Origin of the sequence: Kitasatospora viridis (assembly GCF_007829815.1) — a bacterium.
In the GTDB taxonomy this organism is placed as follows: domain Bacteria; phylum Actinomycetota; class Actinomycetes; order Streptomycetales; family Streptomycetaceae; genus Kitasatospora; species Kitasatospora viridis.
Genome location: NZ_VIWT01000006.1, coordinates 57,672 through 173,014, shown reverse-complemented (window position 1 = coordinate 173,014; position 115,343 = coordinate 57,672). Strand labels below are relative to the sequence as shown.

The window sequence follows — 115,343 nt, the reverse complement described above, 5'->3', positions numbered from 1 at the left end:
CGCCGCCGGCGGGTGTGGAGCAGCTGTGCGCCGACCGGAACGACGAGGCGGCGCTGCGGGCCGCGCTCGGCGAGCGGCGCTTCGACGTGGTGGTGGACCAGGTCTGCTACACGCCGGTGCAGGCGGCGATCGCGGCGCGGGTCTTCGCGGAGCGGACCCGCCGGTACGTGCTCACCTCCACGGTGGAGGTGTACGCGGAGACCGGCGAGGCGCCCGTTCGGGAGGAGGCCGTCGATCCGTCGGTGTGGCCGGTGGACCTGGCGCTGCCTTGGGGGCACCCGGACTTGGTGGAGGCGCACTACGCCGAGGGCAAGCGGCAGGCGGAGGCGGTGCTGACCCGGGCCGGCGGGTTCGAGACGGCGATCGTGCGGACGGCACACGTCGTCGGCGGGGCCGACTTCACGGGGCGGCTGGCGCACTACGTGCGGCAGATCGAGCGGGGGGAGCCGGTGCGGGTGCACGCCGACCCGCAGCCGGCCTCGTTCGTCCAGGAGGAGGAGATCGCGCGGTTCCTGGCCTGGACGGCGGCGGCCGACTTCACCGGGCCGGTGAACGCGGCCTCGGACGGCGCGCTGGACGTGCGGGAGCTGTGCGCGGCGATCGGGCGGGTGGTGGGGGTCGAGCCCGTGCTGGAGACGGGGGCGCAGGAGGGGGCGGCGGAGAGTTCGCCGTACTCGTTCGAGCGGTGCTACGCGATGGACAACGGGCGGGCGCGGCGGTTGGGGTTCGAGTTCTCGTCGGTGGCTGGCTGGCTGCCGCAGGTGATCAAGGAGGCGCGAGCATGACGGAAACTCACCTGACGGAAAATCACCTGACGGGCGTTCAGCGGCTGCCGGTGGGCAGCGTCGGCCTCGGTGCGATGCCGCTCTCGGTGGAGGGCCGGCCGGACGAGCGGCAGGCCGTCGCCACCGTCCACGCCGCGCTGGACGCGGGCGTGCGGCTGATCGACACTGCCGACTGCTACCAGTGGCACGCCGACGAGCTCGGCCACAACGAGCGCCTGGTCGCCCGCGCGCTGGCCGCCTACGGCGGGGACGCGGCGGACGTGCTGGTGGCGACCAAGGGCGGCCGGGGCCGGCCCGGTGACGGCTCGTGGACCGTCGACGGACGTCCGGAGCACCTGCGGCGGGCGGCCGAGGAGTCGGCGGCCCGGCTCGGCGTGGCGGCGATCGGGCTCTACCAGTTGCACAAGCCCGACCCGCGGGTGCCGTTCGCGGAGTCGGTCGGGGCGCTGCGCGAGCTGGCCGACGCGGGGACGATCCGGCTGGTCGGGCTGTCGAACGTGGACCGCGCGCAGATCCTGACGGCCCGCCAGATCCTCGGGGAGCGGCTGGTGTCGGTGCAGAACCGGTTCTCCCCCGCCCACCAGGAGACCCGCGACACCCTCGACCTGTGCACCTCCCTCGGGCTCGCGTTCCTGCCGTGGAGCCCGCTCGGCGGGATCTCGGTGAGCGCCGTGGACGACCCCGGCAGCGCGCCCGGTCCGGACGGCGCCTTCCACGCCGTCGCCCGGGAGCGCGGGGTCAGCCCGCAGCAGGTCTGCCTGGCCTGGCACCTGGCGCAGTCGCCCGTCGTGCTGCCGATCCCGGGCGCGCGTCGCCCGGCCTCGATCCGCGACTCGGCGGCCGCCACCGGGCTGCGCCTGACGGCGCGGGAGCTGGCGCTGCTGGGCCCGGCCGACCTGGCCGCCGACGGGGCGTGACATCCTGGCACCATGCTTCTGACCAGCGAGGACATCAGCAGCGACACCGGCGAGAACCTCTGTGTGGAGCTGCGGCCGGTGGGCTACCAGTTCCGCGCGCCGCTCGGCGACCCCTACGACGACAACTGGCTCGTCATCGCCGGGCGGGTGGTGGCCCCGCAGGGGCGCTGGCGCTTCGAGGAGCCGGTGCTGCTGACCGACGAGGCGCGCAAGCTCGCCCGCTGGCTGCGCTACGCGGCCGGCGGACGGATCGCGGTGAGCCCGGGCGGGCCCGATCTGTCGTTCCTGGAGGGCAACCTGGCGTTCAGCCTGGCCGCCGAGTCCGGCGACCGGGTGGTGCTGCGGGTGCACCTGTCGCTGGAGTCGGCGCCGGCCCGGCTCGGCGACCAGGTGGCCGTCGAAGTCCCGCTCGCCAAGGCGGGGTTGCTGGCCGCCGCCGAGACCTGGGAGCAGGAGCTGGTGCCGTTCCCGGCCAGGTGAGCGGGCGCCCGAAGTGATCGACGAGCGGCCGGCCGCGCGGCTACAGTCGGCGACATGCCCGAACTGACGCCGTTGCACGCCGACCACGCCCCGGCCGTGCTCGCCTTCGAGTTGGCCAGCCGCGCCTACTTCGCCGCGAGCATCTCGGACCGCGGCGACGGCTTCTTCGAGCGGTTCGACGAGCAGTTCCGGGACCGGCTGGACGAACAGGCCACCGGTGACGGCGCGTTCTACCTGCTGGTCGACGAGCCGGACGGCTCGGTGCTCGGGCGGTTCAACCTGGTGGACCTCGCGGACGGCGGCGCGGTGCTCGGCTACCGGGTCGCGCAGCGGGTGGCCGGGCGCGGGGTGGCGAGCGCGACGGTGCGCAGGCTCTGCCGGCTGGCCGCCGTCCGGCACGGGCTGCGGGAGCTGCGGGCGGCGGTCTCGCACCAGAACGTCGCTTCCCAACGGGTGCTGGCCAACGCCGGGTTCACGCCGGTCGGCCCCGCCGGGCCGGCCGACCTGGGCGGCAAGGAGGGCACCTGGTACCGGCGTGAGCTGGCCGAGGCGGGCCGCGGGCTCGCCCCGCTGGTCGCCTCGCTCACCGCCCTGGCGGCCGAGGCACCGGCGCCGTCGGCGCGGATCGCCGCGGACTTCGACCGCGCCCGCCGGCTCGCCGGACCCGCCCCGGACGCGGAGGTGCTCGCCGAGCTGACCGCGACCGGCGAGGCCCTGCGCGGCCCGGACGGGAGCCGGGCCGCGCGGGTGCCGGCCCGGCGGGCGCTGACGGCGTTGCTGGGCAGCTGGCGGCTGCCCTTGCCGGAGCTGCGCGGGCCCGCTTGACCCGGGCCCGCGCCGCCGGCCGTCAGGCCGTCAGGACAGCGGGTTGAGGTACACCCCGCTCGCGTCCTGACCGGGTGTGCTGCGGCAGGCGAAGTTCTGGCCGGCCGGTTCGGCGGCGACCAGGCTCAGGCACCGGCCCAGGCCCAACTCGCCGTAGTAGTTGGGGTGGAAGGACTCCTGGACGGTGCCCTGGGTGGCGCCGGTGGTGAGGAACCGGGCCCACTCGCCGCTCGCCGCGTCGGTCGGCTGATCGTCGGTGGCGAGGCTGTCGGAGGTGGAGCAGACCTCGTGGCCCTGGAGGAAGTCCTGCAGGTCGAGGAACTGCGCGCCGTGGCCGGCGGCGACCTGGCCGAGCCGCTGGGCGAGCTGCGGGATCAGCTGGTCGCGCGCCCAGTCCAGGTCGGCGTTCCAGAACGGGCAGCCGCCGGTCATGGTGCGGCTCCAGCCGCTCTCCGGGTAGCGGTCCTCCGAGCTGCGCGGGATCGGGGACGGGTAGGACTGGAGCACGATCCGGTAGTCCGAGTCGGCGTAGCCGTCGGCCGTCATCACGGCCCGGACCTCGTCGATCGCCTTGCCCACGTTGGTCATCGCGCTGTCGATCTTCGAGTCGACGGCGGACTGCTCGGTGGCGTTGCAGTAGCTGTACCAGACCTCGTAGTCCTTGATGCAGGCCGAGATGGCGTCGGCGAAGCCGAGGTCGTTGCCGCCGATGGACAGGGCGACCAGCCCGACCCGCTGCTGCGCGGCGATGGCGGCCAGCTGGTCGGCCTGCGGTGCCTCGCCCTTGTAGGTCTGGCCGCCGCTGCTCGCCCGGAACACGTCCGCGGTGGTGGCGCCCGAGCAGGCGATGTTCACCGCGCCCGCGCTGCCGAAGGCGCTGATCGCCTCGGCGGAGTCGGAGCGGTCGCACCCGCCCGCGGTGGCGCCGTACACCGAGCTCGCGTTGTAGGACGAGCCGTTCCAGGCGCGGTCGGTGCCGTCCCGGCTGCCGGTGATGGTGTCGCTGTTGCCGGCCCAGCGGCCGGCCTCGCCGGAGATGTAGCTGTCGCCCATCGAGACGGCGATGCCGCCGCCCGAATCGGCGTGCGCCTGGGCGGCGCCCGCGGCGAGCAGGCCGGAGACGGCGAGGGGGAGGGTGAGCGCGGCGGCGGCGAACCGCCGGGCTCTGCCGCCGGATGCGGCCGTGGCGCTGTTCTCTGACATGGAGGAACTCCTGCGCTCCGCCTCCACTGCCTGACACAGCGGAGAGCGACGGGGAAAGCCCCCGGCCGAGGGATGTGGGGTGTGCCGGAGACGCGAGAAATCTGGCACACCGCGCTTTGTTACCGCTAGGTATCCGCACCACCTTTCTCGCTCGGCAGCCACTCCGGTCACGCTCCGTCACGGCGACTCGGTGCCCACCGTCTCCAACAGGTTCGCCACCAAGGGGTTGCGGTCGTCCGCGCGCCAGGCGACGGCGACCCGGGTGCGCGCGCCGTCGGGCCGGATCCGCCGGAAGGCGACGCCCTTGAGGCGGATCCGCCGGATGCTCGCCGGGGCCAGCGAGACGCCCAGTCCGGTCTCCACCAGGGCGCAGACGGTCTGCCACTCCACCGCGTGCTGGGCGATGCGCGGCGTGAAGCCGGCGTCGGTGCACAGGTCGACGATCCGGTCGTACAGCGCCGGGCCGACCGGCCGGGGCAGCAGCACGAACGGCTCCCGTGCCAGGTCCGCGAGCCGCACCGACCGTCCGGCGGCCAGTGGGTGGGCGGCGGGCAGCACGGCCACGAAGGGCTCGCTGAGCACCGTGCGGAAGCCGAGCTCCGCCTCGTCGGCGGGCGGTTCGCGCAGCAGCCCGATGTCGATGGTCCCCTCGCGCAGGGCCGTGAGTTGGGGCGCGCTGGTCATCTCCAGGATGTCCAGGTGCACGTCGGGGTAGCGCTCGCGGTGGTCGCGCAGCAGGCCGGGCAGCACGGTCAGCGCGAGCGAGGCGGCGAAGCCGATCCGCAGCCGGCCGGCCCGGCCACTGCCCACGGCGCGGCTCGCGGCCAGGCCCTCGGCGAGGCCGGTCAGCGCCCGCCGGGCGGCCGGCAGCAGTTCGCGGCCGGCCGGGGTGAGCGCGATCCGCCCGGGTTCGCGGGTGAACAGGGCGTGCCCGACCTTGTCCTCCAGGCGGCGGATCTGCTGGCTCAGCGGCGGCTGGGCGGTGCCGAGCCGGGCGGCCGCGCGGCCGAAGTGGAGTTCCTCGGCGAGCACCGTGAAGGCGTACAGCTGCGGCAGCGGGAGTTCGGGACGGTCCGTCCGCACAGGGTCCATACGCATAGGGATATCAGTCGGTGCCGGAATCGGTATTAGACGTATCCCCGCTGGTCACCTAGCGTTCGGCGCATGACAGAGCGACGCGCGATCCTCAGCGGTTCGACCTTCGAGGAACAGATCGGCTACGCCCGGGCCGTGGTGGACGGCGACCGGGTGCACGTGTCCGGGACGACCGGGTACGACTACGCGACCATGACCATCTCGGACGACGTGGTGGAGCAGGCCGAGCAGGTGCTGCGCAACATCGGGGCCGCGCTGGCCGAGGCGGGCTGCGGCTTCGCCGACGTGGTGCGGGTGCGCTACCTGCTGCCCGACCGGGCCGACTTCGAGCCGTGCTGGCCGGTGCTGCGCGCCTGCTTCGGCGAGGTCAGGCCGGCCGCGACCATGATGGTCTGCGGGCTCGCCGACCCCCGGATGAAGATCGAGATCGAGGTGGACGCACGGCGGGCCAGCATCTGACGGTGGGTCAGTCCGCTGCGCGCCAGTGCGGCGACGGGAGTTGGACGACGATCAGCGCGATCCCGGCCAGGGTGATGTTGCGGATCGCCGCGTCCAGCCCGTTCCACGCCTTCGACTGCCACATCGCGAACCACTCGCCGCCGATCGCGATGAAGCCGATGCCGAACAGCAGCAGGGTCAGCACCAGCCCCAGGGTGCTCGCCCGGCGGGCCCGGGTGAAGTCGCCGTGGCGCAGGGCGGCGAGCCAGCAGACGGTCGCCGCGGTGAGCACCAGGGCGGACAGCGCCTCCCAGGCGATGATCGCGACGTACGCCGTGTTCTGCAGGGCGGTCGAGGTGATGGCCCGCCACATCAGGTGCTTGTCGCGGAAGGTGGTGTCCATCGCCAGCACGTGCTGGACGAACTTCTGGTTGGTGCCGAAGTCGGTGATGTTGCCGAAGACCACCAGCAGCAGGTAGACCGCCACGGTCGCGGTCAGGGCGGTGGCCGCGACCGGCAGCGTGCCCAGCGCGAGCAGTCGGCCGTCCACGCCCTCGCGGCGCCCTCCCGCCGTGCTTCCCAACGGCATCGCGGTCCTCCCGGGTGCGGGCCACTGCTCCTGCGCCGCAGCCTACCCGCCGCCGGGCCGACGGTCCGTCAGGCCGGGCCGGTGGCGCGGGTGGTGACGGGGGCGGTTGCCGGGCCGGTGGCGCGGGCGGCGGTGATCAGGGTGCGGGCGGCGGCGCGGGCCTGCCCGGCCGGTTCGGTGCTGCCGGCGATCGCGGCCGTGGTGATCGCGCCCTCGGCGAGCAGGGCGAGCTGGTCGGCGAGTTGCCCGGGCAGGTCGGCGGCGGCGACCAGGTCGGCGAGGTACTGCCGGAAGGCCGCCTTGTGCGCGCGGGCCGCCTCGGCCACCGCCGGTGCGGTGGCGCCGAGTTCGCCGAAGGAGTTGACGAAGGCGCAGCCCCGGTAGCCCGGCTCGGCGAACCACTCCCGCAGCCAGTCGTAGACCGCCAGCAACCGCTCTTCGGGGGACCCGGTCACGGAGTCGACGTGGTCGGCGAGGGCGCCGCGCCAGGCGGTGTCGCGGCGGCGCAGCACGGCCTCGACCAGGTCGGCCTTGGAGGGGTGGAGCTGGTAGAGCCGCTTGAGCGACACTCCGGCGGCCGTGCGGACCGCGTCCATGCCGACCGCCTGCACGCCGTTGGCGTAGTACAGCTGCTCGGCCGCGTCGAGCACGCGCAGCTGCGCCGTTCCGGGTTCCACCGTGATCCGCTCCTTGCCGATCGTTCCCACCGTGCCGTCCTTGCCAGAGAACCAGCGTTCTCCTAGAGTACGGCACAGCTGGAGAACGCTCGTTCTCCGGCTTCGCGAAGGAGCCGCCATGACCGCCGCCGCCCGTCCGCCGCTGCCGCCGTTCACCGAGGAGACTGCCCGTCAGAAGGTCCAACTCGCCGAGGACGCCTGGAACACCCGCGATCCCGAGCGGGTCGCGCTCGCGTACACCGAGGACTCCGAGTGGCGCAACCGCGACCAGTTCGTCAACGGCCGGGCGCAGATCGTCCGCTTCCTCACCGCCAAGTGGCAGCGCGAGCTCGACTACCGCCTGCGCAAGGAGCTGTGGGCGTACACCGGCGACCGGATCGCCGTCCGGTTCGAGTACGAGTACCGCACCGCCGACGGGCAGTGGTTCCGCGCCTACGGCAACGAGAACTGGGAGTTCGACGAGCACGGGCTGATGCGCAAGCGGTACGCGAGCATCAACGACCTGGCGATCCGGCCCGAGGAGCGGCGGCTCGGGTGAACGGCTGCCCGATTGAACGGCGGCTCTGTTGAACGGCGGCTCCGTAAAACGGCTGCTCCGTTAAACGGCTGGGGATTTCGGCCGGTTTCCAGCAGAGTTGGCACCGTCGGGCACCCCGCCCCCGGAAGAGGAGTCGCATGGCTGACATGGCGTCGTTCGGTGCGGCGGTCACGGCGTGGGCGGCCGGCGGGCCCGGCGAGGCCCTGGCGGGTGATCAGGCGCGCGAGCTGGCCGGGCGGTTGCCGGTGCGGGCCGTGGTGCTGCTGGAGGGGCCGAGCGACGTCGCCGCGGTCGAGGCGCTGACCGCCCGGCGCGGCCGGGACCTGGCCGCCGAGGGGGTCTGCGTGCTGCCGATGGGCGGCGCGATGAGCGTCGGCCGGTTCGCCCCCTTCCTCGGCCCCGCCGGCCTGGGCCTGCGCCTGCTGGGCCTGTGCGACGTGCAGGAGCACGAGTTCTACGCCCGCGGCTGGGCCCGGGCCGGCGCGGATCCGCGGGAGGTCTTCGTCTGCCGGGCCGACCTGGAGGACGAGCTCATCCGCGCGCTGGGCCCGGACCGGCTCAGGGAGTTGGTCCGGGCCCAGGGCGAGCTGCGCTCGTTGGAGACCTTCCTGCGCCAGCCGGCCCAGCGCGACCGCACCCCGCAGCAGCAGCTGCGGCGCTTCCTCGGCACCAGGTCCGGCCGCAAGGTGCACTACGGGCGTGCCCTGGTCGAGGCGCTCGGCCCCGACCAGGTGCCCGCACCGCTGGGCGAGTTGCTGGCGGCGCTCTGAACCGGGTGCGAGCGGCTCAGAACCAGTCGGGGTGGCACTCCCCCGCCGTCCGGTCCAGGCTGTCGAGCAGGTCGAACTGCGGCTCGGTGCGCGGCAGTTCGACTCGGAAGAAGTACCGCGCGGCCTGCCGCTTGCCCTGCCGAAACGAATCGTCGCCCTTGCCCAGGGCGAGGAACTGCTCCAGCCAGATCCAGGCCAGCACCACGTGGCCCACCGCCTCCAGGTAGGCGGAGGCGTTGGCCAGCGCGGCCGCCGGGTCCCCGGTGGACCAGAGCCGGGCGGTGGTCCGCTCGATCCGGTCGACCGAGCGCAGCAGCCGGGCGGCCAGCTCGGCCGCCTCGCCGCCGGTCGCGCTGGCCCGGTAGGCGGTCGCCCGCAGCGTCTCGACGAGCAGGGCCAGCCCCGCGCCGCCGTCCATGGTGACCTTGCGGCCGAGCAGGTCGAGCGCCTGGATGCCGTGGGTGCCCTCGTGGATCGCGTTGAGCCGGTTGTCCCGGTAGAACTGCTCGACGTCGTACTCGCGGGTGTAGCCGTAGCCGCCGTGCACCTGGATGGCCAGGTCGTTGGCGGCCAGGCACCACTGGGCGGGCCAGCTCTTGGCGATCGGCGTCAGGACGTCGAGCAGCAGGCGGGCACGGTCCCGGTCGGCGGTCGAGGCGCCGGTGCGCTCCTCGTCGAGCAGCCGGCTGCAGTAGAGGCCGAGCGCCAGGGCGCCCTCCACGTAGCTCTTCTGCGCCAGCAGCATCCGGCGCACGTCCGGGTGCTCGATGATCGGGACCTGCGGGCTGCCCGGGTCCCGGGCCGTCAGCGGGCGGCCCTGCGGGCGGGTGCGGGCGTAGTCGAGGGCGTGCAGGTAGCCGGTGTAGCCGAGGGCGGTGGCGCTCTGGCCGACGCCGATCCGGGCCTCGTTCATCATGTGGAACATGTAGGCCAGCCCGTGGTGCGCCTCCCCCACCAGGTGGCCGACCGCGCCCGGCTCGCCGCCCGGGCGGTGCACGCCCTCGCCGAAGTTGAGCAGGGCGTTGGTGGTGCCGCGGTAGCCCATCTTGTGGTTGAGGCCGGCCGTCACCACGTCGTTGCGCTCGCCCACCGTGCCGTCCGGGCCGACCAGGAACTTGGGCACGATGAACAGCGAGATGCCCTTCACACCGGCCGGGCCGCCGGGGATCTTGGCGAGCACCAGGTGGACGATGTTCTCGCTGAGCTCGTGGTCGCCGCCGGAGATCCAGGTCTTGGTGCCGGTGATCCGGTAGGTGCCGTCGGCCGCGGGCACCGCCCGGGTGGTGATGTCGGCCAGCGAGGAGCCGGCCTGCGGCTCGGACAGGCACATGGTGCCGAAGAAGCGGCCCTCGACCATCGGGCGCACGTAGGTGTCGATCTGCTCCTTGCTGCCGTGCGCCAGCAGCAGGTTGGCGTTGCCGACGGTCAGGAACGGGTAGGCGGCGGTGCCCACGTTGGCGGCCTGGAACCAGAGCTGGCAGGCGTTGGCGACCACGGCGGGCAGCTGCTGGCCGCCGACCTCGTGGTCCATCGCCGCGCCGATCAGGCCGGCCTCGGTGAAGACCCGCAGGGCCGCCGCCACCTCCGGGATGACGTGCACCCGCTCGCCGTCGAAGCGGGGCTCCTCGGCATCGTTCTTCTTGTTGTGCGGGGCGAAGTGCCGGGTCGCGATGGACTCGCTGAGGTCGAGCACCGCGTCGAACGTGTCCCGGTCGTGGTCGGCGTAGCGGGGGCGCCGGGTCAGGGAGGTGACGTCCAGCCAGTCGTAGAGGAGGAAGTCGAGGTCGCGGCGGGAGATCAGCAGGTCGTCCAAGGCGGGGAGTCCGTTCCGGGGTGGGCGGGTGCGCTGCGGGAGCGAGGGTGTCCTTCCCCGCTCCGGCGCAACGATTCACCCGGGCGAGTGGTTTGCCGCCGCCCCCGGGATCCCGGCGTTCTCGTCGTGGTCACATCACCTCGGCCCGGATCCGCCGGGCCCGGTTCGAAGGGGGTGGCCGAGAGGTGTCGGCAGATCGGTTAGGACTGTCCGGATCGGCCGGGGCGCGTCCGGTCGCGCGGTTGCTGGACGAGGCCCGGGAGGTGGTCACGCCGGTGCTGCGCGGCGTCGTCGACGGCCTGCCGGGCCCGCTGCGCCGGGTGGCGGGCTACCACATCGGCTGGTGGGACGCGGCGGGGCGCCCGCCCGCCGCCGGCTCCGGCAAGGCGATCCGGCCCGCGCTGGTGCTGGCCTGCGCCCGGGCCGCGGGCGGCGGCGTGACCCCGGCGGTGCTCGACGCGGCCGCGGCCGTCGAGCTGGTGCACGACTTCTCACTGCTGCACGACGACGTGATGGACCGGGACCTGACCCGCCGCCACCGTCCGTCCGCCTGGTCGGTGTTCGGCGTGGACCGGGCCGTCCTCACCGGCGACATGCTGCTGGCCGCGGCGGTCCGGCGGCTCTGCGGCACCGAGCTGGCCCCGGTGCTGGCCGACGCGGTGCTGGAGCTGGGCGCGGGCCAGTGCGCCGACCTGGCGTTCGAGGACGCCGCCGAGGTGAGCCTGGCCGAGTGCCTGGCCATGGCCGAGGGCAAGACCGGCGCGGTGCTGGGTGCGGCCTGCGAGCTCGGCGCCCGGGCGGCGGGGGCCGGGGCGCGGGCGGCCGGCGGCTACCGGGCCTTCGGCCGCCACTTGGGCGTGGCCTTCCAGGTCGTGGACGACGCGCTGAGCCTGTGGGGCGATCCGCTGCGCACGGGCAAGCCGGCCGGCAACGACCTCGCGGCGCGCAAGAAGTCGCTGCCGGTCGCCGTCGCCCTGCTCTCGGGCACTGCGGCCGGGCGGGAGCTGGCGCGGCTGTTCGCCGGCGCCGAGGAGTTCGACGCGGCCGCCACCGCCCGCGCGGCGCTGCTGGTGGAGCGGGCCGGGGGCCGGGCCTGGGCCGCCGCCGAGCTGGGGCGCCGGGTCGGCGCGGCCCTGGCGGCGCTGGAGGTGGCCGGCCCGACCGTCGCCGGTAGTGCCGAACTGCGCGCCATCGCCGCCCTGGTGACGGATCGGGACAACTGAGCTGACGGTTCATCAGGAGTGTGTTCGGCCGCTTTTCACTCGATCGGATGATCAACTGACGTGCACCTGCCCGGCAGCTCCTCCGGCCCCTAGCTTGGTCGGCGGATCTCGCGGACCGCCGCGAGCGAAGCGGTGGGGGGCATGGTGAGGGCGAAAGTCGACTACGACCTGGTGGTCGTCGGCTCGGGTCCGGCGGGCGCGACGGCGGCCCGGACCGCGGTCCGGGGCGGCCTGAGCGTTCTCCTGGTGGACAAGAAGCAGGAGTTGGGCGCGCCCATCCAGTGCTCCGGTGCGGTCAGCGCCAACGCGCTGGCCGGTGTGGACGTCGCGCCCGCGGCCGAGTTCGTGCTGGAGCCCGTCTACGGCTTCGTCGCCTACGACGCCGAGGGGACCGCCGAGACGCTGGACTACCGCCGGTACCGCGACCAGCCGCTCGGCTACGTGGTGGACCGGCGCAGGTTCGACCGCCACCTGGCCGGGCTGGCCGAACAGGCCGGCGCCGAGCTGTGGTTGAAGACCGAGGCGGTGGGCCACGAACCGCGCCCGGACGGCACCACCGAGGTGCGGCTGACCCGGCTCGGCCGCCCGGTCTCGGTCACCGCCCACGTGGTGGTCGGCGCGGACGGGGTGCAGTCCCAGGTCGGCCGGTGGGCCGGCATCCAGACCCGGATCAAGCTGAAGGAGCTCGCCTCCTGCTTCCAGTTCGTCGTCGAGGGCGTCGAGACCCGCGGCCTGCTGGAGATCGTCACCGGCGAGCGCTGGGCGCCCGGCGGCTACGCGTGGATCTTCCCCAAGGGCCACGGCAACGCGGAGGTCGGCCTCGGCGTCGCCCGCACCATGACGGAGCGGGACGCGCGGTGGCACCTGGACCGGTTCATGACCGAGTCCTTCCTCGCCGACCGGCTGAAGGGCGCCCGGATCATCGAGGTGCAGGGCGGCGGGGTGCCACTGGCGGCGCCGCTCAAGCGGCAGAGCGCCGACCACATCGTGCTGGTCGGCGACGCGGCCCGGCACGTCAACCCGATCACCGGCGGCGGGATCCACACGGCGCTGCGCGGCGGGGCGATCGCCGGCGGCTTCCTGGCGGAGTTCCTGGCCGGCGACCTCCCGCCGACCGCCGCCCACCTGGACGGCTACCACCAGCGCTGGCTGGCCGAGCTCGGCAACACCATGTGGAAGCTGTACGGCGTCAAGACCGGCATCTTCCGCGAGCGCGACGCCGCCCGCCGCGACGCGCTGCTCAACGAGACGATGACCAACTACTTCCGGCCCGACTCCGAGTTCCGCAAGGTCTGACCCCCGATGTCCGCACCCACGTAGAGGACCGATCCGATGCCCTTACTGCCCGTGGTCTTCCAGGTCAACTGGAACGCCTGCATCCAGTGCGGGGCGTGCGTCGCGGTGTGTCCGAAGGAGGCCGGGTTCACCACCCCCTTCGACACCATCGCCACCGACACGCCCTGCGACATCGCCTGCATGGCCTGCGAGAAGGTCTGCCCCGTCACCGCCATCGACTCGCGCACCGCGACCGAGCAAGAGCAGGCCGAGCTCGCCGCGCAGCCGGTCGCGCTCGCCTGACGGTTGACGGTGCCTCAGGACGCCTCCGTGGCCGGGCTCACCCCGTGGCTGGTCTGGTCGAACCTGCTGATGGCCGGCAGCGCGGCCGGCTGGGTGGTCTGCACGGCGCTGCTCCTCGGCCTGCCCGTCGACCCGGTGGTCGTCGGGCAGGCCTTCCTGCTGACCGCCGTCTTCTACCTGCGCGACCGGATGGCGCCCGCCGAACAGCACGCCGACCGGTTCACCATGCCCGCGCGGACCGCCTGGCTGGCCGCCCGCGCGGTGGTGCTGCGGCGGCTCGGACGGGTGCTCGCCGCACTGGCCGTGGCCACCGTCGTGCTGCGGCCGGCCTGCCTGCCGTGGCTGCTGGGCGGGCTGGGCCTGTCGGTCAGCTACACGGTGAAGTGGATCCCCCGGCGCGGCGGCCGGGTCGCCTGGAAGCAGCTGCCGGCGGCCAAGGAGGTGCTGGTCGCCCTGCTGTGGACGGTGGTCACCGTGCTCGTCCCGGTGACCGTCACCCACGGACCGTGGAGCCGGCCGACCGCCCTGACCGCGGCGGCCGTCTGGTGCCTGGTGGCCACTCAGATCCTGGTCAACGACCTGCGGGACGTCGACGAGGACCGCCGCCACGGCACCCGCTCGCTCCCCGTCCTGATCGGCCCGCCCGCCGCCCGCCTGGTGGGCTGCCTGCTCTGCACCGCGGCCATCCTCGCCACCCCCGGACTCACCCCGCTCGCGCTCGCCACCGCCGCCACCGCCCTCGGCTACCGCCGGGAGCACGACGCGCGCTGGCGGCCCTGGATCGAGGCCCAGGGCCTGCTGGCGGCCGCGCTGCTCGTGCTGCGCTGAGCCCCGGGCGGCCGGGCGGGCGGCCGCGTCAGCCCCTGGCCTGGCAGATGCAGAACGGGTGCCCCGCCGGGTCGGTGAGCACTACGGCCTTGGCGGGGTCGTGGGGCTGGAACTCCGGCTTGCCCGCGCCCAGTTCGAGCAGGCCGGCCTCGGCCTCGGGCAGGTCGGGGACGTCGAAGCAGAGGTGGAGTTGCTGAGGGTCCGTCTGGCCGGGCCACCGGGGCGGGCGGTAGGCGTCGACGCGCTGGAAGCCGAGGAAGAGGCCGTCCTCGCGGTTCAGGCCGGCGAACTCGGCGTCCGACTTCGGGTGCAGGTCGAAGCCGGTGGCCTGCTGGTAGAAGGCGGCCAGGGCGAGCGGGTCGGCGCAGTCGAGGGTGATTGCGACCAGCTTCAGGTTCAGGGACATCGCGCCTCCAGGTCGGCCGGTGGGCTCCGGCGGTCTTCAGCCTGTCGTGGGGCCGTGGCGCCGATCAAACGCTTTTGCCGTCGACGATCGGATACATGTACGCTTCGGCGCATTCTTATTCATCCAGCGCCCGAGCGAGGAACCCCCATGGCCGTGCCCCAGCCCTCCCCTGCCGGTTTCCGGAGCATCGCGACCCGACTGGGCGTGAAGGACGGCGCGGACGACTTCGTGGTGGTCGTCTCCGACGAACCCACCACCAGCGCTGCGGTGTTCACCCGGTCGCGGTTCGCCGGGCCGAGCGTGCGGCTCAGTCGGGCGGCGGCCGACCGGGTGCGCGGGGTCGTCGTGGTGTCCGGCAACGCCAACGTGGCGACGCCGCGCGGGCTGGAGCACGCCACCCTGCTGCGCGGCCAGGCGGCCGAGCAACTGGGCGTCCCGGCGGAGGAGTTGCTGATCGCCTCCACCGGGGTGATCGGGCGCCCCTACCCGATCGAGCGGATGCTGCCGGGCCTGCGGAGCAGCCTGACCGACCCGTTGCCGGAGGCCGACTTCGCGGCGGTCGCCCGGGGGATCATGACCACCGACACCCGGCCCAAGCTGCACACCGCCCGCTGCGGCGGCGCCACGGTGCTGGGGATCGCCAAGGGCGTCGGGATGATCGAGCCCGACATGGCCACCCTGCTCACCTTCTTCTTCACCGACGCGGCCGTGCCGCAGCCCGAGTTGGACGCGATCTTCCGCCGGGTGGTGGAGACGACCTTCAACGCGCTGAGCATCGACACGGACACCTCCACCAGCGACACCGCCGCCGTCATCGCCAACGGCGCGGCCGGCCCCGTGGACCTCGCCGAGTTCGAACGGGCCCTGCACTCCTGCGCGCTGGCCCTGGTGAAGGAGATCGCGGCGGACGGCGAGGGCGCCGGGAAGACCATCACCGTGGAGGTGACCGGGGCGCGCGACGCCGCCCAGGCCAAGCGGGTCGGCAAGGCGGTCGTCAACTCGCCGCTGGTGAAGACCGCCGTGCACGGCGCCGACCCGAACTGGGGCCGGGTCGCCATGGCCGTCGGCAAGCTGCACGAGGAGCACGACATCGATCCCGAGCGGGTCCGGATCGCCTTCGGCGGGGAACTGCTGTTCCCCGCCGAACAGACCGAGGCGCTGCTCGACCGGGCGGCCCGGCACCTGGGCGGCGACCAGGTCACCATCCGGGTCGAGCTCGGCATCGCGGATGGCGAGTTCACCGTCTACGGCTGCGACCTCACCGAGGGGTACGTGGAGCTCAACTCGGCGTACACCACCTGAGCGTGGGTCAGCGCTCGTAGACGCCGGTCAGCCGGGCCCGGCCCAGCACGGGGGCGGTGACGGCCGCCAGCAGGGCGCGGGGGCGGGCCCGGTCGAGCGGGGTGCCGGCGGGGGCGTCCGGGAGGGCGGCGCCGAGGGCGAAGACCTGGAAGACGTAACGGTGCGGACCGTGGCCCTTGATCGGGCCGGGGCCGTGGTAGCCGCGTCCGATGGTGGCCCGCAACGGGCGGACGCCGGGGGCGGGTTGGCGGGCCGCCAGGGCGCCGGGCTCCAGGGGCCCGGCCGTCGGGTCGATCAGGGCGACGCAGTGCACGGCGGGCTTGCTCATCGGGACGTCGATGTCCTCGACGACCAGGAGCAGTTGGGCCGTCCCGGTCGGCAGGCCGGTCCAGTCCAGGTGCGGGGAGAGGTCCTTGCCGCCGATGTGCTTGGCGCACTGCTCCAGCGGCATCGTCTCGCCGTCCCCGAACTGGCGGCTGGTCAGGGTCAGGGTGGGCGACTCGGGCCCCTGGAGGTTGGGCAGGTGCCAGGCCGCCAGGGCGGGGTCCGCCTTGCGGTTCTTCAGGAGCCGGCCGAGCAGGGTCATCGCGTTGCCTCGATCATGTCGATCATGTCAATGATGTCGTTGGTGGTGGCGGTCTCGCCCAGCTTGGGGAAGACGCGCTGGACGCTGTGGCGGTGCGCCTCGGCGTCGGGGTCGGTGACGGCGTCGGTGGCGACCACGACGTGGTAGCCGTGGTCGGAGGCCGAGCGCGCGGTCGACTCGACGCCCGAGCTGGTCGAGATCCCGGTGAGCACGACCTGGGTGACCCCGAGGTCGCGCAGCAGGGTGTCGAGGCCGGTGTCGTGGAAGGCGCTGCGCCGGCGCTTGGTGATCAGGTGGTCGGTCGGCCGGACGTCGAGTTCGTCGATGAGCTCGGCCCAGCCGGGCGGCAGCACCACGGGTGCCCCGGACCGTCCGCCGTCGGTGCGCCCCGGCGGCCGGCCGGTCACGGTGACCAGGACCACGGGCCGGTCCTGTCGGCGGAACGCGGCGGCCAGCCTGGTCGACCGCTCGACGGCGGCCTCGGTGGCGGCGTCGGAGTGGGCCGCGATGATGCCCTTCTGCAGGTCGATCACGACCAGCGCGGTGACGGGGTCGATGGTGGTCAGTGCCAAGGTCGTTCTCCAGTGAGAGGGGTGGGCGGGCCGTCGCGGCGGGTCACACCGCCGGCGTCCCGGTGCGGCCGTCGGTGGCGGCCGCGTTGGCGAGGGCGTCGCCGGTGACACCCGTCCGCGGTCGCCGGCGCTCGGCGGCGGAGTCGGTGCCGCACAGCAGCGAGGCGATGGCGGCGAGCAGGGCGAGGGCGGCGCCGAAGGCGAACACGATGACCAGGCCGGAGTGGAAGGGCCCCGAGATCAGGCTGGGGAAGAACTCACGGCCCGTCAGCGCCTGCTGCTGGGCCGCCGTCAGCTGGGAGAGCGCGCCGGTGGGCTGGAGCAGGTGCTGGACCGGGTTGACGCCCAGTTGGGCGGCGAACAGCGAGGAGACCGGCGGCAGGTTGCCGACCTGGGTGGCGACCTGCGCCGAGACGCCCTGCTGCTGGAGCCCGGCGGTGAGGGTGTGCGGGAGGCTGCCGGCCAGTCCGGCGATCATCAGGGAGAAGAACACGCCGATGGAGACGGCGGTGCCGGAGTTCTGGAAGGTGGAGCGCATGCCGGAGGCGACGCCGCGCAGCTGGGCGGGCACGCTGCCCATGATCGAGGAGGAGTTGGGGGCGGCGAACATGCCGCTGGCGATCCCGTTGAGCGCGATCAGCAGCGCGAAGGCCCAGTAGCCGAAGTCGATCGGCAGCAGCATCAGGCCCAGGAAGCTGGCGCCGAACAGCAGCGCGCCGCCGGTGGACAGGCCGCGCGAGCCGAGCCGGTCGGACAGGTAGCCGGAGACCGGGCCGGCGGCGAGGAAGCCCGCGGTCAGCGGCAGCATGAAGATGCCCGCCCACAGCGGGGTGTCGGTGAAGTCGTAGCCGTGCAGCGGGAGCCAGATGCCCTGCAGCCAGATGATCAGCACGAACTGCATGCCGCCCCGGCCCATCGACATGGCCAGGCTGGCCAGGTTGCCGAAGGTGAAGGCCCGCCGCCGGAACAGGCTCAGCTGGATCATCGGCGCGCGGTGCCGGTTCTCGATGGCGACGAACGCCGCCAACAGGGCCAGCCCGCCGGCGATCAGCGCGTCGGCGACGGGGTTGGTCCAGCCCATGGTGTGTCCGCCATAGGGCTGCAGGCCCATGGTGACGGCGATCAGGACCGCGCTGAGGCCGACGGCGAAGGTGATGTTGCCCCACCAGTCGATCCGGCCGCCGCCGCGCTTTCCGGTCTCGCGCAGGGTGCGGTAGGCCCAGAGCGTGAAGAAGACGCCGACCGGCACGTTGACCCAGAACACCGCCCGCCAGTCCCAGGCCGACAGCAGCCCGCCGGCGACCAGGCCGATGAACATCCCGCCCAGGCCCGCGACCTGATTGATCCCCAGGGCGAAGCCGCGCTGCTCGGTCGGGAAGGCGTCGGTCAGGATCGCGGCCGAGTTCGCCGTCAGCATCGACCCGCCGACGGCCTGCACCACCCGCCAGGCGATCAGCCACATCGCCCCGTGGCCGCCGTCGAAGGGGTCGAAGGAGAGCAGCACCGAGGCGACGGTGAAGACCGCGAACCCGGAGTTGTAGATCCGGACCCGGCCGTACATGTCCCCCAGCCGGCCCACCGTGACCACCAGGACGGCCTGGACCAGCCGGTAGCCCATGATCATCCAGAGCAGGTAGGCGATGTTTCCCGGCGCCAGCGGGTCCAGGTGCACGCCGCGGAAGATCGCCGGCAGGGCGATCAGCACGATCGAGCCGTCCAGCGCGGACATGAAGACAGCGGCGGTGGTGTTCGCCAGCGCCGTCCACTTGTACCGGTCGCCGGGCGGGCGCCCCGGCGCGGGCGTCTTGACACGAGCTCTCATCGGTTCGTCCCCCAGAGTCGTATGGGCATCAGATGTGCTGGGCCAGCCGCTCCAGCAGCGGCCCGGCCACGGCGAGCTGCTCCAGCTCCGCCGGGGTGAAGGCGCCGCCGGTCAGGGCCTCGGCGATCAGCTCGACCCGCGCGCTGCGCTTGTTCCGCAGCGCCTCGCGGCCGGCGTCGGTCAGCGAGAGCACGATGCGCCGGCCGTCGTCCGGGTCCGGGCGGCGTTCGACCAGGCCGCGCTCGCGCAGCCCGGCGAGCGTCGCACCCATCGCCTGCGCGGTGATCTGCGCCTCCCGGGCCAGCGCCGCGGAGGTGGTGGGACCGGTGCGGTCCAGCAGCGACAGCGCCGACCGCTCGGGCATGGTGAGCCCGCCGTCGACGCCCACTTGGCGCACCCGGCGCACCAGCACGCTGATGCCCGCGAGCAGGGCCGCGCCGATCGCGGCGGGGTCCAGGTCGTCATCGTTCATATGCTAAGGCTAGTTTATCAGTCTGCTTTAGTACATTCCTGGGCCGCGGAGGAGGGAACGCCAGGGGCGGGCGGGTCCGCTCGGATCCGCCCGCCCCTGGCGTGCTGGTGCGCTGGTGTGCTGGTGTGCTCGTCGGCGTCAGGCGTCGACCGGTGCGGCCTTGACCGAGTCGAGCAGCAGCTGGGCGACGTCGACCACCTTCAGGTGCTCCTTGGCAGTTCCTTCACTCCGCTTGCCGTTGACGGAGTCGGAGAGCATCACCAGGCAGAACGGGCAGGCGGTGGAGACGATGTCGGGGTTGAGCGACAGCGCCTCGTCCACCCGCTCGGTGTTGATCCGCTTGCCGATCCGCTCCTCCATCCACATCCGCGCGCCACCGGCGCCGCAGCAGAAGCCGCGCTCCTTGTGACGGTGCATCTCCTGCTGGCGCAGGCCCGGGACCTTGTCCATGATCTCGCGCGGCGGGCTGTAGACCTTGTTGTGACGGCCCAGGTAGCACGGGTCGTGATAGGTGATCAGACCCTCGACCGGGTTGACCGGCACGAGCTTGCCCTCGTCGATCAGGTGCTGCAGCAGCTGGGTGTGGTGGATCACCTCGAAGTGCCCGCCGAGCTGCGGGTACTCGTTGGCGATGGTGTTGAAGCAGTGCGGGCAGGTGGCCACGATCCGCTTCTTCGGAGCGTCCTCCAGGGCGGCGTTGAGCGTCTCGACGTTCTGCGCGCCCAGCATCTGGAAGAGGAACTCGTTGCCCAGGCGGCGGGCGGAGTCACCGGTGCAGGACTCCTCCTTGCCCAGGATCGCGAACTTCACCCCCGCGGTGTGCAGCAGCTCGGCGAAGGCCTTGGTGGTCTTCTTCGCCCGGTCCTCCAGCGCACCCGCGCAGCCGACCCAGTACAGGTACTCGACCTCGGCCGGCTCGCACGTCGTTCCATCGGACATGGTCTCGCCGATGACGGGGACCTCGATGCCGGTCTCCTTCTTCAGCTCCTTGACCCAGTCCAGGCGGGCCTTGGTGGCCATGCCCCACGGGTTGCCCTTGTTCTCCAGGTTCTTGAGCATGCTGCCGGCCTCGGTGGGGAACGAGGACTCGATCATCACCTGGTAGCGGCGCATGTCGACGATGTGGTCGATGTGCTCGATGTCCACCGGGCACTGCTCGACGCAGGCGCCGCAGGTGGTGCAGGACCACAGCACGTCCGGGTCGATCACGCCGCCCTCCTCGACGGTGCCGATCAGCGGACGCTCGGCCTCGGCCAGCGCGGCGGCGGGGACCCCGCTCGCACCCTCGCCATCACGCCCGCCCGCCAGCAGGTACGGCGCCTTCGCGTGCGCGTGCTCGCGCAGCGACATGATCAGCAGCTTGGGCGAGAGCGGCTTGCCGGTGTTCCAGGCGGGGCACTGCGACTGGCAGCGGCCGCACTCGGTGCAGGTGGAGAAGTCGAGGATGCCCTTCCAGGAGAAGTGCTCGACCTGCGAGACCCCGAAGACGGCGTCCTCCGCCCCAGGGTCGTCAAACACAGTCTCGAAGTCGATCGGCTGACCGCCGGAGCTCATCGGCTGCAACGCGCCCAGCGCCACCGCACCGTCCGCGTTCCGCTTGAACCAGATGTTCGGGAAGGCGAGGAACCGGTGCCAGGCCACGCCCATGTTCGTGTTCAGGCCGATGGTGATCGCCCAGATCATGGTCACCGCGAGCTTGACGGTCGCGAAGCCGTAGACCAGGTTGTCCAGGGTGCCGGTACCCAGGCCCTTGAACGCGAGGATCAGCGGGTAGGAAACCAGGTACCCGGCCTCGTAGTGGTGCACGCCGTGCAGGGCGCCTTCGAGGGCGCGCAGCACCAGGATGCAGACGCCGATGACCAGGATCACGTACTCGACGAAGAAGGCCTGCCAGGCGACCGAGCCGGCGAACCGGGACTTGCGCCCGGGCCGGGAGGGCAGCGAGAGCAGCCGCACCGCGATCAGCACCAGGATGCCCACCGTGGTGCCCAGGGTGATGAGCTCGATGTAAAGCTCGTAGGGCAGCCAGTCGCCGATCAGCGGGAGCACGAAGTCCGGCTGGAAGAGCTGGCAGTAGGCGGTGAGGATGGTCAGACCCAGCGTCAGGAACCCGACCGCGACGAACCAGTGGGCCACGCCGACGATGCCCCAGCGGTTCATCCGGGTGTGGCCCAGGAACTCCCGGGCCACCGTCGCCGTGCGCCGCCCGGGGGCGTCGGTCCGGGCACCGGCGGGCACCGGCTGGCCGAGCCGGACGAAGCGGTAGAGCTGCACGAAGGCGCGGCCGATCAGGGCGATGCCAGCCACCGTCAGGGCCAAGGTGACGATGATCGCGGCGAGTTGCATGGGCGCTCCTCCGAGCTCGGTGGCACGACAGCTATGTTACTCAACAGTAGCTTACCGACGGGTCGTCACACCCGCCCGACTGCGACGGCCATGACGCTCCATCAGCGTGACTGTCGCGCCACCGGGTTGCCCCCCGCGCCGAGCACGGAGCCGCCGACTACTCGGGGCGGGCCTGCGCGGCGGCCCGGGCGGCGTGCGGCAGCGCCTCGACGATCTGCTCCAGGGCGCGGTCGTCGTGGGCGGCCGTGACGAACCAGGCCTCGAAGACGCTCGGCGGCAGCGCGACCCCACGGTCGAGCATCGCGTGGAAGAACGGCGCGAACCGGAAGGTCTCCTGGGCCTGCACGGCCGCGTAGTCCCGGGCCGGCTCCGGCGCGAACAGCACCGAGAACAGGTTCCCGGCCGACTGGACGGTGTGCACGACGCCGGCCTCGGTGAGGGCCGCCGAGACGGCGCCCTGGAGCACGCCGCTCACCCGGTCGAGGTGCGCGTAGGTCTCCTTGTCCGCGAGCCGCAAGGTGGCCAGGCCGGCCGCGACGGCCAGCGGGTTCCCGGAGAGCGTGCCGGCCTGGTAGACCGGGCCGTTCGGGGCGAGGTGCGCCATCACCTCGCTGCGGCCGCCGACCGCCGCCACCGGCATCCCGCCGCCGATCACCTTGCCGAAGGTCACCAGGTCGGCGTCGTACGCCTGCCCGGTGCGCGCCTGCTCCAGGCCCCAGTAGCCGTCCGCCGCGACCCGGAAGCCGGTGAGCACCTCGTCCAGGATCAGCAGGGCGCCGTGCTCGTGGGCGATCGCGGCGAGCGCGGCGTTGTAGCCGGACTCGGGCGCGACGACCCCCATGTTCGCGGCGGCCGCCTCGACGATCACGGCCGCGATCCGGTCGGGGTGGGCGGCGAAGGCGGCGCGGACGGCGTCGAGGTCGTTGTACGGCAGCACCACGGTCTGCGAGGCGATCGGCTCGGGCACGCCCGCCGAGGCGGGCAGGCCGAAGGTGGCCACCCCGGAGCCGGCGGCGGCGAGCAGGCCGTCCGAGTGGCCGTGGTAGTGGCCGGCGAACTTGATCAGCAGCGGGCGGCCGGTGAAGCCGCGGGCCAGTCGGATCGCGGTCATGGTCGCCTCGGTGCCGGTGGACACCAGGCGCAGCTCGTCGATCAGGCCGCCCGCCGCGCGGGTGCCGCCGAGCCGCTCGATCACCGTCTCGGCCAGCTCGGTCTCGGCCGGGGTGGAGGCGCCGAAGGAGAGGCCGCGGGCGGCGGCCTGCTGCACCGCGGCGACCACCTCCGGGTGGGCGTGGCCGAGGATCGCCGGCCCCCAGGAGGCGACGAGGTCGACGTACTCGCGCCCCTCGACGTCGGTGATGCGGGCTCCGGCGGCGGAGGTGACGAAGCGCGGCGCGCCACCGACCGAACCGAATGCGCGCACCGGCGAATTCACCCCGCCGGGGATGACCTTCCGGGCGCGAACGAACTGGGACTCATTGCTCGTCGTCATGCTCATCTCGTTCTGTCGACCTCGTGGCGAGTGCGGGTGGAGCGGCATTGTCGCCAGTCTAGGTCAGCCGACTCACCGTCAGTTCGGCCACACTGTCCGGTATTCGGCCAGATCCGTGTACAACCCCTGGTTCCCCCAATACAGTTGGTGCAATGCAGATAGCGAGGCTTCATGGGATAACGGACCTGCGGGTGGCCGATGAGCCGCAGCCGCAGGCCGGTGCCGGCGAGACCCTGGTGCGGGTCGCCGCGGTCGGGATCTGCGGGTCGGACCTGCACTGGTACGAGGACGGCGCGATCGGCGACGCGAAGCTGGACCGGCCGCTGGTGCCGGGCCACGAGGGCGCCGGGGTGATCCTGGCCGGGCCGCGGCGCGGGGAGCGGGTCGCGATCGACCCGGCGATCCCCTGCGAGGAGTGCCGCAGCTGCCGGGAGGGGCGGCAGAACCTGTGCTACCGGATCCGGTTCTCCGGCCACGGGGTGACGGACGGGATGCTGCGCGAGGTCATGCCGTGGCCCACGCACCGGCTGCACCCGCTGCCCGACACGGTGTCGGACGCGGCCGGCGCGATGCTGGAGCCGCTGGGCGTGGCGCTCTGGTCGCTGGACCTGGGGCGGGTGCCGTTCGGCGGCGCGGTGGCGGTGGTGGGCTGCGGGCCGGTCGGCCTGCTGCTGATCCAGCTGCTGCGGGCGGCCGGGGTGTCTCGGCTGATCGCGGTCGAGCCGCTCGCGCACCGCCGCGAGGCCGCCGCCAAGTGGGGCGCCGACGAGGTGCTCGACCCCTCCACCAACCCCGACGACTTCGCCGACTTCGCGGAGTACGGCGTCGACGTCGCGTTCGAGATGGCCGGGAACGACGACGGGGTGCGGATCGCCATGGAGACCGTCCGGCCGGGCGGTCGGGTGGTGCTCGGCGGCATCCCCGGCTCGGACCGGACGACGTTCCGCGCCTCGCTCGCGCGCGGCAAGGAGCTGGAGATCGCGATGGTGCGCCGGATGGGCGAGGTCTACCCGCGCACCATCGACCTGGCTTCCCGCGGCGTGGTCGCGCTCGACCCACTGGTGACCTCGCGGGTGCCGCTGGCCGAGGCGGCCGACGCCTTCGCCGCCGCCCAGCGCCGCACCGGCCTGAAGGTGGTCATCACCCCCTGAGTCTGCCCCCGGGGCGCGTCACGACGGTCGTGACGCGCCCCGGGGTCCTAGGTCCAACGGCGATTGACGGTGCGTCAGCGGAACGCGCGGAACGCGGCACGGGCCTCCGCCACCAGCAGCTCCGGCTGCTCCAGGGCGGGGAAGTGCCCGCCCGCGTCGAGCTCGTTCCAGTACCGCAGGGCCGGGTAGCCGGGCTCGGCCAGCCGGCGGGTGGGCCGGTAGTAGTCGGCCGGGAAGACCGAGCAGCCGGTCGGCACCCGGATCGGCGCCGGCCGGCCGCCGAGCGCGCCGAAGCTCTCCCAGTAGAGCCGGGCGGCCGAGGCGCCGGTGCCGGGCACCCAGTACATCAGCAGGTTGTCGAGCAGTTCCTCGGTGCCGAAGACCGAGGCGGGGTCGCCGTCGCAGTCGCTCCACTCCGCGAACTTCTCCAGCAGCCAACCCGCCAGCGCGGCGGGCGAGTCGGTCAGGCCGTAGCCGATGCTCTGCGGGCGGGTCGCCTGGATCGCGGCGTACGCCGACCCCTGGGCCCGGTGCCGGTCGAGCCGCTCCAGCGCCGCGTGCTCGCGGTCGGTGAGGTCGGCGAGCAGCCCGGGGTCCCGCGGCGGTTCGAAGGGCACCATCGTCAGGTGGATGCCGATCAGGCGGTCCGGGTGCCGCCGGCCGAGCTCCATGGTGATCCGGGCGCCCCAGTCACCGCCCTGGGCCCCGTAGCGCCGGTAGCCGAGCCGGTTCATCAACTGGTCCCAGGCGTCGGCGATCCGCTCGGTGCCCCAGCCGGGGCGGTCCGGCTTGCCGCTGAACCCGAAGCCCGGCAGCGAGGGGCAGACCACGTGGAAGGCGTCGGCCGGGTCGCCGCCGTGCGCGACCGGGTCGACCAGCGGGCCGATCACCTTGTGGAACTCGACGACCGAGCCGGGCCAGCCGTGGGTGATCAGCAGCGGCACGGCCTGCGGGTGCGGCGAGCGGACGTGGGTGAAGTGGATGTCCAGCCCGTCGATCCCGGTGGTGAACTGCGGGAACCGGTTCAGCCGTGCCTCGGCCGCCGCCCAGTCGTACTCCTCCTGCCAGTACCGGCACAGCTCGCGGACGAAGTCGAGCCGGGTGCCCTGCGACCAGTCGCCGACCGTCTCCAGCTCCGGCCAGCGGGTCCGGGCAAGCCGCTCCCGCACGTCGGCCGCGAGGGCCTGCGGGAGGTCGATCCGGAACGGGACGACGGACTCGGTCGGCACGGTCGTCCGGGGCGAGGTCTGGGCCGTCGTGGGTGTGGTCATGGGCCGGTTGCTCCTTCTGGTTGCTCGGTGGTGGCGCCGCGGAACCGGGTGCTGGTCACGGCCGAGGCGAGCGCGGCGGCGCACATGGCCAGCCAGGCGACCCGGAACCCGTGCAGGGCCTGGTGCCCGAGGATCGCGGTGAGCACCGCGATGCCGAGGGCCGAGGCGATCTGCCGGGACATCATCAGCACCGCGGTGGCCAGCGAGGTCTGACTGGACGGCAGCGCGGCGGCCGAGCCGAACAGCGGCGGCTGCAGCAGCGCGGTGCTCACCCCGGCGAGGACCGCGCCGGGCAGGAAGACGAACAGGTACTGCGGCCGGTCGGTGGCGGTCAGCGCCCACCAGCCGCAGCCGGCCGCCAGGGTCAGCCCGCCGAGCACCGCCGAGGTGCGCGCGCCGACCCTGGCGACGATCCGGCCGGACAGCGGCGCCGTCGCCAGGGTGCTGGCGGGCATCGGGGCGATGCCCAGCGCCGCGGCCACCACGGAGTAGTGCCAGCGGCCGGTGAAGAAGAGCGTGGCGGCCAGGATCATCGCGGCGAAGGCCAGGTAGTAGAGGAACACCCCGCTAACCGCGACGCCGAACAGCCGGTGCCGGAACAGCGCGAAGCTGATCACCGGGTCGGGGGTCCGGCGCAGGTGACGTACCGTCAGCACGCCGGCCAGAACGGTCGCCAGCGCGAGCCCGAGGACGGCGGCCGAGCCGTAGCCCCAGACCGGGGCCTGGGTGAAGACGGTGGTCAGGCCGGCCGCGGTGGCCAGCACCAGTGCCGCCCCGGGCAGGTCCAGGCGCTTGCGCTGCCCGCGCGCGGTGGCGGGGAGCAGGCGGCGACCGACCAGCACCGCGACCAGCACGACGGGGATGTTTATCAGGAAGATCCAGCGCCACCCGGCGTTCAGCAGCAGCCCGCCGGCCACCGGGCCGCTGCCGGCGCCGACCGCGGCGACCGCGGTCCAGATGCCCATCACGGTGGCGTGCTCGTGCTTGGGGAAGGCGGGCAGCGCCAGGCCGAGCGAGGTGGGGATCAGGATCGCGCCCGCCACCGCCTGCACGACCCGCGCGCCGACCAGCACGGAGAGCGCCGGGGAGAGCGCGCAGCCCACCGAAGCCACCCCGAACAGCACCATGCCGATCAGGAAGGCGGGTTTGCGGCCGATGTCGTCGGCCAGTCGCCCCGCCGGGACCAGCATGGCCGCGAGCACGATCGTGTAGGCGTTGAGCACCCAGGACACCTCGGCCAGGCTGGTGCCGTGGAAGGAGCGTTCGAGTGCCGGGAACGCCGCGTTGACCGCGAACAGGTCCAGGATGGCGAGGAATTGGGCGGCCGAGGCGACCGCCAGGATCCGCCAGCGGCGGGCGTCGGCCCGGGCGGCGGTCGAGGGTTGGGTGAGGTGCGCTGTCACGTTTAGTCACCGTACCGAGCGGGTTCGGCCATCACGAGTGTCTTGTTTGCCAACTGACGATAGTTTTGTGCCATGACCAGACTTCCGGGCACGCTGGCCGTGCTGATGCTGGATCAGCAGGCCGCGATCGAGGTCGCGCTCGCCTGCCAGGCCTTCGGCTCCCCGCCGCGCAACCACCCCGGCGACTGGTACGAGCTGCGGATGTGCGGCGAGCGCGGCGCCGGCGAACCGGTGCCGCTGCGCTCCGGGTTCGACCACTTCGGGCCGGCCGGACCGTTCGAACTGCGGGCCACCCACGGGCTCGACGACTTGGTGAGCGCCGACACCGTGGTGGTGCCCGGCTCGGGCGACGTGCACGGCGACCCGCCGGCCCTGGTGCTGGCCGCGCTGCGCGCCGCGCACGCCCGCGGCGCCCGGCTGGTCTCGCTCTGCTCGGGCTCCTTCGTGCTCGCCGCCGCCGGGCTGCTGGACGGCCGCACCGCCACCTGCCACTGGGAGCACGCGCCCGTGCTGGCCGGCCGGTTCCCGGCGGTGCGGGTGGACGCGAACATCCTCTACACCCACGACCCCGACGTGCTCACCAGCGCCGGCCTGATGGCCGGGATCGACCTGTGCCTGCACCTGATCCGGGAGGACCTCGGGACGGCGGCCGCCAACGCCGTGGCCCGGCGGATGATCGTGCCGCCGCACCGCTCCGGCGGCCAGGCCCAGTACATGGAGTCGCCGATGTCGGTGCCGCACACCGGCTCCGCCCTGGGCGAGGTGCTGGACTGGGCGATGGCCCGGCTGGACCAGCCGATCGGGGTCGGCGGCATCGCCGCCCGCGCCGGGGTGTCGGTGCGCACCCTGATCCGCCGGTTCCAGGCCGAGCTGGGCACCACGCCGAGCCGCTGGCTGCTCACCCAGCGGCTCGGCCGGGCCCGGGAGTTGCTGGAGAGCACCGGGCTGCCGGTGGGCCTGGTGGCCGAGCGCAGCGGCCTGGGCACCGCGCCCAACCTGCGGGCCCACTTCGCCCGCGAGTTCGGCGTCTCCCCCACCGGGTACCGCCGCGACTACAACCCGGCCCCCGCGCTGCGCTGACGGCGCGCCGGCCCGCGCCGGCGCCGTCCCGCCCGATCGGGGCAGGACGGCCGCCGGCGCCGGCCGGGTCCGCGCGGGGCCGGGCATCCGCGCCGCTACCCGCGCCCGCCGACGCCGAGCAGCTCGATCAGCCGCTCCCGCACGGGGGTCGGCCGAGCGAAGAGGTAGTCGTGGCCACCCGGCCAGGACTCCACCTCGCAGCTGCCGGAGGTGAGCTTCGACCAGGCCAGCAGCTCGTCCTCGGCCATCAGGTCGCGGTCGCCGAGCCAACCGGTCACCGGGCAGTCCAGGACCACCCCGTCGGGCACCGGCAGTTCGGCGGAGAGCGCCAGGTCGGCGTACCAGCGCCGGGTCAGGGGCTCGCGGAACTCGGCGGGCAGCTCCTGCCACTGCGCGGGCGTCATCCCGCTGAGCGCGGCGAGCTGCGCCAGGTCGATCCCCTCGATCCGCCCGCCCGGGAAGACCCGGGAGAACCGGCTCTCGCTCCGGGACGGGCGGTAGGAGCTGACGATCAGTCGGCGCAGCTCCCGGGCCGGGGCCAGCCAGGTCGCCAGGTGGGTGCCGACCAGGCTGCCCATGCTGTGGCCCAGCACGGTGTAGGGCACCCGGGGCAGCCGGTCCAGCACCCGGTCGAACTCCGTGCGCAGTTCGTCGAGCGTCCAGCGCGGCTCGTCCCCGAAGCGGTCCTCCCGCCCCGGCGGCTGCACCAGCAGCAGGTCCACCTGGGCGGGCAGCCACTGGGCCCAGGCCCAGAACGCGCCCGCGCCGCCGCCGGCCGGCGGGACGCAGACCAGGCAGGCCTCGCCCGGCCCGCCGGCGGCGGACACGTACTGGAACCAGGGTGACAACTTGTCGAGCGACCTCTGAGCCATGTCCGCTACCTCAGATCCGGCGGTTGGAGGGGAGGACGAACCGTCGGAAGACGAGTTCGCGCAGCACGTCGTCGCCGGCCTCGACGATGGTGACGGCCCGGATGTCCCGCAGGTACTTCGAGATCGGCATGTCGTTCGTGTACCCGAGGCCGCCGAACATCTCCGAACCGACCGTGGCGATCTGCCAACCGGTCTGTCCACAGAACATCTTGGCGGTCAACGAGGAACGCAGTGCGCCGCGCTGGAGGAATTCGCGCGCCGGGTCGGGCAGCGCCATCACCTCGTCGTACTCGCGGGCCGCCGCGAGGCACTGATTGCGCATCACCTCGATCTGCATTTCCATCTGGCCGATCTTGCTCGCGAAAACGGCGTTCTCGATGAGCTTGTGGCCGCCCAGCGGCTTGCCGATCGCGTACTCCAGGCAGAGGTCGCGGATCCGCCGGGAGACGCCGAGCGCGATCGCCGCGATCAGGATCCGGCTGGAGTTGAGGCCGACCTCGATGATCTTCAGGCCCGGGCCGTCCAGCACGTTGCCGGCCGGTACCGCGCAGTCGGTGAACCGCACCTGGTAGGTGCCGGCCGAGCGCAGGCCGATCATGTCCCAGCGCTTCACCACCTGGGCGCCCGGGGTGCCGCGCGGCACCAGCACCGCGCGGTAGGAGGCCACCCCCTTCGCCCCGGCCTCCTTGGCGAACACCACCATGAAGTCGGCGAACCCGGAGTTGGTGGAGAACATCTTCTCGCCGTCGAGCACCACCTGGTCACCGCGCCGGGTCAGCGTGGTGGTCAGGTTGATCAGCTCGCTGCCCGCCTCGCGCTCGCTGCCGAGCGCGGAGGCGTAGCCGGGCTCGCGGGTCATCGCCGTGAGGTAGCGCTCCTTCAGCTCCGGCGATCCGTACAGCCGGACCATCGAGCTGCCGAGGATGGAGATCAGCAGTGTGAAGGCCGATCCCGCGTCCGCGTAGGCGAGTTCCGAGACGATGTCGACGCTGTCGGCCAGGCCGAGGCCGGCGCCGCCGTACTCGGCGGGGAGCCACCAGTTGAGCAGGCCCTGCTTGTGCAGCGGCCGGTAGAGCTCCAGCGGGGGCTCCGCGCCCGAGTCGAACTCGGCGTCGTGCCCGCGCAGGGTGTCGCGGGCGAACTCGCGGAAGGCCCGCAGCGCCTCGGCCGGCGTGGGCGGAACGACGTCAGGCGAAACAACATCAGGGGCAACGACGTCAGTCGAAAGCTCGTCAGGGGAAAGGTCGTCAGAAGGCATCGGTCGTCGTTCCTCTCTCAGGACACCGGCGGCGGGAACATGCGGCGGAAGGTGAAGGCCTCCGGGGTCGGCCCCTTGGCGTTGAGCGTCCCGAGCCGGGCCATGCTCTCGTCCACGTCGGGCAGGCTGCCGGCGGGCAGCCACCACAGGACCGACGGCGCCCCGCGCGGGGGCTTGAACCAGGTCCGGCGGATCTTCAGCGAGTCGGCGTGCTCGCCCCGGTAGGTGAAGTCCCGCAGCGACTCCATGGACTCCCACACCGAGACGTTCAGCATGTAGGGGTCCTCGGGGACGTCGAACAGCGACTCCAGCCGGAAGACGAAGCCCGGCGCCTTGCGGGCGAGGGCGTCGATGTCCAGGGCCAGCTCGTGGAAGCTGGCCAGGGCCTCCGACTTCAGCGAGTCGACGGCGTACAGGATGTTCGCCTGGGCCAGGTGGTACTGCTCGCTCATCGGTTCGAAACCTCCTCGGGGTGGGGCAGGAAGCCGGTCTCGACGAAGTAGTCGAGGGTGGCGGCGAGCGCCGCGGCGGTCACCGGCGGGCAGGAGACCTCGACGGCCGCGAGCGCCTCCTGGGTGGCGGCCGAGTCGACGACCAGGCCGCCGCGGCCCTCGGGGTCCAGCACGGCCTCGGTGAAGGCCTGGAGCACCGGGTGCGCCGCGTTGTCCGGGTCGCCGCCGACCATGTCGGCCCACAGCCCCGACGGCAGCTCGGAGACCGGGTAGCCGTGGGCGGTGAGGGCGGCGACGATCGCGGCGAACGGCACCCGCTCCGGGTTGGAGAGGTGGAAGGTGCCGCCGAGCGCCTGCCCGTCGCAGGCCAGGCCCGCGACGGCCGCCGCCGCGTACTCGACCGGGACGAGGTCGCAGGTCAGCTCGGTGACGGGCGCCGCACCCAGCTGCACGCAGCCCTTGACGACCTGCCAGAGCAGGTCCTGCGGGTCGCTGGCTCCGGTGTGCTGGTGGCCGGACGGGCGGGCCGGCCGGTAGGTCGAGACCGGCAGGCCGCGCCCGCGCGCGGTGGCGACCAGCTCCTCCGCGTCGCGCATGCCCCGGTCGTGAGCGTCCGTCAGCGCCGCGTCCGGGCCGGTGGGCGAGCCCTCGGCCGGTGCCTGCCCGTCCGGGCCCGGCTCGGCGAAGACGGCGAGCGTCGAGAGGTGGTGCAGCGGCACCGTGCGGTGGCGGGCGGCCAGCCGCAGCAGCTCCTCGGTGCCGGTGGGGTCGGCGGAGCCGGACTCCTCGGCGGGCTCCAGTGCTTCGGCGAGCTCCAGCGCCTCGGCGGCCCCGCAGTGCAGGACGCCGTCCACCGTGCGGGCCAGCTCGTCGAACTGGTCCTCGGTCAGGCCGAGCCGGGGCCGGGCCAGGTCGCCGGGCACCGGGACCAGGCGCTCGGCCAGGTCGTCGTCGCGCAGCCGGTAGCCGCGCAGCGCCGCCCGCAGCTGCTCCGCGCCCTGCTCGGCGTCATCGGCCGCGACCAGGCAGTGCACCGTGGCCGTGGTGCGGTCGAGCAGTTCGCGCAGCACGAAGGCGCCGAGGAAGCCCGTGGCACCGGTGAGAAGCAGGTGCTCGGCTCCCGCCAGCGCGGCGGGGGCGACGGTGTCTGCCGGGACGATGTCCTCGGCCAGCCGGGCGGCTTCCGCACCGGGCTGCTCGGCCGGTGCCTCGGGCGTGCCGTCCTCGTCGGCCAGGATCGCGGCGATCCGGGCGGCCAGGCCCTCGGGGGTCGGGGTCTGGTAGACGGCGTTGGCCGGCAGGTGACCGGTCAGGCCGAGCAGGTGCACCAGCCGGTTGCGCAGTTCGAGCGAGGCCAGCGAGTCGAAGCCGAGCGCCATCAGCGGCAGGTCGGCGGCGACGTCGGCCGCCGAGGCCAGGTTCGCCACCTCGGCGGCGTGCTGGGTGACGATCTTGACCAGCTCGGCGTGCCGCTGCTCGGCGGGCAGGCCGGCGAGGAACCCGCGCAGCCCCTCGCGGTCGGCCGAGCCGCCGTCCGTGCTCGCGGCGGCGCGGGCCTTGCGCAGCCGCGGGGTGTCGCGGACCATGTCGCGCAGCATCGCCGGGATCAGCCGGGCGTCGGTGGCCCGGGTCAGCTGGATGCGGCAGAGCACCGCGAGCGGACTGTCGGCGGCCCGGGCCGCGTCGAACAGCGCGGCGCCGTCCTGGGAGTCCAGCGGCAGCAGGCCCCAGCGGGCGAGCCGGGCGTGGTCCACCTCGGTCAGGCCGCCGGTCATGCCGGTCTCCAGCTCCCACGGGCCCCAGGCCAGCGAGCTGCCCGGCAGGCCCTGCGCCCGGCGGTGGTGCACCAGGGCGTCGAGGAAGGTGTTGCCCGCCGCGTAGTTGGCCTGCCCCGGGGTGCCGAGGACGCCGGCCACCGAGGAGTAGGTGACGAAGGCGGACAGCTCGCTGTCGCGGGTGAGCAGGTGCAGGTTGACCGCGCCGTCGACCTTGGCGCGCATGACGCGGGCGATCTGGTCGTCGGTCAGCGTGTCGATGGTGCCGTCGGCCAGCAGGCCGGCGGCGTGCACCACCGCGCCGAGCGGGCGGTCGGCGGGGACGGCGGCGAGCAGCTCGGCGAGCGCGTCGTAGTCGGCGACGTCGCAGGCCGCGACCTCGGCGGAGGCACCCAACTCGGCCAGTTCGGCGACGAGTTCGCGGACCCCGGGGGCCCTCTCGCCGCGCCGGCCGACCAGCAGCAGGTGCCGCACGCCGTGCCCGGTCACCAGGTGCCGGGCGAGCAGGCCGCCGAGGCCGCCGGTGCCGCCGGTGATCAGCACGGTGCGGTCGGGGGCGGCCAGCGGGGCGACGGCCGCCTCGGTGCGCAGCGGGCCGATCCGCGGGGTGCTCAAGTGGCCGCCGCGCACCGCGATCTGATCCTCCGCCGTGCGCAGTGCCAGCGGCAGTGCGGCGACCGAGGCCGGGTCGTCGTCCAGGTCCACCAGGACGAAGCGGCCCGGGTACTCGCCCTGGGCGGTGCGGACCAGGCCCCAGACCGAGGCGCCGGCCAGGTCGGCGACGTCCTCCTCGGGGGTCGTGCCGATCGCGCGGTGGGTGATCACCGCGAGGCGGGCCGGGGAGTCCCCGGTGGCGGCCAGCCACTCGCGCAGGCCCGCCAGTGTCCGCCGGACGGCCGCGGTGGCCGAGCCGGCCAGGGCGGCCGCGGACGCGCGGTCGTGGGCGTCCGCCGGGCCGGTGCCCGGGGGGACGTCGAGCAGCATCAGCGCGGGCCGGTCGGTGGCCGAGGCGGCGTCCGCGTCGGTGGCGAACTCCACTGCGGCGTCGGCGAGCAGGCGGCCCAGCCCCTCGCCGCCGGCGGCGAGCAGGCGCAACGCGCCGTCCGGCAGGGCGGCGGCTCCGGTCGGGGCGGCGAGCGAGGTCCAGCGGACCGCGGAGAGCGAGCGGGCCGCCCCCTGCAGCTGGGCGCCGGCGGGCCGGAAGGCCAGCGACCCGATCCGGCCGACGGCGCTGCCGGTGTCGTCGGCGAGCTCGATGCCGAACTCGGCGTCGCCGGTCGGCCGGATCACCGCCCGGACGGCGGCGGGGCCCACCGCGTACAGGCCCACGCCGGCCCAGGTGAACGGCAGCACGGCCTCGTTCTTCAGCGCGCCACGGTCGGCCAGCGCGGCCAGGCAGCCGTGCAGCACGGCGTCGGTCAGGGCCGGGTGCAGGCCGAACTGCTCGGCGTCCCCGGTGACCTCCTCGGGCAGCCGGACCTCGGCGAAGTACTCCTCGCCGCTGCGCCACAGCCGCTCCAGGCCGCGGAAGACCGGGCCGTAGGAGAGCCCGGCGCGCTCCGCCCGGTCGTAGACGGCCGCCACGTCCAGCGGCTCGGCGCCGGCCGGCGGCCACTCGGCGGGAGTGCCGCCCGGCGGCTCCCAGGTGGCGGAGAGCACACCGGTGGCGTGCCGGGTCCACTCGCCGATGCCGCCGCGCCGGGAGTGCACGCTGACGCGGCGTCGGCCCTCCTCGTCCACCGCGCCGACGGTGACCTGGAGTTGGACGCTGTCGTCCTCGGGCAGCAGCAGCGGGGCTTCGAGCACCAGCTCGTCCACCCACTCGGCGCCGACCTGCTCCCCCGCCCGCAGGGCGAGTTCCAGCAGCGCGGTGCCCGGGAGCACCACCTCGGTGCCGACGGCGTGGTCCAGCAGCCACGGGTGGCTCTCCAGCGAGAGCCGGGCAGTGAACAAGTGCCCGTCGGTCTCGGCGAGTTGCACGCCGGCGCCGATGAACGGGTGGGTCGGGCGCTCCAGGCCGGCCGCGGCCAGGTCGGTCGGCGCGGTGCGCGGCGGCTCGGTGAGCCAGTGGTGCTGGCGCTGGAAGGCGTAGGTGGGCAAGGTGATGCGGCGCGGGGCAGCCGGGGCGAAGTAGGCGTTCCAGTCCACCGGGACGCCGTGCACGTGGGCCTGGGCCAGCGAGGTGGCCAGCCGCAGCGGGCCCCCGTCGTCGCGGCGCAGGGTGCCGATCACGGCTGCGGCGGCGCCGGCGGCCTCGATCGTGCCCTCCAGGCCGTAGGCCGTCACCGGGTGCGGGCTGATCTCGACGAAGACGTGGTGGCCGGCGGCCAGCAGGTGGCGCGAGGCCGCCTCGAACTCGACCGGCTGGCGCAGGTTCTGCCACCAGTAGTCCGCGTCCAGCTCCTCGTGCTCGACGGGCTTGCCGGTCACGGTGGAGATCATCGGGACCGTCCCGGCCTGCGGGCGCACGGTGCGCAGCGCCTCCAGGAGTTCCTCGCGGACCGGGTCGACCCGGCTGCTGTGCGAGGCGTAGTCCACGTTGACCACGCGGGCGCGGATGCCGGCGGCCTCGCACTCGGCGCGCAGTTCCTCGACGGCCTCGGGCTCGCCCGAAACGGTCACCGACTCGGGGCCGTTGATCGCGGCCACGTCGACCCGGCCGGCCCAGCGGGCGACCCGCTCGCGGGCCTCGGCTGCGCTCAACGACAGCGACATCATCGCGCCGCCGCCGGCCAGCGGCACCAGCATCTGGCTGCGCCGGGCCACCACCCGCGCGCCGTCGTCCAGCGAGAGGGCGCCGGCCACCACGGCGGCGGCGATCTCGCCCTGGGAGTGGCCGATCACGGCGGTGGGCTCGACGCCGTACGACCGCCAGACCTGCGCCAGCGAGACCATTACGGCCCACAGCACCGGCTGCACCACGTCCACCCGGTCCAGCCCGGGTGCGCCCGGGGCGCCGTCCAGCACCTCGCGCAGCGACCACGGCACGTAACGGCCCAGCGCCTCACCGCACTCCGCCAGCGAACGGGCGAACACCGGCGAGGAGGCGGAGAGTTCACTCGCCATCCCGACCCACTGGCCACCCTGGCCGGGGAAGACGAAGACCGGGCGGGCCTGCGCCCACGCACGGCCGCGCACCACCGACGGCGCCGACTCGCCGCGTGCCAACGCGGCCAGGCCGGCGAGGAGTTCCTCGCGCCCCGAGCCCAGCACGACGGCCCGGTCCTCGAACTCCGAGCGGGTCGCCGCGAGCGAGTAGCCGACGTCCTGCGGCCGCTCGCCGCGGCCGGTCACCGTCAGCGCCTCCGCCTGCCCGCGCAGGGCCGCCTCACCGCGGGCCGAGAGCACCCACGGCACCACCGACGGGCCGTCAATCGAAGTGTGATCAGCGGTTTCTGTCGTCTCGTCAGGGCTTTCCTCGACGATCAGGTGCGCGTTGGTGCCGCTGATCCCGAAGGAGGACACCCCGCAGCGCCGCACCCGCTCGCCCCGCGGCCACGCCACCGCCTCGGCCAGCGGCGCCACGCCGCTGCCGTCCCAGTCCACGTGGCGCGACGGCGCGGAGAAGTGCACCAGCTCCGGCAGCACGCCGTGCCGCAGCGCCATCACCGTCTTGATCACGCCCGCCACGCCGGCCGCCGCCTGCGCGTGCCCGATGTTCGACTTCACGCTGCCGAGCCAGAGCGGCCGGTCGGCCGGGCGGTCCGGCCCGTAGGCGGCGATCAGGGCGCCCGCCTCGATCGGGTCGCCGAGCGAGGTGCCGGTGCCGTGCGCCTCCACCGCGTCCACGTCGGCGGGCGACAGGCCCGAGGCCCGCAGCGCGTCGCGGATCACCCGCTGCTGCGAGGGGCCGTTCGGGGCGGTCAGGCCGTTGCTCGCACCGTCCGAGTTGACCGCGGAGCCGCGGATCACCGCGAGCACCGGGTGGCCGTTGGCCCGGGCGTCCGAGAGCCGCTCCAGCAGCAGGATCCCGACGCCCTCGCCCCAGCCGGCCCCGTCCGCGTCGTCGGAGAAGGAGCGGGAGCGGCCGTCCGGCGAGAGCACGCCCTGCCGGGACATCTCGGTGATCACCCGCGGGTGGCCCATCACGGTCGCACCGCCCGCCAGCGCCAGCGAGCACTCGCCGCGGCGCAGCGACTCGGCCGCCGTGTGCATCGCGACCAGCGAGGAGGAGCAGGCCGTGTCGATCGTGATGGCCGGCCCCTGCAGGCCCATGGTGTAGGCGATCCGGCCGGAGGCGACGCTGCCGAGCTCGCCGGTCAGCAGGTAGCCCTCCGCGTCGGACGGCGGGGACTGCAGCGGGTTGCTGTAGTCCTGGTAGATCACCCCGGCGAAGACGCCGGTCCGGCTCCCGGTCAGGGTCGCCGGGTCGATGGCCGCCCGCTCGAAGGCCTCCCAGGCGCACTCCAGCAGCAGGCGCTGCTGCGGGTTGATGGCGGCCGCCTCGCGCGGCGTGATCCCGAAGAAGCCGGCGTCGAAGTAGGCGGCGTCGTGCAGGAATCCGCCCTCGCGGGCGTGGGTGGTGCCGGGGTGGTCCGGGTCCGGGTGGTAGAGGCTGTCGGTGTCCCAGCCACGGTCCGTGGGGAACGGGCCGATCGCGTCGCCGCCGGCCGCCACGAGCTCCCAGAGGTCCTCCGGCGAGGTCACCCCGCCGGGGAACCTGCACGACATTCCGATGATCGCGATCGGCTCGGTGGTCCTCGCCTTGAGCCGCTCGTTCTCCTTCAACGACTCGCGTAGTGCCTCGACCAGATCGTCAACCGACGTGTCCAACGTTCTCCCCTAAAAATGAGCGAAACAGTGAGCGATCGATCCCCGCGGCGGCGGAACGGCGGCCGGTCGACCGCCGTCCCGCGCCGCTAGTGCCGCGTCAGGCAACTTTTGCCCTCCCCCAGCCTTCGGCCGGGAGGCGCCCCCAGGGAGCGGCGTCCGGTGCGTGCTCTCGGCGTGCCGGCCGGAAGTCCTCGTACTGGACGTACTTGGGCTTTCGGCCGGTGCGGCGAGAGTGCGTGCCGGGCGTCGCGACGGGGCGAAGGTTGCCTGACGCGGCACTAGTTCCTGCCGAGTGCCAGCCGGACGAGCTCGTCGCGGTCCATCTCGTCGAGCGCGCGCTCGACGCGGGCCGCGGGTACCTGGGCCTCGCCCAGGTCCGCCTCGGTGGTCTCGTCGGCCTCGGGCGAGCCGAGCACCGAGACCAGGTAGTCGGCGAGCTCGCGCGGTGACGGGTAGTCATAGATGAGCGTGGTCGGCAGCCGCAGCCCGGTCGCGGCGATCAGCCGGTTGCGCAGTTCCACGCCGGTCATCGACTCGAAGCCCAGCGCCTTGAACGACAGGTCGGCGGCCACCTGGCCGGAGCCGGCCAGGCCGAGCACGGCGGCGACCTCGCCGGCCAGCAGCTCCCGAGGGTCGCGCGAGGCGCTGGCCGGCTCTTGCGGCTGCGGTGCGACGGCCACCGCCAGGGCGCCGTCGGCCGCCCCCAGGCCGGGGGTGTCGAGCCAGTAGCGCCGACGCTGGAAGGCGTAGGTGGGCAGCGTGACGCGGCGCGGCGCGGCCGGGGCGAAGTAGCCGCTCCAGTCCACCGGGACGCCGTGCACGTGGGCCTGCGCCAGCGAGGTGGCCAGCCGCAGCGGGCCCCCGTCGTCGCGGCGCAGGGTGCCGATCACCGCGGCGCCGACCCCCGCCTCCTCGATCGTGCCCTCCAGGCCGAACGCCATCACCGGGTGCGGGCTGACCTCGACGAAGACGTGGTGGCCGGCCGCCAGCAGGTGGCGCGAGGCCGCCTCGAACTCGACCGGCTGGCGCAGGTTCTGCCACCAGTAGTCCGCGTCCAGCTCCTCGTGGTCCACCGGCTTTCCGGTCACGGTGGAGATCATCGGGACCGTCCCGAGCTGCGGGCGCACGGTGCGCAGCGCCTCCAGCAGCTCGTCGCGGACCGGATCGACCCCGCGGCTGTGCGAGGCGTAGTCCACGTTGACCACCCGCGCCCGGATCCCGGCCGCCTCGCACTCGGCGCGCAGCTCCTCGACCGCCGCCGGCTCACCCGAAACGGTCACCGACTCCGGGCCGTTGATCGCCGCCACCTCGACCCGGCCGGCCCAACGGGCCACCCGCGCACGGGCCTTGGCCGCGCCGAGCCCGAGCGACATCATCGCGCCGCCACCGGCCAGCGGCACCAGCATCTGGCTGCGCCGGGCCACCACCCGCGCACCGTCGTCCAGTGAGAGGGCGCCGGCCACCACGGCGGCGGCGATCTCGCCCTGCGAGTGACCGACGACCGCGGCCGGCTCGACGCCGTACGACCGCCACACCTGCGCCAGCGAGACCATCACCGCCCACAGCACCGGCTGCACCACGTCCACCCGGTCCAGGCCCGGCGCACCCGGGGCGCCGTCCAGCACCTCGCGCAGCGACCACGGCACGTAACGCCCCAGCGCCTCACCGCACTCCGCCAGCGAACGGGCGAACACCGGGGAGGAGGCGGCGAGTTCAGTCGCCATCCCGACCCACTGGCCACCCTGGCCGGGGAAGACGAACACCGGCCGCGCCTGCGCCCACGCCCGACCCCGCACCACCGACGGCGCCGACTCACCGCGCGCCAACGCGGCCAGGCCGGCGAGGAGTTCCTCGCGCCCCGAACCCAGCACCACCGCCCGCTCGTCGAAGCCCGAGCGGGTCTGCGCCAGGGACAGCCCGATGTCCTCGGGCCGCTCCTCTGCAGCCACCGCCAGCAGCGCCCGGGCCTGCCCGCGCAGCGCCTCCTCGGCGCGCGCCGACACCACCCAGGGCAGCACGCCCTCGACAGCTGACCCGCCGTCAGACGCGGGGGCGGCCGGCTCCGGCGCCTCCTCGACGATCAGGTGCGCGTTCGTCCCGGCGATCCCGAAGGATGACACCCCGCAGCGCCGCACCCGCTCGCCGCGCGGCCACGCCACCGCCTCGGCCAGCGGCAGCACTCCGCTGCCCGCCCAGTCCACGTGCGGCGACGGGGTGTCGAGGTGCACCAGGCCCGGCAGCACGCCGTGCCGCAGCGCCATCACCGTCTTGATCACGCCCGCCACACCGGCCGCCGCCTGCGCGTGCCCGATGTTCGACTTCACGCTGCCGACCAACAGCGGCCGCTCGGCCGGGCGGCCGGCGCCGTAGGTGGCCGTGAGGGCCAGCGCCTCCGCGCGGTCGCCGGCCCGGGTGCCCGAGCCGTGCGCCTCCACCGCGTCCACCTCGGCGGGCGACAGGCCCGCGTTGGCGAGCGCCCGGACGATCAGCCGCTCCTGCGCCGGGGCGCTCGGCACGGCCAGGCCCTCGGTCGCGCCGTCGGAGTTGACCGCGGAGCCGCGGATCACGGCGAGCACCGGGTGGCCGGCGGCGCGGGCCTCCGAGAGCCGGGCGAGCAGCAGCATGCCCGCGCCCTCGGACCACACCGTGCCGTCGGCGTCGGCGGAGAACGGCTTCGGCCGGCCGTCGGGGGCCAGCCCCTGCTGCTTGGTGAACTCGGTGAAGTGGCCCGGCGCGGGCATGGTCGAGATGCCGCCGGCCAGCGCCAGGTCGCACTCCCAGGCCCGCAGCGACTGCACCGCCAGGTGGATCGCGACCAGCGAGCCGGAGGAGGCGGTGTCGATGGTGATCGCCGGGCCGACCACGCCGAGCGTGTAGCCGATCCGGCCGCTGAGCGCGCTCGGCGTGTTGCCGGTGAGCATCAGCCCCGAGGCGCCCTCCGGCGCCAGGTGCAGCGGCGGGCCGTACTCGGTGGACAGCCGGGCGGCGAAGACGCCCGTGTTGCTGCCGGCCAGCGACTGCGGGTCCAGCATGGCGCGTTCGCAGGCCTCCCAGGACACTTCGAGCAGGATCCGCTGCTCGGGGTGCATGGCCAGCGCCTCGCGCGGCGACACGCTGAAGAAGGCGGCGTCGAACTCGGCGGCGTCCAGGAAGCCGCCGCGGTGCAGCAGGCTGGAGCCGGCCCGGGCGGGATCCGCGCGGAGCCGCTCCAGGTCCCACCCGCGGTCGGTGGGGAAGTCGGTGAAGGCTTCGGAGCCGGCGGTGAGGAAGTCCCACAGCCCTTCGGGGGAGGCGACTCCCCCGGGATAGCGGCAGGCCATCCCGATGATCGCGATCGGTTCCGCCGCCGTACCGTTCGCCGCTTTCTCGGACACGGTCATCTCCCCTCGGTGACCAGCCCAGCCGGGCTGCCGATGACGTTGGATGAGCTTTCTCGGAATCAGGAGTGGGTCGCGGCCGCTGGGGCCCGGGTGGGTGCGTCGCGCCGGTGCCCGGTCGGCGGCACTGCCGTCCGGGCGCGGCGCATGGCTGTGCGGGCCGGGCCACCCGCCGTGGTCCGGCCATGGTTCGGCCGTGGTCCGGCCTCGGTCGGCCGGGTGTTCAGCTCGACGGGTCGCTCACGCCCCGCCGGCCCGTCGGTCATGGCACGGAACCGTCCGGGACCAGCTCGAAGGTGACGGTCCGCAACAGCGCGGCCGCGTTGGCCCGGGCCCGTCGGGGGTCCGGTCCGGCCGCCACCACCAGGCCGAGCCGGGAGAACGCGTCCACCGGTCCGCCGGCGACCACCGTCCCGGGCTCCGCCAGGACGTCGACCGCCAGGGTGTCGGGCAGCTCGCGCGCCTCGGCGGCGCCGTGCACGGCGGCCACCGTGCCGGTCAGCGGGGTGGTCAGGGCGGCGACCGCCGCGGCCCGGCGCGGATCGGCCTCGGGGATGACGACCGGCAGCCCGGCCACGTCCCGCAGCACCGCCTCGAACACGTCGAGCCCGGGGCGCCGGTGCCCGACCAGGGCGTGGATCCAGTCCCCGCCGCCCCGGGCGTGCACCTCTCCGAGCACGATCCCGCGGTCGGTGGCCCAGAACCCGACGTGGAACAGCGAGTGGGTCAGACCCAGTTGACGGACCGCCGAGCAGACCGACCCGGCGACCCGGGCCTCGTCGACGCCCGGGTGGACGGGCGGCTGCACGTGGCCGAGCTCGACGAAGTACGGCGGCGGGGTGGTGCTCTTCTCGGTGATGCCCAGCACCTGCGGCACACCGTCGACGAAGACCCCCTCGGCGCTGAACTCCTGACCGTTGACGAACTCCTCGACGACGACCCGCCCGGACGACGCGAACGCCGAGGCGATCGCGCGGGCCGCCCTGGGCCCGTTCTCGGCGTCGACCACGGTGACCCCTTCGCCGTTGAAGGCGTCCCGCGGTTTGACCACCCAGCGGCCGCGCTGCCCGCTGACGAAGGCGGCGGCCTCGGCCGGTCCGGCGAACACGTGGCAGTCGGGCTGGGCGAAGCCCAGGCCGCGCAGCCGGGCCCGGCAGGCGTAGCCGTCCCGCAGCAGGCCGACGGCCTCCGGCGCGTTCCACGGCGAGCCGACCGCCCGGGCGGCGGTGGCCGCGGCGGTCAGCGCGGACGCGCGGAAGCCGACGACCGCCAGCGACCCGTCGCCCGGGTCGAGCGACTCGGCGAGCGCGCGGCAGCCCTCGACGTCGCGGGGGTCCACGGTGTGCACCCCGGCGACGGTCGGGTCCGCCGTGTCCACGCCGACCAGGTGCTCGGCCGTGTCGGCGAGGTGCACGCGCAGGCCGCCCCGGCCGGCCGCCGCGACGATGCGGCGGGACCGGTCGGCCGCGTGCCCGTTGGGGCCGCCACCGCCGAGCACCAGGAAGGTGGAGATCCGGTTCGTCACGTGACCACCGGATCGCCCTGGCCGTCGGCCCGCCGGTATTCGCGCCGACGGTATTCGGGTCGGGCGGATTTCCCGACGCAATTGCCGGTGCGCCCGAGCGGGCGGGTGCGGTCCCGCTCGACTCGGCCCCGGATGCCGTTCCCGGTGCCGCCGGAGAACTCCCTGGGAATCCGCCCGCCGGCGCGGTTCCGGAAAACCTTGCCGAACTCCTGACGGGCGACGTCGATCGGCATCGAGAAGCCAGCTCGGAGCGATTCCCGGTCCCGTGCGGCGAAAGCGCCCGGGTCGGCGGCCGGGCCGATCGGTTCGGGCACCCTCGGCAGCGGCACCCGGTTCGTCGCGCGGTCGGGATCGGCGGCCGTCCGGGCCGCCGGGAAAAGCGGCGCGGGGTCGGGAGCATTCCCGCTCGGCACGCTTCGCGGCCGGTCCCGGTCGCGCTCGGTGGCCGCCGGGTCGATCCGCCGGCCGGGCAGGCCCGGCACCTCGGCGGGGCGTGCGGAGAGCTCTCCGCCGCGGTCACTCCACGTGACGAACGCTCGCACGTCCGACCGTTCGGCCGAGGCCCGCCCGGCCGTTGCCATCCCGTGGCAGCCGGCGGTCCCGGCGGTCGGGCCGCCGGGCGCGTGGAGAGACCCGTCGGCCGGGCGGGCGGCGGACGGGCAGGAGTGCACCCTGGGGCGCGTCAAAGCGGTGTTGATGAACAGGACGACGGGCGCCAAGTCGAGCACCTTCCCCCATGCGCTGGTCCGGTTCCACAAGCAACGAAAAACAAGAGGAGTCGACCGGCCGGTTACGGCCAGACGATGTCACCCGGAACGGGGTACGGGTTTTCGGAATTCATGTCGCGCCTCCCTCCCAGGACTCTTCGGTCATTGCGCTGGTCATTGCGCCGCTCATTGCACTGGTCTTTGCTCTGGTCATTGCTCCGGCCATTGCGACCGGGAGGTCCTTCGGACACGCCCGGGCACTTGTCAATTCATACATCACGACTGCGTCACGCGGTTTGATCTCCGTCGTCCCTAAGTGGCCATGGCCAGTTGTGGACAAGACCATCTACGATGAAGCGTTTGTCCGCCCGACCAGGGGCCGGAAAACACCCAGGAGTGACGCTGGCCACATCCGGACACGACCGGACCGGTCACGTGTTCGGTTGCTTACAAATCAACCCGAAGGGCTGCACGAAATGTTCAGACTCGACCGCGAAGTACCGATCAGTGGCCATGCGCGCCTCATGTACGAATACGCCCTGAATCACCCGGAGTGGACCGAGGACGAGGTCCGCAGCGTCTTCGCCTGGGGCCCCCGCGAGTTCGCCGAGGCGATCGAGCGGCTGGCCGGGCTCGGCCTGCTGATACCGAGCCCGGGCACCCCGAACGGCTGGTACTCCCAGCTCCCGCAGGCCGCGATGGCCGCGATGGCGAGGAACAGCCGCCAGCGGCTGGAGTCGGCCCTGGCCGCCGCGAACGACGCGCACGCCACCCTGGCCGGGACCATCGAGGCGATCGCCTCGATGCGGGTCGAGCAGACCGGCGATGTCTCGCTCGCCGAGCGGGGGCCCGAACTCGCCGCCCTGCTGGAGGAGGTGACCAACTCCGCGAAGTCGGAGATCCTCAGCATGCAGCCCACGCCGGCCCCCACCGCCACCCAGGCCAAGGAGGCCAGGGAACGCAACACGGTGGTGCTGCGGCGCGGGGTCTCGCTGCGGACCGTCTACCAGTTATCGTCCGCGTCCCTGCCGCACATGGCCCACCACCTGCGGCTGCTCACGGCCGCCGGCATGCGGGTCCGCACCCTGCCCACGCTGCCGGTGCGCATGATCATCGTGGACGAGGCACTGGCCGTCGTCTCGGCCGGCGCCCCCCAGGACGGGCGGGCCGCGGTGGTCCTGCGCTCGACCGCCGCGGTGGGCATCCTGTTGCAGATCTTCCAGCACACCTGGGACCACGCGCTGGACCTGCTCCCCCAGCAACTGGAACCGGCGCCCGCGGAGGACGGCCCGCCCGTCCGCGAGGGCCCGGAACAGGAGTTCACGGTGCGTCAGCTGGAAGTGCTCAAGCTGATGGCGGGCGGCGTCACCGACCTCGGGATCAGCCGCAAGCTCGGGCTGTCGGTGCGGACCGTGCGCCGGACCATCTCGGAGCTGATGGAGCGGTGCGGCGCGCAGAGCCGCTTCCAGGTCGGCTTCAGTGCCGCGCGGCTGGGCTGGATCGACGACCACCTCGCGCACTGAGCGCACCGGTTGCTTGCACCCCCCGGAGGGCGCAGCGGTCCCGGGGACCGCTGCGCCCTCCGCCCGTCACCAACCGTCACCAAACCTTCACAGTGCAACACCGGTACCACCCGTGTCAGCTGGCGAGCCGTCAGCTCCCGCAGGCACCCGCGGCGCAGGCGGCCTCCCAGTCGTGCGCGGGCGGCGCGGGCGGTTCCGCCCGCGGGGCCGCGGTGGCGGTCTCCGAGGCCAGCCGGGCCACCACGGCGTCGACCACCGGGGTGGGGCTCTCCCCGACGAAGTCGTTCACCAGCACGCTGAACACCAGGGTCCGACCGTCCGCCCGGTCCAGGTAGCCGGCCAGCGAGGTGACGCCGGTCAGCGAACCGGTCTTGGCGTGCACCCGGCCCTCGGCGGCCGTGCCGCGCAACCGGTCGGAGAGGGTACCGCCGACCATCCGGCGCGGGTCGCCGGCCACCGGCAGCGCCTGGTACCAGTCGGCGAACCACGGCCGGGTCCGGGCGTACCGGAGCAGCGCCACCAGCCGCCGACCGGTCGTCAGGTCCTGCCGCGACAGCCCCGAGCCGTCCACCTGCCGGGCCGGGGTCGGCTCCAGGCCGTTGCGGTGCAGGTCGTCGCTCAGCAGCCCCAGCCCCACCGGCCAGCTGCCCGAGCCGCCGCGCACCGCCCCGATCTCCTTGACCAGGTGCTCGGCGATGCCGTTGTTGCTGAGCTTGAGGAAGGGCGGCAGCAGCTCGGCGAGCGTCGGCGAGTCGTGCGCCGCCAGCACGGCGGCGCCGGCCGGGGCCGGCTGCTCGCGCAGGCCGCCGCGCACCGCGACGCCGTGCCGGGCCAGCGCGGCCGCGAAGACGGTGCCGGCCAGCCGGGCCGGGTCGTCGATCGCCACCCACTCCTCGGTCGGGCCCGCGCCGGCCGGCAGGCTGCCGGAGAGCACCAGCTCGTTGCCGCCGGGACGCCGGTCCACCTGCACGGTGCCCGCACTGCCCGGCGCGCCGGTGGCGACCTGCCCGCTGATCCGCACCGGTGCCTGCGCCGGGGTGGTCCGCACCGCAGCCGGTCGCCCTGACGCGGCGTCGGGCGTCAGGGTCAGGCGCACGCTCCCCACGTCGTCGTCGCTGTCGGTGGTGAGGGTGAGGGCGCTGATCTGCGGGCTGTAATAAGCGGCCTGGTCGTCCCAGGCCCAGGCCGCGCCGAGCGGCACCCCGTCGTAGCGCGAGGCGTCGGCCAGCACGCCGCCGGTCACCTCGGTCACCCCGGCGGCGGCCACCCGGGCGGCCAGCGCGTCCAGGTCGGACTCCTGCAGACTCGGGTCGCCGCCGCCGCGCAGCACCAGGTCGCCGTCCAGCCGGCCGCCGGTGCGCGGGCCGGCGGCCAGCACCTGGGTGCTGAAGCGGTGGTCCGGGCCGAGCAGGTCGAGCGCGGCGGCGGCCGTGACGGTCTTCAGGGTGGAGGCGGGCAGCAGCAGCGCGTCCGGGTCGTGCTGGTAGACCACCTGCCCGGTGGCCGCGTCACTGACCAGCACGGACACCCCGGCGCCGGCCAGCCGGGGGTCGGCGAGCAGCCGGTCCAGGTCGGCGCCGAGCGCGGGGGTCGCGGCGGGCGCCGAACCGGCCAGCAGCAGGGCGGTGAGGACGGTGGCCAGCGGCGCGGCGAGCCGACGGGCCGGGGTGCTCCACACGGTGCCTCCGGGGGTGGGCGGGCTTGGAGCTCCACCATGGCGAACGCGGGGCCCGGCCGGCGCCCGGACGCGCCGGGGCGGGGCCGGTTCGCAGTCCGGATGTAAAGGGAGATAGCGTCACCAGGTGCTTTTCCGCATCCTCTTCACCCGGCGCTGGGTGATCCTGACCCTCGTGTTCTTCGCGATCATCCCCGCGATGGTCCTGCTCGGCCGGTGGCAGTACCACCGGTACGAGGCGACCAACCGGCAGAACACCGCGACCGCTGCCGCCATGCAGTCCGCCCCGGTGGCGATGGACACCCTCTCGCACCCGGGCGGCAGCGTGCCCGCCTCGGAGACGTACCGTCCGGTGACCGCGACCGGGCACTACGACGCGGCGCACGAGTTCGTGGTCCGCCAGCGCACCGACGCCTCCGGCGACACGGTCGGGTACTACCTGGTCACCCCGCTGGTCACCGACCAGGGCGACGTGGTGCTGGTCAACCGTGGCTGGGTGGCCTCCGGCGCGGGCGCCGCCGACTACCCCGCCACGCCGCCGGTCCCCGCCGGCGAGCTGACGGTGACCGGCCGGCTGCGGCCGGACGAGACCTTCCGGCGCGAGATCGGCGGCCTGCCGGACCGGATGTTCCAGCGGATCAACAGCACCGACCAGGCCTCCCGGCTCAACCATCCGGTGGTCGCGGGCTACCTGGAGCTGGTCTCCACCAACCCCAACCCGCCGGCCGCCGACGAGGCCGAGCTGGTGCCGGGCCCCAACGTGACCGCCACCAGCGACGACGCGGTGGTCGGCAAGGGCGTGCACCTGCCGTACGCGATCCAGTGGTGGCTGTTCGCCCTGATGATCCCGGCCGGCTGGGTCGTCCTGCTGCGCCGCGACCTGCGCGACGCCCGCGAGCAGGAGGCCGCGGCGGCGGCCGCGGCCGGGCCGGGGCCGGAGGGTGTGTCGGAGGTTGAGGCCGAGGCGGTGTCGGAGGAGCCCGCGCCCGAGCCCGACCCCAGTCCGCGGTAGCACCCGTCCGACGGACGCACGGCGGGCCCCGGTTCTCGGTTCGAGAGCCGGGGCCCGCCGTCGTACGAGGTCACGGCCGGACCTGACGCCCCGTCACCTGCCGAAGGCGGCGGTGGCCGCCGGGGACGGCCGCCTGGAAGCATCCGGACCAGCGCCCGATCGAGTAAGCCGCCGCGCTCGTCGCTTCGGTGACCCCGTCCCGGCCCGTCGGGCTCCACCGGCTCCAGGAGCGCGCGGCGCAGTCGCCCTCGGCGTTCTGCAGGGCGCCATCCGGCCGGATGTCCGCCAGGTGCACGGTGCCGATCGGCGCGGACGGGTGCGGCCGGGCCGGGCCGCCGGTGAACCAGCCGGCGCTGAAGGCCTGGTCGAGCGGGGCGAAGAAGTTCCGCGCCAGCAGGGCGTAGCCCGCGTCGTCCGGGTGGACGCCGTCGGGCAGCTGGGTGCCGGGGTCCAGGCTGGGCGCGTCGACGTAGCTGAAGCGGCGCCCCTGCTGCTGCTCGGCGGGCTGCAGCTGCCGGAGCCGGCCGTTGTAGCCGGCGATGGCCTGGATCGGTGGCTGGTCGGGCTTCGGGTTCCACCCGGGCGTGGTCGGGATCAGGCCCTGCATGATGACGGTGACGCCGGGCCGGTCGGCGTAGATCCGGTCGAGCAGCCGGCGCGCCAGGTCCGCGGCCGTCGCGCCGTCGGTGCCGCCCAGCAGGTCGTTGATCCCGATGTGCAGCAGCACCACGTCCGGGTGGGCGGCCGCCAGCCAGCCGTCGACTCCACTGGCGATCTGACTGATCGTGTAGCCCGGGTGGCCCTCATTGTCGGGGTCGGCCATGGTGCCGCCCTGCTGGGAGCCGACGAGGTCGACGGCGTAGCGCGACTGCGCGGCGACCAGGCCTAGCAGGGGCCCGCGGTAGCCGTCGCCGTCGCAGCTGCCGGTGCCGTAGGTGATCGAGTCGCCGAGCGGCATCACCCGGACGACGGGCGGCGGGTCCAGGGCCGAGGCCGGGGTCGCGTCGGCGGGGCCGGTGGGCGCTGCCGACAGGGCGGCAGCGGCTATGAGGGTGACGAGGCGTGTCATGACACCACTCCACCGCGCAGGAGCCGGCCGGGGCTCGGGGACTCGGCCGGGCGAGTGGGCTTGAGGTTTCCCCGGGGCAAGGTTCTAGGTTCGAGGCATGGACGGACCCGAACTGATCACGGTCGGTCAGCTGGCGCGCCGCGTCGGCCTGACCACGAAGGCGCTGCGGCACTACGACCGGGTGGGGCTGCTGACGCCGGCCGAGGTCGACCCGGGCACGGGCTACCGGCTGTACCGGGCCGAGCAGGTCGAGCCCGCGCGGCTGGTGCACCTGCTGCGCTCGGTCGACGTCCCGCTCGACCAGGTGCGGCTGTGCCTGGCCGCGCCCGACGACCGGGAGGCGATCGAGCGGGTCCTGGTCAAGCACCGGCAGCGGCTCCAGGCCCGCCTGGACCGGGTCCGCTCCGACCTCCACCGCACCGACCACCTGATCCAGGACGGAGCCACCGCCGCCATGACCGAGCACGACGCGCAGCACCCCGCCGACACCCCGCAGGACGAACGGCGCCTCGCCGTGGACCTGTTCAACGGGGTGTGGCGGCTGCTGGAGCAGGAGGACCGCGGCCCCGAGGACGACGACCGGATGCTGCACATGGCCCACGCCTCGCGCCACCACTGGGGCCGGGTCGGCACGCCGGTGAACCTCAGCCGCGGCGAGTGGCAGTGCTCGCGCGTCTACGCCGTGCTCGGCCGGGCCGAGCCCGCGCTGCACCACGCCCGCCGCGGCCTGGAGCTCTGCCAGGCCCACGGCACCGGCGACTGGGACCTGGCCTACGCCTTCGAGTCGCTGGCCCGCGCGCACGCCGTGGCGGGCGACCGGGAGCAGGCCCGCGCCTGGACCGAGGAGGCGCTGGCCGCCGCCGAGGAGATCGCCCAGCCGGAGGACCGCGAACTGCTGCTCTCCGACCTGGAGTCGATCCCCGGCCAACCCCGCTTCTGGTGACCCGTCAGTCCTGCCCCCGTAGGAGCCCCACATGACCGCCCCCGCCCTCCCCGACCACGTCGAGCTCGCCCACCTGCGCAACCTGGCCAAGGAACTGCGGCTGGCCGTGCGGGCCGGCCGGCCCGGCGCCGCCGAGCGCGCGGCCGCCGCAGGGCCCGTCGACCCGGCCGACTTCTCGATCCGCGACGCTCAGCGGGTGATCGCCCGGGAGCACGGCTTCGAGCGCTGGTCGGACGTGGTCAGCGCGTTCGGCAGTCGTCGGCCGCACGCCCGCGACCTGCACCGCTGGTTCGCCGTCGAGCTCAACAACGCGCTGGGGGACCTGCTCTTCGACCTGTCCCCGGCCACCGCGCCCGCCGAGCAGGAGCGCGCCCTCTACCAGGCGTACGCCGCCTGTTACCACTGGCTGGAGGCGGGCGCCGAGGTCCAGCACGGCCGCGGCGAGTACACCATCGCGCAGACGGCGCTGGCGATCGGCCGCCCGGCGACCGGCGCCCAGCACGCCGCGCGCTACGCGGAGCTGATCGACCGCCACCCCGGGGCCTTCGCCGACTGGGACCGCGCGCTGGCCGCCGAGGTCGGGGCCCGGGCCGCCGCCGCCACCGGCTCCCCCGACGCGGCCCGGCTCAGGGCGCGCGCCCAGCGGCTCACCGACCGGGTCGCCGACCCCGAGACCCGGGCGGTGGTCCAGGACCGCCTGGACCGCGGGCCCTGGTTCGGCTGACGGGGCGTCACCCCGGCGACCACCGGCCGGGGTGATGGCCAGCTGTCACTGTCCGTGGACCCGTCACCCCGCCGCCGTGCTACGGTTTCGCGGTTGGACACCTGCACAACCGTGCAGATGTTCGGCAGCGCGCCAGGCAGCGAAGCCGGTGACGCCCGCGTGCTGCGGGCCAGTCCGGCGCTGTCCCGCAACTGTGAGGGCCACCGCCACGGCGGCCCGAGCCAGGTCGCCTCCTGCCGCGCTACGACATCGACCCTCGTGGGAAGGGGCGATCCGTCCGTGTCGGCGCGCCTGGCGCCGCCGTCCACGGGTTGGCCGCTTCCCGCCCGTACCGGAGGAAGCACCGCATGGCGCCCCACCCCGACCGTTCCCGCCGCACGCCGCTCGTCCGCGCCCTGACGACGGCGACGGCACTCGTCGCGGCCACCGCCGCGCTGGCCGGCTGCGGAAGCTCGGGGAAGTCCGGGTCCTCGACCGCCTCGACCGCCGCCTCCCCCGCCGCCGCCTCGTTCCCGGTCACGCTGACCCCGTCCAACGGCAGCGTCACCGTCAAGAGCCAGCCGCAGCGCATCGTCTCGCTCTCCCCGACCGCGACCGAGGACCTGTACGCGGTGGGCGCGGACAAGCAGGTGGTGGCCGTGGACTCGAACTCGAACTACCCCGCCGGCGTGCCGACCTCCAGCCTGAGCGGGCTGACCCCGAACATCGAGGCGATCGTCAAGTACCAGCCCGACCTGGTGGTCGCCTCCCAGGACACCAACGGCCTGGTCGCCGGGCTGACCAAGCTCGGCGTGCCGGTGCTGATCGAGCCCGCCGCCGCCAAGCTCGACGACGCCTACCAGCAGATCGAGCAGCTCGGCCAGGCCACCGGCCACACCACGCAGGCCGCCAAGACCGTGGCCGACATGAAGTCCAAGATCGCCGACACGGTCAAGCAGGCCGGCGGCAACCACAGCGACCTCAGCTACTTCTGGGAGGTCAGCGCCAACCCGTACTACTCGGCCACCTCCACCACCTTCGTCGGCCAGGTCGCCTCGCTGTTCGGGCTGAAGAACATCGCCGACGCCGCGGCCAAGGCCTCCGACGGCGGCTACCCGCAGCTGTCCCAGGAGTACATCGTCTCGGCGCAGCCGCAGCTGATCCTGCTCGCGGACAACGGCGCCAACGACGGCGGCCAGTCCCCGCAGGTCGTCGCGGCCCGGCCCGGCTGGAACACCGTCCCCGCGGTGAAGAACAACCAGATCGTCGGCCTGGACGACGACGTCGCCTCCCGCTGGGGCCCGCGCCTGCCCGAGCTGGTCTCGCAGATCGCCCAGGCGGTCCAGCACGCCTCCACCGCATCGGCGAAGTGACGGACGGCGGGGTTTCGCGGCTGTGAGCGGGCGTCGACGCGCGGTGCGGGCCTACGGCCTCGCGGTGGTCCTGCTGGCCGCCGCGGTGCTGGTCGGCGCGATGGTGGGCGCGGCGGACCTCGACCCGCTGGGCACGGCCGCCGCCCTGCTGGACAAGCTGCCGTTCGTGCACCTGTCCTCCGGGCTCGGGCCGTTGGACACCGCGGTGCTCTTCCAGATCCGGCTGCCCCGGGTGGTGCTCGGCGCCCTGGTCGGCGGGGCGCTCGCGCTGGCCGGGGCCGGCTACCAGGGCGTGTTCCGCAACCCACTGGTCGACTCCTCACTGCTCGGCTCCTCGGCCGGGGCCGGCCTCGGCGCGACCCTCGCGATCGTCTACCTCGGCCCCTCCGCACCCGCCGCACTGCCGGTGGCCGCGTTCGTCGGCTCGCTGGCCGGGGTCGCCGTCGCCTACCTGGCCGGCGCGGCCGGCGGGCCCGGCACCTCGACGCTGCTGCTCGCCGGGCTGGCCGTCTCGATGTTCCTGACGGCCGTTCAGACCTACGTGCTGCAGCGCTCCACCGAGTCGATCCAGCAGGTCTACACCTGGCTGCTCGGCTCGCTCTCCACCGCCACCTGGCACCAGACCTGGCAGGTCCTGCCCTACCTGGCGGTGTCCACCGCGCTGGTGCTGCTGCACGGCCGCCACCTCGACGTGCTCTCGGTCGGCGACGAGGAGGCCCGCTCGCTCGGCCTGCACCCGGGCCGGACCAGGCTGCTGGTGCTGGCAGGCTGCGCGCTGGCCGCGGCGAGCGCGGTCGCGGTGAGCGGGCTGATCGGCTTCGTCGGGATCGTCGTGCCGCACGCGGTGCGCCGGCTGGCCGGCTCCTCCTACCGCCTGGTGCTGCCGCTCTCGCTGCTGTTCGGCGCCGCCTTCCTGGTGCTCGCCGACACGGCGGCCCGCACCGTGGTGGCGCCGGCCGAGCTGCCGATCGGCGTGGTCACCGCGCTGATCGGCTCGCCGGCCTTCGTCTGGATCCTGCGCGCCACCCGGTCGGTGCGCACATGAGCGCGGACGGACTGGTCCTGTCCGGGGTCGACGTCGCCCTGGACCGCACACCGATCGTGCACGCCGTCTCCTGCTCGCTCGCCCCCGGCGGCTGGCTGGCCCTGATCGGCCCCAACGGCGCCGGCAAGTCCACCCTGCTGCGCGCCGTCGCCGGCCTGCTCCCGCACCGCGGCACGGTGCACGTCCACGGCACCGACGTCGGCCGCCTGCCCACCCGCGACCGGGCCCGCCTGATCGCCTACGTGCCCCAGACGCCGGTGCTGCCCCCGGACATGACGGTCCGCGACTACGTCCTGCTCGGCCGCACCCCGCACCTCGGCTACCTCGCCACCCCCGGCGAACGCGACCGCGCCACCGCCGCCCGCACCCTGGCCGACCTCGACCTCGCCCACTACGCCGACCGCCGCCTCGCCGCCCTCTCCGGCGGCGAACGCCAACGCGCCGCCCTCGCCCGGGCCCTGGCCCAGGAACCCCGCCTGCTCCTCCTCGACGAACCCACCTCGGCCCTCGACCTCGGCCACCAGCAACACGTCCTCGACCTCGTCGACACCCTGCGCCGCACCCAACCCCTGACCGTGGTCACCACCCTCCACGACCTCACCACCGCCGCCCAGTACGCCGACCACCTGCTCCTCCTCCACCAGGGCCGCACCGAAGCCGCCGGCCCACCGGCCGACGTCATCACCCAAGCCCTGATCGCCCGCGTCTACCAGGCCCGCGTCACGGTGACCCCCGACCCGGACGGCCGCCCGGTGGTGACCCCGCTCCGGGGACGCTGACGGGGCGTCAGCCAACTGATGTCATCACCCTGACCCGGTCGGCCACCGCGTCGAACCCGAGCAGCGGCTGCGTGCCCCCACCCTCGGGGAACAGCGGCACCGACCTGCCCAGCCGTCGGCCGATCGCGGCGAGGAACCCGCAAAGGACGTCCAGCCGCTGCTGCCCCTGGAGTTCCCGGAGGTCGAGGTCGAAGTCGATCTCCTCCTCCCCGAGGAACCGGAAGATCGCACAGACCCCGGGATCCGGCCACACCCGCAGGCTCGGGCACTCGGCGTCGGCCGGCCGGGACAGCACGGCCTCGGCCCGGGGCAGGGGCAGCACCGCGTCGCCCTCGGCGTACTCGAAGGCCCACCCCTGTTCCCCGACCAGGTCGAGCAGCGCCTGCCAGTCCGCCACCGTCGTGCCCTCGACGAACACGTCGGGCAGGCAGCCCCCGTCGGTCGGATCGAGCAGCCACGCGATCCTGTCGTCCCACACCAGATCAGCCATCCCACCATCGTGCCCGCCGGGACCGGCCGTGCCGAACGGGTTTTGTGAACGCCCTGAAGCTCCGCCCTGTGCCCCGTTCACCCGCCCGCTCTCGGGTCCGCCGTCACGTACCCGGCGGTCGCCAGTGCCGCCGGGCCGGTGCAGGGGGCGGAGGTCGGGGCGGGCCAGGCGTTGATGTCCAGGGTGCCCGGGTGGGGTTCGTTGGCGGGTTCGGGGGCGAAGCGGACGAAGATGCAGCCGCCGGTCGGCTGGGGAACGGCCAGTGCGGCCAGGCCCGGTGACGTGGCGAAGGCGGCGGAGGTCAGCGGCTGCGACGCGGGGGCGGTCGTGTGGAGCAGGTGTTCCGCCTGGTCGACGGTCTGCGGCAGGGGCGAGGGCAGGCCTTGCCCTCCGCTGCCGTAGGGCAGGGCCGCCTGCTCCACGCCCCACTGCCGGGTGGCCAGTTGGGCGGCCTGAGCGTCGGTCAGGCCGGGCGGGCAGTCGGTCGTCCGGTAGCCGCGGGCCGGGTTCAGGTAGGTGGCGGTGTACTGGTAGCAGCGCATCGTGGCCGGGCCCAGGTCCGTCTCGCCCTGGACGGTGGCGCGGACGGTGCCGGGGCCGAGCACGACGTCGAGGGCCAGTGTGGAGGAGGCCGTTCCGGGGGTGCCGGTCGCGGTGGCCGAGGTGACGAAACCGCCGCCGTACTTGGCGATCACCGCGACCAGCGTGGTCTGGGTCAGGGCGCCGCCGGTGCGCGCGTTGTCGAGCATCAGCTCGACGTCGCTCGCCCGCGCGTCCGTGGTCTTCGCCCCGGCCGGCGGCGTCCTCGCTCCGGCCGGTTGCGTCTTCGCCCCGGCCGGTGGCGGCGGGCTCGGCTCGGCGCAGCCGGTGAGCCCGACCGCCAGCCCGATGACCGTGAGCGCGCCCGCCCAGCGCACGCCTGCACCCCGTCGCATCCGCTCCCCCTCTTCCTCAGCCGTCACAACGGCTCTGTCACCTCCCCGGGTTCCCGCTGCGCCGCCAGGCGCTGCTCGGGCCGGGTGAACAGGTACCCGGCGGACGCGGCGACGGTGGCCGCCATGAGCACCAGCACCACCCGGAAGTCCACCAGGGCGATCAGTGCGGCGCCGGCGGCCATCGCGAGCACCTGGGGCACCGTCATGATGACGCTGAACCCGGCGTAGACGCGGCCGACCAGGTCGGGCGGGGTGTGGCGGAAGCCGATCGTGGTGAGCCCGATGGCGATCCACGGCATGCTGGCCCCGCAGAGCACCATGGCGACGGCCACCACCGCCACCGACGGCACGGTCTGGGCGAGGGCGCCGAGGCCGAAGGCGGTCATGCCGGCGGCGACCAGCAGGCCGTCGCCGATCCGCCGGGCGAGCCGACTCGCCGTCAGGCCGGCCAGTACCGCGCCGACGCCCTGGCCGACCAGCAGCACGCCGAGGAAGGCGGGCGGCCGGCCCAGCCCGTCACTGACCACGGCGAGCCCGACCGTCTCGGCCAGGCCCATCGCCACCATGGTCAGCGCAGCGCCGACGGTGAGCTGACGGAGCACCACGGTCCCGGCCAGGTGCCGCAGGCCTTCGGTGATCTCGGTGCGCCAGCCGCTGCCGCCGGGCGCGGGGGGCGCCTCGTCCAGTCGGACGGCGAGCAGGGTGGCCGCCGCGACCAGGAAGGTGCCGGTGTCGACCAGTACCACGGCGTGGGCACCCAGCGCCGCGAACAGCCCGGCCCCGGCCAGCGGGGAGACCAGGCGCAGCGACTGCTTGGCGGTCTGCAGCAGCCCGTTGACCTCGCTCACCCGCTCCTCGGGGACCAGCACGCGCAGCAGACCGGCCTGCGCGGGGTCGAGGAAGCTGTTCGACAGGCCGTAGAGCAGCATCGCCAGGTAGACCAGCCAGACCTGGCCGCCGCCGTGCACCAGCAGCAGCACCGGCAGCACGGCGGCGGTGGCCAGGTTGAGCACCAGCAGCAGCGGGCGCCGGCGGCAGCGGTCGGCGACCATGCCGCCGAGCGGGGCGCAGAGCGTGCCGACGATCACCAGGAAGAAGGTGAGCGCGGCCGCCGAGTTGCTGCCGGTCAGCTGCTTGACCCAGATCCCGGCGACCAGCCAGAGCATGGTGTCGCCGAGCACCGAGACGAGCTGGCCGAACAGGAACCAGCGGACGTTGCGGCCGACCGGCGGCCGCCGCCCCGTCACCTGATCGGCCGTCAGGTCAGCTGTCACGGTCACCTCGGACGTCACGGTCGAGTCAGGCGTCACCGTCGAGTCAGGCGTCACGGTCCAGCCTCTCGCTGAGCATCCGGCCGAGCCCGTCCATCCCCTCGGGGCCGAGCAGCTCGGCGTGCCGGCAGTCGATCCGGTACTCGTGGATCGCGCCGGTCAGGTGGGCCTGCCAGGCGGTGTGGGCGGTCGGCGCGTCGGCGGGGCGGCCGGTGGTGGCCGTGACGAAGACCAGGTCGCCGTCGACCGTGCCGGGCACGTGGTCGCGGATCAGCCGGCTGCTGTGCACGGCGGTGTCCAGCAGGTCGGCCACCGCCTGCTCGTCCACCTGGAGCCGGCGCGCGTTCTCCTCCCGCAGCAGGGCCAGGATCCGCTGCCGGTCGGCGCCCTGGGCGACCAGCTCGTGCACGGCCGCCCCCGCGCCGGGCAGCAGGGCGGCCAGCACCTCCTCCTCCGCCTCGGCGTCGAGGTCGGCCGCCGACCTGTCCGGCTCGCTCGGGTAGGAGTCGAGCAGGGCGAGGAAGGCGACCTGCTCGCCGTCGGCCTGGAGCAGTTCGGCCATCGCGTGGGCGACGGTGCCGCCGAGCGACCAGCCGAGCAGGTGGTACGGGCCGCTCGGCTGCACCTCGCGGATCCGCTGGACGTAGCCGCGTGCCATCTCCCGGATGGAGTCCGGGCGCTGGTGCGGGTGGCGGATGCCGTACGCCTGGAGCCCGTAGAGCGGCCGCTGCCGGTCCAGCCGGCGCAGCAGCGCCGCGTAGCCCCAGCTGAGCCCGAGCACCGGGTGCACGCAGAACAGCGGGGCCGCGGTGCCCCCGGCGCGCAGCGGCAGCAGCACGTCCAGCGGATCGCCGGCCGCGCGCTCGCCAAGGCGGGTGGCGAGCCCGGCCGGGGTGGGCGTCTCGAAGAGCGCGCGCAGGTCGAGCGCGGTGCCGAAGGCGTGCTGCACGGCGCTCATCAGGCGGACGGCCAGCAGGGAGTGGCCGCCGAGGGCGAAGAAGTCCTCGTCCGGGCCGACTTCGGGCAGGCCGAGCACCTCGGCGAACAGGGCGCAGAGCACGATCTCCTGCGGGTCGGTCGGTACCCGGGTGCGGGCGGCGCGCTCGATCTCGGGGGCGGGGAGCGCCCGGGTGTCGAGCTTGCCGTTGCGGGTGACCGGCAGGGCGTCGAGCCGCACGAAGGCCGACGGGACCATGTAGCCGGGCAGCAGGCCGGCGACGTGTGCCCGCAGCAGGTCCCGGTCGAAGGCCTCGGCGGTGGGGACGACGTAGGCGACCAGCTTCCGGTCCCCCGCCACGTCCTCGCGCACCACGACGGCCGCGCCGGCGACCTCCGGGTGCCCGGCCAGCACCGACTCGACCTCGCCGAGTTCGATCCGGAAGCCGCGCAGCTTCACCTGGCCGTCGGCCCGTCCGACGAAGACCAGCTCGCCGTCGGCGTTCCAGCGCACCAGGTCGCCGGTGCGGTACATCCGGGCGCCCGGCGCGCCGTACGGGCAGGCGACGAAGCGCTCGGCCGTCAGGTCCGGCCGGCCGAGGTAGCCGCGCGCCAACGCCGTGCCGGAGACGTACAGTTCGCCCACCACGCCCGGCGGCACCAGGCGCAGGCCGGCGTCCAGCACGTACAGGCCGGTGTTGCGGACCGGGCGGCCGATCGGCACCAGCGCGCCGGCACCGGTCCCGGCGGGTTCGCCGGCGGCGACCTGGATCGTCGTCTCGGTGGGCCCGTACAGGTTCACCGGCTCGACGCCCCACACCTCCCGCACCCGGTCGGCGAGTTGGGCACCGAAGGCCTCGCCGCCGACGAACACCCGCCGCAGTCCGGCGGGACGCTCCCCCGGCGCGGCGTCCAGTACCGCGGCCAGCAGGGTCGGCACGAACTGCGCCACCGTCACCGCCAGGTCGGCCAACTCCCGCACCAGCAGGGCGGGGTCCTTGGCCACCCGGTCGTCGACCACCGCCACCGCGGCGCCGGAGAGCAGCGGCAGCCAGACCTCCCAAATGCCCGCGTCGAAGCCGGGCGAGGTGCGGGCCAGCATGCGGTCGCCCGCGCCGAGCGGGTAGCGGTCGGCCAGCCAGCCCAGTTGGTTCACCACGGCGCGCTGGGAGACCACCACGCCCTTGGGCCGGCCGGTCGAGCCGGAGGTGTAGATGACATAGGCCGCCGAGTCGCCGGGCACCGCCGCCGGGGCCGGTACAGGCCGAGGGGCGGTGGGGGTGTCGGTCTCCTGGAGCGTCACGCACCAGGAGTCGGCGGGCACCAGCTCCACCGTCTCAGGAGCCGTCAGGACCACGGCCGGAGCCGCCTGCGCCAGCACCCCGGCGATCCGCTCCCCGGGCTGCCCCGGGTCCAGCGGCAGCCAGGCAGCCCCGGCGAGGGCGACCGCGACCTGGGCCACCACCCAGTCCACCGAGCGCGGCAGCAGCAGGCCCACCAGGGCCCCGGGGCCGACCCCGAGCCCGGTCAGGCGCTCGGCCAACCTCGCGGCCCGGTGCGCCAGTTCACCGAACGAGAGCTCGACTTCGCGGTCCAGCACCGCGACCGCGTCCGGCGCCTGCGCCACCCGTGCGGCGAACAGGGCGCCCAGCGACTCGCCGGCCACCGGCTCGACCGGGGTGCCCGCGCCCAGCCGGAGCAGCTCGGCCCGCTGCGACTGCGTCAGCAGCTCGACCGCGCCGAGCCGCTGGTCCGGGCCGGCCACCGCCGACTCCACGAAGCGCGTGAACGAGAGTGCCAGGGACTCCGCCGAGGAGTGGTCGAACAGGTCGGCCGAGTAGTCGAGTTCGCCGTCGATGCCGAGCGCTCCGCGGTCCTCGCCGAGCCGCTCGGCGAGGCTGAGCGACAGGTCGAACTTGGCGTCCGCGCCGGCCACCGGGAGTGCGGCGGCGGTCAGGCCGTCGAGCTCGATCCGGGCCGACGCCGTGTTCTGCAGCGCGAGCATGACCTGGAAGAGCGGGTGCCGGGCCATCACGCGCGGCGGGTTCAGCTCCTCCACCAGCCGCTCGAACGGGAGGTCCTGGTGCGCGAAGGCGGCCAGGTCGGACTCCCGCACCCGGCCGAGCAGTTCCCGGAAGGTCGGGTCGCCGGACAAGTCGGTGCGCAGCACCAGGGTGTTGACGAAGAACCCGACCAGGTCGTGGACGGCTTCGTCGGTACGGCCGGCCACGGGCGTGCCGATCGGGATGTCCTCGCCGGCACCGAGCGCACCGAGCCAGCCGGCCATCGCGGCCTGCAGCACCATGAAAACGGTGGTGTGCGTCCGGCGAGCCAGGTTGACGATCCCGGCGTGCGCCTCGGCTCCGATCCGCACCGGCACCGTGCCGCCCGCGCCGCTCGGGTAGGCCGGGCGCGGTCGGTCGGTGGGCAGCGGGAGCTCCTCGGGCAGGCCGTCGAGCTCCTTGCGCCAGTGGTCGAGCTGACGGGCCGTCAGGCTGTCGGGCTGGTCCTCGGCGCCGAGCAGGTCGCGCTGCCAGAGCGTGTAGTCCGGGTACTGCACGGGCAGTTCGTCCCACTGCGGGTCGGCGCCCGTGCGGCGGGCCGTGTAGGCGGCGACCAGGTCGCGGACCAGCGGTGCGGTGGACCAGCCGTCGGTGACGATGTGGTGGGCCACCAGGAGCAGCACGTGCTCGTCCTCGGCGGTGCGCAGCAGGCGGGCCCGCAGCGGGACCTGCGCCGTCACGTCGAACGGCCGGGCGGTCTCGGCGGCCACCAGGGCGTCCAGCGTCCGGTCGTCCGCCAGCACGACCACCGGAAGGTCGAGCCGCGCCGCGCCGGCCGGCAGGACGAGCTGCTCGGGCTCGCCGTCGCGCTCGGGGAAGACCGTGCGCAGGCTCTCGTGCCGGGCGACCACGTCGTTCAGCGCCTCGGCCAGGGCGGCCGCGTCGAGGGCGCCGGTCAGTCGCAGGGCGAGCGGCAGGTTGTAGGAACTGCTGGCGGGCTCCAGGCGGTTGAGGAACCAGAGCCGCCGCTGGGCGAAGGAGACCGGCAGGTGCTCGGGGCGCGCCATCGGCCGCAGCACCGGCCGGGCGGCCGCCTGCTCGCCCTCCAGGGCCTTGGCCAGGGTGGCGACGGTGGGTGCCTCGAAGAGTGTGCGCAGGGGCAGTTCGACGCCGAGCACCGAACGCACCCGGCTGGCCAGCCGGGTGGCGAGCAGGGAGTGACCGCCCAGCTCGAAGAAGCCGTCGTCGATGCCGACCGCCTCCACACCCAGGACCTCGGCGAACAGCCCGCACAGGATCTCCTCGCGCGGCGAACGCGGACCACGACCCACCCCGGCCGCCGCGAACTCCGGCTCCGGCAGGGCACGTCGGTTCACCTTGCCGTTCGGCATCAACGGCAACGCGTCCAGCAGCACGAACGCCGACGGGACCATGTAGTCCGGCAAGGTCCGGCTCAAGCTCTCACGCAAGCCGGTGGATGTCTGACTGTCAGTCACCACGTAAGCAACCAGACGTCGTTCGCCTACCTCGTCGATGTGCAGCAGCACCACCGCCTGCGCCACCCCCGGCAGCGCATCGATCGCCGCCTCCACCTCACCCAACTCGATCCGGAAACCACGCACCTTCACCTGGTTGTCCGCCCGACCCAGGAACACCAACTGACCGTCCGCGCCCCACCGCACCAAGTCACCCGTGCGGTACATCCGGGCACCCGTGGCACCGAACGGGCAAGCCACGAACCGCTCAGCCGTCAGCGCGGACCGACCCAGGTAACCGCGCGCCAACCCCTCGCCCGCCACGTACAACTCCCCCACCACACCCGGCGGCACCAACCGCAGACCCGCATCCAGCACATACACCCGCTTGTTCCACACCGGCCGGCCGATCGGCGGAATCGCCGCATCCGCGATCGGATCACTCATGCTCGCGCACACCGTCGCCTCGGTCGGCCCATACGAATTGATCATCCGCCGCCCCCGGAACCACCGCTCCACCAACGCCGGAGTACTCGCCTCACCACCCACGATCAACGTCCCACCCACCGGCAACGAACCCTCCGGCATCACCGCCAACCCCGCCGGCGGCAAATCGATGTGCGTGATCCCCTGCTCCGCCACCAACCCCACCAACGGCTCACCCGGCATCATCCGCTCCAACGGAGCAACCACCAACCGACCCCCACCCAAAAACGCCGACCACACCTCCGACACATGACTGTCGAAACTCAACGACGAGAACTGCAACACCCGACTCCCAGGCGTCGTCGCATACCACTCCACCTTCGCATGCCCCAGACTCGGAATCCCCCGATGCGCAATCACCACACCCTTCGGACGCCCCGTCGAACCCGACGTGTAAATCAGGTACGCCGGGTGATCCGGCAGCAATGGACGCGCTCGCTCGGCGTCCAGCACATCGCTGTCCGCCTGCTCGCGCAGCTCGGCCTCGACGCCGGGGTCATCGAGCACCAGCAACTCCGGGTAGGGCAGCCGCGAAGCCACCTCACCGACCGTCAGCACCAACGCCGGCGCCGCATCCTCCAACATGTACGCGATCCGGTCCGCCGGATACTCCGGATCCACCGGCAGATACGCCGCACCCGACTTCAACACCCCCAACAACGCCACCACCATCAACTCACTACGCGGCAGAGCCAACGCCACGAAACGCTCCGGCCCCGCACCACGCACCACCAACAACCGCGCCAACCGGTTCGCCCGCGCATTCAACTCCGCATACGTCAGCTCCACCCCCTCGAACGCGACCGCCACCGCATCCGGAGCAACCCGGACCTGACGCTCGAAATGCTCATGGATCAACCCCGGCGGCACCACCCGAGCCGTCTCGTTCCACACATCCCGCACCAACCGCAACTCATCCGCCGACACCAACTCGAACCCGCCCACCCGACCATCCGGCTCAGCAACCACAGCAGCCAGGAACGCGGCCAACCGATCCGCGAACGCCACCGCCGTCGCCCGGTCGTAGAGCGCGGTGGAGTAGTCGAGGCAGCCGTCGAGCCCGGCGGGCAGGCCGGCGTCGAAGCGCTCGGTCACGTCGAGCGAGAGGTCGAACTTGGCGCCGGAGCGGACCAACGGCTCGGCCGTGACCGCGAGTCCGGGCAGGCCGAGCTCGGGCAGTGCGGTGTTCTGGAAGGCGAGCATCACCTGGAAGAGCGGGTGACGGCCCATCGAGCGCGCCGGGTTGAGTGCCTCGACGAGACGCTCGAAGGGCACGTCCTGGTGGGCGAAGGCCGTCAGCGCGGTGTTCCGCACCCGGGCGACCAGTTCGCGGAAGGTCGGGTCGCCCGACACATCGGTGCGCAGCACCAGCGTGTTGACGAAGAACCCGACCGCCTCCTCCAACGCCTCATCGGTCCGGCCCGCGATCGGCGAGCCGATCGGCACGTCCTCCCCCGCACCCAACCGCGCCAACAGCGCCGCCAACGCCGCCTGCACCACCATGAACGGACTCGCCCCGCATTCCCGGGCCACCCGCACCAGCGCGGCGTGCACCTCGGCGGGCACCGTGAACGGCACGCTGGCGCCGCCGCCTTCGCCGGTGACGGGCCGCAGCCGGTCCCCGGGCAGCGTCACCTCGTCCGGCAGACCGGTCAACGTTTCGCGCCAGAATGAAACCTGGCGTGCCATCAAGCTCTGCGGATCCTCGCCGTCACCGAGCAGCTCGCGCTGCCACAGCGCATAGTCGGCATACTGCACCGGCAGCGGGCGCCAGTCGGGCAGGCCACCCTCGCGGCGCGCGGTGTAGGCGGCGAACAGGTCGCGGGCCAGCGGGCCCAGCGACCAGCCGTCACCGGCGATGTGATGGAGCACCAGCAGCAGCACGTGCTCCTGCTCGCCGAGTGCGAAGACCGTGGCCCGCAGCGGCAGTTCGGCGTCCAGCTCGAAGCCCCGCGCAGCCTCGGCGGCGAGCGCGGCGGGAAGCTCGGCAGGGGTGGCGTCGAGCACCGTGAGCGGGGCTTCGACGGACCCCGGTGCCAGGATCTCCTGCCGGGGCTGCCCGTCGTCGAACGGGTAGCGGGTGCGCAGGACTTCGTGGCGGCCCAGCAGGTCGCCGAGCGCGCCGCGCAGGGCCTCGCGGTCGACGGGGCCGGTGAGCCGCAGCGCGGCGGGGATGTTGTACGTGCCGCCGGGGCCCTCCAACTCCGCGAGGAACCAGAGCCGCTGCTGGGCGTAGGAGAGCGGGACGGTCTCGGGCCGGGTCGCGGCGGCGGTGAGGGCCGGTCGGGCGGCGTCCTCGTGCTGCGCGAGCCGACCGGCCAGGCCGGCCACCGTGGGCGCCTCGAACAGGGTGCGCAGGCTGGTCTCGACGCCGAACGCGGTCCGGATCCGGCTGATCGCCTGGGCGGCGAGCAGCGAGTGGCCGCCCAGTTCGAAGAAGTTGTCCTCGACCCCGACCGTCTCCAGTCCGAGCACGTCGGCGAAGACGCCGCACAGGATCTCCTCCTGCGCGGTCGCGGGGGCCCGCCCGGCGCCGCTCGCCACCTGCGGGTCGGGCAGGGCCTTGCGGTCGAGCTTGCCGTTGTCGGTCAGCGGAAGGGCGGGCAGCACGACGACGGCCGCGGGCACCATGTACTCCGGCAGGGTTCGCCGCAGGTGGGCGCGCAGCTCGGCCGGGTCGGCGTCGGGGGTGCCGGTGACGTAGCCGACGAGCCGCTCCCCGCGCAGCAGCACGGCGGCCCGGGTGACGCTCGGGTGGCCGGCCAGGGCGGCCTCGATGTCGCCGAGTTCGACCCGGAAGCCGCGAATCTTGATCTGCTGGTCGGTGCGCCCGAGGTAGCCCAGCTCGCCTCCCCTGCTCCAACGAGCCAGGTCGCCGGTGCGGTACATGAGCTCGCCCGGTGCGCCGAACGGGCAGGCGACGAAGCGCTCGGCCGTCAGCCCGGGCCGGGCCAGGTAGCCGCGCGCCAGCCCGTCGCCCGCGAGGTACAGGTCGCCGGCGACGCCGGGCGGGACGGGGCGCAGCGCGCCGTCCAGCACGTAGGCGCGGGTGTTGGCGATGGGACGGCCGATGGACGGGTTGCCGGCGGCCGGCGCCTGGTCGAGCCGCTGGGTGGTGGACCAGATGGTGGTCTCGGTGGGCCCGTACAGGTTGGTGGCCTCGCCGACGGTGCGCAGTTCGGCGGCCAGCGGCGCGGGCAGCGCCTCGCCGCCGACCAGGACCCGCAACGACGGCAAGCCGATCGCCCCGCTGCCCTGGTGGGCCAGCAGCGCCTGCCAGAGCGCGGGGGTGGCCTGCATGACGGTGGCGCCGCAGTCGTGCAACAACGCGGTGAGCGCGGCGGGGTCGAGCACGGTCGGGCGGTCGGCCAGCACCACCCGCGCGCCGCTGACCAGCGGGAGGTAGAGCTCCAGGGCGGCGATGTCGAAGGCGACGGTGGTGACCGCCACCCACCGGTCCCGCCCGGTCAGCGGGAACCGATCGCCCATGTCGGCAAGGAAGTTGACCAGGGCGCGGTGCGGGACCACGACCCCCTTGGGCCGTCCGGTCGAGCCGGAGGTGTAGATGACGTAGGCCGGGTTCGCGGGCCGCACCGGGCGCAGCCGCTCGGCGTCCGTGAGGTCGCGGCCGTCGGCCTGGTCGAGCACGGCGGCGGTGCGCGGGTCGTCGAGGGCCAGCAGCGGGCCCGGCGCGCCGGGCAGGGCGCCGTGCCGGGTGACCGTCAGGACGGGCCGGGCGTCACCGAGGGTCTGGGCGATCCGGTCGGCCGGGTACTCGGGGTCGATCGGCAGGTAGGCGCCGCCGGTCTTGAGCACGGCCAGCAGCGTGACGACCAGTTCGGTGGAGCGGTCGAGCGCGACCGCGACCAGCGTTTCCGCGCCGACGCCGTGCGCAATCAGCAGGCGGGCCAGCTGATTTGCCCGGGCGCTGAGTTGACGGTACGTCAGCTCGCCATCGACCGAGCTCACCGCGACCGCGTGCGGAGTGCGGGCCGCCTGGGCCTCGACCAGCTCGGCCACCGTGGCCCCGGGCACCTGGCGGGCGGTGTCGTTCCAACTCTCCAGCAGCGTCCGGCGCTCGTCGGGGGTGAGCAGCTCGGCGCGGTCGACCGGCTGGTCGGGGTCGGCGGTGAGGGTGTCCAGCAGGTCGGTGAAGCGGCGGGCGATCAGCTCGGCGGTCCCGGCGTCGTAGAGGTCGGTGGCGAAGCTGAGGGTGCCGGTCAGGCCGGCCGGGCCGGTCTCGGGGTCGACGCGCTCCGCGAGGTCGAAGGCGAGGTCGAACTTGGCGCTCGCGGTGCCGATCTCCTCCGGCCTCGTGGTCAGTCCGGCGAGTTCGGGGCTCGGGGCCGCGGTGTTCTGCAGGGTGAGGAAGGTCTGGAAGAGCGGGTGGCGGGCGAGCGAGCGGGTGGGGTTGAGGGCTTCGACGAGGTGGTCGAAGGGGAGGTCCTGGTGGGCGTAGGCGGTCAGCAGCCGGTCCCGGGTCCGGATGACCAGGTCGGCGAAGCTCGGGGCGAGGCCGGTGGAACGGGGGGCGAGGTCGGTGCGGATGACCAGGGTGTTGACGAAGAATCCGATCAGCTCGCCGGCGGCCTCGTCGGTGCGCCCGGCGATGGCCGTGCCGATCGGGATGTCGGTGCCCGCGCCGAGCCGGGAGAGCAGGGTGGCGAGGGCGGCGTTCAGGCCCATGAAGAGGGTGGCACCGTGGGCCCGGGTGAGCCGGGCGAGCCGCTGGTGGGTCGCCGCGGGCACGGTGAACGGGACGATGGCGCCCCGGTGGCTGGCGACGGCCGGGCGGGGGCGGTCGGCGGGCAGGCCGAGCTCGTCCGGCAGGTCGGCCAAGGTCTCGCGCCAGTAGGCCAGTTGCTCGTTCAGGCGGCTGCCGGGGTCGGCGCCGTCGCCGAGCAGCCGGCGCTGCCAGAGCGCGTAGTCGGCGTACTGGACCGCCAGCGGCTGCCAGCCGGGGGCGCGGCCTTCGCGGCGGGCGGCGTAGGCGGTGGACAGGTCGGCGGCCAGCGGGCCCAGCGACCAGCCGTCACCGGCGATGTGATGGAGCACCAGCAGCAGCACGTGCTCCTGCTCGCCGAGCCTGAAGAGAGCTGCGCGCAGCGGGAGTTCGGTGCCGAGCTCGAAGCCGCGGGCGGCCTCGGCGGCGAGTGCGGCGGGCAGCTCGGCGGGGGTGGTGTCGATGGCGGCCAGCGGCAGTTCGACGCCGCCCGGGGCCAGGATCTCCTGCCGGGGCTGCCCGTCGACGGACGGGAAGACGGTGCGCAGCACCTCGTGGCGCCCGACCACGTCGTCGAGGGCCAGGCGCAGGGCCGCGCCGTCCAGCGGGCCGGTCAGGCGCAGGGCGGCGGGGATGTTGTACGTGCCGCCGGGTCCCTCCAGCTCGGCGAGCAGCCAGAGGCGCTGCTGGGCGTGCGAGAGCGGCACGGTCGCGGGCCGGTCGACCGCCGTCAGGGCGGGGCGGGCCGTGCCGTCCTGGTCGAGCCGGGTGGCGAGGGCGGCGACGGTCGGGGCTTCGAAGAGGGTGCGCAGGGCGATCTCGGTGCCGAGGGCGGCGCGGATCCGGCTGATCAGCCGGGTAGCGAGCAGGGAGTGGCCGCCGAGGGCGAAGAAGTCGTCGTCGACGCCGACGGTGTCGAGTCCGAGCAGGTCGGCGAAGATGCCGCAGAGGATCTCCTCCCGCGCGGTGGCCGGGGCCCGTCCGGCTCCGCCGACCTGCTGGGGCGCGGGCAGGGCGGCGCGGTCCAGCTTGCCGCTGGGCGACAGCGGCACCTCCTCGATCCGCACCAAGGCCGTGGGCACCATGTACTCCGGCAGGGCGGCGCCCAGGTGCGCCCGCAGGGCGGGCTCGGTGCTGCGGCCGTCGGAGACCAGGTAGGCGACCAGGAGCTGCTCGCCCGCCGCGCTCTCCCGCACCAGGGCGGTGGCCCAGGAGACGCCGGGGGCGCCGGCCAGCACGGTGGCGATCTCGTCGAGCTCGATCCGCAGGCCGCGCAGCTTCACCTGGTGGTCGGCGCGGCCGAGGAAGACCAGCGCGCCGTCCCTGGTCCAGCGGACGATGTCGCCGGTGCGGTACATGCGGTCACCCGGGTCGCCGAAGCCGGACGGGCAGGCGACGAAGCGTTCGGCGGTCAGGCCGGGGCGGCCGGCGTAGCCGCGGGCGAGCTGATCGCCCGCCAGGTAGAGCTCGCCGGCCACGCCGGGCGGCAGCGGCCGCAGTTCGCGGTCCAGCACGTACACCCGGGTGTTCCACACCGGGCGGCCGATCGGCACGGTGCTGCCGCTCTCCTGCTCGGCGGCCCGATGGTACGTCACGTCGACGGCCGCCTCGGTCGGGCCGTACAGGTTGTGCAGCTCGGCGCCGAGGACGCGGCGGTAGCGGGCGAGCAGGTCGGTGGGGAGCGCCTCGCCGCTGCACACCACGTGCCGCAGGCCGGCGCAGTCGGCGGCGGCCGGCTCGGCGACGAAGGCGTGCAGCATCGACGGCACGAAGTGCGCGATGGTCACGCCGTGGCGCCGGATCTCGGCGGCGAGCCGGGCCGGCTCGCGGTGGGCGCCGGGCGGGGCGACCACCAGGGCGGCGCCGGAGAGCAGCGGGAGGAAGAACTCCCAGACCGAGACGTCGAAGCTCGACGGGGTCTTCTGCAGCACCCGGTCGGCGGGGCCGACTTCGTACTGCTCGCGCATCCAGAGCAGCCGGTTGACGATCGCCTGGTGGGCGACGGCGACGCCCTTGGGGCGGCCGGTGGAACCGGAGGTGTAGATCAGGTAGGCGGGGTGGTCGGGGCGCAGGGGCGCGGTCCGCTCGTGGTCGTCGAGGTCGCGGTCGCCCAGCTCGGCGGTGCCGTCCGGGCCGGCCTGCGCGCCGGGGTCGTCCAGCAGCAGCGGTTCCGTGCCGTCCGGCAGCACGCCGGCCAGCTCGCGGCAGCTCAGGACGGCCACCGGCGCGGCGTCCGCCAGCATGTAGGCGATCCGGTCGGCCGGGTAGTCGGGGTCGACCGGCAGGTAGGCAGCGCCCGACTTGAGCACCGCGAGCAGCGCGACCACCAGCTCGGGCGAGCGGGGCAGCGCGACGGCGACGGTGCGCTCGGGGCCGGCGCCGAGCGCGACCAGGTGACGGGCCAGGCGGTTCGCCCGCGCGGCGAGCTCCCGGTGGCTGAGCACCGTGTCGCCGAACAGCAGGGCCGGCGAGTCCGGGGTCCGGGCGGCCTGGGCCTCGATGTGGGAGACCAGGGTGCCGGCCGGGACGGGGTGCGCGGTGGCGTTCCACTGGTCGCGGACCAGACGGCGCTCGGCCTCGTCGGCGAGGTCGAACTGCCCGATGGCGCGGTCCGGTTCGGCGGCCGCGGCGGTCAGGAAGGCGGCCAGCCGGGTGGCGAAGGCGGTGGCCGTCTCGCGGTCGTACAGGGCGGCGGCGTACTCGACGCACCCCTCGATGCCCGCGGGCGCACCGGCCTCGAAGCGCTCGACGATGTCGAGGGAGAGGTCGAACTTCGCCAGCGTGCGGGCTTGCGGCTCCTCGGTCACCCGCAGGTCCGGGAGCTCCAGTGCGGGCAGCGCGGTGTTCTGGAAGGCGAGCATGACCTGGAAGAGCGGGTGACGGCCCATCGAGCGCGGCGGGTTGAGCGCCTCGACCAGCCGCTCGAACGGGACGTCCTGGTGCGCGAAGGCGTCCAGGTCCGCCGTGCGCACCCGCTCGACCAGCTGACGGAAGGTCGGGTCGCCCGAGGCGTCGGTGCGCAGCACGAGGGTGTTGACGAAGAATCCGACCGCCTCCTCCAGCGCGTCGTCGGTGCGGCCGGCCACCGGCGCACCGATCGGCACGTCCTCGCCCGCGCCGAGGCGGGCCAGCAGCGCGGCCAGCGCGGCCTGCACCACCATGAACGGGCTGGCACCGCTGCTGCGGGCGAGCCGGAGCACGGCGGCGTGCGCTTCGGCGGGCAGGGCGAACGGCACTGTGCCGCCCGCTCCGTCGGTGCTCGCGGGCCGCACCCGGTCGGCGGGGAGTGACACCTCTTCCGGCAGGCCGGTCAATGTTTCGCGCCAGAATGAAACCTGGCGTGTCATCAGGCTCTGCGGGTCGGCCTCCTCGCCGAGCAGCTCGCGCTGCCAGAGCGTGTAGTCGGCGTACTGCACCGGCAGCGGCTGCCACTGCGGGGCGGTGCCGGCCGACCGGGCGGCGTAGGCCCGGGACACGTCACGGGCGAGCGGTGCCAGCGACCAGCCGTCACCGGCGACGTGGTGCAGCACCAGCACCAGGACGTGCACCTCGGGCGCCAGCGCGAACAGCACCGGCCGCAGCGGCGGCTCGGTGGCCAGGTCGAAGCCCTGCGCCGCCTCGGCGGCCAGCAGGGCGGGCAACTCGTCCTCGGTGCAGGCACGTTCGGCGACCGTGAGCGACAGCTCGGCGAGCGGCAGGATCCGCTGGTACGGCTCGCCGTCGAACTCGGCGAAGACGGTGCGCAGGCTCTCGTGCCGGGCGACCACGTCGTTCAGCGCCGCGAGCAGGGCCGAGCGGTCCAGCGCACCGGCCAGGCGGAGCGCCAAGGGCATGTTGTAGGCACCGGTGGCGGGTTCGAGGCGGTTGAGGAACCAGAGCCGCCGCTGGGCGAAGGAGACCGGTAGCTGCTCGGGGCGCGGGACCGGGAGCAGCGCGGGCCGCGCGGTCTGCTCCTCGCCCGCGAGCAGCGTGGACAGGCCCGCCACGGTGGGCGCCTCGAAGAGCGCGCGCAGCGGCAGTTCGACGCCGAGCACCGAACGCACCCGGCTGGCCAGCCGGGTGGCGAGCAGGGAGTGACCGCCCAGCTCGAAGAAGCCGTCGTCGATGCCGACCGCCTCCACGCCCAGGACCTCGGCGAACAGACCGCACAGGATCTCCTCGCGCGGCGAGCGCGGACCACGGCCCGCCCCGGCCGCCGCGAACTCCGGCTCCGGCAGGGCACGTCGGTTCACCTTGCCGTTGGGCATCAACGGCAAGGCGTCCAGCAGCACGAACGCCGACGGGACCATGTAGTCCGGCAAGGTCCGGCTCAAGCTCTCACGCAGCACTGAGGCGGTCTGCGTGGCCGTCACCACGTAAGCGACCAGCCGCCGTTCACCCGCCTCGTCGGTGTGCAGCAGCACCACCGCCTGCGCAACCCCCGGCAGCGCATCGATCGCCGCCTCCACCTCACCCAACTCGATCCGGAAACCACGCACCTTCACCTGGTTGTCCGCCCGACCCAAGAACACCAACTGCCCATCCGCGCCCCACCGCACCAAGTCACCCGTGCGGTACATCCGCGCACCCGTGGCACCGAACGGGCAAGCCACGAACCGCTCAGCCGTCAGCCCCGCCCGCCCCAGATACCCGCGCGCCAGGCCCTCGCCCGCCACATACAACTCCCCCACCACACCCGGCGGCACCAACCGCAAACCCGCATCCAGCACATACACCCGCTTGTTCCACACCGGCCGACCGATCGGCGGAATCGCCGCATCCGCGATCGGATCACTCATGCTCGCGCACACCGTCGCCTCGGTCGGCCCATACGAATTGATCATCCGCCGCCCCCGGAACCACCGCTCCACCAACGCCGGAGTACTCGCCTCACCACCCACAATCAACGTCCCACCCACCGGCAACGAACCCTCCGGCATCACCGCCAACCCCGCAGGCGGCAAATCGATGTGCGTAATCCCCTGCTCCGCCACCAAACCCACCAACGGCTCACCCGGCATCATCCGCTCCAACGGAGCAACCACCAACCGACCCCCACCCAAAAACGCCGACCACACCTCCGACACATGACTGTCGAAACTCAACGACGAGAACTGCAACACCCGGCTCCCAGGCGTCGTCGCATACCATTCCACCTTCGCATGCCCCAGACTCGGAATCCCCCGATGCGCAATCACCACACCCTTCGGACGCCCCGTCGAACCCGACGTATAGATCAGGTACGCCGGATGATCCGGCAACAGCGGAACGATCCGTTCACCGTCCTCGACATCCTCCGCCGAGAAACGTGCCAACTCCCCTTCGACATCCGCCCCGTCCAGCACCAACAAATCCCGATCCGGGAACCGCGAAGCGACCTGACCAACCGTCAGCACAAGCGCCGGCGCCGCGTCCTCCAACATGTACGCGATCCGGTCCGCCGGATACTCCGGATCCACCGGCAGATACGCCGCCCCCGACTTCAACACCCCCAACAACGCCACCACCATCAACTCACTACGCGGCAGAGCCAACGCCACGAAACGCTCCGGCCCCGCACCACGCGCCACCAACAACCGCGCCAACCGGTTCGCCCGCGCATTCAGCTGCGCATACGTCAGCTCAGTCCCCTCATAGGAAACCGCCACCGCATCCGGAGCAACCCGCACCTGCCGCTCGAAATGCTCATGGATCAACCCCGCCGGCACCACCCGCGCCGTCTCGTTCCACACATCCCGCACCAACCGCAACTCATCCGCCGACACCAACTCGAACCCGCCAACCCGACCATCCGGCTCAGCAACCACAGCACCCAAGAACGCCGCCAACCGATCCGCGAACGCCACCGCCGTCGCCCGGTCGTACAGCTCGCCCGAGTAGTCGACGCACCCCTCGATGCCGGCCGGCACGCCCGCATCGAAGCGCTCGGCCAGGTCGACGGACAGGTCGAACTTCGCCGCCGAGCGCGCCAGCGGCTCCACCACCGCGCGCAGGCCCGGCAGTTCCAGCTCGGGCAGGCTGGTGTCCTGGAAGGCGAGCATCACCTGGAACAGTGGGTGACGGCCCATCGAACGCGGCGGGTTGAGCGCCTCCACCAGGCGCTCGAACGGCAGGTCCTGGTGCGCGAAGGCGTCCAGGTCGCCAGCTCGGACCCGGGCGACCAGCTCACGGAAGGTCGGGTCGCCCGACACATCGGTGCGCAGCACCAGCGTGTTGACGAAGAACCCGACCACCTCCTCCAACGCCTCATCGGTCCGGCCCGCGATCGGCGAGCCGATCGGCACGTCCTCCCCCGCACCCAACCGCGCCAACAGCGCCACCAACGCCGCCTGCACCACCATGAACGGACTCGCCCCACACTCCCGAGCCACCCGCACCACAGCCGCATGCACCCCGGCCGGCACCGCGAACGGCACACTCCCGCCCGCACCGCCCCCACCAGCCGCCGTCCGCAACCGGTCCCCGGGCAGCGTCACCTCGTCCGGCAGACCGATCAACGTTTCGCGCCAGAATGAAACCTGGCGCGTCATCAAGCTCTGCGGATCCTCGTCCTCGCCGAGCAACTCGCGCTGCCACAGCGCGTAGTCGGCATACTGCACCGGCAGCGGCTCCCACTGCGGGGCCGCGCCGGCCGTCCGGGCCGTGTAGGCCTGCGAGACGTCCCGGGCCAGCGGACCGAGCGACCAGCCGTCACCCGCCACGTGGTGCAGCACCAGCAGCAGCACGTGCAGCTCGGGCGCGAGCGTGAACAGCACCGGCCGCAGCGGCAGTTCAGCGGTGAGGTCGAAGCCCAGGGCCGCCTCCCGTGCCAGCTGCTCGGCCAACTCCTGCTCGGTGCAGTCCCGTTCGTCGAGGGAGAGCGCCACCCGGGACATCGGCAGGATCCGCTGGCGCGGCTCGCCGTCGCGCTCGGGGAAGAGGGTGCGCAGGCTCTCGTGCCGCTCCACCACGTCGTGCAGGGCGGCGAGCAGCGCGCCTCGGTCCAGGGTGCCGGTCAGCCGGAGTGCCAGCGGCATGTTGTACTGCGCGTCCCCGCCCTCCAGGCGGTTCAGGAACCAGAGCCGGCGCTGGCCGTACGAAAGCGGGATCACTCGTCCTCCTCGGGACGCGGCATGCGGCGCAGGGCGGGGCGCTTGGGGATGCCGGACTGTGCGGCGGCGGCCTCGGTGAGGCGCGCCACGGTGGGGTTCTCGAACAGGGCGCCGAGCGGCAGGTCCACGTCCAGCGCGGTGCGGATCCGACTGATCACCCGGCCGGCCAGCAGCGAGTGCCCGCCCAGGTCGAAGAAGTCGTCGTCGATGCCGACTGGGTCGACACCGAGCACCTCGGCGAAGAGCCCGCAGAGCAGTTCCTCCTGCGGGGTGCGCGGGGCCCGGCCGGCGGTGGTGCCGGGGGCCTGCGGCTGCGGCAGCGCCTTGCGGTCCAGCTTGCCGTTGGGCGTCAGCGGCCAGTGCTCCAGCAGCACCAGGGTGCTGGGACGCCAGACGGCCGGCAGCTGCTCGGCCAGGTGCCGCTTGAGCACTGGTACCAGCCCGTCGTGCGGGCCTGCGGGCCGGACGTACCCGGTCAGCCGGCCGTCCAGGGCGGTCACGGCCGCCTGGGCGACGGCGGGGTGGCGGTCCAGCACCGCCTCGATCTCGCCGAGCTCGATCCGCTGGCCGCGGATCTTGACCTGGTGGTCGGTCCGCCCGGCGTAGCGCAGGCAGCCGTCCTGGTCCCAGGAGGCGAGGTCGCCGGTGCGGTACATCACCGCGCCCGGTTCGCCGAACGGGCAGGCGACGAAGCGCTCGGCCGTCAGCCCGGCCCGCCCGAGGTAGCCGCGGGCGAGTTGCACACCGGCCAGGTAGAGCTCGCCGACCACGCCCGGCGGCACCGGGCGCAGCGCCGCGTCCAGCACGTAGGTCCGGGTGTTCCAGACCGGCCGACCGATCGGCACGGCCGTGGGCGTGCCCTCGGCGGGGCAGTCCCAGTGGGTGACGTCGACGGCCGCCTCGGTGGGCCCGTAGAGGTTGAACAGCGGTGCGGCGCACACCGCGTGGAAGTCGCCGACCAGTTCGGCGGGCAGCGCCTCGCCGCTGCAGAAGACCCGGCGCAGCCCGGTGCAGCCCGCAGAAGCCGGCTCGTCGACGAAGGCGCGCAGCATCGAGGGCACGAAGTGCGCGGTGGTCACCCCGGTCTCGCGGATCAGCCGGGCCAGCCGCTCGGGCTCGCGGTGCGCGCCGGGCGGGGCGACCACCAGAGCCGCGCCGCTGATCAGCGGCCAGAAGAACTCCCAGACGGAGACGTCGAAGCCGGCGGGCGTCTTCTGCAGCACCCGGTCGGTGGCGTCCAGCCGGTAGCGGTCCTGCATCCAGAGCAGCCGGTTGACGATCGCCCGGTGCTCGACCAGCACGCCCTTGGGGCGGCCGGTGGAGCCGGAGGTGTAGATCAGGTAGGCGGGCGAGGCGCCGTGCGGGCGACCGGCGACCGGGTCGGTGGCCGGCTGGGCGCCCAGCCGCTCCCGCACCCGCGCGTCGTCCAGGCCCAGCGCCGGGAGGTGGGCGGGCACGGCGGCGGCCAGCTCGGCGGTGGTCAGCACGAGTCGCGGCGCGGCGTCGTCGAGGATGTCGGCGGTGCGCGCCGGCGGGTGGTCGGGGTCGAGCGGCAGGTAGGCGGCGCCGCTCTTCAGCACGGCCAGCAGGGCGACCACCAGCTCGGGCGAGCGCGGCAGGGCGACGCCGACGGTGCTCTCCGGGCCCGCACCGAGCTCGGCCAGCAGGTGGGCCAGCCGGTTGGCCTCGGCGTTGAGCTGCGCGTAGCTGCGGGTGTCGCCGTCGGGGCCGTGCAGGGCGGTGGCGTCGGGGGTGCGCGCCACCTGGCGCTCGATCAGCTCGGCCAGCGTGGTGTCGGGGACGGGGTGGTCGGTGGCGTTCCAGGTCTGCTGGACCAGCTCGCGCTCCTCGGGCGTGAGCAGGTCCAGCCGGGCGACGGGGCAGTGCGGGTCCGCCGCCATGGCCGGCAGCAGCTGCCGCAGGCGCTGGGCGATCCGCCGCACCTGCTCCCGGTCCAGCAGGTCGGGGCGGTGGTCGAGGGCGATCCGCAGCCGCTGTCCCGGCAGCACTTGCAGTCTCAGCGGGTAGTGCACGCCGTCCCGGACCTGGACGTCGGCGATCACCGGGGCGCCGGGCAGCCGCAGCGCCGCCGGGTCCACGGGGTAGTTCTCGAAGACCACCAGGGTGTCGAAGAGGGTGCCCCGGCCGGTCGCGGCGTGCAGGTCGGTGAGGGCGGTGTGGTGATGGGGCGTCAGCGCAGCCTGTTCGGCCTGCACGGTCGCGAGCAGTTCGGCCACGGTCTGGCCGCGGTCGAGGCGGACCCGGACCGGCACGGTGTTGATCAGCAGTCCGACGATCTCCTCGGCTCCCGCCAGCTCGGCGGGGCGGCCGGAGACGGTGGCGCCGAACAGCACGTCGGTGCGGCCGGTGAGGGTGCCGAGCAGGATCCCCCAGGCACCCTGGACCAGCGAGTTGAGGGTCAGTCCGTGGCCGCGGGCCAGCCCGAGCAGGGCCCGGGTCTGCTCGGCGGAGAACTCCAGCTCGACCCGCTCGGGGCGCTCGGCCACGGCGGCGGACGGCGGGCCGGCCAGCAGGGTCGGCTCCTCGACACCGGCCAGGGCCGCCTGCCAGGCGTCCAGGGACGGCTGCCGGTCCTGCTTGCCCAGCCAGGCGACGTAGTCGCGGTAGGGGCGGGCGGCGGGCAGCGGGTCGCCGGTGCCCGCGTAGAGCGCGAGGAGTTCGCCCATCAGGTGCGCGGTGGACCAGCCGTCCAGCACCAGGTGGTGGTTCATCAGCACCAGCACGTGCCGTTGCTCGTCCAGGCGCAGCAGGCTGAACCGGACCAGCCTGGCGCGGCCCAGGTCGAAGCGGTGGGCGCAGTCCTCGGCGAGCAGCCGCTCCAGCTCGGCGGCCCGCTCGGCCTCGGGCCGGGTGCTGAGGTCGAGCTCGCGCCAGAGCAGCGGCGGGTCGGCGGCCACCACCTGCACCCAGTCGCCGCCGGGGCGCTGGCGGAAGGCGGTGCGCAGCGCCGGGTGGCGGCGCAGCACGGTCGCGGCGGCGGCCCGCAGCGCCACGGCGTCCAGCGGCCCGTGCAGTTCGAAGGCGAACTGGGCGGTGTAGACGTCCGCCGTCGTCGTGTCGTAGCCGGCGTGGAAGATCAGGCCCTCCTGGAAGGGCGTGACGGGAAGGATGTCCTCGATCGCGTTCTTGCTCACCAGCCGGTCCCCCGTGCCTCGTCGTTCACCGTGCTCACCAGCCGGTCCCCCGTTGCCTCTCGTCGGTGCCGTTCACCAGCCGGTCCCCCATGCGTCCTCGTCCTCGTCGGCGTCGGCGGCGAACTCCGCCTCCAGGCCCTCGATCTCCTCCTGCGCCAGCTCGACCAGCTCCAGGTCGGAGGGGGTGTGTCCGCCCGCGCGCGGCGAGCGTTCGTGGCGCACCAGCACCTCCAGCGCCCGCTGCCAGGTGTCGGCCAGGTCGGCCACCTCGGGCTCGGTGAGCAGCGCGTCGGCCCAGCGCCAGCTGACGCTCAACTCGCTGCGGCCGTCCGGCCCTTCCTGGGCGACCGCGTCGATGGTCAGCGGGTGGCCGAGCGGCATCAGCGGGTCGCCGCCGCCGGCCAGTGCCCCGTCCTCGACGGCCACCGACCAGTCGGCGCCGGCCGGGCGGCCCAGGCCGGTGGTGCGGCCGAGGTAGTTGAAGCAGATCTGCGGCGCGGGCAGCGCGGCCAACAGCGGCCCGGTGCGCGGGTTGAGGTGGCGCAGCAGGCCGTAGCCGAGCCCTTGTCCGGGCACCGACCGCAGCCGCTCCTTGACCCGTTTGACCAGCGCGCCGGCCGCCGGGCCCGCCGTCCAGGCGCCGGTCGTGTCGGCGGCGCCGGCGAGCAGTTGGACGGGGTGCAGCGCGGTGAACCAGCCGACGGTGCGGGTGAGGTCGGCGTCGTGCCGCTCGCCCTCGCGGCCGTGGCCCTCCAGGTCGACCCGCAGCGGGCCGTCGGGGCGGCCGTGCCGGGTGCGCCAGTCGGCCACCGCCAACGCGAGGCCGGCGAGCAGCACTTCGGTGGTGCCGGTGTAGAAGGCGGCCGGCACGGTGGTCAGCAGGGGTTCGGCCAGCGCGGGCGCCAGGGTGCGGGTGAGCCGGGCCTCGGTGGCCAGCACGTCGCGGGCCGGGTCCAGCGGGCCGCTGCCGAGGGTCGGTTCGGCGCCGTCCAAGGCCTGCTGCCAGTGGTCGAGTTCGGCGAGCGTCGCGGGCTGTTCGGCGTCGGCGGCCAGGAGTTCGGCCCACTCCTTGAGCGGAGTGCCGACCGGGCCGGGGTCCGGGGCGGCGCCGGTGCTCTCCGCCTGGTAGGCGGCGACCAGTTCGGGCAGCAGGAGCCGCCAGGAGACGCCGTCGACGCACAGGTGGTGCAGCACCAGCACCAGGCGGCCCGGCAGGTCGGGGCCGCGGTCCAGCCAGACCACGCGGACCAGCGCGCCCTCGTGCGGAGCGAGTTCGCGCGCAGCCTGCTCCCGGGCCTCGCGCACCAGGTCGGGCCAGTCGACCTCGGTCCGTTCGACGTCGACCCGGGTCACGCAGGCCTTTCCGGACAGTTCGTCACGCTGACGCACCGTCAGCTGCCAGTCCCCGTCACGCTCGTCGAGCCGCAGCCGGAGCGCGTCGTGCCGGTCCAGCAGGTGCTGGACGGCCCGGTGCAGGGTCGGCTCGTCCAGCCCGGCCGGGGTGCGCAGCACCACGGACTGGTGGTAGGCGTCGATCGGCCCGCCGAGCTCGCGCAGCCGGTGGACGATCGGGCTGAGCGGGACGGGGCCGAGGCCGGCGTCCGGGTCGCGCGGCCGCTCGGCGGGCTCGCCGGTGCGGCAGATCCGGGCCAGTGCGGCGGGCGTGCTGTGCTCGAAGACCTCGCGGGGCGTGAACAGCAGGCCGGCCCGGCGGGCCCGGCCGGCCAGCTGGATCGCCATGATGCTGTCGCCGCCGAGCGCGAAGAACCCGGCGTCGGCGCCCACCCTTGCGGTGCCGAGGACTTCGGCGAAGAGCTCGGCCAGCGCCGTCTCGACGGCCCCTGCCGGCGCCCGCCCGGGCGCCTCGACGGCGTCGAAGTCCGGTGCGGGCAGCGCCCGGCGGTCCACCTTGCCGTTGCCCGTCAGCGGCAGGGCGTCGAGCCGGACGAAGGCCGCGGGCACCATGTAGGCGGGCAGCACGGCGGCGGCGTGCGCCCGGAGGGCGGCCACCGCCTGCTCGTCCTCGGCGACCAGGTAGGCGACGATCCGCTTGTCGCCGCGCGGGCCGGTGCGAGTGTCCACCGCGAGGTGGCTGACGCCGGGGCGTTCGGCCAGCGCGGACTCGATCTCGCCGGGCTCGATCCGGAAGCCGCGGATCTTCACCTGGTCGTCGGTGCGCCCGACGAACTCCAGCTCGCCGTCGGCGTTCCAGCGCACCAGGTCGCCGGTGCGGTAGGCCCGGGCCCCGGCCTCGGCGAACGGGTCCGCGACGAAGCGCTCGGCGGTGCGGCCGGGCTGCCCCAGGTAGCCGCGGGCCACGCCGATGCCGCCCGCGTACAGCTCGCCGACGGTGCCCGCCGGGACGGGCCGCAGCCACTCGTCCAGCACGTAGCAGCGCATGCCCTGGAACGGCCGGCCGATCGGCACCGGGTCGGGCACCGGGTCGGTGGCGGCCATCCGGTGGTGGGTGATGAAGGTGGTCGCCTCGGTCGGGCCGTAGCCGTCGACCACCACCAGCTCCGGGCAGGCCTCGCGCAGCCGGCGCACCGTGGCGGCGGGCACCACGTCGCCGCCCGCCCAGAGCTCGTGCAGCCCGGCCAGGCAACCCGGGTCCTCCTCGGCGACCAGCCGCAGCAGCCCGGCGGTGAGCCAGAGCGCGGTCACCCGGTGCCGGGCGAGCACCGCCCCGAGGGTGGGGATGTCGAGCTCGCCGGGCGGCGCGACGACGACCTGACCGCCGCTCAGCAGCGGCACCCACACCTCGTAGGTGGCGAGGTCGAAGGCGGCGGGCGAGTGGAACAGCACCCGCCGGTGCGCCGGGCCGTCCCAGGCGGCGTCCAGGGCCAGGCCCAGGATGTCCTGGTGGGTGACGGCGACGCCCTTGGGGGTGCCGGTGGAGCCGGAGGTGTACATCACGTAGGCCAGCTGCGCCGGGTGGCAGGCGACGCCCGGGTCGGTCGCGGGCCGGTCCTGCCAGGTGCCCGGGTCGTCCACGCACAGGACGGGCAGCTCCAGCCGCTCGGCCGCTTCCCGGGTGGCGCTGTCGCAGAGCACCAGCGGCGCGCCGCTGCCGTGGGCCGTCTCCCGCAGCCGCTGCTGCGGGTGCCGGGTGTCCAGCGGCAGGTAGAGGCCGCCCGCCTTGACCACGGCCAGCATCGAGACCACCAGGTCCGGGGTGCGCTCCTGGAGCAGCACCACGGGGGTCTCGGCGGCCACGCCCAGCGCGATCAGGTGGTGGGCCAGGCGGTTGGCCCGCTGGTCCAACTCCCGGTAGCCGAACCGCAGGCCGTCGCAGCTGAGCGCGGTCGCCTCGGGCGTGCGGGCCACCTGGGCGGCGAACCGCTCGGTGAGGGTGGTCGCGGTGGGGTCCTCGCGGTGCGCGGCGGCCCGGCCGCGGTCCAGCACCCAGCGGCGCTCGCCCGGGGTGAGCAGTTCGGTGCGGGCCACCGGGCGGTCGGGGTCGGCGGCGGCCGCGCACAGGAAGCCGGCCAGCCGCTGCTGGTGGCCGGCCACCTCGTCGGCGCCGTAGCGCGCGGCGTTGGCCTCGACCTCCAGCATCAGGCCCTCGGCGCCGTGGTCCTGGAGCACCACCGACAGGTCGTCGACCGGTCCGGCCAGGTAGATCTGGGTGCCGGTGGCGGCGCCGAACCGCAGTCCGCTGCCGGCCGGCAGGATGTTCACCTGGGCGCCGAACAGGGCCTCGGTGCGGCCTGCCGCCTGACCGGGCGCCAGGTCGGCGCGCATGTCCTGGAGCAGGTAGCGCTGGTGGCGCAGCGCCTGCTTCATCTCGGCCGAGGCCAGCCGGGCCAGCTCGGTCCAGCTCAGGCCGGGGGCGACTCTCAGGCGCAGCGGCACGATGTTGGACACCATGCCGGGCACGGCGCGCAGCGCGGCGGTGCCGCGCGCGGTCACCGGCAGGCCGAGCACCACGTCCGACTCGCCGGTCATCCGCTGGGTGTAGGCGGCGACGGCGGCGACGGCGAGCGCGGGCAGGGCGGTCCTGGCGCGGCGGGCGGCGGCGTGCACGGCGGCGGTCTGCGCGGGGCCGATCCGGCCGGTGCGGCGGGTGGCGCCCGAGGCCGGGCCGGCCGGCCGGCCGGAGAGCGTGGCGGGCCGCGGCAGGTCGGCCAACTGCGCCTGCCAGTAGGCCCGGTCCGCCTCGAACCGGTCCGAGCTCCGGTAGGCGGCGTCCTGTTCCAGCAGCTGGGCGAGGGTGCCGAAGCCGTGCGCGGCGGGCTCCTCGCCGCGCTCCAGCGCGGTGTAGAGCTCGGCGATCCGGGCGCTCACCAGGGAGCCGCTGAACCCGTCGGTGACGATGTGGTGGCCGCTCACGTAGAGGAAGTGCCAGTCGGGCGCGAGCCGGAGCACGGCGGTGCTGAACAGCGGCCCGACCAGCAGGTCGACCGGCCGCTCGACGGCCTCGCGCATCCACTGCTCGGCGGCCTCGCGGGGCAGCAGCTCACCGCTGAGGTCGACGGTGCGCAGCGGCAGCACCGGTTCGCCGTCGCGCAGTTGCAGCGCGCTGTCGCCGTCCGGCACCAGCCGCACGTGCGCGATCTCGACCTCGCCGACGATCCGGCGCACCGCCCGGTCGAGCACCGGGAGCGACAGCGGGCCCCGGATGTCGGTGTACTGGGCCACGTTGTAGGCGCTGCTGGCCGGATCGAGCTGTTGGGCCAGCCAGATTCCGTGTTGTGCCCGGGAAAGCGGCACCGGGGCCGATTCGGCCGTCTCGTGCGCAGGCATGACGTTCTCTCCCCCCATGTGGATCGACAACCCCCCGTTCGTGCGCTCCGTGGTCAGGAGCGCGGGTCCGTCAGGACGTGGCGTCCATCGCGCGGACCAGGCTGAGCGGGCGCATGTCGGTCCACTGCTCCTCGACGTGGGCCAGGCAGGCCGGGCGGGCGGCCGGGCCGAACCGCTCGGCCCAGCCGGCCGGCACCTCGATCCGGGCGGGCCAGAGCGAGTGCTGCCCCTCGTCGTTGACCAGGACGAGGTACTCGGCGTCGTCGTTCTCGAACGGATTGGCCATGGTTCACCTTTTCTGTTTCTGCTGGCGGGCATGCGGAACTCGCCGGTCGGCGACCGGACTTCGCTATTGGATGAGCCGTTGGATCACCGGCACCGGCGGAACTCGGCCCGGAGGTCTCGCATTCCCCGTGAGGGACGCGCAAAGTTCGGTAGTGGTTCCCTATGTGACGCGGCGTCAGCTGCGGTGCGACCATTTCAACCTAGAAGCGCCGTCGACGGAATGTCAACGCCCGAAAGGGCAGCGCAGGGGCACCGGAAGTCCACCGGAATTCACGCCGGAACATGCCAAGTGTTCGCTGACGAAGCATCAAAGCGGAGAAATGCCCTCCGCCCCGGCGAGTGGGGTCAGCGCCGGGCGGCGGGTCTGCGGACTCTGTCCCGCGGGGACGCCGAGGGACACCGGAGCGCCGTGGACACGACATGGCGGCGGATGCGCGACGCCGAGGGCCGGGGTGTGGGGGCAGGGGCCTGCAACCGCAAGGTCTCGTACTCCATCGCCGGACGGGACCCACCCCGTGCAGGGGGCGGGCCGGCGGCTCTCGCGCCGCTCCACCAACAAGGACGCGGTGGGCCGCGGGTTTGGTCGCACCCGTTCGAGATCTTTTCGCCGGGCCGCCCCAACCGGCGGCCGGCGGGTCAGGGCCGCGCGGTACCCGGTTCCCGGGCGGGCAGGCCGCGCAGCAGGGTGTCCAGGAACAGGTCGAAGCGGGGGGCGCTCCCACCGAGCTCCAGCGGCTGCTCCTGGACGGCGAGCCAGCCGACCACCGAGGTGATGAAGACGTACCAGCTCTGCTCGGCCAGCTCGGGCGCCACCCCGGCGTCGACGAAGGCGGCGATCACGCCCCCGCGCAGCCGGCCGAGGGCCTGGCCGGTGTGCCGGTGCGGCCGGGCCAGCCGGGTGGCGTAGCCGGGCAGCGCGAGGAACCGGTCGTGCATGCCCCAGGCGAGCCGGGCCAGCCAGGGCCGCCACTGCCCGGCCTGCGGCGGGTCGCTGGGAAGGACCCGCTCGACCATCACCTCGTTGACCGTGTCGACCAGCTCGTAGCGGTTCTTGACCCAGCGGTAGAGCGCGGCGTGGCTGACCCCGAGGCGGGTGGCGAGCTCGCGCATGGTCAGCGCGTCGAGGCTCCCGGCCGAGACGGCGGCGTCGACGATCAGCTCGCGGCTGAGCTGCGCGGGGCGGCCCCGGCGCGGCCGGGCGGTCGGGGCGTCGGTCATGGCCAGGACTATACGGACCCGCCCCCGCCGGCCGGACGCCCCGCCGCCGCGAGCCATTTAGTGACCACTGGTCACTAAAGATGTTACGGTGCTGGTGCGCCTGCGGAACAGGACCGGTCGAAGCGGACGGAGACGGCGATGTCGAACGAGAACGCGGTACGGGGCACGGTGGCCGAGGGGTTCGAGGCGGTGCGCGCGCAGTTCGCCGCCGTCGCGGCCGCCGAGGGCGGCGAGGGCGGCGAGCACGCGGCGCAGCTCGCGGCCTACCGGCACGGGGAGCTGGTGGTGGACCTGTGGACCGGACCGGGCCTGGGACCGGACTCGCTGCTCGGCGCCTACTCCACCGCCAAGGGCGCCACCCACCTGGTGGTCGCCTCGCTGGTGCAGGACGGCGTGCTGGACCTGGAGCGGCCGGTCAGCCACTACTGGCCGCGGTTCGCGGTGGCGGGCAAGGGCGGGCTGACCCTGCGCGAGCTGCTGGCGCACCGGGCCGGCCTGGTCGGGGCGGACGCGGGCTTCACCGCCGAGGAGCTCGCCGACGACCGGATCGTCGCCGAGCGGCTCGGCGCGCAGCGCCCGTACTGGCGGCCGGGCGCCGCGTTCGGCTACCACGCGCTGGTCATGGGTGCGCTCAGCGCGGAGGTGGTGCGCCGGGCCACGGGGCGCACCGTCCAGCAGCTGTTCGCCGAGCGCGTGCGCGACCGGTACGGCGTCGACTTCCACCTCGGCCTGTCCCCCGAGGACGAGCCCCGCTTCCTGACCGCCCAGCCGGCGGCGGCCACCCCGGCAGCCACGGCCGCAACCGCCGACGCGAGCGGCCCGAACAGCCTCAACGGGATCGCCTTCAACCGCCACCACCCGGGCAACCCCGCGGTCTGGGAGCTGCCCAACCACCAGCTGGTGCGGACCCTGGGCACCGCCTCGTTCGGCGGGGTCGCCTCGGCGCGCGGCCTGGCCCGGATGTACGCGGTGGCGAGCGGCCCGGTGGACGGCGCGGAACCGCTGCTGGCCCCGCGCACCCTGGCGCTGGCCGGGCAGGTCCAGTCCCTCGGCCACGACCTGGTGCTCGGCGAGCGCAAGGCCTTCACCATCGGCTTCCACGCCACCGCCGAGTACTACCCGCAACTGGGCCAGGGCTCGTTCGGCCACAGCGGCGCGGGCGGCCAGCAGGCCTTCGCCGACCCGCGCAACGGCATCGCCTACGGCTACACCCGCCGGCGCACCCCCTCCCCCGCCGCGGCCGCGCCGGAGAACGCCCCCCTGATCCGCGCCCTCTACGCGGCCGCCGCCGCCCGCTGACGGCACCCGGTTTCGACGTTGGGATCCACCCGCCGGGACGAAGCCACCTGAATGGAGCACCCCGGCCGACCACGGCGCTCATCCCTGCGGTGACCGTCCGTCCCGGCCGTCCGGGCGAACCCTCCGCAAGCTCACCGGATGATCCGTCACATCAACCGCACGGCATGGTGTCTGACGGACACTCGGGCGGGTCCGGCGCCCACGCCGCGCCCGCCGGCCACGCCCCGCGCACCCCCGCCGCACCTGCACCGCCTGGCACCGCGTCCCATCGTGGGAACTGCGGCGCGCGACGCCCCGCCGTCCGTGCGAGACCGTCCGCCCGTGCACATCGGCAACGGCCGCGACGACCAGGAGGAGCCATGGAAGACATCCGCGAAACCACCGAAGTCGAGCCCGAAGACCTGGAGCCCGTGAAGGACGAGGACCTCCCCGAGTTCGCCCTGATGGTCGACGTCCCCGACTGACCGACGCCGTCCGCAACTCCGTCCGGGCGCCCGCCCGGACTGCGGGGCCGGACCACGGTCCGGCCCCGCACGCATGCCCCGCCACCGCGATGGGAGGTGGACCAGGTGCTGGTCACACCAGATGCACGCGCCGCCGAGCAGGACGGGCGAACCGTCGCCCGGCTGGTCCGGGCCGGCCTGTCCCGGGTGCTCCCCGAGGCCGACCTGCCCGCCGAGACCGCGCTCGGCTACCCCGGCTACCACGCCGCCGCCCACCGGGCCCAGCGCCTGACACACCGTCAGACAAGTGGTGGGCAGCCCGATCGGCAACTGGCCGAGGAGCTGCGCGGCGTCGACGCCGACGCCCGGGCCAGCGCCGCGCGCGCCGCCCGGCGCACCGGCGAGGCGCGCTGGCCGGTCGACCTCCCGCCCGCCGAGCGGCACCTGCTGGAGAGCCTGGACCGGGCCCGGGCCGGCCTCCCGCCGCGCCCCGAGCGCGCCGCCGAACTCGCCGCGCTCACCGTCGCACCCTGGAACCCCCGCCACCGCCGGGCCTTCGACCGGGCGGAGCGGCTGCTCGGCGAGGTCTGGCCGGAGATGCTCGCCGAGGTCGCGACCGTGGTGCGGCAGGTGGCGCTGCTGGACGGCTGGGGCATCGCGGGGTTCACCGACTTCACCGTGCACGGCGTGGTCTTCGTCAACGCCGACCGGGTGCTGCCCGAACCGGCGGACGGCGCGCTGCCCGCGCCGCTGCCGCTGGTCGAGGCGCTGGTGCACGAGGGCACGCACACGCGGTGCAACGCCGCCGCCGTGACCACGCCCTTCCTCTCCGGCGCGCCCACCGACCTGCTGCGCACCCCGCTGCGCGCCGACCCGCGCCCGTTGGCCGGCCTGTTCCAGCAGGTCGTGGTGCTCGCCCGGAGCGTGCTGCTCTACCGACGGCTGCTGGCCGCGCCGCCCGCCGCGCTGAACGGCGGCCGGGCCGCGGCCGAGGCCCGGCACGCCCTGCTGACCGCCCAGGGCCTGGCGGGCTGCGCCACCCTGGAGGACCACCGCGAGGCGCTCACCGACGCCGGCCGCTCGACGGCCGCGCAGGCGCGCACGCTCCTCGAACGGGCCGACCACGAACGGGCCGACCTCGAACGGACCCGGCGATGACCACCCGGCTCGCGGACACCGAACCGCACTGGCCGGTGCAGACCTTCGCGCCGTTCCCCGCCGCCCCTGCCCTGCTGTTCGCCCGCACCGCCGCCCGCTCCCGCACCTTCTCGGCGAGCGACGCGGCCAACGGCGAGCCCGTGCTGATCGGCTCCGCCGCCGGCACCGACCCCGCCGAGGTGGCGGTGCGCGCCCGTGGCGAGCTCGCCGAACGCGTCGGCAACGTACTCGCGGGCCGGTGCGCCGAGGCCGGCGGGCGCGGCAGCGTGACGGGCGGCTACCAGCAGCTCCGGCGCCGTGGCCGCCCCGCCCTCGACCCGCTCGCCTGGCCCGAACTCCGCGACACGGCAGCCGATTTGCGGTCGGCCGAGCTGCTCTGGGTGCCCGGCGAGTCGCTCGACGACGGCCGCGAGGTGCTGGTCCCGGCCTGCGCCGCCTACCTGGCCCACCGCCCGCCGCCCGGCTGCGCCGCCCCGCTGCGCCCGGGCTCCACCGGCCTTGCCGCTCACCGCACCCGCCCCGAGGCGGCCCGGCACGCCGCCCTGGAGGTGTTGGAGCGTCACCTGCTGTGGCACGCCTGGTACGCCGACGGGCCGTGCGAGCGGGCCGAGTTCGCGCTGCCGCCGGTGCTGCGCGGGGTGCTGGCGGCGCTCGGTCTGCGGGCCACCTTCCTGCTGCTGCCCGGGCCCGCCAGCACCGCGTGCGTGCTGGCCTGTCTGCACGCGCCGGACGGCACCGGGCAGACCTTCGGCGCCCGCGCCGACACCGGGGGCGCGCTGTGGGACGCGGCGCGGGCCGCCTGCCACGAGGCGCTGATGGTGCGCTGGAGCCTGGGCACCGCCGCCGCCCGCACCGCCTGGCAGCGGCTGCGGTCGGCCGGCGGCGCCCCGCCGGACGGTCCACTGGAACACGCCCTGCACGCCTACCACCGCCAGGACAGCCTGGCCCGCCTGCTCGACGGAGCCCGCACCGCCGCGACACCGCGCCCGACCGGGCAGCGGCCCGCCGACCCGGCCGAGGTCCTGGCCGGCCTCACCGGCCACCCGGCGGTGCTGGTCGACACCACCTCCCCCGGTGTCCCCGGCGCGGACGCCGCCGTGGTGCGGCTGGTCGCCCCGGGCGCCCGCCGCCTGCCGAGCGACGAGCGCGCGCACCGGGCGCCGTCCGGTGCCCGGACTCGCCTGCCCCACCCGTTGGGTTGAGCGCCCCCACCCGCAAGGAGCCCGAGATGTCCGTCGACGCCGCCACCCCGCCCCCGACCACCCCGGCCTCCGATCGCCGGGCGGACTCGTACGCCGCCCGGTTCGCCGCCCGCTACGACGACTGGTTCGGCCACGCGGCCCCCACCGCCGACACCGTCGCCCTGCTCGCCGAACTCGCCGGTGCCGGGCCCGTGCTGGAGCTCGGGCCCGGCACCGGCCGGGTCGCGTTGCCGCTGGCCGCGCGCGGCCTGGAGGTGCACGGCGTGGACGGCTCGCCGGAGATGGCCGCCGAGCTGCGCTCCCGCCCGGGCGGCGAGCGGATCGCCCTGACCATCGGCGACTTCACCGACCTGCCGCCCGGTGTCCGCTACTCGCTGGTCTACCTGGCCGGCGGCACCTTCTTCGAACTCCCCACCCAGGAGGCGCAGTTGCGCTGCTTCGCAGCGGTCGCGGCGCGGCTCGCGCCGGGCGGCTCGTTCGTCTTCGACGCGCTGCTGCCGGAGACGCTGTGCGCGCCGCAGTCCGCCGCCGGCCAGGTGCTGCCGACCGCCGACGGCTCGCTGGTGGTGCGGCACCGGCGGGTGGACCGGGCCGAGCAGCGCTACGAGTCGCACTACCTGATCGCCGACGGGCCGGACCTGAACCACGTTCACGTCCGGTTCCGCTACGCCGGGTCCGGCGAGCTGGACCTGATGGCCCGACTGGCCGGGCTGCGGCTGCACCGGCGCTACGGCAGCTGGGCCGGCACGCCGTTCCAGGACGGCTGCGCCTACCACGTCCCGGTCTACCGGCACGCCTGATCCGCCCGCACCGGAAGGGGACGCACCGTGGTGCTCGAAGTCATCGCGCTGGTGGCGCTCGCACTGTTCGTCGGCTGGGGCGTGCGGCGGGCCCCGCACCGGCCGTTCGCCTGGGGCATGTACTCCGGCTCCTCCAAGGGCTACCTGTGGACCACCGGCGGGCCGGACGGCCGGCGGCGGGCGGTGCGCCACCGGGAGCTCGGGCTGGCCCCCGAGGGCCACCTGCTCACCGTCGCGGAGCTCAACCGCCTGCTGCGCGCCACGGAGCCGCCGCTGCCGTTCGACGGTCTGATCATCGGCTCGACGGGCAGTTGGCGGGTCCGCTACCAGGGCGGCCCCGACGGGCGGTTGTACGCGGCGCCGCTGGCCCCGGGCGCTGGCCGGGAGCGGCTGATCGCGGCGGCCGAGGAGCTGCAGTGACCGGCCCGGCCGCCCTGACCAGCTCGTTCGGCCTGGCCGGCCCGTCCGCCGCGACGGCCGCCGCCGCGGCGACCGGCTGCCTGGTGCTCGCCCTCGGTTGGCAGGCCGCCCTGGTCCTGCTGGACGACCGGGCCGTCCGCCGCGACTACGCCCGCGCGGGCGTCTACCGCCTCGGCCGGGGCTGGACCGGGCCCGCCGCGCTGGCCGCCAGGCGCCGCCGCGCGCTCGCCGAGGCGGCCGCCGCCGCCGCACTGCTGCTCGCGGCCGGGCTGCCGTCGCCGCGCTGGAGCGGCGCCCTCACGCTGCTCTGCTGCGCGCTGGCCGCCGCCGTGGTCCTGGGCGACCGGGCGCCCCGCTACACCAGCGTGTGCCTGCTGGTCCTGCTCGCCGTGCTCGGCCTGCGCCAGGTCACCGTGCTGGCGACGGGCGCGCCGCGGGCGGCGCCGGTCGGGGCCGCCGCCTCGTTCTTCGCCGCGCAGATGTACCTGGTGGCGGGGATCCGCAAGCTCCGCTCGCCGCACTTCATGCGCGGCGGGGTGATCGCGGACAACATCGCCTACAACTCCTGGCAGGCCGCCGCGGGCAGCCGCGAGTTCCTCCCGCTGCCGCGCCTGCCCCAGCTCGCCGTGCTGCTGGCCGCCCCCGCGTTCCAGGCCGGCTGCCGGGCGGCGGCCGTCGCCACCGCCGCGACCGAGGTCACCCTGGGCCTGGGCGCGCTGGGTCTGCTCCCGGCCGCCGCCACCGTGCTGCTGGCCGTGCCGACCCACCTGGCCTTCACCGCGATCAGCCCGCGCCGGATCGTGCCGTTCTCCGCCGCCTCGCTCGGGCTGCTCCTGCTGGCGGTCACCCATCCGCTGCTCCCCTGGTGAGCCACCCGGCTCCGGGGTCTCATCTCCATGCAGTACAAAGGGCGCTGACAGGAACTCAGATCCGATCGAGGGGGACCGGACATGTCCGGACGAACGGCACGACAGCGCGGCGGGTGGGCCCGGACCGTCCGGGTGGCGGTGAGCACCGCGGTCGGCGCGGCGGTGGCCCTGGCGGCCACCGGGTCGGCGGCAGCGGTCGGCGCGCCGCCGACCCCGGACATCCTCGGCGCGCCCACGCTGGTCGCGCACACGGCGCACGGCGACGTCGGCTACCGCGAGGTGGGCGAGGGCAGCCCAATCCTGCTGATCGCCGGGCGGGGCATGTCGATGGACGGCTGGGCGCCGGGCTTCGTGGACGGGCTGGCGGCGCACCACCGGGTGGTGGTCTTCGACAACGCGGGCATCGGTGCCACGGCCGCCCCGGCCGGGCCGCTGACCGTGCCCGGCATGGCCGACCAGACCAGCGCGCTGATCGCCGCCCTGCACCTGCGCCGGCCGACCGTGCTCGGCTGGTCGCTGGGCGGGATGGTCGCCCAGGCGCTCGCCGTCCGCCACCCCGGCCAGGTGGGCCGCCTGGTGCTGGCCGCCACCCAGTCCGGCACCGGGGCGGCGCTGCCCGTCCCGCCCGCCGCCGCGGCCGCGCTGGACAGCCCGATCCCGGCCGTGCGGATGGCGGTGCTCTTCCCGGCGGACCAGGGCTCGGCGGCCCTGGCCTACCTGACGGACGTCTCGCGCTACCCGCACTTCTACGGGGCCTCCGCCGCCGTCAAGTCGGCCCAGGACACGGCGCTGCACGAGTGGATGGCGGGCCAGGACCCGGCCGGCCGCCGGCTCGGGCGGATCCACGCCCCCACCCTGGTGGCCGACGGCGCCGAGGACCAGCTCGACCCGAGCGCCAACGACCACCAGCTGCGCGACGCCGTGCACGGGGCCCGCCTGGTGCTCTACCCGGACGCCGGCCACGCCTTCCTGTTCCAGGACGCGGCCGCCTTCGTGCCCACCGTCGAGGTGTTCGCGGGCCGCTGACGCCCCGTCACCAGGGCACGGGCGTGCCGTCCCAGGAGAAGAAGCCGCCGGTGGGGCCGTCGTCCGGCAGCAGCGCCAGGCGCACGGCGCCCCGCGCGGCCTCGGCCGGGTCGCCGCCGGCCGCGGCGGCCCGGGCGTTGAGATCGGTGGCCCGCAGGCCGGGGGCGAGCGCGTTGACCTTGACGCCGTCCCCGGCCAGCGTCTGGGCGTACAGCACGGTGAGGGCGTTGAGGGCGGCCTTGGAGGACCGGTAGGCGACCAGGCCGCCGCTGCCCGGGGTGAACTGGGGGTTGGGGTTGGTGCTCCAGGTCAGCGAGGAGGTGCCGCTGGAGACGTTGACGATGCGCGGGTGCGGGGAGCGGCGCAGGGCGGGCAGGAAGGCGTCGGTCACCGCGACCACCCCGAACACGTTGGTCTCGTAGGTGCGGCGGTACTCCTCGACGGGCGTCTCGCCCGGCGCGCCGAGCGACGGGGAGATGCCGGCGTTGTTGACCAGCACGTCCAGCCGGTCCAGTTGGACCGCGGCCCGGGCGACGCTCCCGGGATCCGTCACGTCGAGGAGCAGCGGCCGGGCGCCGGCGCCGATCTCCTCGACCGCCTGCCGTCCGCGCCCGGCGTCGCGGGATCCCACGTACACGGTGAAGCCCTCGGCCGCGAGCAGCCGGGCGATGTGCTTGCCGATGCCTTTGTTGGCTCCGGTGACCAGAGCTGTGCGATCGTTCATGGCAACCACGGTCCCCCGGCGGCTGGCGCCCTGCCAGGGACAGTCCGTACCAGGCAGCGGCCGGAGGTGGTCATGGCGCGGCAGGAACTGGCCCGCTTCCTGCGGGAGCGGCGGGCGGGACTGCGCCCGGAGGCGGCGGGGTTGGCGGTGGCGGGCACCCTGCGCCGCACGCCGGGCCTGCGCCGCGAGGAGGTCGCGGAGCTCGCCCACATGTCGGTCGACTACTACACCCGGCTGGAGCAGGCCCGGGGGCCGCGCCCCTCGGACCGGATCCTGGACGCGCTGGCCGAGGTGCTGCGCCTGACCCCGGCCGAGCGCGGCCACCTGTTCCGGCTGGCCGGGTCGACCGCGCCGCCCGCGCCGAGCGCCGTCCGGCGGGTGCGCCCGCAGGTGGCCCGGATGCTGGAACGGCTGCCGCAGACCGCCGCCATCGTCACGGACGCGGCGTACGGCGTGGTCGCCTGGAACCCGCTGGCCCGGGCGCTGCTCGGCGCCGACCTCGGCCGCGGGACGGCGAACCTGGCCCGGCGCCGCTTCCTGGAGCAGTGGCGGCTGCCCGCGAGCTCCGGCACCGAGGAGTTCGGGCACGTGGTGGTGGCGCGGCTGCGCCGGTCCGCCGACCGCTACCCGCACGACCCCCGGCTGACCGCCCTGCTGGCCGAACTGCACTCCGGCAGCGAGGAGTTCCGGCAGCTCTGGCAAGCTCACCCGGTGCACGCCCCCGGGCACCGCACGAAGACCGTCGACCACCCGACGGCCGGCCGGCTGCGGCTGAACTGCGACGTCCTGCTGGTGCCCGAGGACGACCAGGAGGTCGTGCTGATCACGGCCGACCCCGGCTCGCCCACCGAGCGGGCGCTGCGCGCGCTGGGCGAGCCCGGACGGCGGGTCAACTCGCCTGGCCGGTCGGCATGATGGTGACCTGCTGAAGGTTGACCCGGGGCGGCAGCGCGGCCAGGAAGCCGATCGTCTCGGCGACGTCCTGCGGGGTCAGCCACTCCATCGTCTGCTTGGACTCCGCCAGCCACTCCCGGGCACCCGGGTCGGTGACGTGGCTCTGGAGTTCGGTGGCGACGATGCCCGGCTCGATCGCCGAGACCCGGACGTTCTTCGCGCCCAACTCCGCGCGCAGGTGGCGGGAGAGGTGGCTGACGTAGGCCTTCGACGCGGAGTAGACGGCGAAGGTGGGGAAGATGTTCTGCGCCGCGATCGAGGAGGTGTTGATCAGGTCGGCCACGCCGCGCTCGGCCGCGGCCGCCACCAACTGCGGGGTGAAGGCGCCGATCACGTTCATCAGGCCGGAGATGTTGAGGTCGATCTGCTGCTGCCACACGGCGGTGGCCGACTCCTCGACCGGCGACGGGAGCATCACCCCGGCGTTGTTGAAGAGCAGGTCGGCGGTGCCGAGTTCGGCCTGGACCCGGTCGGCGGCGGCGCGCACCGCGGCGACGTCGGTGACGTCCACGGCGATCGCCAGCGCGGTGCCGCCGTCCTTGCGGATCCGGGCGGCCAGCTCGTCCAGCCGGTCGGCGCGCCGGGCCAGCAGGGCGACCTGGGCGCCGAGCGCGGCCAGCTTCTCGGCGGTGGCCTCGCCGAGCCCGCTGGAGGCGCCGGTGACGACGGCGACGCGGCCGGTGAGCGGCAGGGCAGGGGTGTACTGGGACATGCGGATGCACCTCGGGTGTGTGGTATTCACGGTGGTTGACGTTCCGTCCGGCTGACGCTCCGTCGGCCGTGGAACCATCACACCACCGCCCGGCGGCCCCGGAAGGGCCGTAACGGGCCCGCCCGAGACAGGTACTGGCAGGGTCACCCTCCGGGCCCCGGCGCACCGGCTGGCTGCCCGACAATGGACCCATGGACCGTAGCAGCGAGTTGGCCGACTTCCTCCGCACCCGCCGGGCGCGGATCACCCCCGAGCAGGCGGGACTGCCGGCCGGCGGGCGGGCCCGCCGGGTGCCCGGGCTGCGCCGCGACGAGGTGGCCCGGCTGGCCGGGGTGAGCACCGAGTACTACACCCGGCTGGAGCAGGGCCGGTCCGGCCGCCCCTCCCCCGAGGTGGTGGAGGCGCTGGCCGGCGCGCTGCGGCTGAGCCCGGACGAGCGCGAGCACCTGGACGACCTGCTGGCCCGCCCGGGCCGGGCCCGGCAGAGCCCGGCCGCGCCGCAACGAGTGCGGCCGGGGCTGCACTTGATGCTGCAGACCCTGGAGCACGTGCCGGCCCTCGTGCTCGGCCGGCGCACCGACGTGCTGGCCGCCAACCGCCTGGCCCGCGAGGTGCTGACCGACTTCGACGCGCTGCCGGCCACCCAGCGCAACGTGGCCCGCTTCTACCTGCTCGACCCGGCCGCCCGCGAGCGGGTCCTCGACTGGGAGCTGCGCGCGGCGGAGACGGTGGCGATCCTGCGGCTGGAGGCCGGCCGCTACCCGACCGACCGCCGACTGGCCGAGCTGGTCGGCGAACTGACCCTGCGCTGCCCCGAGTTCACCGGCTGGTGGAACGACCACAAGGTGCTGCGCCGCACCCACGGCGCCAAGTCCTACCTGCACCCGGAGGTCGGCGAACTGCACTTCGCCTACGAGTCCTTCCAGGTCCCGGGCGACCCGGACCAGACGCTGTGCGTCTACAACGTCGAGCCGGGCTCGCCGACCGCCGACGCCGTGCGCCTGCTGGCCAGTTGGACGGCGGCCCCGCTCGGCGCCTGACGAACGGGCGCCGCGCGCCAGGACAGCTCCCGGGGCGTCGGGCGGTCGTCGAGCCCACCGTGGGCGCGGAACCAGTCCAGGGTCCCGGCCAGGCCGGCGGCCAGCTCCCGCTCCACCGGGTGCCCGGCAGCGGTCAGCCGGGCCGTGTCGAGCGTCAGGTCCAGCCGGCGGAACGGGAAGTACTCGCGGGCCGGGACCTGCTGGTCGGGGGCCGGAACCAGGTCGGGGGTGACGCCGGCGACCGTGGCGAGCAGGTCCAGGTACTCCAGGAAGCTGTGGTCCCGCCCCTCGCCGACGTTGTAGGTGCCGGCCGCGAGCTCGCCGGTGCAGGCGGCGCGGACGGTGCGGGCCAGGTCCTCGGCGTGGCAGAACTGCACCCGGCTCTCCCCCGCGCCCGGCACGAACACCGGCCGGCCGGCGAGCATCCGCGCCCACAGGAACTGCTCGCGCTGCTCGGTGTTGCGCGGACCGTAGACGTAGGGCGGGCGCAGCACGGTGAGCGGCCCGGCGCACCGCTCGGCGAGCAGTCGCTCACAGGCCGCCTTGTCCGTCCCGTACTCGCCCCACACCGGGTCGCCCGGGGCGGGTTCGTCCTCCCGGGCGGGCCCGGCACCGGGCGGGCGCCGGTAGACGGCGGCCGAGCTGACGAAGACGTAGCGCGGCGCGGCGCCGGGCGGCAGCGCGTCGAGGACGCCCCGCACCTGGCCCGCTTCCAGCCCCGACACGTCGACGACCGCCTCGAACCCGCCGCCCGACCCGCGCAGCGCGGCGGCCACCTGCGCGGGCTCGTTCCGGTCGGCCCGCAGCTGGGCGACCCGCGGGTCGGCGGGCGGGCGGGTGCCCCGGTTGAGCACGGTGACCCGGTGGTCGTCGACCAGCGCGTCGACCACGGCGCGCCCGATGAAGCGGGTGCCACCGAGTACGAGCACCTTCATGTCCGACCATCCCCCCGATTGATGACGTGTCGTATGGTACCGAGCTCGTGCACACGGCCGCCCGGCCTGCTGTGGGCGGCGGGCTCCCCGAAACCCGGATGACACAGCGTCACCGGTCGCACGACAATGACCGCCGTGCCCACCTCCGACGCGCCCCTGACCGACCTGCCGCACGGCTTCCGCGATGACGAGCAGCGGCGGCGCGTCCGACGGGTGGTGCACGACCGTCTGGCGGATGACCGGGAGCCGCAGGAGTGCCGCTACCTCATGCGGTTCTGGTGGCAGTTGGGCATGACCTACCAGGAGGTGTCGGTAGAGGAGCTGCGCCGGAACGTCGGGGGGCGGAAGCTGGCGGCCGTCCTGGAGCTGATCAGCGCGATCAGGTCCTCCCACGAGGGGATCGACGCGTGGTGGGCCGCCGCGGAGCGGGCGTTCCCGGTGGTCGAGGACCGGGGCTTCAACGCCGTTGCGGACGGCGAGGGCTGAGCCCACGGTCCGTCAGGCGCCGGCGGGTTCCGACCAGGCCGTCAGCCGGTGCACCATGGCCCGGGTGAGGCCGACGGCCGGGTCGGCCCCGAGCAGCAGCGTGTCGGCCCGGCGGGCGGCGGCCCAGGTGTGGGCCTGCGGGGTCAAGGCGTCGTCGATCCAGGCGGCCGGGCGGTCCCCGACGTGGGCGGCCACGGCGGGGACCTTGGCCGAGGGGGCGAAGGGCTTCGGCGGGAAGGTGATCACCGGCAGGCGCGGCAGCCCGAGCACCGGCGCGACGAGGCGGTTCGCCTCCTCCTCCCAGCCGGTCGCCCAGACGAGCTCGAAGGATCCGGCGAGGGCGGCGAGCCAGGGCCCGTGCGCGCGGTTGAGCCGCACCGGGTCCTCGCCGAGGAAGAACCGGTACTCGCGGAAGCCGGGCGGGCAGGCGGCGGCGGCGAACGGGTTCAACACGCCGTCAATGTCCAGGAGCAGCAGCGGAAGGTCGTCGGGCACCGCGTCAGCATGGGCCCGGCCGGGCCGTGGGATCAAGGGCGGGTGGGGCGGAGCGCTCAGCCGTGGCGCGGCTCCGGCAGGCCGGTGCCGACCGGGTCGGGGGTGCCGTCGGCCGTGGTGGCGTCCCAGGTGCGCAGGGCGGCGAGGGCGGCGGTGCGTTCGGCCGGGGTGGGGCGGGTGCCGTCGGGGGTGAGCAGGTAGTCGGCGACGGGGGTCAGCAGCAGGGTGGCGGTTCCGGCGGGGAGCAGCTGGGCTTCGTCCCAGTGGTGGCGGATGGCGGTGCGGCGCAGCAGGGCGCCGTGGCGCGGGCGCAGGGGCCGGGCGGCGGTGCGGCGGCGTTCGAGTTCGGGGGCGACCTCGGCCTCAAGCAGGGTGCGCACGCCGTGCAGGGGGCCGAGCGGCAGGTGCTCGGCGGTCAGGTCGAGCAGTGCGGCGGCCTCGGGGGCGAGCCGGTAGGCGGCGACCACGGCGGCGGTCTCGGCGGCGTCGAAGGGCTGGCCGGTCAGCTGGGCGACGTCGAGCACGTCGCCGGGGCGGAAGCCGCGCCCGAGCCCCTCCTCGGCGAGTGCGATCAGGCATTCGACGTGGTCGTCGGCGGCCAGGAAGGGGCGGACCGGGACCTCGGCGGGGTCGCCGGTGAGCGCGGCGGTGGCGAGCCGCACCTGGTACCAGGGGTCGAGCAGCGGGTCGGCGGCCGGCCAGCGCAGGGTGACGGCGGTGTGCCGGGGCCGCTCGCCGAGCAGGGTGACCTCGACGGACTCCACCGGGTGTTCGGCGACCAGCCGGCTGACGGCCTGCCAGAGCGCGGCCTCGGTGGGGCTGACCAGGGTGAGCTCGCCCACCGGGCGGGGCAGGTCGGGCGGGTAGTAGCCGGCCAGCGGGAGGTCGCGGATCGGGCGCACCCCGGTGGCGTCGGCGAGGTCGCGGGCGAGCCGGGCGTAACAGTCGGCCCGGTCGCGGGCCCGGTGCAGTTCGGCCCGGGCGTGCTCGCCCATCCGGGTGCCCTCGCGGGCCAGCGCGGCGAGCACCAGGTAGGGCAGTTGGCGGCCGCCGCGGGCGCGGCGCAGCAGTTCGACCGGTCCGGCGGCCGGATCCACTTCGAGCAGCCGGTAGAGCAGGTCGACGTCGGGATCTAGGTGCTGCACTGGCGTCCGCCTCCGAGGGCCGTGGTGGTCGCCCGGACGGCGGCCGGGCGGCCGGGGAGCGTGGCGGGGCCCGGCGGTTCGTGCCGGGACTTCGTTCGCCACACAGTGATTGTCCTGACGGGCGATCAACACCGGAGCAACACAGGGTCGACGCGCTCTCTCGACAGGTCACGGGGTGCCGTGGGTTGATAGGCACTGATCAATCGGGGGGCGAGCACGTGCGCGAGCGGGGGCGAGCACACGAGGCGGGCAGGGCAGGTACAGGGATGGGTGATTTCCGGTTCTCGGTGCTGGGACTGATGCGGGCTCAGCGCGGCACCACCGCGCTGAAGGTGGGCAGTCCCCAGCAGCAGGCGATGCTGGCGGTGCTGCTGCTGCGGCCGGGACACGGCGCGAGCGCCACGGAGCTGATCGACGCCCTGTGGGGTGAGGAGCCGCCGAGCACCGCGACCACGACGGTGCGCACGTACGCCTGGCGGTGGCGCAAGGTGCTGCGCGGGGAGGAGCCGGACGCGCCGAGCGTGCTGACCTCGGTCGGGGACGGCTACCGGCTGGTGCTGCCCAAGCACGCCGTGGACGCCGCGCAGGCGGAGGAGCTGGCGGCGCAGGCCGAGCGGACGGCGGCGGCCGGGGAGCCGCAGCAGGCGCGCGACCTGTTGAACCAGGCGCTGGAGCTGTGGCAGGGCGAGCCGCTGGCCGGCATCCCGGGCCCGTTCGCGCAGCGCCAGCGCCAGCGCCTGCAGGAGCTGCGGCTGACCCTGCTGGAGGAGCGGATCGCGCTGGACCTGACGCTGGGTCGGTTCTCCCGGTGCATACCGGAGCTGACCTCGCTGACCACCGAGCACCCGCTGGACGAGCGGGCGTACGGGCTGCTGATGCGCGCGCTGTACCAGGCCGGTCGGGCGGCGGACGCGCTCGCGGTCTACCGGGGCGTGCGCCAGTTGTTCCTGGCCGAGCTGGGGGTGGAGCCCGGGGCGGAGCTGGACCTGCTGCACCAGCGGATCCTGGAGGGCGACCCGTCGCTCGCCGCCCCGCGCCCGCCCGCGCCGCCCACCGCCCGCCCGGCGGAGCCGACCGCGCCGTGGGCCGGGGCGCAGGCCGACCCGCAGACCGGTTCGCGGACCGAGTCGCACGCCCCGCCTGGCCCCGCGGCCGCGTCGGCCGCACCCGGCACACCGGGCCAGGCCGTCGCCCACTCTCCTAGACCCGCCCAACTCCCGCCGGACGCGGCGGACTTCACCGGTCGCAGCGTGCTGGTCGAGCGGCTGGCCGGGGCGCTGGGACAACCGCTGGGCGCCCCGGGCCAGCAGGCGCTGGCGATCGCCACCGTGGTCGGCATGGGCGGGGTGGGCAAGACCGCGCTGGCCCTGCACGTCGCCCACCGGGTCCGCGAGGCCTACCCGGACGGCCAGCTCTACGTCGACCTGCGGGGCGCCGACGCCACCCCGGCCGACCCGGAGGCCGTGCTCAGCGGCTTCCTGCTGGCGCTCGGCGTGCCGGCCGACGCGGTGCCGGAGGGGCTGGACGCCCGCTCGGCGCTGTTCCGCTCGGTGGTCGACGGCCGGCGCCTGCTGCTGGTGCTCGACAACGTGCACGACACCGCGCAGATCCGGCCGCTGCTGCCGGGCGCGGTCGGCTGCGCCGTGCTGGCCACCGGCCGCACCCGGCTGTCCGGCCTGCCCGCGACCGTCCAGGCCGACCTGGGCGTCTTCGAGCCCGCCGAGGCGCTCGAACTGCTCAGCCGCACCATCGGCGCCGAGCGGCTGGCGGCCGAACCGGCCGCCGCCCGGGACCTGCTGCTGCTCTGCGGCCACCTGCCGCTCGCGGTGCGGATCGTGGCGGCCCGCCTCGCCGCCCGGCCGAGCTGGACGGTGCAGACGCTGGGCCGCCGACTGGCGGTCGAGCGCCGGCGGATCGACGAGCTGCGGATCGGCGACCTGGAGGTGGCCGCCGCCTTCGAGCTGAGCCACCGCCAGCTGACGCCCGCTCAGGCCCGGGCGTTCCGGCTGGTCGCCTCGGTGGACGGGCCGGACATCGGCCTGCAGGCCGCGGCCGCCCTGCTGGACCTGGACGAGTACGACGCCGAGGACCTGCTGGAGGCCCTGGTCGACGTCGCGATGATGGAGTCGCCGTTCCCCGGCCGCTACCGCTTCCACGACCTGCTGCGGGTCTTCGCCCGCCGCCGTCCCGAGGAGGCCGACGCGACCGCGGCCGCCCGCGACCGGCTGCTTGACCACCTGCTCGCCACCGCTTGCTCGGCCTTCCAGCACGCCGTCCCCGGCGACCCGGCGGCCGGCGCGCTCGGCCCCGCCCGGAGCAAGGGCGTGCGCCTCGGCGGGCCGGACGACGCCCGGGCCTGGGCCGAGGCGGAGGTGCCGGGGGCGATCGCGCTGGCCGCCCAGGTGGCCGCCTGGGCGGTGGCCGAGGCCCCCGCGCCCGCCCCGGAGGGTGCGCCCGACCCGCTGCGCGCCGCGATCGACCTGCTGATCGCCCTCACCCCGTTCGCCCTCGCCCCGCCGGGGCGCCGGCTGGCGGGCACGGCAGACGTGCTGGCCCTGGCGGCGGCCCACCGCACCGACCACCGGGCGGCCGGCCGGGCGCACTTCCTGCGCGGCAACGTGGCGCTGGCCGGCACCCGGCTGGAGGAGGCCGAGGCGGCCGCCCGCCAGGCCGTGGCCGCCTCCCGCACGGCCGGGGACACGGTGATCCTGCGTCAGGCGCTGAACGACCTCGGCCTGGTCTGCCAGTTCCTCAGCCGCTACGACGAGGCGGTCGAGCACTTCGACCAGGCCCTGCTGCTGGCCCGCGAACTCGGCCACCACTCGGGCGCGCTGGTGACCACGGTGAACGCCGCACTGGCCCGGGTACGTAGCGGCCGGGCCGCCGAGGCCGTGACGATCTGCCACGAGGTGCTGGCCGAACTGCGCACCCGCCAGGACGACCCCGGCCGGGCGTACACGCTCTACGTGCTCGGCCTGGCGCTGCACGGCCTGCACCGCCACGAGGAGGCGGTCACCTGGTTCGGCGAGTGCCTGGCCGTTGCCACGGCGGCCGGCCTCCAGGTCCGCGCCGCCCACGCCCGCTACCGGCTGGCCGACAGCCTGCGCTCGCTGGGCCGCCCGGAGCAGGCCCTGGACCACGCCCGCCAGGCGCTGGCCCTGTGCGAGGAGCTGGGCGCCGAACGCGACCAGGCGCAGGCCCTGGTGGTGCTGGGCCGCACCCTGGCCGACCTCGGCCAGCAGCCGCAGGCCCGCTGCCGCTGGCTGGAGGCGCACGGGATCTTCGTCCGCCTCGGCCTGCCGGACGCCGGCGAGGTGGCGCAACTGCTCGGCGGCGAGGGCGAACCGCTGCGCGCGGCGGCGGCGGAGGTCCAGCTGACGGGGTGTCTGCCGGAGGGGTGAGCGCGGGCCCGCTCGGCGGGCGTCGGCCCCGACCGCTGCCGCGGCCGGGGCCGACGTGGTTCGTGCGCTCCGTAGCGCCACGAGTCCTCGGCTCAGCCTTCGAGCCTGCCGTGCCCCAGGGGTCCCGCGGCTTCCCGACGCGCCCAGGTCCTGAAGTCCGTTGCGGCCCGACCGAGGAGACGCTCGATGCCATCGCTGAGGTAAGCGTCGCTTCCGCGTCGGATTCCGCCGAGCATGGCCAGGCGCCAGCGGATGTACTCCTCCGGAGTTCCCGCGGCGCGAAGCTGCGCGGCGTGGTCGGTGTCGTCCTGGTCGTGGAACTCCACCCGGCGCCCGGCCACCTCGGAGAGGATGCCGGCGGCCTGGTCGAAGGTGATCGCTGCCGGGCCGGAGAGCGAGAGCGTCTCGCCGACTCCGGTTCCGCTGGTCAGGACGTGTGCGGCGGCCTCGGCGATGTCCTCGACGTCGATGAACGGTTCGGCGGCGTCACCGACCGGCGCCGTGATGCGGCCGTCCACGGGGGCGAACATGGCCTCGGTGAAGTTCTGGGCGAAGTGGGTGGGCCGCAGGATCGTCCACGGCAGCGCACCAGCCCGCACGGCCTCCTCGGCGCGGGCGACGTTCCCGTCCGGCAGGAACTCGACGCCGCGCGCGGAGAGCAGCACCGCGTGGCGGACACCGGCGCGGGCGGCGGTCTCCAGCAGCGCGGACAGACGAGGGCTCCAGTCGGTGGCGGAACCGGGACCGACGACGAACACACCGTCGACGCCGCTCAGCGCCGGCGTCCAGGTCGCGGGGGCGCTCCAGTCGAAGGGCAGCGGTGTCGAGCGTCCGACCGCCCGGGCGCCGTGTCCGTCGCGTTCGAGGACACGAGCCACCCTGCGCCCGACCTTGCCGGTTCCACCGAGAATCAAGAATGTCGTCATGACCATCACGCTAGGATGCCGGCCGAGGACGAACAAGCAGTGATCCTCTCGGTTTCCTTCGTATTCGTCTAGGCTGTCCGGATGGACATCCTGGCCGACGAGTTGGCGCAAGCACGGGCGCGCGGCGCGGTGTTCTCGGTACTGGGCCGCTCGGCGCCCTGGGGTTTGGAGTTCGGTGGGACCCGTCCGCTGACCACTCATCTCCTGCTTCAGGGAGGCGGTGTGTTGGAGCTGCCGGACTCGCCGCCGATCGCGCTGCGCCCCCGGGACGTCGTGCTCGCCACCGCGGGCGCGCCCTACCGCCTCGCCAGTGAACCCGGCACGCCCGCGGAGCCGATCGCGCAGGCCCGGGCCCGCGGCAGCGACGCCGGCCAGCCGGACGCGGTGATCCTGTGCGGGGCCTACGTTCTGGAGGGCAGCATCGGCGCGTCCTTGCTCCACGCGCTCCCCCGCGTCGTCGTGCTCAGCGCCGCACAACTGGAACCCGCACATGCGACGGCGATCGACCTGCTCGCCGGTGAGGCCTCCTGCGAGGACCCCGGCCGCCAAGCCCTCCTCGACCGGCTGCTGGACGTCAACCTCATCTACGCGCTGCGCGCCTGGTGGAAACAACCCGGTGCCCAGCCGCCCGGCTGGTACCGTGCCACCCTCGACCCGGGCCTGACACGCGTCCTGGAGCGCGTGCACGCCGACCCCGCCGCGGCGTGGAGCGTACCGGAGATGGCCCGTGTGGCGGGTTCGTCCCGGGCGGCGTTCTCCGCCCGCTTCACCACCGTCGTCGGCCAGTCGCCTGCCCGGTACCTCACCGCGCTGAGGATGCGCCGCGCCGAAGACGCGCTGGTCCGCACGGACGCTCCCCTCGCCCGCATCGCCTCCGACGCCGGGTACGGAAACGAGTACGCCTTCGCGACCGCGTTCCGCCGCCACCACGGCCTGCCACCCGGCAGATGGCGCGTCGAGAACACCGGACGTCACTGACGGACTGTGAGCGGGCGTCCAGGGCGCCTCGGACGAAGCGTCCGAGGTTGCTGGAAGCAGGCCGATCAGGAACCCGTGCTGTTCCAGTCGAGCGGGGCGACGGTGCCGGTCGAACCGGTGGCCGGGGTGGTGCTGGTCACCGTGGCGCCCGCAGTCACGACCGTCGCCGGGGCGGCCGCGGTGGCGAGGCCGGTGCCGAGGGCCAGGGCCAGGCCGAGGCCGGCGGTGATCAGGTGCAGGCGGGTCTGGGCGGTGACCGGACGCTTCGTCATCTCTGCTGCTCCCTTGGCTACTTCCCTGCTGGGGAAGGTCTCCGTCGTGGTGTGGCACCAGTCTTGCGGGGGCCGGTCAACGGGCGATCTACGACGGAGCACCGGTCCTCGCCGGGCGGTGGTGATCAGGCCGCCGCGCGGATCTCCAGGGTGCAGCACTTGACGCTGCCGCCGCCCTTGAGCAGCTCGCTCAGGTCCATGCCGATCGGCTGGAAGCCGCGTTCGCGCAGGCGGGCGGCCAGGCCGGTGGCCGCCTCCGGGAGGATCACGTGGAGGCCGTCGCTGACCGCATTGAGGCCGAAGACCTCGGCGTCGGCCTCGTCGACCAGCAGGGCGTCGGGGAAGAGGCGGGCCAGCACGGCCCGGCTGCCGGGCGAGAAGGCGGCCGGGTAGTACATGATCTCGTCGCGGTCGGCGTCGAGCACCGAGAGCGCGGTGTCCAGGTGGTAGAAGCGCGGGTCGACGAGTTCCAGGCCGACCACGGGGCGGCCGAAGAACTCCTGCGCCTCCGCGTGTCCGGCGGTGACGCTGCGGAAGCCCCGGCCGGCCAGCACGTGACCGGCCGTCAGCAGCAGGTCGCCCTCGCCCTCGTTGACGTGCTCCGGGTCGCGGGTGGTGAAGCCCTGGTCGCGGAACCAGTCGAGGTAGGCGGGGCCCTCGGCGGCGCGCTCGGCGTTGCGGAAGCGGGCGCCGAGCACCTTGCCGTCGACCACGGTGGCGCCGTTGGCGGCGTAGACCATGTCGGGCAGGCCGGGCAGCGGGTCGATCAGGTCGACGCGGTGGCCGAGCTCGCCGTAGAGGGCGTGCAGTCGCTCCCACTGGGCGACGGCGAGGTCGGTGTCGACGGGCTTGCTCGGGTCCATCCAGGGGTTGATCGCGTAGCTGACCTCGAAGTGGGTCGGACGGCACATCAGGTAGTGGCGCGGGCGGGCGGTGCGGGTCATGGCGGGCTCCGGGAGGGAAGGGAGGGGTGAGGGGGTGTCAGGCCTCGGCGTGCGCGGGGCGCGCCGGGAAGTCGCGCAGGCCGCGCAGCGGGCTCAGCAGCAGCACGAGGCCCGCGGAGAGCAGCACGCTCGCCATGATCCAGATCGTGGTGCGCGGGCCGAGCACCTCGCCGAGCCAGCCGCCGAGCAGGGCGCCGATCGGGATGGCGCTGTAGTTGACGGTCGAGGCGCTCGACCTGATCCGCCCGATCATCGCGGGCGGGCAGTAGGACTGGTAGAAGCTGCCGGCCAGCACGTTCCCGGCGACCACGCCGCAGACCGCGACCGACCAGGCCACGGCGCTGACGGCGAGCGGCAGTTGGTTGCCGGCCAGCGGCAGCAGGAAGATGAACGGCGCGACCACCAGTTCGCAGAGCAGCAGCCCGCGGGCGCTGCCGAGCCGCCGGGCCACCCGGCCGGCCAGGGCCGCGCCGGCCAGTCCGCCGACGCTGACCACCGCGAAGACCAGGCCGACCTCGCCGGAGCCGATGCCGACGCTGCGCACCAGGAAGATCGTCTGGACGGCCTGGATGCCGTTCAGCCCGAGGTTGCCGACCGCGCCGAAGCAGGCCAGCGTGCGCAGGTACGGGTCGCCCGCCAGGAAGCGCACGCCCTCGCCGATCTCCTTGAGGATGCTGCGCCGCTGCTCGGCCGGCGGGGGCTGCTCGACCAGGCCGATCCGCATGACGCAGACCGCCGAGACCAGGTAGCTGACCGCGTCGGCCAGCAGGCCGCTGGCCGCGCCGAAGAGCTGGGCCAGCAGACCGGCCGCGCCGGGGCCGGCGATGTCCACCGCCGACTCGCCGGAGCCGAGCTTGACGTTCGCCTCCAGCAGGTCCTCCTTGGCGACCAGGGAGGGCAGCACCGCGCCGTAGGCGGTGGAGAAGAACACCTTGACCGCGCCGGCCAGCAGGGCCACCAGCACCAGCTGGGTCATCGTCAGCGCGCCGAACCAGCCGGCCACCGGCACGCTGCCGAAGAGCAGCAACAGCAGCAGGTCGCAGACCAGCATCACCCGCAGCCGGGGCCAGCGGTCCACCCAGGCGCCGGCCGGCAGGCCGAGGAAGAGCCAGGGCACCCAGGCCGAGGCGGTCAGCAGGCCGACCGCGAGCGGGCTGGCCTTCAGCGTGACGACGGCGACCAGGGCGAGGGCCACGTTGCCGACCGCCGTGCCGAGGCCGCTGGTGGTCTCACCGATCCAGAGCCGGCGGTAGTCGGCCTGGGCCCACAGGCCCCACCGGCTGCGGGGCGGCGCCGGTTCGGCCGTGACGGGGGTGGTGACGGACATCGCGGGTCACTCTCCAAGCTTCTGGGCGAGCACGGAGGCGATCCGTGCGACGGGTTCGGGGCGGGTCAGCTCGCCGTGCGCGCAGGCGAGGCGGTGGGCCTCGATCCCGCCGTCCAGGTACGGCTGCCAGGACTGCTCGTAGGGCCAGTCGGCGGGCTTGTCCGAGGTCGCGCCGAAGAAGACGGCGTCACCCCGGTAGCGGCCGGGCCGGTGCTCGACCATCAGCTTGCGGTGCCGCTCGAAGACGGCCGGCAGTTCGGCGGCGGCCTCCCCCAGCAGGGCCGCCAGCTCGGCCTGGCCGCGGCCGTCCGCCGGGTCGTAGCCCAGCGAGATCAGCAACTCGGCCAGGGTGTCGACCGGTTCGTCGTCCGAGGGGTCCGCGGCCGGGTCGGCGGTGACCGGTGCGCCGTCGAGCAGGGCCAGCACCCCGACCTCGGCGCCCTCGGCCTGCAGCCGCACGGCCATCTCCTGGGCGACGACCGCCCCGAACGACCAGCCGAGCAGGTGGTAGGGGCCGTCCGGGCACAGCTCCCGGATCTGCCGCAAGTAGTCCTCGGCGATCTCGGCGACGCTGCCGGGCGCCCCGCCGCGCAGGCCGCGGGCCTGCAGGCCGTAGACCGGCTGGTCGGTGGCGAGGTGCGGCAGCAGGCCGGAGTAGACCCAGCTGATGCCGGCGGCCGGGTGGACGCAGAACAGCGGGGGCCGGTCGCCGCCGGTGCGCAGCGGCAGCAGCACGTCCAGGGCGTCGCCGGTGGCGGGGCCGGAATCGAGCCGGGCGGCGAGTCCGGCGACGGTCGGGGTCTCGAACAGGGCGCGCATCCCGAGGTCGGCGCCGAGTGCGGCGCGGATCCGGGCGAGCAGCTTCATGGCGAGCAGCGAGTGGCCGCCGAGCGCGAAGAAGTCGTCGTCGATGCCGGTGCTCGGGATGCCCAGTGCCTTGGCGAACAGTGCGCAGAGCACCCGCTCGGCCTCGGTGCGCGGCTCCCGGCCGCCCGCGAGCTCGGCGAAGTCCGGCACCGGAAGAGCACGGTGGTCGACCTTGCCGCTGCCGGTGAGCGGCAGCGCCGCCAGCACGACGACGGCGGCCGGCACCATGTAGCCGGGCAGGTGGGCGCCGACGAAGGCGCGCAGCGCGGCAGGCTCCACCGGGCCGTCGGTCACCGCGTAGGCGACCAGGCGGGTGCCCGCGACCTCGTCCGCCAGCGGGCGGACCACGGCGGCCGACACCTGGTGGTGGCGCGTCAGCACCTGCTCGATCTCGCCGAGTTCGATCCGGAAGCCGCGGATCTTGACCTGCTGGTCGGTGCGCCCCAGGTACTCCAGCTCGCCGTCCCGAGAGCGCCGCACCAGGTCACCCGTGCGGTACATCCGGGCCCCCGGCTCGAAGGGGCAGGCCACGAACCGCTCGGCGGTCAGGTCCGGCCGGTTCAGGTAGCCCCGGGCCAGGCTCGCGCCCGCCAGGTACAGCTCGCCCGGCACGCCGGCCGGCACCGGCCGCAACTGCCCGTCCAGCACGTAGGCGTGGGTGCCGGCGACGGGGCGGCCGAGCACCGGCCGGTCCGTGGCGGCGAGCGGGTGGACCAGGGTGTCCACCGTCGCCTCGGTCGGGCCGTACAGGTTGTAGGCCTGCGTCGCGGGCGCCTGGCGCAGCCGCGACCAGAGCGCCTGGCCGACCGCCTCGCCGCCGAGCAGCAGCAGGCCGGGCGCCGGATCGTCCAACAGACCCTCGGTGACGAGCTGTTCGGCGTAGGAGGGCGTCACCTCCAGCGCGTCGATGCCGCGCTCGCCGACGTGGCGCACCAGCGCCGTGGCGTCCCGGCGCACCTCGTCGCCGATCAGGTGCAGCTCGTGCCCGGCAATCAGCCAGAGCAGGCCGTCCCAGGAGGCGTCGAAGCAGAGCGAGGCGGTGAGCGCGACCCGCAGCCGCTCCCGATCCGCCATCACCCCGGCGCGGTGCGCGGCCAGCAGGGCGGCCAGACCGCCGTGCGTGGCGGCCACGCCCTTGGGGCGGCCGGTCGAGCCGGAGGTGTGGATCAGGTAGGCCGCGTCCCCGGCCGAGGCCCGCGCGGCGGGGTCGGTGTCCGGGCCGGCCAGGTCGCGCGCTTCGAGCACGGCCAGGCCGCCGAGCAGCTCGGGGTACGGCCAGCGGTCGTCGGTGAGGGCGAGCACGGGCCGCGCGTCGGCGAGGGTGCGCGCAGTGCGGTCGGCGGGGTACTCGGCGTCCAGCGGCAGGTACACCCCGCCGGCCTTCAGCACCGCCAGCAGCCCGACCAGCGACTCCACCGAGCGCGGCACCGCCACGGCCACCGCCGACTCGGGGCCGACCCCGGCGGCGATCAGCCGGTGCGCCAGCCGGTTCGCCCTGGCGTTCAGCTCGGCGAAGGTCAACTCCTCGGCGCCGAAGACCAGCGCCACCGCATCCGGGGTCCGCGCGGCCTGCGCCTCGAAGACCGCCGGCACCAGCGGCAGTTCGGACGGCAGCGCCGTGAACCCGCCGCCCAGCAACGCGCTCCGCTCCTCGGCAGCGAGCAACTCGACGCGGCCGATCGGCAGTTCCGGCCGCTCCACGACCGAGCGCAGCAGCCGACCGAACCGCACGGCCAGCGACTCCACGCTCTCCCGGTCGAACAGGTCGGTGGCGAACTCGATCGCGCACTCCAGCCCGGCGGGCTCGCCGTCCGCGTCGAAGCTCTCGCCCATGCCGATGCTCAGGTCGAACTTGGCCGCCGCACCGAGGGAGGACTGCACGGCGGCGGGCAGAGCTCCGAGGGTGAGCGGCGCCGCGGCCGAGCGGTCGCCCTCCAGCACCAGCATCACCTGGAAGAGCGGGTGGCGGGCCAGTGAGCGGGCCGGGTTGAGCTCCTCGACCAGACGCTCGAACGGCACGTCCTGGTGCCCGAAGGCCCCCAGGTCCACCTCGCGCACCCGGCCGAGCAGTTCGGCGAAGCTCGGGTCACCGGAGGTGTCGGTGCGCAGCACCAGGGTGTTGACGAAGAACCCGACCAGCTCGTCCAGCGCCTCGTCCGAACGACCCGCCACCACCGAACCGATCGGCACGTCCGTGCCCGCGCCCAGCCGGGTCAACAGCGCGGCGAGCGCGGCCTGCACGGTCATGAACAGCGTCACCCGGTGCGCCCGCGACAACCCCACCAACCCGCGGTGCAGTTCGGCACCCAACGGCAGCACCACCCGGTCACCCCGGTGCGAGGCCACCGCACCGCGCGAACGGTCCACCGGCAACGCCAACTCCTCCGGCAGGTCCGCCAGCGCCTCGCGCCAGTAGGTGAGCTGACGAGCCATCAGGCTGTCGTCCTGTGTCTCGTCACCCAGCAGCTCGCGTTGCCAGATCGCGTAGTCCGGGTACTGCACCGGCAGCGGCTCCCACACCGGCGACTGGCCGGCGCAGCGCGCCTCGTAGGCCGTCGACAGGTCGCGCAGCAGCGGGCCCATCGACCAGCCGTCGCCGGCGATGTGGTGCAGCACCAGGAGCAGCAGGTCGCCGTCGGCGCCGCCCGGGATCAGCTGGGCGCGCACCGGCAGGTCGGCGGAGAGGTCGAACGGCCGGTCCACGCAGCTCTCGGGGTCGGTGCCGGCGGGCAGCACCTCGACGGCGATCCGGGCCGAGTCGAGCGGCAGGATCCGCTGGTAGGGCTCGCCGTCGGCCTCCGCGACCACGGTGCGCAGGCTCTCGTGGCGCGCCAGCAGGTCGCCGAGCGCGGCCTCCAGTGCGGCCACCTCCACCTCGCCCGCCAGGCGCAGGATCACGGGGAGGTTGTAGAGCCCGCTGGGGCCCTCCATCCGGTCGATCAGCCAGAGCCGCTGCTGGGCGAAGGAGAGCGGCACCCGCTCCAGACGCTCGGCCACGGCCGACAGCACCGGCTTGGCCTCCCCGGCACCCGAGCGGGCCGCGAGCCCGGCGACCGTCGGTGCCTCGAACACGTCCCGCACACCCAGCTCCACGCCCAGCACCGACCGCACCCGGCTCAACAGCCGCGTCGCCAGCAGGGAGTGACCGCCCAGCGCGAAGAAGTCGTCGTCCACCCCGACCTTCTCGACCCCGAGCACCTCCGCGAACAGCCCGCAGAGGATCTCCTCCTCGGCCGTCCGCGCCGCCCGACCACTGCCCGCGAACGCGGCGAAGTCCGGTGCCGGGAGAGCACGATGGTCGACCTTGCCGCTGCCGGTGAGCGGCAGCGCCGCCAGCACGACGACGGCGGCCGGCACCATGTAGCCGGGCAGCGAGCGGGCGACGAACTCCCGCAGGTCCAGGGCGAGTCCGGGGGCCGCCTCGGCCACCGCGCAGTAGGCGACCAGGCGGCGGTCGCCGCCCTCGCCCTCGTGCGCGGTGACGACGGCCTGGCGGACGGCCTCGTGACGGGCCAGCACCTGCTCGATCTCGCCGAGTTCGATCCGGAAGCCGCGGATCTTGACCTGCTGGTCGGTGCGGCCCAGGTACTCCAGCTCGCCGTCCCGAGTGCGCCGCACCAGGTCACCCGTGCGGTACATCCGGGCACCCGGCTCGAACGGGCAGGCCACGAACCGCTCCGCGGTCAGGTCCGGCCGGTTCAGGTAGCCCCGGGCCAGGCTCGCGCCCGCCAGGTACAGCTCTCCCGGCACCCCGGCCGGCACCGGGTTCAACTGCCTGTCCAGCACGTAGGCGTGGGTGCCGGCGACGGGGCGGCCGAGCACCGGCCGGTCCGTGGCGGCGAGCGGGTGGACCAGGGTGTCCACCGTCGCCTCGGTCGGGCCGTACAGGTTGTAGGCCTGCGTCGCGGGCGCCTGGCGCAGCCGCGACCAGAGCGCCTGGCCGACCGCCTCGCCGCCGAGCAGCAGCAGGCCGGGCGCCGGATCGTCCAACAGACCCTCGGCGACGAGCTGTTCGGCATAGGAGGGCGTCACCTCCAGCGCGTCGATGCCGCGCTCTCCGACGTGGCGCACCAGCGCCGTGGCGTCCCGGCGCACCTCGTCGCCGATCAGGTGCAGCTCGTGCCCGGCAATCAGCCAGAGCAGGCCGTCCCAGGAGGCGTCGAAGCAGAGCGAGGCGGTGAGCGCGACCCGCAACCGGTCCCGACCCGCCATCACCCCGGCGCGATGCGCGGCCAACAGGGCGGCCAGACCGCCGTGCGTGGCGGCCACACCCTTGGGGCGACCGGTCGAGCCGGAGGTGTGGATCAGGTAGGCCGCGTCCCCGGCCGAGGCCCGCGCGGCGGGGTCGGTGTCCGGGCCGGCCAGGTCGCGCGCTTCGAGCACGGCCAGGCCGCCGAGCAGCTCGGGGTACGGCCAGCGGTCGTCGGTGAGGGCGAGCACGGGCCGCGCGTCGGCGAGGGTGCGCGCGGTGCGGTCGGCGGGGTACTCGGCGTCCAGCGGCAGGTACACCCCGCCGGCCTTCAGCACCGCCAGCAGCCCGACCAGGGACTCGACCGAGCGCGGCACCGCCACGGCCACCGCCGACTCGGGGCCGACTCCGGCGTCGATCAGCCGGTGCGCCAGCCGGTTCGCCCTGGCGTTCAGCTCGGCGAAGGTCAACTCCTCGGCGCCGAAGACCAGCGCCACCGCGTCCGGGGTACGCGCGGCCTGCGCCTCGAAGACCGCCGGCACCAGCGGCAGTTCGGACGGCAGCGCCGTGAACCCGCCGCCCAGCAACGCGCTCCGCTCCTCGGTAGCGAGCAACTCGACGCGGCCGATCGGCAGTTCCGGGCTCGCCGCGACGGTTCGCAGCAGCCGCCCGAACCGCTCGGCCAGCGCCTCCACGCTCTCCCGGTCGAACAGGTCGGTGGCGAAGTCGATGGCGCAGTCGATCCCGGCGGGCTCGCCGTCCGGGCCGAAGACCTCCTCCATGATCACGTTGAGGTCGAACTTGGCGACCCCGGTGCCGGCCGGCAGCGCCTCGACCCGCAGGCCGGGCATCTCCAACTCGGCGTCCTCGTTGCTCTGCAGCACCAGCATCACCTGGAAGAGCGGGTGGCGGGCCAGCGAGCGGACCGGGTTGAGCTCCTCGACCAGCCGCTCGAACGGCACGTCCTGGTGCCCGAAGGCCCCCAGGTCCACCTCGCGCACCCGGCCCAGCAGCTCGGCGAAGCTCGGGTCACCGGAGGTGTCGGTGCGCAGCACCAGGGTGTTGACGAAGAACCCGACCAGCTCGTCCAACGCCTCGTCCGAACGGCCCGCCACCACCGAACCGATCGGCACGTCCGTACCCGCACCCAACCGGGTCAACAGCGCGGCGAGCGCGGCCTGCACCGTCATGAACAGCGTCACCCGGTGCGCCCGCGACAACCCCACCAACCCGCGGTGCAGTTCGGCACCCAACGGCAGCACCACCCGGTCACCCCGGTGCGAGGCCACCGCACCGCGCGAACGGTCCACCGGCAACGCCAACTCCTCCGGCAGCTCCGCCAGCGCCTCACGCCAGTAGGCGAGTTGACGGGCCACCAGGCTCTCCGGGTCCGTCTCCTCCCCCAGCAGCTCGCGCTGCCAGATCGCGTAGTCCGGGTACTGCACCGGCAGTTCCTCCCAGACCGGGAGTTCGCCGCCGGACCGCACCGCGTAGGCCATCGACAGGTCGCGCAGCAGCGGGCCCATCGACCAGCCGTCGCTGGCGATGTGGTGCAGCACCAGGACCAGGACGTGGCGCTCCTCGGCCGACCGCAGCAGGGTGGCGCGGAAGGGCATCTCGGCGGCCAGGTCGAAGGGGCGGCGGGATTCCTGCGCCACCGCGTCGGCCACCTCGGCGGCCGGGCAGTCGCACAGCTCCAGGGCGAGCGGGGCCGCCGGCAGGACGCGCTGGTGCGGCTCGCCGTCGGTCTCGGCGATCAGGGTGCGCAGGCTCTCGTGCCGGGCGACCAGGTCGCCGAGCGCGTCCGTCAGGGCCTGCTGGTCCAACTCGCCGTCCAGGCGCAGCGCGACCGGCACGTTGTAGAGCGCGCTGGGGCCCTCCATCCGGTCGATCAGCCAGAGCCGCTGCTGGGCGAAGGAGAGCGGCACCCGCTCCGGGCGCCCGGCCGTGGCCGACAGCACGGGCCGGCCGGCGACCGCTCCCGAGCGGGCGGCGAGCCCGGCGACTGTCGGCGCCTCGAACACGTCCCGCACGCCCAGCTCGACGCCCAGCACCGACCGCACCCGGCTCAACAGCCGCGTCGCCAGCAGGGAGTGACCGCCCAGCGCGAAGAAGTCGTCGTCCACCCCGACCTTCTCGACCCCGAGCACCTCGGCGAACAGCCCGCAGAGGATCTCCTCCTCGGCCGTCCGCGCCGCCCGACCACTGCCCGCGAACGCGGCGAAGTCCGGTGCGGGCAGGGCGGTGCGGTCAAGCTTGCCGTTGGCGTTCAGCGGCAGGGCGTCCAGCCGGACGAAGGCGGCGGGCACCATGTGGGCGGGCAGTTCGGCCGCGAGCCGGGCGCGCAGCTCGGCGGTGTCCAGCTCGGGCGGGCCGGCCAGGTAGGCGACCAGCCGGGCCCCGCCCGTCCCCTGCTCGTGCGGCAGCACGGCCGCCTGGAGCACGCCGGGCTGCGCGGTCAACGCGGTCTCGATCTCGCCGAGTTCGATCCGGAAGCCGCGGATCTTGACCTGGTGGTCGGTGCGTCCCAGGTACTCCAGGTCCCCGTCCGGACGCCGGCGCACCAGGTCACCGGTGCGGTACATGCGGGCACCCGGCTCGAAGGGGCAGGCCACGAACCGCTCCGCGGTCAGGTCCGGCCGGTTCAGGTAGCCCCGGGCCAGGCCGGCGCCCGCCAGGTACAGCTCCCCCGGCACCCCGGCCGGCACCGGCCGCAACTGCTCGTCAAGCACGTGGCCGCGCGTGTTGCCCAGCGGGTGGCCGATCAACGGCCGCTCGGTGGCCGCGAAGGGGTGCAGCAGGGCGTCGACGGTGCACTCGGTCGGGCCGTAGACGTTGTAGGCGACCAGGCCGGGCACCTGGCGCAGGGTGGTCCACAGGGCCTGGCCGGTGGCCTCGCCGCCCAGCGTCAGCAGGGCGGGCGGGCAGCGGGTGAGCAGGCCCTCCTCGATCACCTGGTCGGCGAAGGTGGGGGTGAGGTCGAGGACGTCGAGCCGGGCCTGCTCGGCGTGGCGCACCAGGGCGGCGGCGTCGCGGCGCACGTCGTCGCCGATCAGGTGCAGCTCGTGCCCGGCGGCGAGCCAGAGGAAGCCCTCCAGCGCGGTGTCGAAGGCCAGCGAGGCGCTGAGCGCGACCCGCAGCGGGCGGCCCGGGCGGGCGCGCTCGGCGGCGGCGGTGAGCTCGGCGCGGTGGGCGGCCAGCAGGTTGGCGAAGTTACCGCGGGTGACCAGCACGCCCTTGGGGCGGCCGGTGGAGCCGGAGGTGTGGATGACGTAGGCGGCGTGCGCCGGGTCGGTGGCGTCGGGCAGGTCGTGGGCGTCCTGGTAGGACCACAGCTCCTCGTCCACGGGCAGCACGGTGTGGCCGTCCAGCACCTCGGCCAGCGGCCAGCCCTCGTCGGTGAGCACGACGGCCGGGGCGGCGTCGGCCAGCATGAAGGCGAGCCGCTCCGCCGGGTACCCCGGGTCCAGGGACAGGAAGGCGGCGCCGGCCTTGAGCACGGCGAGCACGGCGACCACGGACTCCACCGAGCGCGGCAGGGCCAGCGCCACCACGGCGTCCGGTCCGGCACCGGCCTCGGCGAGCGCGCGGGCCAGCCGGTTGGCCCGGGCGTTCAGCTCGGCGAAGGTCAGCTGCTGGGCGCCGCAGACCAGCGCCACCGCCTGCGGGGTCCGCGCGACCTGCCGCTGCAGCACTGTCAGATAAGGCTCCGTCAGCTCCGCGAGCCCGGTGTCGTTCCACTCGGCGAGCACGGCGCGCTCGGCCTCGCCGAGCACCTCCAGGGCGGCGACCGGGCGGCTCGGGTCCTCGACGGCCTGGCGCAGGATCAGCTCCAGCGCGGCGGCGAGCCGCTCGACGGTCTGCCGGTCGAACAGGTCGGTGGCGTACTCCAGGCCGCCGCTCAGCCCGGCCGGGGCGCCGTCGGCGGCCAGCCGCTCGACCAGGCTGAGGGTGAGGTCGAAGGTGGCGGTGCCGAAGTCGACCGGCTCCTCGGTGACCGTGACGCCGGGCAGGTCCGGCCCGTCCTCCGGGGTGCCCGCGAAGGCGAGCATCACCTGGAAGAGCGGGTGGCGGGCCAGCGAGCGGGCCGGGTTGAGCTCCTCGACCAGCGACTCGAAGGGCAGGTCCTGGTGGTCGAAGGCGGCCAGGTCGGCCTCCCGGACCCGGCGCAGCAGCTCGGCGAAGCTCGGGCGGCCGGACAGGTCGGTGCGCAGCACCAGGGTGTTGGCGAAGTAGCCGACCAGGTCGGTGAGCGCCTCGTCGAGGCGACCGGCCACGGGGGTGCCGATCGGCAGGTCGGTGCCGGCGCCGAAGCGGTGCAGCAGGGTGGCGTAGGCGGCCTGCAGGACCATGAAGAGGGTGACGCCGTGCTCGGTGGCGAGCTCGCCGAGCCGGGCGTGCAGGGCGGCGTCGAGCTCGACCGGCAGGACGGTGCCGCGGTGGCTCGCCACCGGGGGGCGGGGGCGGTCCAGCGGCAGCGCCAGCTCGTCGGGCAGGCCGGCCAGGGCCTCGCGCCAGTGGGCGAGCTGACGGCCCGCCAGGCTCTGCGGGTCGCCCTCGGCGCCGAGCAGCTCGCGCTGCCAGAGCGCGTGGTCGGCGTACTGCACCGGCAGCGGCGTCCACTGCGGCGCGGCGCCGTCCAGGCGGGCCCGGTAGGCGTCGGCGAGGTCGCGGTAGAGCGGGCCGAGCGAGGCGCCGTCCCCGGCGATGTGGTGGACGACCAGCACCAGCACGTGCTCCTCGGGCCCCTCGGGCCGCAGGTAGGCGTGCACGGGCAGGTCGGCGGCGAGGTCGAAGGTGTGGCCGGCGAGTTCGTCGCTGGGGCGGTCGGTGACGGTGAGCAGGCCGGTGCCGGGGGCGTCCAGGACGCGCTGGTACGGGGTGCCGTCCTGTTCACCGAAGACGGTGCGCAGCGCCTCGTGCCGCCGGACCACGTCGCCGAGGGCGGCCTCCAGCGCGGCGGCGTCGAGCGGGCCGCGCAGCCGCAGGCCGAGGGTGACGTTGTAGGTGGCGGAGGGGCCCTCGGCCTGGGCCAGGAACCAGAGCCGGCGCTGGGCGAAGGAGAGCGGCAGCCGCTCGGGCCGCTGAGCCGCCGTCAGGGCGGGCCGGGAGGGTGCGGGGGCGTCGGCGATCCGCTCGGCCAGGGCGGCGATGGTGGGGGCCTGGAAGAGGTCGCCGATGGTGAAGTCGATGCCGTGCTCGGTGCGGGCCCGGGCGGCCAGGCGGGTGGCGAGCAGCGAGTGGCCGCCGAGGGCGAAGAAGTCGTCGTCGATGCTGATGTCGTCGATGCCGAGCAGGTCGCCGAAGAGCTCGCACAGCACCTGCTCGCGCTGGTCGCGCGGGGCCCGGCCCTCGCCGTCGGCGGCGAGCTCGGGGGCGGGCAGGGCGCGGCGGTCGACCTTGCCGTTGGCGTTCAGCGGCAGCGCGTCCATGATCACCACGGCGCTGGGGACCATGTAGCCGGGCAGTACGGTGCCGGCGAAGGTGCGCAGCTCGGCGGGGTCCAGCTGGGAGTTGACGGTGCAGTAGGCGACCAGTCGGGTGTCGCCCGGGCGGTCCTCGCGGGGGATCACGATGACCTGGCGGACGGCGGGGTGGCGGGAGAGCGCCGCCTCGATCTCGCCGAGCTCGATCCGGAAGCCGCGCAGCTTGACCTGGCCGTCGATCCGGCCGAGGAACTCCACGGCGCCTTCGGCGCTCAGCCGTACCAGGTCCCCGGTCCGGTACATCCTCGCGCCGCTGTCGAACGGGCAGGCGACGAAGCGTTCGGCCGTCAGCGAGGACCGGTTCAGGTATCCCCGGGCCAGGCCGGCGCCGGCGATGTACAGCTCCCCCGGAACGCCGGGCGGCACCGGCCGCAGCCGGGCGTCCAGCACGTAGCTGCGCATGTTGTCGAGCGGGGCGCCGATCGGCACCCGGGGGCCGTCGAGGTCGGCGTGGGTGAGGTGGTGGTGGGTGGCGAAGGTGGTGGTCTCGGTGGGCCCGTAGACGTGGGCGAGCAGCAGCTCGGGGCAGGCGTCCAGGACGCGGCGCATCAGGGTGCCGGAGGCGGCCTCGCCGCCGGTGCAGACGACCTGGAGGGCGGCGAAGGTCTCCGGGGCCTGCTCGGCGATCAGGTCGAACAGCGCCTTGGTGAGGAAGACGGCGGTGACGGAGTGCCGGGTGGTGACGGCATGCAGGGCGGTGGCGTCGAGGGCGCCGGGCGGGGCGACCACCACGGTGCCGCCGGCCAGCAGCGGGGTCCAGATCTCGTAGGTGGCGGCGTCGAAGGCATGCGGGGAGTGCAGCAGGACGCGCTGGTGGCGGCCGTCCTGCCAGCGGCGGTCGGCGGCCAGGTCGAGCACGTCGCGGTGCCGCACGGCGACGCCCTTGGGGCGGCCGGTGGAGCCGGAGGTGTACATCGCGTAGGCGAGCTGGTCGGGGTGGGTCGGCACGGCGGGCCGGTGGTCGGGGGCGCCGGCCTCGTCGCCGGGGCGCACCACCGCGGCGTCGTGCGGGAAGCCCGGGTCGGCGCGGTCGGTGAGCAGCACGGGGGCGCCGGTGTCGGCGAGCACGCCGGTCATCCGCTCGGGCGGCAGGCCCGGGTGCATGGGCACGTAGCAGCCGCCGGCCTTGAGCACGGCCAGGGTGGCGACGACGACCTCGACCGAGCGCTCCATCAGCATCGCGACCGGGGTCTCCGGGCCGACGCCGAGTGAGATCAGGTGGTGGGCCAGGCGGTTGGCGCGGGCGTCGAGCTCCGCGTAGTCGAGGGTGCCGCCGTCGTGGGCGAGGGCGGTGGCGTGCGGGGTGCGGTCGGCCTGCTGCTCGAAGCGCTCGGCCAGGGTGCCGGTCCAGCGGGGCGCGTCGGTGGCGTTCCACTCGGTGAGGATCCGGTGCTGCTCCTCGGGGCCGAGGATGTCGAGGGTGGTGATGGGGGCGTCCGGGTCGGCGGCGGCCGCGGCGAGCAGTCGGCCGAGCCGGTCGGCGAGGCCGGCGACGGTGGCGCGGTCGTAGACGTCGGCGGCGTACTCGATCGAGCCGGTGAGGCCGGCGGGGGCGCCGTCACTGTCGTGTTCTTCGGCGATGCCGATGTTGAGGTCGAACTTGGCGACCCGCAGGCCGATCGGTTCGGTGGCGGACTCCAGCCCGGGCAGGTCGAGTTCGGCCTCCTGGCCGTGGTTCTGCAGCACCAGCAGGGTCTGGAAGAGCGGGTGGCGGCCGAGCGCGCGGGGCGGGTTGAGCTCCTCGACCAGGCGCTCGAAGGGGATCTCCTGGTGGGCGAAGGCGTCGAGTTGGGCCTCCCGGACCCGGCCGAGCAGCTCGGCGAAGCCCGGGTCGCCCGAGGTGTCGGCGCGCAGCACCAGGGAGTTGACGAAGAATCCGACCAGCTCGTCCAGCGCCTCGTCGCCGCGCCCGGCCACGCCGGTGCCGAT

72 protein-coding genes and 2 pseudogenes (2 of these 74 cut by a window edge) are annotated in these 115,343 nt (G+C 74.5%); 33 read left to right on the top strand and 41 right to left on the bottom strand.

Annotated elements, in window-relative coordinates:
* The 4 genes and pseudogenes from FHX73_RS39825 to FHX73_RS46890 all read left to right on the top strand — a co-directional run.
* A protein-coding gene (locus tag FHX73_RS39825; RefSeq protein WP_145910953.1) for an NAD-dependent epimerase/dehydratase family protein crosses the window boundary here: on the top strand, positions 1-785 show its 3' portion. Its footprint begins 106 nt before the window's first position; 785 of the gene's 891 nt are visible here — the last part of the coding sequence; its start codon lies beyond the left edge, outside the window; its stop codon occupies positions 783-785.
* Positions 782-1,702, top strand: a complete 921-nt coding sequence (locus tag FHX73_RS39820) for an aldo/keto reductase (protein WP_211786489.1) — start codon at positions 782-784, stop codon at positions 1,700-1,702. The genes FHX73_RS39825 and FHX73_RS39820 overlap by 4 nt, the downstream gene beginning before the upstream one ends.
* A gap of 12 nt (positions 1,703-1,714) precedes the next feature.
* Positions 1,715-2,182: a WapI family immunity protein gene (locus FHX73_RS39815; RefSeq protein ID WP_145910952.1), complete on the top strand. Its 468-nt coding sequence runs from the start codon at positions 1,715-1,717 to the stop codon at positions 2,180-2,182.
* Between the two features lie 54 nt (positions 2,183-2,236).
* A pseudogene (locus FHX73_RS46890) lies at positions 2,237-2,725 on the top strand (GNAT family N-acetyltransferase); the annotation flags it as partial.
* 312 nt (positions 2,726-3,037) lie between these two features.
* Here the strand turns inward: FHX73_RS46890 and FHX73_RS39805 are convergent.
* Entirely contained in the window at positions 3,038-4,210 is a 1,173-nt protein-coding gene (locus tag FHX73_RS39805; RefSeq protein WP_145910951.1) for a GDSL-type esterase/lipase family protein, read from the bottom strand.
* Between the two features lie 177 nt (positions 4,211-4,387).
* Positions 4,388-5,302 carry a LysR family transcriptional regulator gene (locus tag FHX73_RS39800; protein ID WP_145910950.1) on the bottom strand — a complete coding sequence of 305 codons (915 nt, stop codon included), beginning with the start codon at positions 5,300-5,302 and terminating at the stop codon, positions 4,388-4,390.
* A gap of 72 nt (positions 5,303-5,374) precedes the next feature.
* Between FHX73_RS39800 and FHX73_RS39795 the strand changes: the two genes are divergently transcribed.
* Entirely contained in the window at positions 5,375-5,764 is a 390-nt protein-coding gene (locus tag FHX73_RS39795) for a RidA family protein (protein ID WP_145910949.1), read from the top strand.
* Between the two features lie 7 nt (positions 5,765-5,771).
* Here the strand turns inward: FHX73_RS39795 and FHX73_RS39790 are convergent, their stop codons facing one another.
* Positions 5,772-6,332 carry a DUF2165 domain-containing protein gene (locus FHX73_RS39790; RefSeq protein ID WP_145910948.1) on the bottom strand — a complete coding sequence of 187 codons (561 nt, stop codon included), beginning with the start codon at positions 6,330-6,332 and terminating at the stop codon, positions 5,772-5,774.
* Between the two features lie 68 nt (positions 6,333-6,400).
* The gene (locus FHX73_RS39785; RefSeq protein WP_246214183.1) at positions 6,401-7,039 is read right to left on the bottom strand and encodes a TetR/AcrR family transcriptional regulator; all 639 of its coding nucleotides are present in this window, start codon (positions 7,037-7,039) and stop codon (positions 6,401-6,403) included.
* Positions 7,040-7,127: 88 nt separating this feature from the next.
* On the opposite strand from FHX73_RS39785, the gene FHX73_RS39780 reads away from it, so the two are divergent.
* Together FHX73_RS39780 and FHX73_RS39775 are read left to right on the top strand one after the other, a co-directional pair.
* Positions 7,128-7,547: a nuclear transport factor 2 family protein gene (locus tag FHX73_RS39780; protein WP_145910947.1), complete on the top strand. Its 420-nt coding sequence runs from the start codon at positions 7,128-7,130 to the stop codon at positions 7,545-7,547.
* 137 nt (positions 7,548-7,684) lie between these two features.
* Positions 7,685-8,317: a TOPRIM nucleotidyl transferase/hydrolase domain-containing protein gene (locus FHX73_RS39775; RefSeq protein WP_145910946.1), complete on the top strand. Its 633-nt coding sequence runs from the start codon at positions 7,685-7,687 to the stop codon at positions 8,315-8,317.
* Between the two features lie 16 nt (positions 8,318-8,333).
* Here FHX73_RS39775 and FHX73_RS39770 read toward each other — a convergent pair whose 3' ends face one another.
* Positions 8,334-10,130, bottom strand: coding sequence for an acyl-CoA dehydrogenase (locus FHX73_RS39770; protein ID WP_145910945.1), 1,797 nt, complete (start codon positions 10,128-10,130; stop codon positions 8,334-8,336).
* Positions 10,131-10,372: 242 nt separating this feature from the next.
* Between FHX73_RS39770 and FHX73_RS39765 the strand changes: the two genes are divergently transcribed.
* The 4 genes from FHX73_RS39765 to FHX73_RS39750 all read left to right on the top strand — a co-directional run bounded on the left by FHX73_RS39765 (position 10,373) and on the right by FHX73_RS39750 (position 13,759).
* Positions 10,373-11,353 carry a polyprenyl synthetase family protein gene (locus FHX73_RS39765; protein ID WP_246214182.1) on the top strand — a complete coding sequence of 327 codons (981 nt, stop codon included), beginning with the start codon at positions 10,373-10,375 and terminating at the stop codon, positions 11,351-11,353.
* A gap of 141 nt (positions 11,354-11,494) precedes the next feature.
* Entirely contained in the window at positions 11,495-12,649 is a 1,155-nt protein-coding gene (locus tag FHX73_RS39760) for a geranylgeranyl reductase family protein (RefSeq protein ID WP_145910944.1), read from the top strand.
* A gap of 36 nt (positions 12,650-12,685) precedes the next feature.
* Positions 12,686-12,931 (top strand): 4Fe-4S binding protein, encoded by a 246-nt coding sequence (locus FHX73_RS39755; RefSeq protein ID WP_145910943.1) that lies wholly within the window; start codon positions 12,686-12,688, stop codon positions 12,929-12,931.
* 27 nt (positions 12,932-12,958) lie between these two features.
* Positions 12,959-13,759 carry a UbiA family prenyltransferase gene (locus FHX73_RS39750; protein ID WP_145910942.1) on the top strand — a complete coding sequence of 267 codons (801 nt, stop codon included), beginning with the start codon at positions 12,959-12,961 and terminating at the stop codon, positions 13,757-13,759.
* Between the two features lie 28 nt (positions 13,760-13,787).
* Here the strand turns inward: FHX73_RS39750 and FHX73_RS39745 are convergent, their stop codons facing one another.
* Positions 13,788-14,165 (bottom strand): VOC family protein, encoded by a 378-nt coding sequence (locus FHX73_RS39745; RefSeq protein WP_145910941.1) that lies wholly within the window; start codon positions 14,163-14,165, stop codon positions 13,788-13,790.
* A 147-nt stretch (positions 14,166-14,312) separates the two neighbouring features.
* On the opposite strand from FHX73_RS39745, the gene argJ reads away from it, so the two are divergent.
* Positions 14,313-15,467, top strand: a complete 1,155-nt coding sequence (gene argJ, locus FHX73_RS39740; RefSeq protein ID WP_145910940.1) for a bifunctional glutamate N-acetyltransferase/amino-acid acetyltransferase ArgJ — start codon at positions 14,313-14,315, stop codon at positions 15,465-15,467.
* A 7-nt stretch (positions 15,468-15,474) separates the two neighbouring features.
* Here the strand turns inward: argJ and FHX73_RS39735 are convergent, their stop codons facing one another.
* From FHX73_RS39735 to hemL, 6 genes are all read right to left on the bottom strand, one after another.
* Positions 15,475-16,053: a YbhB/YbcL family Raf kinase inhibitor-like protein gene (locus FHX73_RS39735; protein ID WP_145910939.1), complete on the bottom strand. Its 579-nt coding sequence runs from the start codon at positions 16,051-16,053 to the stop codon at positions 15,475-15,477.
* Positions 16,050-16,625, bottom strand: a complete 576-nt coding sequence (locus FHX73_RS39730) for a cysteine hydrolase family protein (RefSeq protein WP_145910938.1) — start codon at positions 16,623-16,625, stop codon at positions 16,050-16,052. The genes FHX73_RS39735 and FHX73_RS39730 overlap by 4 nt, the downstream gene beginning before the upstream one ends.
* Before the next feature lie 43 nt (positions 16,626-16,668).
* A complete protein-coding gene (locus tag FHX73_RS39725; protein WP_145910937.1) occupies positions 16,669-18,447 on the bottom strand; it encodes an MFS transporter in 1,779 nt (592 codons plus the stop codon).
* 28 nt (positions 18,448-18,475) lie between these two features.
* Positions 18,476-18,919, bottom strand: a complete 444-nt coding sequence (locus tag FHX73_RS39720; RefSeq protein ID WP_145910936.1) for a MarR family winged helix-turn-helix transcriptional regulator — start codon at positions 18,917-18,919, stop codon at positions 18,476-18,478.
* A 138-nt stretch (positions 18,920-19,057) separates the two neighbouring features.
* Positions 19,058-21,265: a (Fe-S)-binding protein gene (locus tag FHX73_RS39715; RefSeq protein ID WP_145910935.1), complete on the bottom strand. Its 2,208-nt coding sequence runs from the start codon at positions 21,263-21,265 to the stop codon at positions 19,058-19,060.
* Positions 21,266-21,422: 157 nt separating this feature from the next.
* Entirely contained in the window at positions 21,423-22,757 is a 1,335-nt protein-coding gene (hemL, locus tag FHX73_RS39710; protein ID WP_145910934.1) for a glutamate-1-semialdehyde 2,1-aminomutase, read from the bottom strand.
* A 191-nt stretch (positions 22,758-22,948) separates the two neighbouring features.
* On the opposite strand from hemL, the gene FHX73_RS39705 reads away from it, so the two are divergent.
* Positions 22,949-23,908 (top strand): zinc-dependent alcohol dehydrogenase, encoded by a 960-nt coding sequence (locus tag FHX73_RS39705; protein WP_211786485.1) that lies wholly within the window; start codon positions 22,949-22,951, stop codon positions 23,906-23,908.
* 74 nt (positions 23,909-23,982) lie between these two features.
* On the opposite strand, the gene FHX73_RS39700 is transcribed toward FHX73_RS39705, so the two are convergent.
* Together FHX73_RS39700 and FHX73_RS39695 are read right to left on the bottom strand one after the other, a co-directional pair.
* Positions 23,983-25,179 (bottom strand): epoxide hydrolase family protein, encoded by a 1,197-nt coding sequence (locus FHX73_RS39700; RefSeq protein WP_145910932.1) that lies wholly within the window; start codon positions 25,177-25,179, stop codon positions 23,983-23,985.
* Positions 25,176-26,582: an MFS transporter gene (locus tag FHX73_RS39695; protein ID WP_145910931.1), complete on the bottom strand. Its 1,407-nt coding sequence runs from the start codon at positions 26,580-26,582 to the stop codon at positions 25,176-25,178. The genes FHX73_RS39700 and FHX73_RS39695 overlap by 4 nt, the downstream gene beginning before the upstream one ends.
* Positions 26,583-26,654: 72 nt before the next feature.
* On the opposite strand from FHX73_RS39695, the gene FHX73_RS39690 reads away from it, so the two are divergent.
* Entirely contained in the window at positions 26,655-27,662 is a 1,008-nt protein-coding gene (locus FHX73_RS39690) for a GlxA family transcriptional regulator (RefSeq protein WP_145910930.1), read from the top strand.
* Positions 27,663-27,757: 95 nt separating this feature from the next.
* Here FHX73_RS39690 and FHX73_RS39685 read toward each other — a convergent pair whose 3' ends face one another.
* The 7 genes from FHX73_RS39685 to FHX73_RS45325 all read right to left on the bottom strand — a co-directional run bounded on the left by FHX73_RS39685 (position 27,758) and on the right by FHX73_RS45325 (position 42,413).
* Entirely contained in the window at positions 27,758-28,534 is a 777-nt protein-coding gene (locus FHX73_RS39685; RefSeq protein ID WP_145910929.1) for a thioesterase II family protein, read from the bottom strand.
* A gap of 10 nt (positions 28,535-28,544) precedes the next feature.
* On the bottom strand, positions 28,545-29,792 hold the full coding sequence (locus tag FHX73_RS39680) for an acyl-CoA dehydrogenase family protein (RefSeq protein ID WP_145910928.1): 1,248 nt from the start codon (positions 29,790-29,792) through the stop codon (positions 28,545-28,547).
* Between the two features lie 17 nt (positions 29,793-29,809).
* Positions 29,810-30,244 carry a DUF3291 domain-containing protein gene (locus FHX73_RS39675; RefSeq protein ID WP_145910927.1) on the bottom strand — a complete coding sequence of 145 codons (435 nt, stop codon included), beginning with the start codon at positions 30,242-30,244 and terminating at the stop codon, positions 29,810-29,812.
* The gene (locus FHX73_RS39670) at positions 30,241-36,792 is read right to left on the bottom strand and encodes a type I polyketide synthase (RefSeq protein ID WP_145910926.1); all 6,552 of its coding nucleotides are present in this window, start codon (positions 36,790-36,792) and stop codon (positions 30,241-30,243) included. Before FHX73_RS39670 ends, FHX73_RS39675 begins: the two co-directional genes overlap by 4 nt.
* Positions 36,793-37,070: 278 nt before the next feature.
* Positions 37,071-40,166 carry a type I polyketide synthase gene (locus FHX73_RS39660; RefSeq protein WP_211786484.1) on the bottom strand — a complete coding sequence of 1,032 codons (3,096 nt, stop codon included), beginning with the start codon at positions 40,164-40,166 and terminating at the stop codon, positions 37,071-37,073.
* 265 nt (positions 40,167-40,431) lie between these two features.
* Positions 40,432-41,694 (bottom strand): ATP-grasp domain-containing protein, encoded by a 1,263-nt coding sequence (locus tag FHX73_RS39655; protein WP_170305295.1) that lies wholly within the window; start codon positions 41,692-41,694, stop codon positions 40,432-40,434.
* Complete coding sequence (locus FHX73_RS45325; RefSeq protein ID WP_170305294.1) at positions 41,691-42,413, bottom strand: hypothetical protein; 723 nt, start codon at positions 42,411-42,413, stop codon at positions 41,691-41,693. Before FHX73_RS45325 ends, FHX73_RS39655 begins: the two co-directional genes overlap by 4 nt.
* A gap of 512 nt (positions 42,414-42,925) precedes the next feature.
* Here FHX73_RS45325 and FHX73_RS39650 point away from each other — a divergent pair.
* Positions 42,926-43,924 carry a helix-turn-helix transcriptional regulator gene (locus FHX73_RS39650; RefSeq protein WP_145910922.1) on the top strand — a complete coding sequence of 333 codons (999 nt, stop codon included), beginning with the start codon at positions 42,926-42,928 and terminating at the stop codon, positions 43,922-43,924.
* A gap of 130 nt (positions 43,925-44,054) precedes the next feature.
* Here FHX73_RS39650 and dacB read toward each other — a convergent pair whose 3' ends face one another.
* A complete protein-coding gene (gene dacB / locus FHX73_RS39645; RefSeq protein WP_145910921.1) occupies positions 44,055-45,602 on the bottom strand; it encodes a D-alanyl-D-alanine carboxypeptidase/D-alanyl-D-alanine endopeptidase in 1,548 nt (515 codons plus the stop codon).
* A 124-nt stretch (positions 45,603-45,726) separates the two neighbouring features.
* On the opposite strand from dacB, the gene FHX73_RS39640 reads away from it, so the two are divergent.
* Positions 45,727-46,611, top strand: coding sequence for an SURF1 family cytochrome oxidase biogenesis protein (locus FHX73_RS39640; RefSeq protein ID WP_246214181.1), 885 nt, complete (start codon positions 45,727-45,729; stop codon positions 46,609-46,611).
* A gap of 70 nt (positions 46,612-46,681) precedes the next feature.
* Here the strand turns inward: FHX73_RS39640 and FHX73_RS39635 are convergent, their stop codons facing one another.
* Positions 46,682-47,680 (bottom strand): SGNH/GDSL hydrolase family protein, encoded by a 999-nt coding sequence (locus FHX73_RS39635; protein WP_145910920.1) that lies wholly within the window; start codon positions 47,678-47,680, stop codon positions 46,682-46,684.
* Positions 47,681-47,777: 97 nt separating this feature from the next.
* Between FHX73_RS39635 and FHX73_RS46885 the strand changes: the two genes are divergently transcribed.
* The 5 genes and pseudogenes from FHX73_RS46885 to FHX73_RS39605 all read left to right on the top strand — a co-directional run.
* Positions 47,778-48,623 (top strand): MerR family transcriptional regulator, encoded by an 846-nt coding sequence (locus FHX73_RS46885; RefSeq protein ID WP_246214180.1) that lies wholly within the window; start codon positions 47,778-47,780, stop codon positions 48,621-48,623.
* Between the two features lie 31 nt (positions 48,624-48,654).
* Positions 48,655-49,347, top strand: a complete 693-nt coding sequence (locus tag FHX73_RS39620) for a hypothetical protein (RefSeq protein ID WP_145910919.1) — start codon at positions 48,655-48,657, stop codon at positions 49,345-49,347.
* Positions 49,348-49,694: 347 nt separating this feature from the next.
* Positions 49,695-50,699 carry an ABC transporter substrate-binding protein gene (locus tag FHX73_RS39615; RefSeq protein WP_145910918.1) on the top strand — a complete coding sequence of 335 codons (1,005 nt, stop codon included), beginning with the start codon at positions 49,695-49,697 and terminating at the stop codon, positions 50,697-50,699.
* 22 nt (positions 50,700-50,721) lie between these two features.
* Positions 50,722-51,744: a FecCD family ABC transporter permease gene (locus tag FHX73_RS39610; RefSeq protein ID WP_145910917.1), complete on the top strand. Its 1,023-nt coding sequence runs from the start codon at positions 50,722-50,724 to the stop codon at positions 51,742-51,744.
* Positions 51,741-52,256: pseudogene (locus FHX73_RS39605) on the top strand (ABC transporter ATP-binding protein); the annotation flags it as partial. The gene FHX73_RS39610 and the pseudogene FHX73_RS39605, both read left to right, overlap by 4 nt.
* 274 nt (positions 52,257-52,530) lie before the next feature.
* Here FHX73_RS39605 and FHX73_RS39600 read toward each other — a convergent pair.
* The 8 genes from FHX73_RS39600 to FHX73_RS39565 all read right to left on the bottom strand — a co-directional run bounded on the left by FHX73_RS39600 (position 52,531) and on the right by FHX73_RS39565 (position 81,316).
* Positions 52,531-53,013, bottom strand: coding sequence for a hypothetical protein (locus FHX73_RS39600; RefSeq protein ID WP_145910915.1), 483 nt, complete (start codon positions 53,011-53,013; stop codon positions 52,531-52,533).
* Between the two features lie 77 nt (positions 53,014-53,090).
* Positions 53,091-53,948, bottom strand: coding sequence for a hypothetical protein (locus FHX73_RS39595; protein ID WP_145910914.1), 858 nt, complete (start codon positions 53,946-53,948; stop codon positions 53,091-53,093).
* A 23-nt stretch (positions 53,949-53,971) separates the two neighbouring features.
* The gene (locus tag FHX73_RS39590) at positions 53,972-55,228 is read right to left on the bottom strand and encodes an MFS transporter (RefSeq protein ID WP_170305293.1); all 1,257 of its coding nucleotides are present in this window, start codon (positions 55,226-55,228) and stop codon (positions 53,972-53,974) included.
* 37 nt (positions 55,229-55,265) lie between these two features.
* Complete coding sequence (locus tag FHX73_RS39585) at positions 55,266-71,912, bottom strand: non-ribosomal peptide synthetase (protein ID WP_145910912.1); 16,647 nt, start codon at positions 71,910-71,912, stop codon at positions 55,266-55,268.
* Entirely contained in the window at positions 71,909-75,067 is a 3,159-nt protein-coding gene (locus FHX73_RS39580) for a non-ribosomal peptide synthetase (protein WP_145910911.1), read from the bottom strand. Before FHX73_RS39580 ends, FHX73_RS39585 begins: the two co-directional genes overlap by 4 nt.
* 72 nt (positions 75,068-75,139) lie before the next feature.
* Positions 75,140-79,813, bottom strand: coding sequence for a non-ribosomal peptide synthetase (locus FHX73_RS39575; protein WP_170305292.1), 4,674 nt, complete (start codon positions 79,811-79,813; stop codon positions 75,140-75,142).
* Positions 79,814-79,883: 70 nt separating this feature from the next.
* Entirely contained in the window at positions 79,884-80,099 is a 216-nt protein-coding gene (locus FHX73_RS39570) for an MbtH family protein (protein ID WP_145910909.1), read from the bottom strand.
* Between the two features lie 635 nt (positions 80,100-80,734).
* A complete protein-coding gene (locus FHX73_RS39565) occupies positions 80,735-81,316 on the bottom strand; it encodes a TetR/AcrR family transcriptional regulator (protein ID WP_145910908.1) in 582 nt (193 codons plus the stop codon).
* Positions 81,317-81,454: 138 nt separating this feature from the next.
* On the opposite strand from FHX73_RS39565, the gene FHX73_RS39560 reads away from it, so the two are divergent.
* The 7 genes from FHX73_RS39560 (at position 81,455) to FHX73_RS39530 (ending at position 88,533) form a co-directional block, all read left to right on the top strand.
* A complete protein-coding gene (locus FHX73_RS39560; RefSeq protein WP_145910907.1) occupies positions 81,455-82,615 on the top strand; it encodes a serine hydrolase domain-containing protein in 1,161 nt (386 codons plus the stop codon).
* Positions 82,616-83,184: 569 nt separating this feature from the next.
* Positions 83,185-84,216, top strand: a complete 1,032-nt coding sequence (locus FHX73_RS39555) for an aKG-HExxH-type peptide beta-hydroxylase (protein ID WP_170305291.1) — start codon at positions 83,185-83,187, stop codon at positions 84,214-84,216.
* Positions 84,213-85,418 carry a YcaO-like family protein gene (locus FHX73_RS39550; RefSeq protein WP_145910905.1) on the top strand — a complete coding sequence of 402 codons (1,206 nt, stop codon included), beginning with the start codon at positions 84,213-84,215 and terminating at the stop codon, positions 85,416-85,418. The genes FHX73_RS39555 and FHX73_RS39550 overlap by 4 nt, the downstream gene beginning before the upstream one ends.
* Positions 85,419-85,444: 26 nt before the next feature.
* Entirely contained in the window at positions 85,445-86,218 is a 774-nt protein-coding gene (locus tag FHX73_RS39545) for a class I SAM-dependent DNA methyltransferase (RefSeq protein ID WP_145910904.1), read from the top strand.
* A 27-nt stretch (positions 86,219-86,245) separates the two neighbouring features.
* A complete protein-coding gene (locus FHX73_RS39540) occupies positions 86,246-86,638 on the top strand; it encodes a hypothetical protein (protein ID WP_145910903.1) in 393 nt (130 codons plus the stop codon).
* A complete protein-coding gene (locus FHX73_RS39535; protein WP_145910902.1) occupies positions 86,635-87,507 on the top strand; it encodes a hypothetical protein in 873 nt (290 codons plus the stop codon). The genes FHX73_RS39540 and FHX73_RS39535 overlap by 4 nt, the downstream gene beginning before the upstream one ends.
* An 81-nt stretch (positions 87,508-87,588) precedes the next feature.
* Positions 87,589-88,533: an alpha/beta fold hydrolase gene (locus tag FHX73_RS39530; RefSeq protein ID WP_145910901.1), complete on the top strand. Its 945-nt coding sequence runs from the start codon at positions 87,589-87,591 to the stop codon at positions 88,531-88,533.
* 7 nt (positions 88,534-88,540) lie between these two features.
* Here FHX73_RS39530 and FHX73_RS39525 read toward each other — a convergent pair whose 3' ends face one another.
* Positions 88,541-89,257 (bottom strand): SDR family oxidoreductase, encoded by a 717-nt coding sequence (locus tag FHX73_RS39525; RefSeq protein ID WP_145910900.1) that lies wholly within the window; start codon positions 89,255-89,257, stop codon positions 88,541-88,543.
* Positions 89,258-89,329: 72 nt separating this feature from the next.
* Here FHX73_RS39525 and FHX73_RS39520 point away from each other — a divergent pair, with 72 nt between their 5' ends.
* Complete coding sequence (locus FHX73_RS39520) at positions 89,330-90,172, top strand: helix-turn-helix transcriptional regulator (RefSeq protein ID WP_145910899.1); 843 nt, start codon at positions 89,330-89,332, stop codon at positions 90,170-90,172.
* Here the strand turns inward: FHX73_RS39520 and FHX73_RS39515 are convergent.
* Entirely contained in the window at positions 90,147-90,923 is a 777-nt protein-coding gene (locus FHX73_RS39515; protein WP_145910898.1) for an SDR family oxidoreductase, read from the bottom strand. The two genes, FHX73_RS39520 and FHX73_RS39515, sit on opposite strands and share 26 nt — an antisense overlap.
* A gap of 191 nt (positions 90,924-91,114) precedes the next feature.
* Here FHX73_RS39515 and FHX73_RS39510 point away from each other — a divergent pair, with 191 nt between their 5' ends.
* On the top strand, positions 91,115-91,963 hold the full coding sequence (locus tag FHX73_RS39510; RefSeq protein WP_145910897.1) for a helix-turn-helix domain-containing protein: 849 nt from the start codon (positions 91,115-91,117) through the stop codon (positions 91,961-91,963).
* On the opposite strand, the gene FHX73_RS39505 is transcribed toward FHX73_RS39510, so the two are convergent.
* Entirely contained in the window at positions 91,882-92,898 is a 1,017-nt protein-coding gene (locus FHX73_RS39505; protein ID WP_145910896.1) for an NAD-dependent epimerase/dehydratase family protein, read from the bottom strand. The genes FHX73_RS39510 and FHX73_RS39505 overlap by 82 nt on opposite strands.
* A gap of 135 nt (positions 92,899-93,033) precedes the next feature.
* On the opposite strand from FHX73_RS39505, the gene FHX73_RS39500 reads away from it, so the two are divergent.
* Positions 93,034-93,384 carry a hypothetical protein gene (locus tag FHX73_RS39500; protein ID WP_145910895.1) on the top strand — a complete coding sequence of 117 codons (351 nt, stop codon included), beginning with the start codon at positions 93,034-93,036 and terminating at the stop codon, positions 93,382-93,384.
* A gap of 12 nt (positions 93,385-93,396) precedes the next feature.
* Here FHX73_RS39500 and FHX73_RS39495 read toward each other — a convergent pair whose 3' ends face one another.
* Positions 93,397-93,879: an HAD domain-containing protein gene (locus FHX73_RS39495; protein WP_145910894.1), complete on the bottom strand. Its 483-nt coding sequence runs from the start codon at positions 93,877-93,879 to the stop codon at positions 93,397-93,399.
* Positions 93,880-93,935: 56 nt separating this feature from the next.
* A complete protein-coding gene (locus FHX73_RS39490) occupies positions 93,936-95,024 on the bottom strand; it encodes a hypothetical protein (protein ID WP_211786483.1) in 1,089 nt (362 codons plus the stop codon).
* Between the two features lie 266 nt (positions 95,025-95,290).
* On the opposite strand from FHX73_RS39490, the gene FHX73_RS39485 reads away from it, so the two are divergent.
* Positions 95,291-98,425, top strand: a complete 3,135-nt coding sequence (locus FHX73_RS39485) for an AfsR/SARP family transcriptional regulator (RefSeq protein ID WP_246214179.1) — start codon at positions 95,291-95,293, stop codon at positions 98,423-98,425.
* 92 nt (positions 98,426-98,517) lie between these two features.
* Here FHX73_RS39485 and FHX73_RS39480 read toward each other — a convergent pair whose 3' ends face one another.
* The gene (locus FHX73_RS39480) at positions 98,518-99,387 is read right to left on the bottom strand and encodes an NAD(P)H-binding protein (RefSeq protein ID WP_246214178.1); all 870 of its coding nucleotides are present in this window, start codon (positions 99,385-99,387) and stop codon (positions 98,518-98,520) included.
* Positions 99,388-99,432: 45 nt separating this feature from the next.
* Here FHX73_RS39480 and FHX73_RS39475 point away from each other — a divergent pair, with 45 nt between their 5' ends.
* A complete protein-coding gene (locus FHX73_RS39475; RefSeq protein ID WP_145910893.1) occupies positions 99,433-100,329 on the top strand; it encodes an AraC family transcriptional regulator in 897 nt (298 codons plus the stop codon).
* Positions 100,330-100,394: 65 nt separating this feature from the next.
* On the opposite strand, the gene FHX73_RS39470 is transcribed toward FHX73_RS39475, so the two are convergent.
* The 4 genes from FHX73_RS39470 to FHX73_RS39455 all read right to left on the bottom strand — a co-directional run.
* On the bottom strand, positions 100,395-100,601 hold the full coding sequence (locus tag FHX73_RS39470; RefSeq protein WP_145910892.1) for a hypothetical protein: 207 nt from the start codon (positions 100,599-100,601) through the stop codon (positions 100,395-100,397).
* Between the two features lie 125 nt (positions 100,602-100,726).
* Positions 100,727-101,545: a dimethylargininase gene (gene ddaH, locus FHX73_RS39465; protein WP_145910891.1), complete on the bottom strand. Its 819-nt coding sequence runs from the start codon at positions 101,543-101,545 to the stop codon at positions 100,727-100,729.
* 37 nt (positions 101,546-101,582) lie between these two features.
* Positions 101,583-102,872, bottom strand: coding sequence for an MFS transporter (locus tag FHX73_RS39460; protein ID WP_145910890.1), 1,290 nt, complete (start codon positions 102,870-102,872; stop codon positions 101,583-101,585).
* A 6-nt stretch (positions 102,873-102,878) separates the two neighbouring features.
* Positions 102,879-115,343, bottom strand: partial view of a non-ribosomal peptide synthetase gene (locus FHX73_RS39455; protein WP_170305290.1) — the 3' portion only. 810 nt of this gene lie beyond the right edge of the window; the window shows 12,465 of its 13,275 coding nt (coding positions 811-13,275); the start codon falls outside the window, past its right edge — the gene reads right to left on this strand; it ends in the stop codon at positions 102,879-102,881.

What these genes read in the sequence shown, in the direction of transcription:
- FHX73_RS39505 (WP_145910896.1), bottom strand. Translation starts at nt 92,898, where the DNA reads ATGAAGGTGCTCGTACTCGGTGGCACCCGCTTCATCGGGCGCGCCGTG.
- FHX73_RS39485 (WP_246214179.1), top strand. Translation starts at nt 95,291, where the DNA reads ATGGGTGATTTCCGGTTCTCGGTGCTGGGACTGATGCGGGCTCAGCGC.
- FHX73_RS39520 (WP_145910899.1), top strand. Translation starts at nt 89,330, where the DNA reads ATGGCGCGGCAGGAACTGGCCCGCTTCCTGCGGGAGCGGCGGGCGGGA.
- FHX73_RS39795 (WP_145910949.1), top strand. Translation starts at nt 5,375, where the DNA reads ATGACAGAGCGACGCGCGATCCTCAGCGGTTCGACCTTCGAGGAACAG.
- FHX73_RS39560 (WP_145910907.1), top strand. Translation starts at nt 81,455, where the DNA reads ATGTCGAACGAGAACGCGGTACGGGGCACGGTGGCCGAGGGGTTCGAG.
- FHX73_RS39690 (WP_145910930.1), top strand. Translation starts at nt 26,655, where the DNA reads ATGACCAGACTTCCGGGCACGCTGGCCGTGCTGATGCTGGATCAGCAG.
- FHX73_RS39820 (WP_211786489.1), top strand. Translation starts at nt 782, where the DNA reads ATGACGGAAACTCACCTGACGGAAAATCACCTGACGGGCGTTCAGCGG.
- FHX73_RS39575 (WP_170305292.1), bottom strand. Translation starts at nt 79,813, where the DNA reads ATGCCTGCGCACGAGACGGCCGAATCGGCCCCGGTGCCGCTTTCCCGG.
- FHX73_RS39815 (WP_145910952.1), top strand. Translation starts at nt 1,715, where the DNA reads ATGCTTCTGACCAGCGAGGACATCAGCAGCGACACCGGCGAGAACCTC.
- FHX73_RS39725 (WP_145910937.1), bottom strand. Translation starts at nt 18,447, where the DNA reads ATGAGAGCTCGTGTCAAGACGCCCGCGCCGGGGCGCCCGCCCGGCGAC.
- FHX73_RS39760 (WP_145910944.1), top strand. Translation starts at nt 11,495, where the DNA reads ATGGTGAGGGCGAAAGTCGACTACGACCTGGTGGTCGTCGGCTCGGGT.
- FHX73_RS39525 (WP_145910900.1), bottom strand. Translation starts at nt 89,257, where the DNA reads ATGAACGATCGCACAGCTCTGGTCACCGGAGCCAACAAAGGCATCGGC.
- FHX73_RS39685 (WP_145910929.1), bottom strand. Translation starts at nt 28,534, where the DNA reads ATGGCTCAGAGGTCGCTCGACAAGTTGTCACCCTGGTTCCAGTACGTG.
- FHX73_RS39715 (WP_145910935.1), bottom strand. Translation starts at nt 21,265, where the DNA reads ATGCAACTCGCCGCGATCATCGTCACCTTGGCCCTGACGGTGGCTGGC.
- FHX73_RS39530 (WP_145910901.1), top strand. Translation starts at nt 87,589, where the DNA reads ATGTCCGGACGAACGGCACGACAGCGCGGCGGGTGGGCCCGGACCGTC.
- FHX73_RS39635 (WP_145910920.1), bottom strand. Translation starts at nt 47,680, where the DNA reads ATGACACGCCTCGTCACCCTCATAGCCGCTGCCGCCCTGTCGGCAGCG.
- FHX73_RS39650 (WP_145910922.1), top strand. Translation starts at nt 42,926, where the DNA reads ATGTACGAATACGCCCTGAATCACCCGGAGTGGACCGAGGACGAGGTC.
- FHX73_RS39470 (WP_145910892.1), bottom strand. Translation starts at nt 100,601, where the DNA reads ATGACGAAGCGTCCGGTCACCGCCCAGACCCGCCTGCACCTGATCACC.
- FHX73_RS39790 (WP_145910948.1), bottom strand. Translation starts at nt 6,332, where the DNA reads ATGCCGTTGGGAAGCACGGCGGGAGGGCGCCGCGAGGGCGTGGACGGC.
- hemL (WP_145910934.1), bottom strand. Translation starts at nt 22,757, where the DNA reads ATGACGACGAGCAATGAGTCCCAGTTCGTTCGCGCCCGGAAGGTCATC.
- FHX73_RS39600 (WP_145910915.1), bottom strand. Translation starts at nt 53,013, where the DNA reads ATGGCTGATCTGGTGTGGGACGACAGGATCGCGTGGCTGCTCGATCCG.
- FHX73_RS39565 (WP_145910908.1), bottom strand. Translation starts at nt 81,316, where the DNA reads ATGACCGACGCCCCGACCGCCCGGCCGCGCCGGGGCCGCCCCGCGCAG.
- FHX73_RS39720 (WP_145910936.1), bottom strand. Translation starts at nt 18,919, where the DNA reads ATGAACGATGACGACCTGGACCCCGCCGCGATCGGCGCGGCCCTGCTC.
- FHX73_RS39805 (WP_145910951.1), bottom strand. Translation starts at nt 4,210, where the DNA reads ATGTCAGAGAACAGCGCCACGGCCGCATCCGGCGGCAGAGCCCGGCGG.
- FHX73_RS39620 (WP_145910919.1), top strand. Translation starts at nt 48,655, where the DNA reads ATGACCGCCCCCGCCCTCCCCGACCACGTCGAGCTCGCCCACCTGCGC.
- FHX73_RS39675 (WP_145910927.1), bottom strand. Translation starts at nt 30,244, where the DNA reads ATGAGCGAGCAGTACCACCTGGCCCAGGCGAACATCCTGTACGCCGTC.
- FHX73_RS39550 (WP_145910905.1), top strand. Translation starts at nt 84,213, where the DNA reads ATGACCACCCGGCTCGCGGACACCGAACCGCACTGGCCGGTGCAGACC.
- FHX73_RS39745 (WP_145910941.1), bottom strand. Translation starts at nt 14,165, where the DNA reads ATGTCCCTGAACCTGAAGCTGGTCGCAATCACCCTCGACTGCGCCGAC.
- FHX73_RS39475 (WP_145910893.1), top strand. Translation starts at nt 99,433, where the DNA reads ATGGACATCCTGGCCGACGAGTTGGCGCAAGCACGGGCGCGCGGCGCG.
- FHX73_RS39570 (WP_145910909.1), bottom strand. Translation starts at nt 80,099, where the DNA reads ATGGCCAATCCGTTCGAGAACGACGACGCCGAGTACCTCGTCCTGGTC.
- FHX73_RS39615 (WP_145910918.1), top strand. Translation starts at nt 49,695, where the DNA reads ATGGCGCCCCACCCCGACCGTTCCCGCCGCACGCCGCTCGTCCGCGCC.
- FHX73_RS39595 (WP_145910914.1), bottom strand. Translation starts at nt 53,948, where the DNA reads ATGCGACGGGGTGCAGGCGTGCGCTGGGCGGGCGCGCTCACGGTCATC.
- FHX73_RS39755 (WP_145910943.1), top strand. Translation starts at nt 12,686, where the DNA reads ATGCCCTTACTGCCCGTGGTCTTCCAGGTCAACTGGAACGCCTGCATC.
- FHX73_RS39780 (WP_145910947.1), top strand. Translation starts at nt 7,128, where the DNA reads ATGACCGCCGCCGCCCGTCCGCCGCTGCCGCCGTTCACCGAGGAGACT.
- FHX73_RS39680 (WP_145910928.1), bottom strand. Translation starts at nt 29,792, where the DNA reads ATGCCTTCTGACGACCTTTCCCCTGACGAGCTTTCGACTGACGTCGTT.
- ddaH (WP_145910891.1), bottom strand. Translation starts at nt 101,545, where the DNA reads ATGACCCGCACCGCCCGCCCGCGCCACTACCTGATGTGCCGTCCGACC.
- FHX73_RS39545 (WP_145910904.1), top strand. Translation starts at nt 85,445, where the DNA reads ATGTCCGTCGACGCCGCCACCCCGCCCCCGACCACCCCGGCCTCCGAT.
- FHX73_RS39735 (WP_145910939.1), bottom strand. Translation starts at nt 16,053, where the DNA reads ATGACCCTGCTCGGCCGGCTCCTGAAGAACCGCAAGGCGGACCCCGCC.
- FHX73_RS39700 (WP_145910932.1), bottom strand. Translation starts at nt 25,179, where the DNA reads ATGACCACACCCACGACGGCCCAGACCTCGCCCCGGACGACCGTGCCG.
- FHX73_RS39800 (WP_145910950.1), bottom strand. Translation starts at nt 5,302, where the DNA reads ATGGACCCTGTGCGGACGGACCGTCCCGAACTCCCGCTGCCGCAGCTG.
- FHX73_RS39775 (WP_145910946.1), top strand. Translation starts at nt 7,685, where the DNA reads ATGGCTGACATGGCGTCGTTCGGTGCGGCGGTCACGGCGTGGGCGGCC.
- FHX73_RS39510 (WP_145910897.1), top strand. Translation starts at nt 91,115, where the DNA reads ATGGACCGTAGCAGCGAGTTGGCCGACTTCCTCCGCACCCGCCGGGCG.
- FHX73_RS46885 (WP_246214180.1), top strand. Translation starts at nt 47,778, where the DNA reads ATGGACGGACCCGAACTGATCACGGTCGGTCAGCTGGCGCGCCGCGTC.
- FHX73_RS39460 (WP_145910890.1), bottom strand. Translation starts at nt 102,872, where the DNA reads ATGTCCGTCACCACCCCCGTCACGGCCGAACCGGCGCCGCCCCGCAGC.
- argJ (WP_145910940.1), top strand. Translation starts at nt 14,313, where the DNA reads ATGGCCGTGCCCCAGCCCTCCCCTGCCGGTTTCCGGAGCATCGCGACC.
- FHX73_RS39515 (WP_145910898.1), bottom strand. Translation starts at nt 90,923, where the DNA reads ATGTCCCAGTACACCCCTGCCCTGCCGCTCACCGGCCGCGTCGCCGTC.